This is a genomic window from Propionigenium maris DSM 9537 (assembly GCF_027925155.1).
Classification (GTDB): domain Bacteria; phylum Fusobacteriota; class Fusobacteriia; order Fusobacteriales; family Fusobacteriaceae; genus Propionigenium; species Propionigenium maris.
The window spans coordinates 172403-286879 of sequence record NZ_BSDY01000001.1 but is presented as its reverse complement, the minus strand read 5'-3'; the positions used below and the strand labels follow the sequence as shown (position 1 = coordinate 286879).

The window sequence follows — 114477 nt, the reverse complement described above, 5'->3', positions numbered from 1 at the left end:
CCACTTTAAAGGGATCTCCCTCATCCTCCTAAGCCATAGCCCTCATATAGATCCAGGATGAAGCCACTATCATAGCCAGAACTATCCATATGAGGTTCAGGTACACCCTCTTGTTTATGTTAATGAGGATATTAAAGAAGATAAGAGAGGCTGCTCCAAGTACCGAACCCTTGAGAAGGGTGAGGGACAGGAACCAGTCCACGGGAATGTCCGGCCAGATCAATACTGCCAGGGTAGGTGAGATGATAATAAAAAATGTTGTCAGTAATATAAGTATGTTGCCTATGAGTCTGTGGGACATCTGCCTTCCTCCCTGTAATGTATATCTCTTTATTCTTAGAACATTATATAGTATAAGTTTTAAAAAGGTATTTACAGAAAATTACAGTTTCCTGAAGAGTAAATGAGAATTTATTGATAATTTTCTACGGTTGTTTCTATTAAAGAACTTTTGAATTTTAAGACCTCTTTAAAGTTACTCTAACTGGTTAGTCCTTTTCAAAAACAACAATGACTCTCTAGAGAAAATCTAGAGAGTCATAAAATACATTTATTCAATTCTCCTCTACCAACTCTGCTCCGACAAGTTCTAACCTTCCCTCACACTTCAGCTCCTTAGGCTGTAAAACGATAATAGTCTCTACCTCTGGATTAAATGATACAAGCTGAATTATATTCTGGTTGTTGATCACTAGCTGCTTTATATATGTCTCCCCATTATAGGTAAAGACACATACTTCTTTATTCTTTCCTTTCGCTATACTTTTTTATCTAAAAAACAGACTAAACCAAAATACATGCTCCCATGTCAGCTTCCCTGCTGTTGCCAATTTAAATATGAAAGTAGCCAATAGGGTCATGCTTATTATACCCAGTATTAAGAGTAACTCAATTAAACTTAACCTTCTCCAAATGGTAATCTTTTTATAAAAACTTTCTACAACTTCCTTATAAGATTTAATTTTCAATTCTCCCCCAAACCCTTTTCCGATAACTAAAACAACTAAATATTCCTATTATCCCTTATTTCAATCTCTGTCCCCTCTGGAGCTTTTATCTTAAATAAATATCCATTTTCTACTTTATAAACCACTTCACCATTCTTAACTTTAAAATCTTTATAGCCCTTATCTTTAATTTCCTGATACGCTTCTTCAATATCTTCCACTAAAAAACAAAAATGGACAGGCCCCTCATTTAAAGAACTCCAATCATTTAAGGGTTTGCCTTTCTTCTGGGTCTGTAACTCAATCATAATATTCCCCAGTTCCAACCAGGTATTGTAATCTCTTCCATGAAAATCAGCGGTCTCCTTTATAATCTTAAATCCCATTATTTCATTATAGAATTTTAATGATTTTTCGTATTGCTTTGTCTGAATACATATATGATGTAAACTTTTAATCTTCATTATTATATCTCCCTTCAAGTAAAGTAATTTTAGTTTTTAAGAGCTCGGCTCGGGCCACCTCTAACCCACTCCTCACACTTAAACTCTTTAGGATGTAAAACAATAACCGTCTACACCTCAGGGTTAAATGACACCATGGATTATATTCCGACTGTTAATCACCAGCTGCTCTATAGCTCCCGCTGTTATAGGCAAAATACATCTCTTACAAGTTCTCCCTACAATTTTAGATAACTCATCTAATCATACTCCTTTTTACACCCAAAGTTAATTGACTAAATCAACTCCAAAGTAATTTTTGATGCTAAATACATTCAAAAAGTACTAAAAAAGGCTATGTTCTATGAAAACATTGCCTCACAGTATTAACTCTTTTTTTAGACCTAATTCCCTTACACTTACTTCCATTGATCTCACCGCCCTCGATAGAGGCTGGCCTGATATTAAAAAAAGCCCCCAAGGGCTTAAGCAATGAGGGCAGAGTTTTTATTTTTTATTAACGTTGCAACAGTCTATCCTCTTACTACCAAAGTTCTTCTCATTCTCCTTTCCTATACTTCTGATTAACCTGGTAAAAATCTGCTTTAATTTTTTCATAATCAACACCTCCAAAGATAAAATTAAATATTTCCATCACTATCAATATAGCCACCATCCCTATATTCAGTATAATGATATATTAGACCTTTAATTTGACAGGAGTGTGACAAAAAAATAAAAAGATCATGAAAATATTATTAATAATCCTTCATAACTCCTCAATTTATACACCTTACCTCTTTTCCTATAAAAATAATACTTTTAAATAAAAAATACTATTTATTTTTATAGAATTTAGGGGTATACTCTCAAAAAGGGGGGATTGTATGGTTAAGATAAACGGAATCTATTACAATGGGAAGGATATTAATATTATCGCCAGAGATCAGGAGATAGTCATAGAGGGGGACGTGAATACTCTAAATATCAAGGGGAACGTCAGAGTCAAAGGAAATGTTAAAGAGGTATCCTGCAAGGGGAAGGTAGAGGTTCATAGAAAGGTGGAGAACAAGGTAGTAGAGGAATAAAAATTTAAGGAGCCTGGCGGCTCCTCTTTTTTTATACACTTCCTATTATTTTCACTGTTAAATATATTATTTCTGGGAAACAACGGTCTCTCTGTACTTTTAGACTTAAATTTATTTTGAATAACACAGTCCCTTCTATAAGACCCTTACCACTGGTTCTGCTGAGCTTAGAAGATATAGCTGCATCAACTTTAACATTCTTATTCAACCTGTTAATCATAGATTCTACACCGCCCCGCTCCCTACTTTGACATTCTCAAACCTTCTAAACATAATACTTCTCCTATTTTTAGGACTTAATATACCTCTATAATTTCAATAACTTTCAAAATTAAGTATGTGTATTTTTTTGTTGACTTAGAATAAGTTGCATAGTAATAAGAGTATGGCAGATAGCTCAGAAGGGAGGTACTATGAATTTTATATTGTATTTGATATCAATGGGAACCAGTACTATAGGATCCCATATGCAAACTGTTATTATACCGATCTATATACTTAATGTAACTGGATCAGGCCTTGCTATGAGTAAAGCGGCCACTTATTTCACCTTAATAAGATTGTTGCTAACTCCCCTGGGAGGTATTGTAGCTGATAAGTTTAACAGAAAACAGATAATGATACTGACAGATCTGATCAACGCTATGTTGGTTGGAGGTTTTGCACTATTTATAAATCTCACACCCAATGCTATTATCTTAATGCAGTGTATTGTCTTAACTATGTCTACATTCTTTGATTCAGCATGTTCAGCTATATTCTCTGAAATAACTTCTGAAGACAACCTAGAAAAAGAAAACAGTATATTCAGATCTATGCAGGACTTTATAATGTTATTTACTCCGATATTGGCAGTAACTTTGTATGGTTTCGTGGGATTGAAGTTTATATTTCTTTTAAATTCAATAACCTATCTTATGTCAGCAGGAGTCGAGTTCTGTCTTAAATATAAGCCTGCGAATACTCATAATAAAAAGATTACACTCTCTCCTAAAGCCATGTGGGATTCCTATGTTCCTGTGACTGAGTTTTTGAGGAGTAAAAGCGATATATTTGGGCTGATGAGTTTTGGTGTTTTACTGAACTTATTCTTTGTTCCGATTTTTTCTGTATTTATACCATACTTTATTCTCAACGTGTTAAATTTAAGTAATCAGTATGTCGGTTACTTCCAAAGCCTTATGGGGCTTGGGTTCCTACTTGGTAGTTTGTTGATGGTTAAATATATTAAAAGATATAACTTTAGAAGAGGGATAGCCTTCTTTATAACAGCTGAGATAGTTATCTTTACCTTTTTCTTCGGCGGGAATCGGATACTCCCCTTCAATATTTACCTGACGATTACCTGCCTGCTTGCCAGTATATTTGGGATATTCAATTCAGCAGTCAATGCACCTCTTTCGAGCCACCTTCACACTACTGTGGATACCGAGATCAAGGGAAGGTTCTTTTCAATACTACAGGTGTCGATGCAGGGTTTCACTCCCATAGGACTAATGATAATGGGGTTAGCAATAGATAAATATAATGATATTTCAGTTGGTATCGTGGCAGTCGGTCTAATGTATATCCTGGCGGTATTTTATTACTTCCACATGACCAAGCCAGGGAAGTTATATATAACAGCTGAAGCATAAACTAAACTGGAGGAACCGATAGTGAAAGATAGCTCTAGTTCTCTATGAGTGGTTCTCTCAATGTCTATGGCTACTCGCTAAAAAACAGCTTATTAATTATAAAAGAGCTAGGGATTTTCCCTAGCTCTTTTACTTAATTATTATTTTACTTCCTTCCGCCTACATTAATCTCTCTGACCTTGATTGCCGGCTGTCCGACAGTGTGATTATGGCAAAGTCGCATCTCAAACTTTCCTGAAGTTACTTCATCGGACTCTGAATCTATTCTCGTTGCTAGCTTCCTCTTTGTTACACTTTCCTAGAAGCTCTACAAACTTCACTGGCTCTAGTGCTCTATGACCTGGGTAGATCTTCTTGCAGATCTCCGCTACCTTTGTGGCACTCTTAGGACTACTGAATATGATTTCATCTCCACTATCCAGTGTTACTCTACAAGTTCTACCATCTGATAATTTCTCCTTAATAGAGTCCTGCCTTTCCTTTTTTACCTGGAATTTATAGTTATCCAGAATAGGGGTGATAAACTCAGTAAATTTATCTGTAGCCCCTTTTACATCTGCCACATAATCAAAATATTCTGTAGCGGTACTACACTTTAGATCAAAGGATATATATTCTGGAAGTGCTAGGAATCTTCTGTGGTGTACCCTGGATCTTCTGCTCAAAGGCAAGTGCAACAACTGAGACATGATAGAGTTTTAGAAGTTCCTCAATGCTAATACAGTACATTATACTCCTTCCATGTTATTATTTGCGAAAATATCACACAAATAATATACGTCTTAAAAGATGTTAGTGTAATACACTTTTATTAATTTTTTTAATAAACAGTATTTTTAGGCATAATTAAATCTTAGAAAGGGGGAAGATCCCCCAAACTAAAATTAGAAGTTGTAGCTTACTCCTGTAGAGTATCCGAATGTCTCATCTCTATCTGTTCCAGACACTGCAGCATTTACTAATAGGGAGTCGCTGACCTTGTATGCAGTACCAACTGCTACAGATGTTTGATCGTCATAAGACCCTACTCCTGCACCTATTGAGAAGTGTCCTTCCTGGATACCATCATACTTGATAGCACTCATAGCCATAGCCTGAGATACTCCTCTCATTGCTTCCTCATTGTTATCCTTGATCTCCTCTGCATTCTTAGCAATAGCATCCTTGTTTGTTTTTATTGCTTGTGCATTTGATTCTATGTTGTGCGTGTTAGATCTTACTGACTTATTCTCAGCAATCTGATTTTGATTTATAGCTGCTATGTCAGCTTCTAAAGCTGCTGTAGATCCTCCAGTTGTAGATCCTGCAATTGTAGGAGTGGCTACTGGAGTTCCTGTAGGTTGAGCTGTAGGTACTTTATTAGGTGCTAAAGTAGGTGCTAAAGTAGGCTTAAGGGTTGGTGTTAATGCAGGAGTAGCTGTAGGTATAGCCATAGGTACTTTGTTAGGTACTAAATTAGGCTTAAGGGTTGGTGTTAATATTGGGGATACTGCAGGTTGAGCTGTAGCTACTGCCCCTGTAGATACTACTTGAGGTGGAGCTACTACTGGTTGTGTTGGCTTTGGTGGTACTGGTATCCCATTAACAATGTGTGTAGCTGAAAGCTGCCCTGCAGCATAAGGGATGTGTGCGTTGTTAAAAGCTTGAATCCTTCCATTTTGTGCATTAGCTGCCTTATTCATTGAATCTAATTGCTTTTGTATATCAGCTTGTGATGGGGAAGTTGCTGCCATTGCTCCAGATGCTAAGATAAATGTTCCTACTAATGTGATTACTTTTTTGTTCATAATTAATCTCCTTTTTAACCAAAATTTTTAGGTTTCTAAGACCTGATTATGCCTAAAATACTATTTAATTGTTAATGTCCTATGAGTTAAGCGCTCAATCCCAGGTGTAACACGAAAGGTGTTACCCAGAGCATTTAACCTTTAAATGAATGGCTGCATACAAAGTCTCTAGAAATTACAGAAGGGGTTAATGATGCTTTCATTAAGTAAATCCTTCCTTTTCCCTTTTCACTTGATAGATAATATGGGATAAATGTTTTATCATCTGAAGATTCTATAAATTTTATAGTCTTACAGATCCAACTTTCACCATCTCTTTTAATGTAGTATTGGTCACACCATTTAACAGTTGATTCATTTATAATCTTAAGTGCCATCTTTTGATCTATTTTGATACCTATAGTTCTTTGATAATGGTCTTTTAATCTCCTGATTAAAGTTTGCTTACTAAACATAAACCCTCCTATATTCAATTTTTTATCTTAAATACTCAATACCAAGTATTACTAAAAGTAATACCTAGCATTTAATACTTAAACTTTTATAAATCTAGGTTGTAATACATGAAACTAATGATCTTTAGAAACCCCATCCTAGGGGGGTTACTTATCGAATATAAATATATCATCTAGATCTAAATTATATTCCCTCATGATGTTTAAAAGCTCAACTAGCTTCATTCTTTTACCTACCCCATAGTATAAATATGCTTTCTGTCTTATTCTCATGATTGCCCCCTAATTAATTTATCAATCCCAGGGTCATCTTATGGATGTCCACAGCATTTATAAATTAATTCCTAAAATTTTAAATATTATGTATAAAAAAGGTCTGAATCCAAATACAGATAGAGCGAAAACTAAAAGCATAGTTATTCCACCTATTAAACTGCCATCTTTACTTTTTTCTACAATATCCAAGCATTTGAAACTAACACAAAATGCAGCTATTGCTTCTAAAAGCATTTTTAAAAAACTATCCATTCTAATCACTTCCTTCTAATAATTTTAATCCCAGGGGTAATACTTTTAGTGTTACCCCCAACATTCAAGCTACTAGTGCTTTTTAAATGTTATTAACTGGCATCCATTGTCTTTAATGCTGCATTGCTTACAAGTAACACCGCATTCAAGTCCTTTTAGCTGCTGCCCACAGTTGGTGAAGTTATCGGATACATTCGCCACCTTATCAAAATTATCTATTTCTGTTATATGCTCATTGTTCACACTTGCAATTGATGATACATTATCCAGGATGTTAAGCTTTGAAAAGTCATATTGATTATATACTTTTGTGTAGTAGTAAAAGTCTATATGCTCCATGTATTCAGCTATTTCAACCTATGAATCTATATAATCCTGGCTGTAAAAGTCTCCTGCCTGGTGTCTCCTGAAGGTTGCACCTTCTGGCAGCTTCCTTAATTCCTGAATCATCATATATAGTTTACTGGTTTCTATATCATTCAGATCTGAAACCTTAAATTTATATAAATGAATTCCATTCCAATCTCTATCCTCCAGGATAACAACTATATCTCCATAGTAATAGCTCACTGTCATATTGTAATCAGTTTCAAAGTTTTAAAAATTCCCTACCATTCCATTGCAACTTCATCTCTGCAAACTATTGTTTTGAAATATGTAATTTTATTTTTTTCCTCCCCTTGAAAGTAAGATCATATTAGCACCAAATTATTAAGAAACATCAAATTTTTAATTGAAAAATTTTAATACGAAGTGCGTTCAACCCAATAAATACAATGTTATTAAAAAACTATTCTATTAATCAACTGAAAATTTATATAAAATTTATAATTATATTCGAACATTATAAACTATTAATATTTAAAATTTATGTGTAATTTTATTAAATAATTTTAACAAATGGTACTTTATTTACCACTTTTTTTTAAACTAATTAATAGTCAAGTTGTCATATTAAAGTTTGTTAACAATTGGATATAAATTTTAAAATAATTGCAATGTCTGCCACCTCTTCCAGAGTTGCCATCCTAAAATCAACTCCATAGAAAAATATTGAATTTCATAACCGTAAAAATTAAAAGACAAAATTTGGATTTTATGCTTTTACAAATTCTACAAAATAAAATTTACAATTTGTAGCTTTACGAATTCCAATAAAAATCATAGTTCGTAATTCGTATTTTTACGAACTTAAAAAACCGCCAATATTGGCGGTTTCTTTATTCTATCTACTCTCGTGGCCTCTGCTCATATTGTCTAGATCTCTGTGAAAATCCGAGTAGATCGACTGATTATTTCTACCTAGTTCCTTTTCTCTGGAAAGCATCTCCTGTTCCTCATAACTTACACTCTCAACGGGCTGAAGCTCCGACTTCTCTCTATACTCATAGTCTCTTCCAAAGGACAATCCGCTTACAATTAGCATACCCAATAATATTATTTTCTTCATGATCTCATCTCCTTCTAATAATTGATCTTATTCAAAACTATTCAAATCTAAAATTACTTCCTATTTCTTCCCTGACCTGGAGCTTCCTCTCTGAATCTATGATGTCCGGTCTTCTGTCCCTGAGCCATTCTTGTTTGGGTGTTTCTGTACTGTCCTGCACCCTCTGCTCCAGCCTCATAGGCGGTTTTATTTCCTCGGCTTACATAGTTATCGCATACTTTATCTCCGTTCTTATCCACAAAATTAGGTCCTGCTGCAAATAAGCTTGCTCCAACTGCTAAAGTCATAATTCCAATCATCATTTTTTTCATACCTAGTCACACTCCTTTATTCCTTATTGATATCCAAAATTCCATAAATTATTTTTGCACCCTGTCTTTACTCTCTCTTTTCTTATTTAAAGAATAACTTACTAGAATGGCGAAATTGTGACAGTCATATGAAAGTTTAACTTCTGTATCTTCTCCCTTAATCTTCCTTGGAATAAACCTTTAAATTAAAAGAAGGACTGTGAATTTATAGTAAAAATTGAATGTGATCTCTATAATTACTTGGAGTATGAATGACTTCACATAAATATTTTATAAATTCTATACTTTCCTTAACAATTAAAAAGCCCAGGAAAATTTTTCCTGGGCTTCATCATTTATTCTACTTAAAAATCTTCCTCTAGTATTTCTTTTGTTAATTTCAAAGCATCATATATATAGTCCTCGACTACTCTTTCAACTATCTTTAAATTTAATGACTGGTAGTCATGTACTGCTATATTTCTAAAACCTACCATTCCTTGGAGCCTTCCACTCAATTCTGTTGAGATAATCTTATTATCCTCTAAAATTTGAAAGCTGTCCTTACTTGTCTGGGGAACTCCTAATCTCTTCTTTCTAATACAGTGCGTTGCAATATCTATACAGGCTTCACAGAGCCTTTGAACATTTAAAATGATCGAATCTTGTCTCCTAAAATCTTCCAAATTTTTAGGGTTATTCTCATACTCTTCATTTATCCTTTTTATGCACCTTTTAATGGTTTCACTTTTGTTAATAACAATATCATCAATCATAATTCCACTCCATAATTTTCAATTATTTTTTTTCTTTCTTCATTTAACCTTGAATATTTTTTAAAAACAAGCAACTCAAATTTTTCTCTTTCAATAGCACTCCTCTCAAAGATAACTTTACCATTTTCTATTACCTCTTTTTGAAATACCGTAGAAGACTGCTTGAGTTGGACTAAATCTACTTCTCTTTTTATTCTTTTACTTATATTCTGAGCTTTTAAAAAAAAATCAAAAGAATCATAATCTTTTAAAGAATAAACTGCTATATCTACATCACTGCTCCGGGTTGCTTCTCCCTTTGCATAAGATCCAAAAATATAAACTATCTCCTTCTCTATTTCTGAAAGCTCTTCTAAAATTATATCTTTAATTTCTTTCATTTATCTCATCTCCACTAGGCGTCATTTCTACTATAATTATAACATAGAAAGCATACATTAAAAAACAGTACCTTATAATAACTTATAAAAGTTAAATTACTAAAAATAAAAATATTAGCAGCTGGGAAAAGATACTTAGAATGCTTGTAATGATTTATCCTGAAAACATGGATAAATATTTCATTTAAAAAGAGCCCCAGCTGGGGCTCCTATTAATGTTAGGAATCTAATTAAACGTAATTTGGAAAAGTTCCGACCTGTGACTTATTTTTTTCCTTGTATATTGCTTTCAGGTCTTCAAATGATATAATTTCTATTCTTTTACCATTTTTTTTTATAATATTTTTATTTTCTAATGAGTCTAAAATTCTATACAAAGAACTTCTGTCACACTTTAAAAGACTTGCAAAAGTAAAGTAGTTTTCGACAACATAAATTCCATCTTTCGAATGAGAATAAATGATATATGCAATAAACTCTTCTAATGTAAGGACACTTCTAAAGTAATTTTCTTCAACCAATCTTGGAAAGTGTTCAAGGTTTCTTTTTAGAATTAATCTCAAAAATTTATTATTTTCCATTAGCTTCTCTATTTTGCTCTTTTTTATACTGTAAAGCATTGTATTCTTTGAGAAGGTCACAAAGTAATCATTTAGAAAATCATATCCCCCAAGAAATCCTCCGATCTTAAAATCATTAGGATATATTCGCGCAACAAGGTGATTTTTTCCTAATTTATCAGGATAGTAGATATCAAAATATCCTTCCACAAGGAGATAATATTCTAATTTTTCATACAATTCCCTTATTTTTAAATGTTTAATTTTTTTAACATCAACATAAAAAATATCTTTTTCACCTATAAATTCTGAAAATCCACTTTCAAAAAGATATTTTCTTAATTTATTCAAATAAATCACCTCTTAATTTTATCAAAATTCTTACAACGTGATATTATCATAGGGCTAAAAAAAATTAAATGACATGAGACGCAAGTTATTAATAATTACAATTCTCTAGGTACAATCCAGAAGAGTAGGTAGAGAACTGTTTCTCATTTAACTTGAAATAAAGCTTTCTTAGCGATGCCAGTATAAACATCATCACTTCTAATTGGAACGATATAATAAAACTTTATCTTTAGAAGCATTTTTTTAAAAAAAGTATTTTTAAAATAAAAGACACATCCTGGAGAAAGTCATAAACGCACTCTCTTTCTGTTTATTCCTTTTATTATAAACCTACAAATCTAATATATCTATTACTTAGATTTTTTACCACACTTACTTACGTGTTCTCAAAAGAAATCTATGTAAGGAAACCATCATTTTATTTATTCGTGCCACAGACTTTAGAACAAAATCTAATTTTGTTCTATTTTCATTTCCTTATAATTAATGTTTGAACTTACCTTTGGGTAACATTGTATACTTAAATTCCTGAAAAGTTACTATATTTCAAACCTAACTTTTAGTCACAAGATATACCAACACTAATTTACGCTTTTTAAAAATATAAATATAAAGGAGAGAGAAAATTATTATGAAAAAGTCATTAGTTACAATTGCTACACTAGGAATCATTGCTACTTCAGCAGAGGCAGCACAGGGGGACCTGTCATTCATTCCAAAGCTTAAGATGGGAAGGGAAACAACTACAGGAGATATTGGAAATGTCTATGGTGGGGAAATAGATGTTTTATATGGTGTTACAAACAATTTAGAGGTTGGTTTCAATATGGGGTACAACGTATATGATTTAGATGTTTCAATGGAGATGGAAAGTACTGATGAGAAGGAAAGCTTCAAAGATTTAAATACTCTTTCATTAGCAGGTGTAATCAGATACAACTTCAATGAGATAAATGGAATGAAACCATTTGTATCTGCTAAAGGTGGATGGCTATGGGGAGACACTTCTATTGATGCTACTCTTTTAGATAGTGATGGTAGTTTCCTGGTTAAAGAGGAGTACGAAATCGAAGGTAAGTGGATAGCCGGCATTGCCACAGGAATAGAATACAATAACTTCAATGCAGAATTAGGATTTGAGTTGAGTAAGTTTAAAGCAACAGGTACTGCCAAAGGATTTGATGGCTCCAAAGACAGTGATTCCGATACAGATAAGTTCAGAACTGTTTATCTTGCCGTTGGTTACAGATTCTAACATTTAATAAATAAATCATCGCTCATGCGAACCTACATAATATCTATTAATAGAATGGTTCTCAAAAGAAGCTGTTCGTAATTTTACTAAGGAGAGAGTTTTTATGAAAAAAATTAATAAGTTATTTGTTCTGCTACTGTTACTTATCGTTACTGGTTGCAGCAGCGTTATTGCTACAAGAAGTACCTTTGATATTGCTGCTACAGAATTAAATCAGCATGAAGTCCTCAATATAGTTGAAGACATCCTTAAGGAAGAAGGAATGATAGTGGCAAATCTTGAAGACAAAGGCGGATACAAAGTCGTTAAAGCAAGCGAGGTTATAAACGATGAAAAGGGCAAAACCGCTACAGATATGGCCATGGGAATAGCTATAGATTATTTCATTGGCCACGATGAATTCAGGCTTTTCTTTGTGCTTGATGAGGGTAAGATGTATCTCTACGGTACTCAGAGAAGAGTCAAGGATAAGATCTTCACAAAGACCTATGAATACGTAAATATGGATATGGATTATGGAAATGCTTCTCTTATGAAAATGAACAAGATATCTGCTAAAATAAAAGAGGGTATCGGAATGAAGGGAAGGGTATGGAATACCACTGGAAAGGGTCTTGGATCCAAATATGGTGTAAATTAAATTCTATTTCTTTAGAGAGAGCTTCTTTTAAAAGAAGCTTTTTTTTATATAATAAAAAAACCTTGGGTTTAATCCTGAAGAAGAATTCATCGTTTTAAATCATTATCGGTTATATCACATAATTTAAAAAAAGGATTTTTAAATTATTCTCAATATAAAATTATTGTTTTATTTTATTTTCTGTAGGAGGGATATATGAGAATAGGTCTTAATAAAGAGAAAACAGCTAAAGTGAATCATGAGCTTAATATTTACCTTTCAAACTTACATGTACTTTACACTAAAATACATAATCTTCATTGGAATGTTGTAGGAGTTGGGTTCTATGAAATGCACCTAAAATTAGAAGAATTCTATACTGCGACTGCACTGGAACTTGATGAAATTGCTGAACGAATCCTTACTCTAGAAGGTCGACCTCTTGCAAGTATGAAGGATTATATAGAGAACGCCACTTTAAAAGAAATAGACAGCAAACCTATAAAACCTGTTAAAGCTGCTGAACTTGTATTTAAAGATTTCCAAAAGGTTTTAAAACATTTAAGAGAAATTTCCGTTTTAGCTGCCGAAAACAGTGACGAGCAAACTGTAGGAATGCTCGACAATTATATTGGTATCTATGAAAAGAATCTCTGGATGTTAGGTGCATATTTAGAAAATTAACTTGTTATAAAAAGAGGGTAGCTATAAGCTACCCTTTTTTAGTTGTCTCCAGTAACCCCTTTTAAAAGTTCTTCATCTGAAATTTTCTTTAATCCATCTATAGACTTTCCTTTATACCTTCTTTATCACTTTTGAGAGCTTCTATCAACTTTTTAATAAATACCATATATCCACATCACACTTATTAGCAGAATATAAGCCAGTGTCATTCCCCAGTCAATTTTTTTGCCATCATTTATTCTAAAAAATATCCAAGCAATAAATAAACCAAGAGTTACCCCCGGAATTATAGCAGCAGACATATCAATCACTTCATTCTTCATAGAGAGTTTTTTTAAGCAACATAATCCTAGCATTTTCCACTATTCATGTCTAGATATTTTGTTCCAGAAACTAGTTTTATAAAGTGTTTTTTATTAATCGGTCGATTTTTATTTGGTTCTTTATAGATTTTAAAAGCCAAGGGTTGAAATCCTTGGCTTTTAAAATTTTATATTAAATCGTAACTTAATCAGCTCTGTCTTCCTCTTAAGAGGATTCATATATAAGGACCAATATTTATTCTTTATCCCTATTCCTTCAAACCCAGATCTAGCTTTACCTTCTTCAACTCATTCTTGACAGTATCATTATCAACTAGATTAGTATCCCCTCTAAAATCAGCCATCATTAGCCCTCTCTCAAAGGCTTTAAGTCTATCCGATAGAATCTTAGCCAATGCAGGTGGAATACTCTCAGAAACACTCTCACCTAGTTTGAGGAATAATGGTACAGGTAAAATCCATCCTGCTAAAAATGTAGCCAGAGGTAAAATTAAATTTAAATTCTCTTTTACGAAATCAAACACGCTATCACTCTCCTAATCATTAATCTGAAAATGTGGCCAATCCTCAAACAATTTCCAATGCCCTCCATAGCTACAGTTATACCCCAACAGCTGACCTACTCTAAGAAGTTCCTCTCCTACCTGTCTGAATTGCTCTGTATCATTCCAATCATTGTCAAAAGGATATGGAATAAAGTCTATTGCTTTTCCTGTCTGGTGATATGATTTCTTCTTTACCCCATCACAATTAGTCACTCTCTTTCCAGCTTTAGTTCTACCTTGTGCATAAAGAGTTTGCTGCTCTTGCTTAGTTCTAAATCCAGAGGTAATTGTAAAATCTACATTTCCTTCAGCTAAAGCAGCCCCTATGATAACTGCAAGCTTAGGATCTATATTCTTTATACTCTTATTACTTCTACTACCTAACCTATTCATTTTAACCTCTCCTTTAACAGCTCTATGGCTAGCTTTAAATACTCCTTAATATCCTTGTGTTCCTTTGAATGGCCAGACTGATAGTTCCCAAAATCCTCCTTATCTAGCTTTTTCTTGTCAAGAAACCTTTCAACACTGGAGATTTCTGCTTTAATCTTCCCCTGCTCCCTCCAGAGATAGAAGAAAAGAATAAATAACACTGCTATAAGCCCTTGTACTGGATCCTTAAGCAGTAATTCAATTATAGATACCATCTACTCCCCCTTATATGTTTCAGAAAGCTCATAGCAAAGATCAGAGTGTCTCTTTAAGAGTTCGCTAACTTTGGCCTCCAGCGAAGCAATATACATCCCTAGTGATTTTCTTGAAGTTATTTGAGCTTGTGTTACCTCCATCTCTCTTTCTGTTATTTGAATTTTACCATTTAAATATTTTCTTTCAAGTTCAATATCATATACCCACTCCTCTCCATTCCAGTTATGAAATGGACTTGGAGAAGGAACTTGCTTTATGTTATCTCCTTCAAGTATCTCTCCTTCTCCTAGAAACCTATATCTCAACTCAACCTGCTCTCTGTCATTATAAAAATATAGGGAAAAGTCCTTTTCTATTCTGTAAGGTCCAGTTAATTCTCCCTTGTAAATAAAGTGAATCTCAGGGTTATAGTCATAAGGGAAAGCTTTTTTATAGTCTTCATCTATTCTTTCTCCATCAAGATCAGTACTTTTTAAAAGCTTTTTCTCCGCCTCTTCCCAAGAAGTCGCTATCTTTCTTTCAAACAAGTTATATTTCATTGCTCACCTCCCTTTAAACTAGCAGAACAAACTTAGATATTACAGATAATCCAACTGCTTCCAACCGTACCATATATCATTGTAACAACCACCGATAAACTTATTTGATACAACTCCATTATGATTTCCAGTGTACTCAACCGTAATTCTTAAATTACTAAGTCTTTCAATAATTAATGTTCCACCATTTACAGGAGCATCAGTTATAGCGTCAATATTAGCAGCTAAAACTAGCCTAGATTTGTCAGGTAGGATGTCTATTATTTGCTTCGTTGTAACTGGAGGATTTAGCCCTAACTCCTCAAACCTTGTGAATTCTAATATTTTACAAAACGGTTGTAGGCTATCTATTTGTTCTGTATTATTTAAGATTGCTGCCTTGTTGGTATCTGTAAATCCAATTGCTTCTTTAGCTTTATCCCAGGCTTTCTTAACTGCCTTAGCAGTTGCTACAAGTATAGAGCTGTCTGTCTCTGCGCTATCTGTTTTATCTAGGTTGAACCCACTATTCTTATCAAATTTATCTTCCTTCTCAGCTAGTCCCTCTGTAAGGTCCTTTATAGTGGCATAGACCTTACTCTGATCTATCACAGCATTAACATTGGCAGCATTGGAAATATAGGTTATTACGTCTTCCACCCTCTCAAGAACACCTCCCCCTTCAGCCGGTATCAGATCCGGGGTATCTGTGTAACAGTAAGAGTAGAGTATCTCTATTCCATCTTCTCCCCTGGCAAAGACCCCTATTTCCCTCAAGTAAGTGTCTTCCATTATCCCGCTGTTACTAAAGGCTGTCCTTACCCTGTAGCTGCCTCCCACAAGTTTCGCGGTACTTGTTATGGCAAGCACCTTGAATGGCTCTATTAAGCCTGTAAGCTCTTCATAGTCACCACCGGGAACTCCCTTTCCCAGCTCTACTTTGGTGAAAGTAAAAGCCTCTCCACCTATAACAGCCCTTGCCAGGAGGTCTTTTCCCAAGTTGGTAAGGGTATTCCCTGTATATTTAGCCATTTAACCCTCCTATATATTTCTCTGCTTCTGATATAACCTCTGAACTGAATGGAATCTTCTCAAAAAGAGAAAGATGAGTAGTAATACCATGGTAATTAGTTCCTTCCCACTGATTACTTACTATAATTCCTTCCAGATGGCTCCTCTCATTCTTAGTTATCTCTATAGCTTTGTAGATCTCAGTCAGTTTATTTCCAGGAGGAGAGCTAGCTCCTACTATCTTAAAGTGATATGGCTCCATATTCGACTGCCACCACTCTAGAAGCTCAAAATCCCCGTGGATATCTTGAACTGTCTTCTCCACAGCATAGCTGGTCCCCTTAGTCTTCCTAACTATATAGGATGTCTCTACTAGCTTAGCCTTTACACTCTTAGGTAATGTCTGCTCATACCCTTCAGTTCTCCACTGATAGGCCAATTCATCCAATACAGCTTCATTAAGGCTTTGAAAGTCTCCATAGACAAAGAGGTTCCTTTCTCTTGCGTTAATCAGATCCAGCTCCTCCTGGATAACCTTCATAATTAGGCGAACCTCCTCATCCTCCTGCATAAAATATGGAAGCAATTTAAGAATATCCAGGTTATCGATCTTAGTCATCCTCTATACCTCCATATATTGGATTAACACTTGTTTCTTTTGCCACTTCAAAGATGTTTACAGGAGTAAATAGGGGCTTTCTTATCTCAAGTCTCTTAGCACCGGCATTTCTCACAAGGTAACTTAGCTCAGTTGGGTTAATATCCCTTTTAAGAGCTCCCTTTTGCCAAAGAACATACTCATCAACAGCTTGCAGAACCTTGTTCTGAATCTCATTAACAAGCCCTATATTGCTCCGGGAGATGTAGTAGGTAAAATCTATCTCATAGGGGATCTGTGTAGGCTTATTTACCTCCAGGTTGTCTGTAAGCGGCCTTCTCTTGCTGTCGCTGCATGTAGACATTACATCAGCTAGTACACTGTCTGAGGGAAGCTCTCCTCCCTTCATAAGAGGAGTCACCCTCACAGTGCCTGGAGTTGTTTTGGCAGCATCCACATCGATAATATCCTGGTTAGCTGTCTTGGCCCAATACTTATAACCGTCTCCAGGACCTGCAGTTGAGAACTTACTAGGAGCCTCCATTATTCTTTTCTTTAGGCTGTTGTCTGATTCTACCTCTGCTCCTCCCTGGGAAGTCTCAAGGTTTCTCACAGCCTTATAGAATGGAAACGGATCTACTATCTTGTTTATTTCACCAGGTAGGAACCCATTCCCTACTACTCCAGCTTCAGTACAAAAGGCAATGACGTCCTTAGATATTTCTCCCGGCTTAAATTCAAAGTATTCTGTTAAAAAATATACATCATTCCCAGGAGTTACCCTTATCGGACTAACTGCAATGAGATGTTCCTTAGGTTCCTCTATTTCAAACCTTAAAACTACACTGGCTCTGTGTGCCGGCAGCCTCTCTGTATCGGTAAATGTTCCTATCTCATCTGCATACTCTCCCTTGGTGTATCTCACAAAGTTCATCTTAAACCCTTCATTTGTAGTTTCATTCCTTACAAATAGGGCGTAGGCTACTGTCTGAAAGATCCAACGTCTTTCATCAGCTAATCCTAAGGACTCTTTACTGTATCCCTCAAATCTGTTTACCATTCTAGCTGTTATATCTTCAGCTGTCTCCTTATGAATATCTATACTACTCAAACTACTGTCACCTCCACCTTTGGTCTTAAGATTCCTCTCTGATGATCTAGAGTATATGTCACCTTCTCCACCTTAAGCCTGGGTTCATACTTCTCAAACTGCTCCTTGATCTTCATAAGCCCTTCTGCTCTATTTATAGGGGTGTCTACAATACTCCCATCTATTCCTATAGCTCTTCCCAGGACAACCTCTCCCTGGATAACTGAGAGTAGGTTACAACCATTATGAAGGATTCTTTCTATACCTTTAGCTTTCAGATCAATCTTCTTCCTTGCTTCCAAAATATATATCATGGGATTATTGCTCCTTGGTTATAGTCCTCATGGACAATCTTCTTTTCTGTTTTCTTCTTTGGAGTACTGACTACTTCAATAGTGCTTTCTACTTCATCTATATACTCCTTAAGAGACAAACCGACATCAATCTTCCTTATCTTTCCGTTATTTGTTATGTACTCATAACCGGCATCATAGGAGTCTATAACAAACTTTCCCAAGAGTTCTTGGCCAAGTACAAAATCCAGGACCTTACCGGCTTCTGAATAGGCAATAAGAATGCCTAGAAGCACCTTAGGCTTTTGTCCAAGGTCACTTCTTAGGGAGATATCCAGTTTTAAACTTTCCAGAGAGAGGTCTATAAGCTCCAATACCGGTTTTAGTCCTCTTCTTTTATGCTGCTCATAGTTAGCTCCACCACTTCTCTTAAGATTGGTAAAGTTCAGGGCTTTGATGTTGTTTCCATCAAAAGTTACAGAGAAGGGGATCTCTCCCAGTATTCCTATCATAGCTTTCCTCCTTATACTGGCGGGGTGGTAGGCCTGTCCTCTGCATCTACATGGGTATGAGCATTATGAGAACCTTTATCTGTTACCACATCAGCACAATTGATGTCATGATCGAAGTTACTCTCATCTGCAGACACATTAAAGGATTCAGCGACAATATTTACCTCTCTTGCCTGGATATTGACCACCTTGCCACCCGAGATGTCTATATCCCCCACACAATCAATTTCTAAGAGGCTTGCTTCCAGGTCGTATTTAAGCCTGGTTCCATCTGGAAAGAAGATATATTTTATCTTTCCCGTATCAGCTGGCAGGTTCTTCCCTGAGTAGTAGGCTCCTACAATAAATCCTACACTGGGGGCATGAGGGAAAAAGATACACACTACATCCTCACCTATGCTAGGCATCGAGTATCCCTTGCTCTTATTACTGTTGGTGGACAAAATCTTCAGCTCTTTAGAAATTACCCCTGGAGCATCATCATACTCAACTCTGGCACTGCATCTTTTATAATTAATAGAGGATATCTTTCCACTCCTCATAAACCTGAACTCCATCAGAATGCCAGCCTCCTTTTACCTGATATGCTGCAGATATAACCTTTATCCAGGCTATGCGTTACAGACTCAATAAGGTATGTCCCGCTATATATCCCAAACCCATTCAGTGACATAGTAAGCCCTGGAGCATACCCAACATCTCCCATATTGCTTATGCTGACCTTGGTCTCGTTTCTATTGCTGCTCCTAAGGAGCTTCTTAGCCCTTTCATCGAGAAACTTCTCCTTTTCCTCCTTTGTTCTCCCGGTAACCCCTGTGTCCATATTCTTATATAGTACTTTTCCTGTTTTGGCTTTATATAGACGACTTGCCGGGGCTTCAAACCTTCCTTTAAGCTGCTCCCCCAAGTCAGGGTCGTAATATGTAATCTCACAGGTATCATAGACATCTAGGTCATCACATTGAAGGTTATATTTTATAAGTGATGATTTATTGAATGAGATAATGCTTTCTAAACTCTCATACTTCTCCTCATCAAAAATAATTATTTGGGAATCTGTAATCTTCATTTTAAGCCCCTGTTCTCGAGCTATCCGGTATAATAGATGGGAATCACTCTCCTTTATCTGATCTATCTTGTCATAAAGAATGTCTTTCTCATAACCATAGAATAGCCTCATAGAATTCTTTTTGGCTATCTCCTGGGCTACCTCTCTAAGAGATATATTTTCCCAAGTTCCATCTCTCTTTACATCCTTTAAGCCTTTAGAGATGTCCATCGAGGTTCCAGACACTGTCATTAGATCTGGAGCCCCACTAAAGGAAATATCATCTACAGTAAAAGTCCCGCAATTAAGAGATCTGTCGTCTCCTTCCTGGAGCCAGTTGGTAACTACTATCTCCATCTGGAATTTATCTCCTTTAAGTATTGGCCACTGATTGATCCATTTATCCCCCAAAAGAGTAAAGCTTGCAGAATCTCCTTTGTCTAGGTTATCTGTATAGGAGGCACTTTTTAAATATGGTGTTATTTCTCCTGTAATATCTCTTCCCTCATAAATTATCCTTACATAGCTCCTTCTAACTTTCATTATTGCCTCCAGGGAGGAAGGGTTGAGTTTTTCTCCTTAGGTATGTCAGGACAGATCAATTCCATATCACTACTGAAGATCGCTATATTCATATATTTCGGATTTGCTTTTATTAATTCTTTTGAATACTTATCCTCCCCGTATACTTTATGACTGATACTGTCCCACATATCTCCTTGAATAGTTTTGTAGATATCCACTTCTCTATTCAAAACTCAACCTCCTTTTTGATCTTTCAATTTCTTCTAATTTTTTTTCTATTTCATCTCCTATGAGTTTTCCTAAGTTTGCTGTTTCTTTTTCTATTTCTTTTAAAGAAAATATTTTATATTTATCAATTATAGGACTTATTGAGATATGGACATCTATTTTGTTGTTAACTTTTTGATTTACTTTAGTTTCTTGAATCTTTGAAGCTAAGTCGGGGATCCCTTTTCCTACAAACATTCCCATTCTATTTCCAGCATCATACCAGAGAGATCTAGACCTTCTGCTGCCGTCATGGGGTATTATTGATTCTTTAGAATCACCCACTATAGCCAGGTGCGGACTGGTTACTACTCCACCTCTTTCATATGCCGGCACACCTTCACCGGTGTACTTTTTATATTTTTCCTTGGCCCATTTAAAGGCTCTTCCCGGCACATTGAATTTTTTCCAAAGATCACTCAGCTTCAGTATCCCACCACTTATATAGTCATAGATATTCTTGAAACCCTTCTTTATAAGATGCCAATTCTTGTATATTGCATAACCAGGAACCATGTGGAGAAAAGCCTCCTTCACTAATGGGATTCCCTGTTTTAAATATGCTCCTGTTGCCTTAAATCCCTCTTTAATCTTGTCCCAGTTTTTATATGCCAGATAACCTCCTGCAACTACTGCTCCTATTCCTAATACCCATGGATTAAACAGAGCTGTTTTTCCTACAGCTCCCAGTGTGGTTATCACTGTCTTTAGACCTCCTAATATAGGTCCCCATTGCTTCCAGCCTTTTATGAGCATAGCTGTATCCTTTAGGAAGATGAGATCCTTTTTAGTGTTTCCCAGCATCTTCAATCCCATCACAGCTCCACTTGTGCTTAACTTCAAACCTATAAAACCTGCAGCACCATATGAAAGCACCTTTGAAACTTCCGGGTACTTTTCTGTAAATTCACTTATTCCGCTGCTAAACTCTCCCATCATGCCAGCTGCACTCCTAATTGGAGGAAGAAAGAATCTTGTAGTTGCAGCTGCCATACCTGCAGTAGCTTTCATTGCCAGCTTCAGATCTGTAGCAGTTGTATCCAGCTTATTATTGTATTCAGCTATGACACTTCCTGAATACTTGCTGACATCCCCTACAAGCTTAAAATTCTGCTGTAGAAACTCAGTGTTACTTATAAGCATTCCCATACTGTTCATTGCTTCCTCGCCAAATAGCTGTTTAGTTACAGATAACTGCTCAGCTTTATCTAACTTATTAAGTCCTTCGAACACCTTCATCAGTGTCCCTTCAGAATCCTTCTGAAGATCCTGAGCCACCTGAATAGCATCTAAGCCCATCTTCTGAAATGCACTAGATACGCTACTGGTCGCTGCTTCTCCTGATGCCAGAGTCCCGTAAAGCTTTCTTATGGCTGTAGAGGCAGTACTAGAGTCTTTTATCCCCAATGCAACCAGGGTTCCTCCCAGTGCGGCTGTTTGAGCTTCTGTAAAGTTAGCAAGTCTACCAAGAGATCCTACTGTAGTAGTCATTTCTGCAACCTGAGCCGGTTTTACCTTAATGCTATCTCCTATAAGGTTCATCTGATCTGCCAGAACCATTACTTCTTTCTGACTCATTTTAAATGCCTCTCTCCAGGTAGCCAATGTATCACCAGCATCTCCAGCTTCCATATCAAAAGCTACCGATACTTTAGCTGTGTCTGCAGCAAACTTAGGGATCTCCTTTAGATTTATTCCTGCCTGTCCTGCAGCTGCAGCAATCTCGTATATCTCAGCATTGAACTTAGGAATATCCTTAGTTGCTCTTTTAAGTTCCTTCTGAAACTTCTCTGCTTCCTTACCTGTTAGTCCTGTAGTTTTCCTTACATCTGCAAAAGCCTCTTCATCATCTATTGCAAACTTAACTGCGACTCCTAAGACTGCAGCTTCTCCTGCTGATCTGGTAAAGGTACCTCCTGCATTATCAGAAACAGATTTCTTCAGTCCCTCATATGCTTTAAGCTTCTTCTGACTAGCCTCTACCTTCTTCATAGACCTGGCAAGCTCTTCCTGACTTTGAGAATACTTCTTAGTCTCACTCCTGGCTTCCTTCATCTGCCTCATGCCATCAACCAGAGCTTTCCTTTGCTTCTCAGTACTTATTTTCAGACGGTCCTCTGCCTTCTTAGCTCTCTTAAACTCATTAATCATGGCCTTTGTAGGTTTCTTAGTCTTGTTAAGTGATTTTTGAAGAGCCCCAACCTTCTTGCTAGTCTCATAAAGTTCTCTTTGCTGTCTCTTATACTCCTCTCTCCCCTTGGCGAATTGTTCCTCCAGTTTAGCTTCAGATTGCTTTAACTTTGAAATATGCCTGCTTGTACTTTTTAGCTTATGCATTTCATCGCTAAGCTTCTTTAGTTCATTGGAGGACTTATTAAAACTTTTAGATAAAGAGGGATCCACCACCCCCCCAATCTTCATTATAAAGTTCCTGTTACTCACTAGGTATCGCCTCCAACCAACTTACTAATTCTTTCAGTCTCATTCGATAGAAGAACTCAGCTCCACTCCTACTAACCATCCCTGCTGTGAGGATGGCTTCCCTCAGTTTCTGAATCTTTTTCTCAGAGTCGAGGTCTACCCAAGTAAGAAACCCTTAGCTGCTCCTGTTACTGCTGAAAATTCCTTATGATTTAATTTTAGGATTAGTTCATAGGGTAGCTTAGCTGCCTTTGCTGCCACTGAAGCCTGATATGCAATGGAGTAATTCGCATCTGGAATAGGCTGAAAAAATCTATCTCTGAAGTTGGTTTCTGCCTCACAGATATCTGCTCCAGTTAAGGATCCAAAATCCAGCTCAACTTTCTCAACTTCAAGATCATTAAAAGTAACTTTTTTAGAAAGCTCTACAATGATAGTATTACCGGCTACTTCTACTTTCTTCTCCGGTTCTCTTTCTTTTTCTTTCATATTCTTCTCTCCTTTTCAAATAAAACTTTCAATTTTATCTTGTTTTTTTAGTACTGTTGTAGTATTGTTTTATTGTAGTGTTTGAACCTCTTGATATATTTAACCGTGGACTCCTGTCATAAGATAGGAGTCTCTTCCTTTTTTGTTTTTATTGTCAGCCTTATAACGATTAAATGATATACCTTAAACTTTTTCAAAAAAAACAAACTTCAGTATTGATTTTTTGCTACAGTTGTAGTATTATTTTATCAACACAGATGTAAACCATGTACAGACTGTGTTCAGATGGGCTCCTTACCTTTAGCCAGGAGCCCAGCCCCATTTTTTGAGGGCTTTTTTTATTTCTACAAGAAATCGTCATCTTCTAGATAATTAATCCCATCCACTACAAACTTATTGTTAAGTTTATCTATATGCAGAGTGGGTATTTCATCTACAAATACCCTGATGCTTAACAACTCGAACTCTGATTCCACTTCCATAGATTTTGCAACCTCTCCCTTACCCAAGTTCTTGGCTTTAGGAGCCACATTGGCAACTATCCTTATATTCCTATTCTTCATCTTTCTATATGGCTGACTCGGATCTGCCATAACTACTTTTCCTCTGAAAGTCAGGTTATGAATTCTAGGTGCTAATAATGTAGAAAATTGCTGGTTCACAGCTCTTTTTTTTAACTTCATCTGCATTGCCTGGGTTAATCCTGGAACTGGAAACTCAATCTCTCCTGCTATTCCAGATCCGCTTAAGGTATCTGTCATAAACTGGATATTAGGCAGCTCAATGTCTACCACTCCCAAGTCTCTTATTGCATCCAGATATATACTAAACCCCTGCAGGGAAGTAGGAATTCCTCCTAGCATTAATTACCACCTCCAAATAGTGTCTTCAGATATTCCGTATCATACTCAAGATCAGATTCTATAAGCTCTGCAACTCCTACAGGTCCCATATACCTTTTGAAGTAATACTTTCCATCTATAAGGCTGGTAGTAGGGTTCTCGCTTTGATTAAACTCTATTCTCCCTCCCAAAATCGCTTGCTTAGTTACAAGCCCATTGTAGTAGTCATTATATGAATCCACTATCTTATCCATGAGCTTCGGTGTTGCCGGCTTATCTACATCAAGCCAGTAGGTTAAAGTAAAGTTATTGTTATCCCAGATAAACATTCTCTTATTGGTAATCGTATTGTCCTTAACATCTGTATTGCTTGGATAGCATCCTGTTCTGTTCCCCCAGAGCCTCCAGCCATTGTTGAAGTTAATTGAAGTAGCTATTCCATTGTCATTTAAGTAATTGGCCTGCCCTAAATTAAGCTCAACCTCTGTTCCATCTGAAAGACATATTCCCGTAGTCATGAGTAACTTATTCGAAGGAGACTCAAAGGGGATATCTTCATTATTCTGGTCTATGATATACATGGAAGCTGCTACTAAAGTGGATATATGATAGACCTTATCTCCTAGATTAGCTCTTGGCCAAAAGTTATACTGATTCTCATGGACATAGCTATTCTCATTCTTCCACTCTGGGACCTTGCTATAGGCATCTATAGTTTCAGTATCAATATCTGTGAGAGCTATTCCATTAAAAACCTCATTGATGTCCTTCATACTAGATACCAGAGATTGAGCAACTGCAGGTATGTGTGTCCACCCCGGGGCAAGCCCTATGTTAGGCACTCTGTTATACTTAGTAAATACATTAGGAATAAGAGCAAGTCCCTCATTCTTTAAAGTGGTAGGATCAACTCCTCCTATGATGTCTTCATCGTCCACTGCTGAAGGATCTAATTTCTCATAACTTACTGTCAGATCTCCATCTGCAATAGTTATAGCTATAAGATTTACACTTCCATCCTCATTAAATTCAGCTGTATAATCTGTCCCTTGCACTTTGCCTGTAATCTCTAAGGTGTCCAATAAGACCCCTTTATCTTCAACTTTAGCTACTCCCTTGGTAAAAGTTATAGCTGCATCCGTTACAGAAATTTTATGAACTTTGGGATCAAGGACATTGATCATCACTATAGGCCCCACTTTAAAAAGCCTAAAGAAAACATCTATAGCTTCACATAGAGTGTATTCCTTCCAGTTATCACTCCATCCGAAAGCTTCCAGAGCCTCTTTCTCTGTATAGCAGATTACAGGAGTATTCACCTTAGGATCAGGAGCAGTATTTACAGGGGCAGTTCCAATGATTACTGCAGTATTACCACTCTGAATAATCCCTGCTATGGAGGTAGGCTTTTCTCCGGTTCTTACACCATGGTTAATACTTCCCATTACTTACCTCCCTCTGCTCTCTTATACAGAGCACTCAACCTGGATCCAAGATCTCTCAGTTCCCTACATGCCTCTACATACCCCTTCTTATCAACAAAGAGAGGACTCAGTATAGGTTTTTCTTTTTTAATTTCCTCTACTTCCTTGGGAAGTTCCCCTCTATATACCGCCCCCTTCTCCAGGATCCCCCTCTTAATGGTTGGTCCCATATAGAAGATCGAGCCTTTCTTCTTCCGCTGGAACTTCTTTTCTTTTTTCTCTGGTTTCTTTTTAGCCTCTACCACCTCTACCTCCTTACAAATATTCTCCCTCAGGAGCAATGGTGCTTATTTTAAACTTCAGCTTTGATTCTCCAAGGTAATTGATATCTTCAATCTGACCAAATACCTCATGTTTCATCTTTCTTTCCAATACTCCAAACTCAAAATTGGTATCTTTTAGAAAATCAGCTCTTATCTTGTCTATTAAGGAGATAATATCCCAATGACCAGTTGCATGAACATAATCCGATTTTTCCTTATCTACTCTATCTTGTTTCCCTAGCCCTACAGTTCCATAGACCATCAGTACATCTACTTCACTTTCCAGATCTCCATCTGTGATATCTGTTGTCTGAATAAGCACATAGGGTTTCCCCTTTACAATATCTCCCGGAAGAACTCCTGTTTCAACTATGGGAACTACTCTTTTTCCTTTTATATCTACAAGCTGGGTATCTTCAACTACCGATATAACTCTTCTTTTAATTTCTTGCTCCAGGTTTCTTATTGACATCTATTCTCCTTTTTTATCGAAAAACTTATCAACTTCTATGTCTAGCTGGCCATCTAGCTTCTCCAATGCTGTTTCTTCAAGATCCCTAAAAATATCTTCACTTTCAAGCATCCCACCTATTGAATACCCCCGTTGCATGTCTATAGGATAGGCTGCCTTCCCTCTTCTTCTCCAAATCTGCCCATTCTGTACAAATCCTCTTTTAAGTTCCTTCAGACCTCCGCTTCTGTTCTGAGCTACCCTAATAGGCCCCCTTGAAGGTTGTTCAACTTTAAATCTCGCCAGTGTAAAACGATCTCTTTTCCTGTTATTCTGTATTGCTGCATAACTACGCTTACTTGGATGAGCCCTTCTTACATGGATCCCTTTTCCCAAGGGATCCTTATCAATATAAAATTTCTCCGTTATTTGTTTTATGGCCTCTCTTTTAGTTTCTGTGGTAACAACGTTGATAGCATTTGCCACTACAGTTTCAAGACCATCTGTAATACCTTCTAATTCCTTTTTCAGCTTCTCCAGTGCCTGGGCATCTACATTAATCATAGATCTTTACCTCTATATGAGTCACACCAGCATCCTTGGTTATTTTATAGACTCTATATAACTCGTCATCGATAACAATTCTATCTCCAGGATCATACTCATTTAGAGCTTCAAAATCTGAAGACTTTATCGTGTATGTTTTTTCCTCTGCAGAATAGTTATTTTCCATGAACTTCTGGTACTTCTTACTATCCTTCCTTAGGCTATTGCTGATGATAGCCTCTACTTCCACTCCATCTATATCAACAACCTCAGCAAACTCATCTGTGTTGAAGAAAACATCATCTAGATCCGTTATGAGGTCTTCTTTAAGTCCCATTACTTTGTCACCTGATCAAAGAGGGACTGTGCCTTTTCCTTCTTATTTCCTCCTGTCACTTCAAGACCTAATGTGTCACCTATTCCCTCTATGAGAGAGGTTTCCATTTTTTCCAGGTTCTCAACCTGAAGGAGATACTCCATAACCTTAACCACTTCCTCTGAAGGAGCAGCAGCTTTCTCAGTTTTAAGTTTTTCAATCTCCTCCTGCTGAGCTTTAATAGTTTGGGCATCAACTATCTTCTCTGCTCTAAGGTTTTCCAATATAGCTGCTTCCTTAAACACTACATCCTCATCCTTATACTCAGTAATAAGTTTTGATTCCAGTAGCTCCCCAACCTGAGCCTCTTCTATCTCATAGACCTTACCCTTTTTATACTTTTCATCCCCTACTCTAAAATCACAAAGCACTCTATATTTCATCAGTCTTCTCCTTTTTAAACTTAACTGCACTGTGGATAAATTAAATTACTGTAATGGTAAACCAACCTCTTGCATCATTAGGTACAGGCAGTGGCTTAGACTGCAGCTGTACATGCCTTTTATTACTTCCTGGCTTCACCCATGTATGGGGAACTCTCTTCTCTACAAACAATTGCTCTTCCTCTTCTCCATCTGGGATCTGGGTTATAGCTCCATAGTTCATCTTGATAAACCCTTTCTTTAACCCGACAACTGCTCCAGCCGGCAGTAACGGTTCCTCTGTCTTAGTAGACTCATTGTAATACCACTCACTGAAGGTATAGATCGATACTCCCAGCTTAGGAATATATCCCATATACTTCCCGCCATCTGGAACTTCTTTTGGATCCAGCTGAACCAGTGCAGCATTGGTATGCTTAAGGTAGTTATCAACTATCTTATGCTTTTCAAAAACCTCGTAGGCATCGTGACTCATGATGAGGGTATCTATTCCGTTTCCAGTCTCCTTACCTACCTCCTGTATCTTTTCTAAAAGAAGTGCCATAGGATCGCTGAGTTCACTTGACCATTTTGCATCTCCCATTAACTTCTCTATATTGGCATCTCCATAAGTTATAGCTCTGTTAACGCCCTCGCCTATTACAGGGATAATTCCTTCTGTAAGAAGCTTCATGATCATCCATGCCTCTCTTCTCACTATCATGTCATCTAACTCTTCCAGCTCTTCCCCTACTTTTATAAGCTTCCTGTCATCTGTAGATATTGAGTTGCCATAGATAGTTTGACCAAACTGCCTTTGAAGGAGCCTATCTGCACTTGCTAGCATATATGGTTTTATAATAGGCGGTTCAAACTCTTCAACTGCAAAGCCCGTTTTCTCAATGAATACACCATCTGAATACTCTCCTACAAAGGGAGCCATTCTTCTGTTAGCTTTCTTGGTGTGAATCTCAAATTTTTCCGTAGGGTGTACCTTCTCCTCCCCTACTGCAAACTTATACATAAATGTCTTTGGAAGTTTCATCTGTGCTAAAGCTGCTATAAGTGTGACTAGTGCATATGCTTTCATTAACTCCTCCTATTTAATAAATATTTGTAATTTTCTTGCTTCTGGCTTTAAGGTCTCTATATCAAAGCCCTCTTTAACTCTCATCTTGCTTCCTTGGAATTGGCCATTAACATAAGCCATCACAGGGACATCTTCCACTGCAGTCATATCTGCACAAAGAACAGCATTAAAAGTCGTGGCATCAAATCCTATTTCTCCTATAAGACCATGCTTCCCATTAACCACTCCAAGGGCATCTCCCCTCTTGTATGTCCCTGGAGCTAAGGTTATTTCCTGGGTCAGTGGGTAGACCTGTATCCCCCAAATCAGCCCGTCTGGATTAATTATCGTCTTCACTTTACTTACCTCCCCTGTTATATAGTTCCGCTAACCTGTCACCGGCTTTTAACTGAGCTTCAAATTCCGATTCTTCCACTGAAGGAGGTGGAGTTTCCTCTCCCGGAAGAGCAACTTTACCAGAGGTTACTAGTGTCACTGGATCTACTGAATGAGTATGAAGTGATGGAGTTCCTGGTTCCGTAGGTGTTACCGGCAAACCTTGATCTACTATTGCAAGGCAAACCTCAGCCTTACTTTCCATAGTTTCATACTTGGCCTTTCTTACAAGTTCTTCACTTCCAGGAACATTGATGGTATCTAAAGCCTGTAATCTTGCTCTCTCCTCCTTCTTGCCTTCTTCTATTATTTCGCTATACAGTGCTGGGTTATCACTCTTTAGCTGTTCCCTTGTCATTGTCATAATATCTGTCTCCTTTTTAATTGATGGCAACTCCATCTTAATGGTGTGCTGAAAGGTCTCCATATACTCTTCAAAATTTTCAGAGTTCAGAGGTCCCGAATACATTACAACTCCTTCTCTGACTACTTCCTCTACTATATGAGTAGCCAGACCACACTGAAGTGCTTCTTCCGCTGTATATGTGGTTTCTTCATTTAAAACCTTGATCAACTCTTCCTTTGAGATCTTTACTTTTGTGAGATAGGCATTCATAACACTTTCCTTAAGCTTGGCCAGGTTATCTGCCTCTTTTCTCATAGCATGCTCATCCCCCCATATTAGATTTGAAGGATTATGAATCATCATCTGAGCACAACTGTTTATATGAACTTCATCTGCTCCCATAGGTATCAAACTGGCTGCACTGGCTGCCATACCATCTATATAAGCTATTATCCTGGCTTTATGATTTTTTAAAGCATTGTGTATTGCAATCCCAGAATAAGCACTTCCTCCTGGAGAATTTATTCTTACAGCTATTTCTTCAGCATCACTATGCTCCATAAGAAATTCAGCTATTCTTCTAGAACTATTTGGATTACTTTCACTATCAAAGATAGGACCATAAATTAATAGCTCTACTCTATTCTTCTCCACCTGAATCACCTCCAACAGTTACCTTTGTCTTAGAAACTCCTTTTTCTCTCATTACTCTTTCCTCGTATGCCAGCTGCTCAACAGTCTGATCCCAGTCAGTACCATTTTCTCTAGCAATTCTTGCCCTTGATTTGGTGCCATTTCCAAGGTTAATTGCATCTGCTTCAGCTTCCTTCTTAGGATCGATACTTCCCTGGATAGGCCCGTACCATTCAGCTCTTAAAACCGCTTTTTTTACTAAAGGATTCTGAAAGTACCCAGGGATATCAATATATCCCCTTGCCACTATCTCATCTATAAATTGTTCATAGATTGGCTCACAAAACGATTCTTTTACCCTGGCTCTTCTCTGTAAATACATCTTCCAGGCTTCTAATATTGCTGCTCTTGAGGCTGAGTAGTTACTACTAAAAGCAGTTAGCAGGACTTCATATGGTAGCTCTAAGGCTGCCCCTATGGTTTTACAGGTTGTTATTAAGAAGGTATCGTATGCAATGGCATTCCTCCCTCCCTCTACCACCTCTACACTTTCTCCTGGAGAGAGCTCGGTAATGGATCCCCCCTCCACTTTTTTCGTAACTACCTTTCTGACCTCACCGTTTTCAACTACCGTCTTTTCCTCTTCATCTCTTCCAGTTACTGAAACGGTGCTGTTAATATCTCTCTTTATAAAGATCGGATGAAGGGCTGTAGTTACTGCAGCATCAATTTCTGCTTTCTGCCATTGTCCCACTCTTTTTAAGTCGGTTATAACTGGAGTGAGAACTGGAAGACCCACACGCTGTCCTACTCTTTCCTTGGTAAATAGGCACAGTACGTTTTTCCTACCCAGAGCATCATAAGCACCTATTCTTGAATAAGTTTTTCTTTGGCTCTTTAAAGCTGTGGAAAAGTGGTATGCTGCTATCCTTCCATGGTTATCCAACTCGACACCATTTACTATATTTTTAAGAAAATTATTGCTAGTCTCAGCTTCAAGACGGTGATTCTCCACCAGATCTATCTTTAGGGAAACTATATCTCCCGTCCTTTGATCTGAAGGTAGTATAGCTAGTCCCTCTCCAAATATCAGCCAGGCATAAACATACTGTGACTGAAGCTCGGAGAAATTACTCATTCTCCGGTAATCGCATTGAGTCGATTTGGTCCACATCTCCCAAAGAGTTTCAATCTGCTTTTCAAGCTTCTCCTTCTGTTCCTCATCTACCCCAAGTAGCTTTGCATCTATGGTAGATTTAACCTTCAGGCCTGGACCAACTACATTGGCAACTATCTTTTTTATAGCTGCAGCTGCAATAGAGTTATTTTTAAAGAGAGCTAAGGACCTGGCCATAAGCTTCTTCTTTGACTGAATAATGTCTTCATCTGGGATCTTTAGCTGTGGATTCCAGTATCTGACTACTTTACTAGTGGTAGAGGCCCCTCCTTCTGTATAGAGTGTGGGATCCCTTGTTTGCGAGGCCATCCCTTCATGGTTTCCTTTTACTTCCATTCTCACCTCCTATAGATTGCTTGGAATAATGGAAACTGTCCTTTTGGAATTACCTCCACTGAGATCAATACAAACTCTTTCCCATTCCTTCTTCCCTGCCACGATATCCTTAAGGTCAGCTCTTTCAAGCTCTCTGTCCTCTATCTTGTATCTTTGATTTGAGAGAACCTTCCTCTCGGCATCCATATACTTCCTATACATCTCCTGAGCCTCTTTAAGTGTTATCCCTGTTGCCGGATGCATCAGCCTCCCTCCTTATCTCTTAAAAATGGTAATCTTCTTAACTTTCTTCTTTCCTCTATCCCTCTTCAGGTCTTCAAAATTAGGAGAGAGCTGTTTCAGTGCTGCAGTAGCATAGTTCCTTACATCCAGCGGTTCATTCCTCTTCCTTATCTTTTCCCAGTTAACCTGTTTGTATCCATACCTGTTAACTGTTATAACCTTTCTCTCTGAATAGAGACCTTTAAAGTACTCTGAGTCGTAGCCCCTTGTCGGATCCGATGGGAAGTAACAGTATCCAAACTCCCCTTTTACCTTTTCCAGTCTTTCAAAGAGAAGAACCTTAAGATCATTTACTCCCAGCCTAACCAGGAGTACCGGCTTATTCTTTGTCTTATTAACAATGGAGCTTCTTATGATGTATCCCTTTCTACTTGTATTGTCTCCCTTGATTCCATATATCCCTCTATGCTCCTTCCCATAAAGGTAGTCATAGGTCGACTGGGTGTAGTGTCCTCCCGTATCTATAAAGGTCATCTTGATCTTGAGATAGGATCCGTCCTTATAATAAAACTTCTTTTCCAGGTACTCATCTATCTGCTTCCAAGCTTCTGGGTTATCAGGGTTTCCTCTAAAGACCTTATATTCCACTCCATAACTCTTCTCATCTACTCCCCAGCCTACAACCTCAATTGCAAACCACCCTTTCTGCACGTCCATTCCCGCAGTAAGAACTAAGATGTCCTCATGGAGGGCAGCTCCGTAATCAACCCTGTTATTCTCATAGATATCTTTATAGGCCTTATCCAGTGCCATAACTCCCTTCCAGGGAAGTCCTAGACGTGTATTAACAAATGTGGTCATCTTCAAAGGATCCTTTAGTGCTTGTTTATATTCAAATGCTACATCTCCCCATGGCACCCATGGAGAACTAAACACATTGAAGTGAAATCCCCTAACTTTTACTACAGATGGATTTTGGGAAATAAACTTGCCACCTTTCTGCATAGCCTTCCACTCATACTCTCCATGTAAAGCTCCACACTTTTTACAAGCCATCATAAGGTTCTCATAGTCATAGTCTTCTATTGTCGGATGAGTGTATTCCCCACAGCTTGGACAAGATATGTGCCAAACTTCTTGGGAAGACTGCTTATACCAGTGATAGACCTTAGATGACTCTTCCATACCTGGAGTAGAAGTTATTATTATCTTCCGACTCTGAGCAAAGGTATCTGTTCTTTTGATAGCAAGCTCTATCTGGTCCCCTTCCTTACCTGCTCCCAAGGGGTATCTGTCTACCTCATCTAGAAAAGCTGCCTTAACTGTATTTGATGCTAGCCCTACTGGTGAATTAGCTCCTACTATCTGAAGAAATCCTCCTGGAAAGCTCTTTTTTCTAACCTTTTGAGTAATTCCGCTTAACTTTTCCTTTAGAACCTTACATGATTCAAACATAGGAGATAGCTTAGTCCTGCTATAATCCTCGGCTGCTTCAAAGGTCGGCTGTACCATAAGCATAGGAGAAGGTTTTTGGTGGATAAAATAACCTATGGAGTTGTTTATGACCTCTCCCTTCCCTACCTGATTACAAGTCATCATAACCAAGTAATTAACATTGGTGTCTGTAATACAATCCAGTATTGGCTTTAAGTAGGGAGTCCTCGATGTTTTCCATCTTCCTGGTTCTGAGCTCAGCCCCTGTGGAATGATCCTATGTCTATCAGCCCACTGTGAGATTGTTATATCCTCAGGGGGAGCCAGAAACTCCTTCACCAAGCTCCTCATAAAGCTATAGGTATGCTCTTTTGGAAAAAGACTATCTATACTCATAAGCTTCCAGCTCCTCTAATAACTCATCCATACTGCCAGTAATCTCATCTCTTGTCTTTGGATCCAGTTCATTCTGACTTGCCAGCTTATCGGGGAAAGCTAAAAGGCTCTCTTTAAAACTTATGAGCATCCCTCCCAGAAATTCCTTAACATCAGACTTTTTAACCAGTTCTCCCTTTTTCTCCAGGAGGGCCATTTCTCTGAGTTCCCTGTCTGCTTTCTTTCTTAGAAGGATCTCCTTTTTACTTTCCTCACTATTCCCCAGCTTATATGTAAGATAACCTTGGATAGACTCCTTAAGGTTATAAACACCTACGTCTTCTCTCTTTAAAGCACCTTTCATGGTTAGCTCTCTTACTGTTCTCTCAGCTATCCCCAGGATCTCAGATAGTTCCACCAGGGATACATTCCCCTCCTGGGATCCTCCGTGCCTCCTCTGTTTCATGTCACAGTAGTTCTTAAGGCTCTCTATGAGCTTGTAGCCCTCTCCATACTTAACAACGATTCCATCCCTCTCCAGGTTAGCCAGCTGCTTCTCTGTAACTTGGAAGGCTTCCAAAAGAGTCTTTTTCCTAACTAATTTGATTTTCATATAGGCCCTCCAATTTTTTTAATTCTAATAAGGCGGTGGCGGATAATTTTTTTTATCTCCCGGTGCCCACCTGAGCTTCCCGCGTCACCTCAGTCTGTAGAGATAGGCCCACAGTACCTTAAGGGGATTAATCCACGTATTCAACCTCGGGATCTTCTCCTGTTCCTCCGGACCCCTTGCCTCTCTTCTTTATCTTCAGATTCTCCAGGTCCACATGCTTCTTGTGCTCAAACTTCTCTATATCCAGTTGGTGCTTTCTTTCCTGTATAGGTGTGAGCTCCCCTCTAATCTCAAGCCTCTCCTGTCTTATAGTCTTCAGGGATCCTACATGGAAGCTGGCATCTGTGGGATTGAGCTCCTCCTCTTTTATGGAGTGGGCTATCTTCCCTGTGATCTCCTCATAGTAGCCGTCATATTCCCTGTTAATCTCAGCTCCCGATTTAACCAGGTATTCCCTTGTCCTGTTTGCCACATCCTCTATGAGCCCTCCCTTGATCCACTTCTCCCTCTTGGAATGATAGGCTATGGTCTTTGGATGTGGGCCATGTATTCTCGACAGCTTCCTATAGGAGAGACTGTGGAGCTCATAATCTTTTCTTATCTCTCTCCAGTTATAGTTCAGATTATTTTTAATAAAATTACACCTCCTATGGGATAAGGGAGTAAAAATGGATAAAAGTTTTGATAGAAAAAAACCTCTATTAGAAGGGGCGATTTCGATTTTTTAAAAAAGGTATTTCTATCTTCAACCACCCTCTATTATTGAACTATATTGAATTTTAGGTGTAAGATAATACGTCATAAAGTTTTCCATAAAAAAATGAAGAATAAAATTACACTTTTTTGTTGATCTCACTTACCACTTCCTCCATTCTTTTCAGATATTCCGGATTTCTGTTCTCTACATCCTTTATTAGCATAAACTCCTTTTCAAATATCCTTGTGCGATCATAGATAACCTGCTTTTCTCCTCCGATGCTCTTGAAAACCTCCCTACCCTGATCTATCCCCCAGAGGTGAAGCTGCCTGTACTTGATGAGAGCTGATATAAAGTTATGGGGATGCATCCGGATAAACTGCTTGAATACCCTGACCAGACTCTTTACCTTCCTCTCCTTGGCTGTTTCAAAGGCTTCCTCTGTTAGCCCTGCTTCCGACAGAAGGTCGAAGTAGATAGTATCCAGAATCTTCTCCAGATTGGTCAAGAGGTCCTCCACTGTCTCTGTTTCCCCTAATATCCTCTGGAGGGGCTGCTTCCTCACCATGAACTCGACCCTTGCAAGCGTTGTATACTTTCTGGCTATCTTTACCAGCTCTCCCTTAGGCAGCTCCAGAAAGTCCGGGTCATCCATGAAGGTGTGGCACAGCTGCTCATAGCACTTGTCATAGATCTTCAGCTGCTTATTTGATTTCCCGGTCCTAAACCCACTAAAGGGATTGCTATAGACTGTAGTGGGATGAAACCTCTTCCTCAGGATGTTGTGCTTCTCAGCCAGGAGGATACCTATGGCATCGTGGTATCTGGTGAAGTCCATTGGTAGCTCAAAGGTCCTGTTTATCTCCAGATATGCAGGTTTGCCCTTGAAGATATCTACCATTATTCCATGACTCCTGAGATCTCTCGCCACCCCCTCCAGAGCTCTTATTACTTCCAACCTGTCCCTGACATTTAGAAGGTTGTTCCTATGGAGAGCCTTTGGAAGATTTATATCCAGCTGAGAATACCAGTTATTTTGGTGTATCCCCGTCTTTAAGCTATAGGCCCCCTCCTTTATGGAGACAACTCTTATATCTATCCCACTGTCTACACTGAAGCACTCAATTGGAATAGATAGCTTTATCCTGTCCAATCCTATCTGGGAACCAAGGTTGAACCTCAACTTGCCCTCGGATTTCTTCCTGAGAACTGTCTGCTTCCTATAGAAGCGGAAGATCCTTTCCCAGTCTCTATCTAGTTTCTCCAGGAGCCTTTCTCTTCTGTCTAACTTGCTCACATACTTTCCTCACCACCTTTTTATCCTTACCCCAAAGGGCGAGCTGATATTGACTAGAAGACGATTAAACCAGCTCAGACTTTTGAGTAAGAATAAAAAAGGCCCACCTATGGAAAATAGACTGAATTAACAATCTATTCTTCATAAGTGGGCCCTCTTGGTGCTCCTACTTAACTTTATTTATTCTTTTCATATACTGATACTGTTCTGGTTTCTAGTTGTATTTTTCCATTTAAAGGGACCGTTATTATAATCTCTCCTTTTTTAATGGTATTCAACTTATCCTCGATATCTTTTAATATATCTTTCATGTCTCACCCCTAAAATAATCCTAAATAAAAGCTCTATGAAATCAAACTTAAAATTAATATATCTTCCTCTTCTAATTGAATTATATTTTAATTGTATTTAAAAAGATAGAGGGTCAAAATAGAAAAAGTACCAGAAATAGTAAAACGGTTTTTTAATATAAAATAACGGACTTATTCACAGCTATTTGGTATCATCTTCTCCCCCCTTATTATTTGCTGATTATTCAAAGTTTCTGAATAATATAAAAAGATGGCATCTGATTATAATAATAGACGCCACCTTTTTCATTTTATATCCTTATATATAAGGATACAATTTCATAATTAGTTTATATTCAGGTGCTTCTTCAAATATCATTAATTAATATTATCAAAGTTCACTACTAACCTATATTTAACTAATTTCTTTCATTATTTTAAACGCTCTTTAAAATCTTCGGAATCAATGGTCATCATGGTGTTTGCAAGGCATCGGGCCATTTCATCAACACTCAAAAAATCAATCCTTCCATTAGGAAGATATCTGACTTTTGACAATGAGTCAATTCCTCTTGAAACAGCACTTGAAAAGTTTATTTGGTTTTCTTTAAGTAAATGAAAATTTCTTTCAAAATCTTCTCGTGTCATATCTTCCATTACACTTATCCTCCATGTATTCGTTTTCTTAAATAATCAATAATCATAATTTTTTCTCCGTCATTATATTTAACTAAATGCATTAATCTATAATTATCTCCAAATTTTGATATAATACTTCTATCAACTGTTAATAAACAACCTTCACTTAATGGCATACCAAATCCATCCACATCTAATATAGTTCCTGATTTCCAAACCTTTTTTTGAACCATATCGTTTGGAATAATATATTTTTCTTTAGCTGCTGGATGAATTTCTGAAGGCGTATACCAACTAGTTCTACAATGTCCATAACTTGATTTCAATATTAAAGGAAATACTCCGTTAAAACCATCCATATTTATTGAAGATTCTTTTGGTAATAAGTTACTAGTAAAATAATCATACAATTTTTCTCCTAGAACTGGAGTTTCTCTTTTAGAATCAATTAAAAAACTAACTACTTCTATCCTTCTTCCTCTTCGTTCTTCCTTTTTGGAAACTATCTCATTAAAGTGTAATATCAGCTTTCCATTATCAAATATTGCATTTTCAAACTCTTTGCTTCTTTCTTCAAAAATATCAGTTACTTTTTCATGGATAGAAGGAATTTCATAGGAAAACTTTCTTTCAGAGAAATATGGATTATATTTTCTAAAAAGCTTTTTAAGTTTATTATAATTATTCTGTGTAACATAATCAGAAATAGCTAAATTCATTACAAACTTAACTTTATTTCTATATACCTGAGATAAACCATTTGGAATGGAGTAACTTCTTTCTAAAATTTCATCAATTTTTTTAAAGTTATTTATATCCAATGGTGAAATAGTTTCACTTAAGTTTTTTACTACACTTTCCATAAAGCTTTCATCTAGATGCACTACTTCATTTACTGTTTTTATAAAATAATCTAACCCTGGAATTATTAAATTAGAATATTTATCTAAATCTAATTCTCTCATTAAAGTACATTTTTCATTATTAAAAAAATTCTTTTCTATATCCTGAATAAAATCACTTGCTCCAAGTAAATTATTCTCATGGGCAACCCTAACAATTTCTAAAAAACAGCTTTTTATAATAAAATGTTTCTTCTGTAAAATTCTGTTTTTAAAGTTTTCATTTAAACATATGCAATACCAAATTGCTTCTACATTATTAGTCTGACTTAATACATGCAATATATTTGAAGATATTTCTGATGATTCTTCATTATTTTCAAGAGCCTCCTCTATTAATAATGGTATTATAGTATGAGGTTTAACTTGACCAAGCCAGGCTAATACTTCAATAGCTCTTTTTCTATAAATCAACCCATCAGGTAAATTTGTTAACCAAATTATAAATTTTTCTATTTCATAGCTTTCATCATCCACCTCATTTTCAACCCATTTAAATTGGTCTATAGTTTCTTTAGGCGTATCTATCATTAAACGAACATGAGTTAATACTTCTTTCATTGTTAAAATTGAAGCTGTCTCAGAAAGTTTATCACCGGTCAGTTTTATGAGGTTATTAGCTAGTTGCCAATCAAATATACCGGTTCGTAGAAGTATAGGTTTTAAAAGCTTTATTAGCTCTTGACTACTCTCACAATTTTTTTTCAATAGATTCAAACATTCCGTACTTTCATTGCTATAATAAAAAACATCCCCTATGTCATCATTGATTTGTGATAGTCTATTTGCTAATATTTCTTTTGCTTTAGTATTATTTCCATACTTTAATTCTTCCTTTGCTAAATTGATACTTTTACTTTCTTTTTCCTCACCTTTTAATGATTCAAAGAAATTTTCTTGTTCTGAAGGTTGCCTGAAAACATCTAAAATTTTAAGCTCTTCCATTATGCTATTTACAGTTTCTTTTAGTGAGCTTTTCTCTAAAAACCTAATATAAAGGCTTCTTCGTTCATTATCTAATTCCACTACAAATTGTCTTTTTACTCTTTCAATTAGTAATTGATACTCGGTAAATGAATTAAGTCTAGCAAAATGCAGGATCTCTAATTGAAGTTCAGTAAATTCATCAAAGTACCTCTCATCACCTTGAATAAAAATTTCTGTAAGAGCATATTTAAGTAAAATATCACTATTATCTAATTCTTTAATAAAAGATATCATCGCATCCTGTAGATTAATTTCATTTGTTCCTTGAGTATATCCATAAAACTTATCTACAACATCCGGAGTATCTTTCATAGCATTATTTAATAATAATTCACTATTAGGGAAAGTTAATCTTTTAAAATATTCTAATGATTTTTTATGTCCTAAAACTTTTGACAGGATTCCTACAAATTCTTCTTTATCATCTCTAACATATCTTTGAAATGTCATCTCTCCAGAAGCATAGTCTAAATGCCCCAAAATTTCTTTCATATAAATATCTTTTTTTGGTAGACTATTAAGATGTTTTACTCCTGTTCCCATTAAAGTCAATTGAGATTCTTTATACCATGACGGTCCCATAGAAGTATCAAGCATTTTTTTAAACACGCGATTTGCAATTTCTATGCTACCTATTTTTCCATATAGTTCAACTATTTCTAAAAAATCTCTATTTCTTTCCCAACGATTTAATATGTATTTATCAGTAAAAGATTCTAGCTCTTGTATAAAAGGATAAGCTTTTCTTTCTTTTCCTTTATACTTTACAATTTCATTAGCTATAGCAAACAGAGTCCTTCTGTATCCTTCATTATATAGTCCAAGTTGATAACTATTAAGTATATGACTCTCAAGTTCTTCTATTTTTTCACTGAAAAAATTAAGATAGATAAATGTAATTTCCTTATAAATTAAAGGGAGTAAATGTTCTGGTATAAAGTAACTTCTATCCCATTTAACTCTTTCTTTTAAATCAATATTTAAGCTATTCAATAACTTTGTAATTTCTACATGAATTGCTTCTAGTTTTTCTATTTCTAACTCTGCTTTTGACCTATAACATTTCCCAAGTATTATGCTTGTTGTCTTTATTACTGAGTGTAAAAAATTTTCCCAATTTTGTATCGTAGAAATCTCAGGCAAGGTTTGAAGTTTTTCACTATATCCTATAGCAATCCAATAGTTTTTATATGATAAGAATTCTTTATAATTAAAATCTACTCCATTGCTTTCTCTTAAATCGAATTCTACTTTTTCTTCATTTTCAATTAAGGTTTCTAATAAATTGGTATTTTTACTGAATTGTATTAATGCTTCAATTGCATCGGATTTCTTAGTAACCTTATATTCAAGTAAAAGAAATTCTAAATCTTTAACAGCTTTTAAAACTGCTTGATTATCCTCTTTTATAAAAGTATTATTTTGAGGATCAATGTAAGATAAGAGTATTTTTATAATAACATCAATGCTTCTTTTATCAATTTCAGTTCCAAACATTTTTTTTAAAGTATTAATATCACCGTATACTTCCTTTTCTTTCATCAGCCATGCCTGTATTTCTCCTGACAACCATTGAATTATTTCATCTTTATTCTGAACATTAGCTTCTGTTAGTAGTCGGTTAAATATATCCAACCTTCTTAAAGGATTATATTCTGGAAATAGCACCACTGATTTAATATCTAAAAATAATGTAGATATATCAAAACCTTTATTACTTTCATATTCCTTAATACACCTGTTTCTAATTGCCTCAAATAACTTATTACTTTCTTTAGCAAACCCATCTTTAACAAATTTTCTCAAAAGATAAATAGCGTCAGCATTTGAAACACTCTCAATCAATGAATCTTCTCTGATTATATAATTAAGAATATATTTTTCTTTTCCAATTTCATACAGTGCTCTTGCCATTTCTATAGAAAAGCTTCTAAATAACTTTTCATTTCTAAACTTTAACCTTTGTAAGAGTAATAAAATTCTTATTATTTCTGAAATTTCACCATCATCAATTGCAAAATCAAGTACATTTTTCATATCAACAATCATTGATTCAGGATGCACGTTTTCAATCGAGCAACAGTCAAGCCATTCTTGATTACATCTTTTAACTGCTTCTTTTTTTAAATCCAATTCAGCATTTATTAAATGATATAGTATATTTTCTAAAGAAAATCTTTTTGTTGTATTATCTAGACAAAACTTCGATATAACTTGATGAACGTAATCTTCCATTGCAGCAGTTTCTTTTCTTATAAAATCTGAAAATGAATTATGGTAAATATAAATATCATCCGCACTTTGATCAAGTAAGTGATCGACTATTGAAAGATAATCATCAACTACAAATCTTTCATCAGCAGGAAACATTTCCATAAGGTTTTTTCTAGATATTTGATTTCTTACTCTCGCTAATATTGCTAAAAGTTTTACTAACTCTCTTTTAGATTTGATTTTATCCCAATATATTTTGTAATAGTTTACAATTTCTCCATTAAAAGCAGGAATAGTATTAATAAATTCCTCGTTAATTTCGTCTGGAAAGTTTTCAAGGTAACTTATTAAATATCTTAAATATAGAGGATTCCCTTCACTTTTATGTGCAATTTTATTTATCACAGAATGTTCTAGTTTTTTATATTTAAGATTATCTTTAATAAAGTTAATCACATTAACATGTTCTAAAGGAGAAATACCTACAATCATATTTTCATCTAAGCTATTTCTTAAGTAAATTGGTATATTATTTTCATTATTTCCAAAAATGATAATAAATATATTCTTACTCAAATCCTGAGGTAAAATCCCTAAAAATAAATCTAGTTTTTCTTTGCTTATATTTAAAACTTCGTCTATCCCATCTATAATAAAAACATACTTTTTTTTATGCATTCTAACTTCATTAGAAATATTAAAAAAATAGTCAGAAGACATTTTAATTATATCTTTATAACTGTAAGCTTTATCTTCAATAAAAGAATCATAGAGAAAGTTTGATATACTATTTACAAACCATTTTCCAAAAGTTTCTTCAGATGCTTTATATTGGATATTATAAACTTCATTTACTTCTTTCAAAAAATATTTATTAATTACTTCTATATTTTCATCGTCAAATTTCAAATTTTGGGCTAAAGTAGTTTTACCACTTCCTGGCACTCCTTTAACAAAAATGTATCCTTTATCATTATTTTGAATATTTTCTTTTATTTTAAATTCAGTTGTATGATTTTCGACAATCTCAATTTCATTATGGTTTTCTTCTTCAACAAAAAAAGCATTGCTTACTTGAGTAAGTAGCGGTTTCATTTTAATTGTACTAATTGCTCCCAATGTATTTCTTTTGTCTCTGTCATACGTTATTATCCCTTTAACAATTCCATCAATAACTAGTGGCGCTCCTGATAATCCCATAGTGTTAAAGGTAATCCCGTTATATTCCAAGATCAAATCAAAACTGTCTGTATTATATTTGCTTTTTATTTGCCTTATATTCCCATATAGAGGCATCCCATCATTTTTTTCAATTCCTGGATAACCAAAGGTCTCCCATTCTGCATTATTTGAAATAATGTTATCTGAAAATCTTAAGTTTTCAAATCCTAAAATGCTACTTTCTAATTGTAAAACAACTATATCTAAGTCAAGTTCAATAGCCAATTCTTTTTGTAATGGTTTTGCTTTAACTATAATTGGTTCGTCATTAATGTTCAAAAAATACAATTTAATGTCATTAGTTTGAGAGTAGTCATCTAGACAATGAAATGCTGTTATAGCTTTATCTTCTCCTACAAGAAAAGCAGTTCCTATTTCACTTCCACATTCTAATCTCGCAATATTCTTTTGTAATTGAGTAGGATCTAAAATCATCTTTCCTCCTTAAAGATATAATAAAGTGCTTTTGTTTTCGCAACCTTTTAATATTTCATAATTATATTCTTTTTTCAGGCTTTCATTTTCAAAATTTCTTAACCATTCTATTTCATGATTAAAAACTAATCTTTTAAAGTATTGTTTTTTTTCCAATAAGATTAATTTTATTAAATCTATTCCAGGTTTATTTTTATAACCATTCCCAGAAAAAATCCAATTTTCACCATCTACAAGGCTTAATAACTCTGGTGTTGTGCTCGTCAAGCTTCCATGATGTGACATTTTTATAACGTCAAAAAATAAATTATAATTCTCTTTTTCTTTTAATTTAGTTAGTGATTTTGTAATTATATTAGGGTTGGCATCCCCTAAAAATAGACTTTTCTTGTTCTTATATTCTATAATAACTGCAATTGATGATTCATTTGCTTCTCGTCTATCAATAGCAGGAAATTCTATCTTGCTAATATCAAATTCTTTACTAAATGAACATTTATATGGGGTACTTACTTCTTTCTCTTTTCTTAAAAGAAAAAATTCAAAAGCATCGTCGTATTTTTTTCCTTCACTAAATTCAAAGTTTATTTTTCTTCTTTTTAATTCAGATCGCCATTTTTTAGCAAGTCTTTCTAGAGAATCTTTATAAGGTGAAATTACAATTATATTCAAATCATCAGATAAAGAAATCCTTTTTAGATCTTCTCCAATAATTGCTTCATTATCAAACTTCATATTCCAGTTATACTTATTTTCAAGTATGTATGATGCTAACATACTTCCTTGATATGCACTAATATTTCCACCTTTTTTTGAAGTCATAGCAGTCCCAGTTGCAATGTAATCATCTAGTATCGCGAACTCCCTTGAACTCTCTGTAACGTCTTTAGAATAATCAAAATGAAGATGTTTATAGCTATTATGCCAAATTTCTCTAATTTTAACGATTTTATACTCATCTGAGGTACCATTTTCTTCAAACAAACTTAAAATACCTAGTATATGGTCTTGATCAATATGAGTGACGATTAATAATTCTATTTCTTGTTTCTGATTTTTAATTTCTTTAAGTCTATCCTTTAAAAAATCATCATATGTTTCTCTATATCCTCCGTCAATAAGGATATGTTTTGACTCCCCTTCTCCATAACTTATTAAAAAGGAATCTCCTACTTCAGCTGGAAATACTTCTATTTTCATTATTACTCCTTCATAACTCTTCTATAATTTAAATAAACTTGCTCTATATTCTTTTATTTCAAATACTGACATTCTTAGTTGAATATATTCTTCTCCACAACATTTATTAAGAATAAAGGTTTTCATTAAATCATTTATCAAAAACTAACTATGACCCTCTTAGATTTTTAAGAGAGTCATGTATATACTTAATTTAATTATTAACTTTTATTTTTTACCAACTCTGTTCCGACCAGGTCTTTATAACCCTTCCCTCACACTTCAACTCCTTGGGCTGTAAAACAATAATCGTCTCCACCTCAGGATTAAAGGATACAAGCTGAATTATATTCTGGTTATTGATCACCAACTGCTTTATATAGGTCTCCCCATTGTATGTAAATACACATACCTTATTTGCTAAGGCTTCAGCATCGAGACACATAGTAGGATCTACAAGTGCAACTGTCCCATCAGGTATACTCTTCACTGGCCCCGTCATAGAGTCCCCCTTGACCCTTACAACAAACCTTCCGGGCTTATAGTCCTCTATAGGTATCGGGAACTCCTCTAACTCCTCAGCAAGATTTATATACCCCTGTCCTGCACTTGCAGTCCCATATAATGGAACCTTTTTTGTAGTAATCCTAACTACATTAGATCTATCTTCTTTTTCCCTAGCATTATCCAGATATCCTACAATTTTATATAGCTCTTTGTAATCAACTCCCAGGCCTTTAGCAACCTCCTTCAATAAAAAGGGACTTATCTTTTGTGTAATTCCATTTTCAAGTTTCGAAAGTAAGGAATTTGTTACAGAGATTTTTACAGCTAATTGGTTTAACCCTAAACCTTTTTTCTCTCTGTTCTCTTTTATATATTTTCCTAATTTAATTCTATTTTTTTCATCTATAACATATTTGCTCATAAACCCTCCTTATTACTATATTAGTTTAACTTTTTTATTCTCATTTGAGAAATTTTATTATTTTTTCTATTTACATTTGAGAATAAGAGTGGTAATATCTCATTTGAGAATGAAATATGGAGGTGATATATGACTCTCAATGAAATTAAATCTAAAGCAATTCTTAAGGGCTATACTATGACAAAACTTGCTGAACTTATTGGACTCAATAGGCGGACTATGTATTTGCATATTAATAGCCAAAACGATGCAACCATTAAAAATATTCAAAAAATTTTGAATATTTAATTCTCATTTGAGAACAGTTGGTGTTAACGACTTTTATTATAACATTATTTTTAAAGTTATTTAATTTCAGGAGGTGACCATGGGAAGAAAAGAATCAGCTCTGTCTCTAGAGCTGGAAAGGAGTATGAATATGCAGGTCAGGGTGGAGACCTTTGAGGAGCACCTGAGGCATGCCGGTGTTATAGATAGCCTGGACGATGACAGGAGAAGGAAAAGCTTTAACCTGGATAAGTGGAACGAGGATATGCAGAAGGGATTCTCCCGTGCCAGGGAGAAGCTCTTAAAACTGGAAAATCTCCAGGAGCTAAAGGAGCAGCTAAGGGATCACAACAAAAAGGTGGATAACTACAATACCATGTACTCCATCAAGAGAAGAAACCTGCAGAACCTTGAGCTCCAGTATGAAACCCTGGATGATGAACTCCGTGCCTGGCTCCTGGAGTACGCTCTCCTCTGCAGGGAGAAACTCAGGATCGAAAATTCTACTGTAGAGAGAAAGCTTATCGAGGAGAACCTGGCCAGGAAGAGAGGAGGGCAGAGATGTCAGTAAACCAGAAGTACACCATAGGAAGTGTACAGCAGGACAAGTTGATAGAGTTTGGCCTGGATATCAAGGATGCCTTCATACTGGACTATATCAGGGAGGTCAGCCGGCTTAAAAATGTAGTTAGAAAGGTAGTGGATGGAAGGACCTACATCTGGCTGGACTATAACAAGATGATCAACTACCTTCCCATACTGAGTATCAACAACAAGGAGGTAATAGGAAGGAGGTTTAAAAAGTATGGAGACCTCAAGCTGGTCTCAAGGCACCTGCACAAGCCGTTCAGTTCCACAGGGAGAACCTCAGGGACCTACACCTTCTTTTCCCTGGAAGCTAAGTTTAACTCCCTCTTTGAGATAAACACAATAGAGGATTCACCAGAAGAAAAAGAAGCAAAACTAAGGGAGATGGGACTACTTCCCCACCCGACTGAAAAGTCGGATGAAGAGTCGACTGAAAAGTCGAGTGTGCACCCGACTGAAAAGTCGGATGTTAATACTCCCAATAACAATACTCCCAACATAGATAGCAGTAGCACAGATTCCACTAAAGAGGAGTTTATTTCAAACCTAATGACTCTTCTCTCAAAGTCAGCTGTAAGAAACTTTAATACCAACACCCTGAAGAATATCACCAGGTTCTCCGGTAATGATATCAAGGTGGTAGAGAGGGCTATAGCCTTCATGAAGCTGAAGAACAAAAGTATTACCCCGGGGGTTCTGGTGGCTATACTGAGAGATAAAGATTTCAGAGATGCAGGGAGCATTGCATCCAAGGAGGTGAAGCGGGATGAAAAGATCGAGTTTATGGCAGGGAAGCTCGGAGAGCATGAAGTAAGAAGGCTGAGGGGACTGATACTACAAGAGATAGGCTTTGAATGCAGCGGTGTTGATGATCAGCTTGGAAATATTCTCTGCAGGAAGTTTAACCAGTATATCGATGAAGGAGGTATCTATGTATGATAAGGACCTTAACAAAGTCAGAAAGAATATCCATGTTTCAAGGGCGATCTCCAAGCTCAGAGGGACCTCATACGAGTATATGCAGTTCCTTGAGATATTCTCCCATAAGTATGACTCAGACATAGTAAAAGCAGCTCTCAGGGACCTCTACTTCTTTAACCGCGAAATTAAAGATATCAAGGGGCTGACAGCTGCTCTCATAAGAAAGAACTATAACCTTCAGTGAATCCCTACCAAAGAAGACCTGAAGATAGTTCTTAGTCATTATAATACAGGATTTAACTAATAAATATTATTTTAGGGGGGCTTCTATGCAGATATGCCCGAATTGCTCGGAACGTGTGAGGCACTACTCCACCAGGGCTCTATATGGCGGTAAGAGGAGAAGGTACTACAAGTGCTCCTGTGGAACCAAATTTATAACCATGTATCAGTGTAAGGAGGTCATCATAAAGATCTCAACATAGAGGAGGAGACTATGAAGTTTATACGGAAGCTCTATAAGAGCTATATGAAAAAGAGAATTAAGTACTACTCAAGATAAGGTGATCTTTTGAATAGTTATAAGGAATAAAATAAAGATTTGTTCCTGTAACTAAAAAAGAGCAATAGCTGCTCTTTTTCTTAATAAGTCTTGTTAAGTAAGATTTTATCACTACCTACTTCTCTATCCAGTTTTATAAAAACTGTCACACTAAGAGTTGGATTGTTGACTTCTGTTCTTATATCGGTAACTAGTTCAAGGAGAACAGTTTCAAGTGCTTGTTTATTTATCTTCGACCAGTTAGCATCTCCAAATACTGATTCAATTTCTATTTCTAAAAAAGCTTTATTTGGAGAAATAGTCACATCATAGTCAATATTATTAATTTGGGTTACTCCATCGCTAATAATAGGATATTTTAGCTCAAACTGATTTTCAAGAATATCCTCATTGGCTTCAAAATATCCATTACTAAAAACTGTTACAGATAAAATAAAGATTATAAATAATACTTTTTTCATAGCTGACCTCCTATAGTTCAAGAAAAGAGTTTGATTAATAATAGCATGATCATTCCATTAGATTATTTTTATTCGGAACAAATTAAGATGTAGTTTTTGTTAAAAAAATAAAGCGTATAATTTTTTTAAAATAACCTCTTCTTAAGAAAAAAATTAATATTTAATTTAGTATGAAATAGATGCTTTATCTCTTTTAATAGTCACCATAACTCCTTCCTTATTTCGATTGAAAAACTTAAAAAAAGCTTTCTTGATTCCTTTTACTTCTTCAACCTCTACTTGATGGAAGTAATAATTTTTTATAGGGTTTAAACGTAAATAATTTTTTACTTCGGAAAAGAAATTCCTAATTTCTTCTCCTGATTTTTTTGAGGTATTTTGACTTTTTAATAGATATCCTTCTCTTAATGCTATGCCTTTAATTTCGTCATCATATTTTGTAATAATATAGTAACTGTAAATTTTTCTCCCTCCCTCAATTTTATACTTATAATGTTGTTTATAACTCTATATCTTAAAGTAACATTTTTAATTATAAATAATGTCCCATTTTGTACAAAATAACATGAATAATTAATAAATAAAAATAAATGAATTAATCAAAGAATAAAACAAATAGATAATTTGGATTAATGAATTCATCTATTGTTCTCCAAAAAACAAAAAGTCCTACGGGGTGAATGGTAACCGTAAACCTTTTCATTTTAAGGGTATTGGTGTTGTTACATTTCAATTATCTATTTTTATTCTTTTTTAAAGTGTTCAATTTATATAAAATAATGTTTTTTAAAATACAAATTAAGAGATAAGCTTTAAATTAAAGTGTTAAAAACCTAAATATAAATTTAAAATAACGAGAACAAATAGATAATTTATTCAATCGGAGGTAGAAACAATGAAAATCATCACTAAAACTATCAAGAATAAAGATGCTAAAGAAAGAAACTTAAAGGTACTGGAAAAATATCTAGAAAATGAGGAATAGTATGAAGAAAGTTGTCATATATCTAAGAGTCTCCGACCAGATGCAGGAGGAGAAAGACTCTCTTACTAAGCAAGAACAGCAAGCTATAGATTATTGTAAATTCAAGAACTATAACATTTATAAGATCATTAAGGAGGTGGGGTCTGGAAGGAAAGATGATAGAGAGGGATTTATAGAATTGGAAAACGAAATAAAGAAAAACACCTTTGATGTTCTCATATTCTATGAGCTTTCAAGACTGGCAAGAAATACCTATGTACTACATAAGCTTATCCATAATATGAGACAGAAAAAGATACAGTTTGAGAGTATCACAGAATCTTATCTGAATAGTGATAGTCCAACATCAAAACTCATGCTATCGGTCCTAGCTTCTCAGGCAGAGATCGAATCAGACATGATATCCAAACGGGTAAAAAATAGGATGCGACACTATACTGCAGAAGGTTATTGGGTTTTCCAACCTCCCAGGGGCTACAGGTTAGAAAATAAGATCCTTTATATCATTGAAGAGGAAGCTGAGATGGTTAGAGATATCTACAGGGACTTTCTGGCTGGAGCATCCTATGCTGAGCTATGTAGAAACTATAACACTTCCAATCCAGGTATAAAAAGGATCTTAACAAATGTAGCCTATATTGGTAAAACAAAATTTGGTTTTGAGGGGAAAGATAAAGATACTGGAAAGAGAGTTCAGAACCTCCCAGGAGAAATCTTTGAAGGGAAACATGAACCAATAATAGATCTAGATATCTTCAATGCTGTCCAAGAAGTAATAAGGCACCATACTCTTAAAAATATGAGAATTACTAAAACAGAGTACCTACTTACCGGACTTATTAGACATAATAACTGTACCCATAGAATGTATGGAAAGGTAAATAGGGCTGCCAACTATAAATATTACCAGTGCAGCTCGTGTGCTTTCTCCATGTCCCTTGAGAAGATAGAGAGCATTGTTATAGATAACCTCAAAGAGTACTCTAAGGGGCTAAAAACATTAAATAACAGTCGGGCTAAAAAGATGAATAGAACAAATAAGTTGGATAAGTACTTCAGTAAAAGAAAAAGAATAATAGAGGCATATACCGACGGCCACCTCCCCAGAGAGGAGTACTTAAATGCTGTACAGACTATCAATAAAAAGATCAAGGAGATAGAAGATACAGAGAAACAGCCTGAGAAGGTCGAAGTAAATACAAACTATGATAAATTGATAAAGATCGTTAAGAAGTTTGAGGAGTTGGGTCTCCAGGAGAAGAAGGCACTGCTGAAGATGTTTATAGATGAGGTTATCATAGTAGACAGGATGACAATAGAAGTAGTGTATAAAATATAATTTAGATTTCTGACTGAACCTTTATTATATTTAAAAATTACTTTATGTAGCTATAATTGCATTCTTAGCTATTAAGAAAAGGCTCTCTTGATTAAAAGAGCCTTTTCTTAATAAAGGTATTGTTTTTTTACTTTTCAAAGTCAGCTACTAGCATATCATAATATTTTCTTATACCATTTATGCTCTGTTTTTCATCCGTTATATCCTCTTTTACCATTATTTTATTTATAACTTCAATTAAATAAGGCAAATACCCTTTTATTTTATTTGGAAGCATCCCTCTTGCCTCTACTGTTAAATCATCTGAATGTCCTATTTCATTTCGTAAATAAGTAAACATATCTTCCATTTGAATTTTACCATTTTTATTTATTTTTCTACTTGGTTGAAAATCAATCTCTCGATAGAGATCTCTCTTTAAATATTCTTTATTTTTTTTTAAATACTTTACAACTTGCTGCTGAGATTTGGCTTCGATTATACATTTCATAAATTCATATAGAACCATATACCTTAATGTTTCATCTCGGTAGTCAACTATCCTAAATAATTCATTATATAGTCCTTTTGCTTTGGATATATTTGTCGAATGTGAAATGATATCTTTATAAAAATCTTTACTCTCCTTAATTTCAGTTAAACAATCTTTCATTTCACAAACATCCCTTAGATAAGTTCTATTCAATGTTTCATCTTTATAAGAAGAAAGATAACACCCTGGATTTTCAACTCTAATATTATTTTTAGTGAATAAATTAATACAAATTTCTTCTAAATAATCAGTTAAACTTTCAATATTATCTTTAACACTTATTCCATCACGGATTTCAAAACGTAAACTTTTTAATTTTTTTGTTCCTAATGAGCTCATAGAATTAGCTTTTTCTATGAAAATACTCTCAACTAATTCATGTTCAACTAAATATTTTTTGTTGTCTTTAAAATCCATCCCTTCTAAAAAAAAACCATGCATATCCCATTCTATATAACTTTTATTCATGAATCCCCCTTTTAAATAATCATAGTTTTGTCTTTTACTATTAGTCATACTTTAAATTACTAGTTAACATCTTTTCAGATAAAATTTTATCCTTTTTATCAAATCTTTTGTTCAGTATTGAATATAGCATAGAAAAAGACAAAATAAAATGTTTTATTTTGTCTTTTTTAAACGTAATTGATAATTTCTCTATTAATCAAACTTACCATATTTCATTTGTTGAAATTTTTTAAAGTAAAAGCTAGAGGAAACTCCTCTAGCTTTTTTAGTTATTATAAATTAGTTTCTTCCACCGATTGTCATTTGTCTAACTGTAATGGCTGGTTGCCCTACGTTGGCTGGTATAGATCCAGAAACACTTCCACACATCCCCTGACCATGATCCAGGTTGTCTCCCACCATAGAGATCTTCTTGATAGTCTCTGGACCGTTTCCTATAAGAGTAGCTCCCCTTACAGGTTCACAAATCTTACCATCCCTCACCATATATCCCTCCATTACAGAAAAGTTGAAGTCCCCGGTAGCAGGGTTAACGGAACCTCCACCCATATACTTGGCGTAGATCCCCTCCTTGGTAGCAGAGATCATCTCCTCCAGTTTGGACTCCCCTGCAGCGATAAAGGTATTGGTCATCCTGGAAGTAGGGGCGTACTTATAGGATTCCCTTCTGGCACTTCCTGTGGACTCCATGCCCATCCTTCTTCCGTTGAGCTTGTCTATCATATAGCCCTTTAGGATCCCCTTTTCGATGAGGACATTCCTTCTTGTGGGAGTTCCCTCATCATCTATATTCAGTGATCCCCATGCATTTGGAATGGTCCCGTCATCTATTGCCGTTACCAGCGGGTTAGCTACCTGCTCCTCTAACTTACCAGCAAATACCGAGTTCCCCTTGGCTACTGCAGTGGCCTCCAGACCATGTCCGCAGGCCTCGTGGAAGATCACTCCCCCAAACTCATTGTCTATAATCACAGGCATCTTACCACTCGGGGCATACTTTGCTCCCAGCATAGTCACAGCTATACGGGAAGCCTCCTTGGCATATCCCTCTACATCTATTCCGTCAAAGAACTCAAATCCCCTGTGAGCCCCCGGTCTGTATGATCCCGTCTGCATATCCGTTCCGCTGCTTGCAACAGATTCTATACCGAGCCTGGTCCTCACCCTCTGGTCCTCAGCCCATCTTCCCTCTGAGTTGGCCACAAGGATATTCTGGATAGAGTCGGAGTAGTTTATCCTTACCTGGGAGATCGCCTCATCGTAGCCTTTGGCAGCTGTGTGAGCCCTCCTCATGATCTCCACCTTACTCCCCTTATCCACACCGTCTGGCATGATAAGAATCTTGTTATTGTCCTCTATATCCTGCTTTATAAGGTTCAGGGTAATATCCCCCCTACTTCCCTTTATTGCTTCGCTGGCCTTTCTGGCTGTTGCCAGGAGACTCTCCCTTGCAACATCATTTGTATAGGCATACACGGAAAATAGTTCCTTAAAGATCCTTATCCCCACTCCATAGTCTCTTCCTGAAAGGGCTTTCTCCACCTTACCATCTATCATATGAAGCCCCAGGCCTCTCTTCTCCTCTACAAAGACCTCTGCAAAGTCTCCCCCTGTATTCAGGGCTGCATCCAATATATCTTCAACTAAATTTTTATCCAGCATGGTATCACCTCTTTTATATATGTTTAATAAGATAATAGCAGGTAGAAGGAGAAATTTCCAGTGTTAAGGGCTAATTTTATTCCCTCACATCTCCTCTTCTTGAAGTAGTAATCCCTCCCCCTCTTGTGAAACACTTTTTGTATAAAGACAGATAATCTTGAAAACTTCTAAAATAAATAGGGAAGATCACCTAAACTCAGTAGATTAATATTAGGGGGATATTTTAATGAATGAATTTTTATCGTTCTAGAGGACCTGATGTCAGGTGAAGTAGAGGAGGAACCGTGTATATTATACTGCTTATTATAACAATTGGATTTTTCATCTGCTTCAAAGAAGTTCCCGGAAGGGAAGATGTATCTTCAGATCTGGACCTGGATATAAGGATCCGGTTCCTTCTAAAGCAGTTTCAGGAAAAGGGACTCACCATCAAGGAAGAGTACAGCATGCCTCCTGAGATTAGCGGTGTAAGCCCTGAAAGTTTGGAATCCCTCCTAAGGAGCATACTAATCCATATGAAGCTGAGGGAAAACATCTTTCTGGTCTACCACGATAAGGAGGAGAAGGTCTTTAAAAATAGAGCAGGAAGCTATGAGCAGGCCTCCCTTGGCTACAGAGCCATCAACCTGGTTCTGGATCCCAAATACCTTTTAGAGGACTATGTATCCATTATAGCCCATGAGTGTGCCCACCACTTTATGCGGGAGAACAACTTCCGGGAGATGGAAGGTCTGGAAAATGAGAAAAACACCGATACCCTCACAGTACTTCTGGGGTTTGGTAGGTTCCTCAGGGCGACCCACACTAAAAGATTTTACTTTAGGGGCAGTAACATTACAGCAGATGGTCCCACAGACTACTACGATACCCTCAAACTAGGCTACCTCTCCCAAGAGGAGGTCGAATATGTCAGCAGGAGGCACCTGGACATCCTCAAAGCCGGAAGGGAGCAGAAGAGGTTGATGAGAGAGGCAGCAGAAAGAGAGGTATTTAAGCTTCAGATGCTGGAATACCAGCTAAAACAGTTAAAAATAATTTGGGAGAGAAACAGAAGGTCTATCGACAGAATATTGGGCGCCAAAGCTAGAGAAAAAAGGCTCCAGAGATGGGAGGTTGAAAGGTTATCCCAGTTGATATACAAGTATCACACCGTTACCAGCGACTTTATTGTTAATGAGTTGATCCACAGGTTAGAAAAGGGAAGGATGGATGACTACCTTATTAAGAGGATAGCCTATATTAATAAAACTTTGAAGGAGGACAGCCTCTTCCTAGAAGAGTACCTGAAGGAGTAGGGTCTATTAAAAATAATTTAACCCAAGTATTGATTTTTTAAAACTCTTGTAGTAATATTCTATCATAGCCATTTATCCTTATAATGTATATTCAACTGTAAACTCCCATCATCTGATGGGAGTTTTTTCTTTTTATAAAATTAAATTTTAAAAAAATTCAAAAGAAGTATTTACTTTTTCTAATTTATGTTGTACCATTTTATCAGCACAAAAGTTTACCATGTAAGGATTGTGCTCATAAGGGCTCCTGTCGCCGGCAGGGGCCCGGCCCCTTTTTTGATACTTTTCAGGAAATCTCCTGTATTTCGTGACAAACTCCTCTTGGATAAACTTCCTCCATAATTCTCCTCCCCTGCTATTGATTCCTAGAGAACTTCAAAGTATACTTTAATAACCTGATGAAAACTTTTCAGGTTAAACAACCGACTTACCTTTCCTTATTATTAAAAGAGACCTTCTTGACAGCGGGAGGTCTCTTTTAATTTTTTACACAATATATTCCAAGGAGCTTGCCTCTGTTTAAGGAATTCCATCTTTTTTTCTAAAATTAATCGTTTACTATTGATTTTTTTTAACTATGGAAGTATAATTCTATTGCTCTGTTAAAGGAATGGGGCTTGCAAATTTTACTTTTCCTTGAAAAAGGCTTCTCTGGGGACAGAAGCCTTTTTTCTTTTCCAATAAATATCAAAAAAAATTTTATATTATCTATATACTCTATTCGCGGTTCATAGTTCACTAAAAAGTAAATATGTGTACAAAATACTACCTCTCTATTCTAAAAACACAATATTTTTTAAATTTTTACTACACCTTTTAAAATTATTATTGATTTATACAAACTTTTTCAGTATAATAAGTTAAGCTATATTGAAGTTTGTATTTCCATATTGTACAAACTTCTCCCTTGAGAGGCTTCTATCCCCAATAGAAGCCTCTCCCCTTTTTTTGTAATCCATCTCTACTTTAATGAAAGAGTCCTCTATAATCCTATATTTACAACTATAATTTCATGTAAAATAAAAAGCAACGTGACGTTGCATCCTGATAATAAATTGAAGAACTAATTACTTCATGTAAAGCTCTTACAAACTCTATACTTTTCCTAACAATAAAAAACCCTCCAGGTTTAGAACCCCTAGCCCTGGAGGGTTTAACTACATTTTAATTTACCTTACTATATCTGTCTGCTTCTTTTAACTATCCAGTCTGCTTTAGTCTGAACCTGTTGTCCCTTATATCATATAAGGTAAAGTCTATCTTTCTCAGAAGAGCCTTGTCGTGGGTAACAAGCACCACTGCCCCTGGATAATCCATAAGCATCTTTGCTATGGTATCTCTGGAGTAGTCGTCCATATATGTAGACGGCTCATCTATTATAAGAAGGTGGGTATCAGCCAGGATATGGGTAAATATCTCCAGCCTCTTCTTCTCTCCCCCTGAAAGCATGAAGATCTTCTTCGTTCTAAACTCCTCCTCATAGTTATAGAGGGAGTCTATAGCTGCCTCTGTGAACTCCTCATTCAGCCCCGTCTTATCCATGATATAGTCCTTGATAAACATCTTATCATCCTCAAACACCGTTTCCTGCTCGATATATGCTACCTTGGCTCTCTCATTTCTGAAGACCTCCCCGCTTGTGGGCTCCTCCATACCTGCCAATATCTTAAGAAGAGTGGATTTACCGGCTCCATTCTTCCCCACTACAACCATCTTGGTATCCCCCAGTATATCCAGGGATGCTTCCTTAAAGAGGAACTTCTCTGGATACTCCTTGGTGATATTGGATATACTCACTATCTCATCAGCTATCTCATTCTTATAGTTGAAGAAATCCTTAGGAGCTGCAAGATACTCATACTTATACTCCTTGGAGAACTCAACCTTGTCCTTCTCCAGCTTCTCCAGCTCCCTCTCCATCCTTCTGAGCATAACAGCGTGGGCATGCTTATTGTCCACCCTCTCTATAAGCTTCATCTTCTTTTCCACTCTGGCCATAGTTTCCTCTATTACCAGGTCGGTCTTCAGATTATGCTTCTTGTCCTCCTTGATTCTGGATTTTTTCTCCTTTAGGAAGCTGCTGTAGTCACAATCATAAGGGGTAACTGTAAAGTTATCCACATCAAATACTCTGGTAGCAAAACTTCTGATGAAGTCTACGTTATGGGATATTACCATAAAGGCTTTAGGACTGTTATTTATATAGTCTGTAAGCCACTTTGTCTTCTTTATATCGAAGAATGACAGGGGTTCATCTAAGATAATAAGATCAGAGTTGCTGAAAAGGGTGGTCGCAAGCCTTATATACTGCTTTTCCCCTCCGCTTAGCTCTCTGAACTTCCTCTGAAGCTTATCTCCCAGTCCGAAGACCTCGATAAACTCCTCCTTAATATGCATGTAGGAGTATCCCCCTAAGCTCTCAAATCTGTCATTGGCCTCTGAATACCTCTCCATAAGGGCATCCATATCGGCATCTGTATCTGTAAACTTAGCGGATACCTCATCCAGCTCCTGCTGGGCTGCTATTACCTCTTCAAAGGGAAGGTTCAGCAGAACCTCTACGATCATATCCAGATCTATCCTGCTAAACTGATCGAAGCAGGCTATCCTTGCCTCCTCCTCTACAACTACTCTTCCCTTATCTGGGTAGATCTCCTCTGTTATTAGTTTAATCAGGGTAGATTTACCGCTCCCGTTGTTACCTCTAAGGGCTATTTTATCTCCAGAGTTTACCTCTAACTCTACATTCTCATATAATCTCTGTGTAAAAAACTTTTTTGAGACATTTTGAAATTCTAAAATATTCATACTTTGCTCTCCTGTTCAACTTAATCCAAATGATATTATACCACAAAACTATCATTTTTAGTCCCATAAATTTAAAGAGAGCAGTAAAAACCTTATATAAACATGTTATTAAACCTCTTTCCTACCCCTTTAGACCAGCCAGGAGCTTTTTTAGCAGTTCACCTATTCCCTTCTCGTCTATCTCCCTTAAAATCCTCTCAAGGGTATCCTCCTCCCTCAGGACATAACGTTCCTTGTAGATCTTCATAGCCTTTTCCAGATCCTCTCTACAACTGCCCCAGTATCTGAAGGTATCCATCCTTTTTATGAGGTCCAGGAGGATCTCAGGGTTACTTACATAGTGTTCAAAGGAGTGGAGTCTCTCGGTGATCTCCATAACCTCCATATCCTCTATAGCTCTTCCACCCAGAACCTCCCCTGTGAGGTGGACAGACCTGTTTCCTCCAGCTGTGTAGGAGCTCCTTTCCCACCTTTCAGGGGCAAACTCCATCCCATCCAGAGTAAGGATATCCCCTCTGTGTCCATAGGTAGAGTATCTCTCACACCCTACCCCAGCCCTAGAGGGCAGGTCGTTATATCTGGGATTGTCCCTGGAGAGGTTCAGCCCCTCCCCCACCATGAGGTGGGATATATTGGATATCTGAACCAGGGAGTTCACCACGGGATATCTGTTCCTCTCCTTGGATCTCGAGTGGGTAATCCTGTAGTACTCCTCTGTGAGGTCGGAAGCTATTCCTGTGCCCATGCCGTGGCCTATGAGGGAAACATTTATACCCTTCCAGTGTTTTTCATAGTTTTTGGATATCTCTGAAACAATAAGGTCCAGAGCCCTGTGAACTACCAGATCCCTCACCTCTGGAAGAAACTTGTAGAGAAGAGTATCTGCCAGGTGGCTCCAGAAGAACTCCTTAAATTCTGGATGGGAGTCTATGTAGCTCCCCATCTCAGAGAGGATCTCGATTCTCTCAGGATTACCTCCAAGGGAGGAGAGCTCCGATAGCTCCCCCCTTCTCCATGTTTCTGAGATACCTTCAAATATCCTATCGTGGGGCACCAGGTAGAAACACCTTTCCGGTTTCTCCTTCATCTTCTCCTCATAAACTTTTCTCGCACTCTCATCCAGGAGGGTAAGATCCAAGGAAGCCTCTCTTAACTTCCTCTCTTCATCTATATACTTTATCTCCCCCACTGGAAAATCAAACCCATATCTTGCAGACCACTTTATATAGGGAATTATATAGTTTTCTATCATCCTGTTCTTACTCTGTTTTCCTTCACTGGGAAAGATAAATATAAGCTCTCTCATCTCTTCCTCCTTTTTATTTTTATAGAATATATTTCTGTATTCTATTTTCTTTTTTTATTATTATTTCTTTTAAAAAAATTTTATATTTAACAAATTATAGGACTTTTAAAAAGTGTTAAAATTTTTAAAAGTACTTTGATTGATTTTTTAAGTTTATAAGTTATGGATAAACCTATCAAAAAAGCAGCCTCAGGGCTGCTTTTAATAAATCTCTATCTCATTGTTCCATCTAAGATGATTACTCTATCCCTCCTATTTCTCTCCCTGTAGGATACCAGAGCTTCATAGCATAAAAATCCTCTGTAGGACACTATTCCATTTTCATGTATGATCATAGTCTGCAGAATATCATTCACTTTCTTCATCATCTTTAGCATCATATTAATCCCCCCTTTTAACAAATGCCAACGATAAAAATCCCCTTCCACTGGATCTTTAGGTGAAATTTTTTATGCAACTATCTTACTTAATTTTAACTGTCCCTCCTCTGAAAATCAAGAAAACCATTTATTAAATATACTTAAAATTGCATTAATATTTATTCTGTGTATGGTTCTGGGGGTGATTTTATAAACTATAACAACAAAATGGCTGCCTATGTGGCAGCCATTTAAAAAAATTGTTCCTGACAACGATTCCCTTAAGAAGTCCTTACCTGGGCAGTTTCAGCCTGCACCTTTCCCTGTACATCTGAAAGTAGTAGTCACAGAAGTAATCCACAAAAAGCTGGGAATCCCACCTCATATGATCCCCATACCATGTCTCCTCTACCCTCTTTAGAACTTCTGCCTCCCTCTCAGTTGGTTCCCTCCCAAAGGTCTCTTTAAACTTCTCTTCAGGCGTCATAGGTGATCCTCCTCCTCTAACAGGATGAAGTCATGGATTATCTCTCCCATGCCGCTCACAGCTCTGGCAAGATCCCTGGCTACATTCAGAATCAGCTTTCCAAATAGTTTTGGATTTTCCTCTGATAGAAGGTAGAAGGTCATCTTGGGGATCACAGCCACAACTACATCTGTATCAGCTGTGGCTGTAACAACCTGCTTCTGTATCCCTATGGGAGCTGCTACACCGAAAACCGTTCCAGGTCCAAACTTAGCCACCCTTCTATCTGAAACAGTAAGCTTTATATCCCCCTCTAGAAGAAGGTAGGAATCCCCTGGAGAGCCTCCCTCCTCATAAATATTTTCACCGGCGCTATAACTTTTCTCCTTGAGAGTTTTGGCAAAGGCATCTATCTCCTCTGAATCCACCCCTCCAAAGAGAGAGGTCTTTGGCAAAAGCTCCGTTATCTTATCTCTTAATCCCATATCATCCATATCTATCCCCCCTTATGCTTAAATTATTTCTGTTTTTATTGATATTTCCTTTTATGGAAATGTCTATTTACCACCTTCCCTCTTCCCTACCGAAACTTAATTTTACAATGATGAAAAATGATATTCAGTTCCCATAAATTCTGGAAGTTTTATAAAGGAATCCCCCATTACTTCGAGTAAAGGTAGTTAAGAATCTTTTTTACTACAGAATAATTCTATGAATGAAAGGAGAGAACGATGCCTAAAAATAATGACATCCCTAAAGTTGACATGGTAGACCCCAATAAGAAGAACTCCCCTATAGTAGTGGACACCGAGTGGGCCAAGAAAAAGGTAGAGGGTCCAAAACTCACCTGCTGGTACAACAATGCCCAGTTTAAAGAGGGAACCAGGATATGTGCTCCGGGAGGTGCTCTAAAGTGTTCACAAGGAGCATGGATTATCGATGGGGACTGCCCTAAGGAGGATGAATAGTTCAATAACAGGGATAACTATCTAAGATTAATCCAAATTCTAGCCCTTCTGGCTGTTGTGAGTCTCTCAACACCTTGAAGGGTTTTTAATATGTTTCCAATTAAGATGACTGTGATCAACTGCACTTTCTCCTCCCATAAATTCTTACCTGAATAGCTACCTAATCCATCCATTCTTTTTTTCTTATAAGTGACTTAGTCACTTGTTGGATGTTATTTAAGATGATATATTAACTCTGTTGATGATTATTATCTATACAAAATTCAGGAGGAAGTAAATGGAATTAATAATTAACTTTTATCAGCTTATAAATATATATAAGGAAGTGGTCGCTTCAGTTACTACTCAGAGTATCTCCTTAAATGAAGCACTTATTCTACACTCGGTACACAGGGGAAGAAGGACCCAGACCGATATTATCTCCCACCTTGAGAAGAACAGGTCTCAGATACACAGGCTTCTGGTTAAACTAGTTGAGAGGGGGCTCCTCAAAAAGAGTTCCGACTCATACTCCCTCACTCAAAAGGGAGTAAGAGTATGTCAGGAGGTGGAGGAAGCAACTCTTCACCTTCAGAGGATAGCAACTGAGAGGGAGATTCCTCTAAAGGACCTTAAAAGGGATGTTAAGCTATTGAAGGAGGCTCTAGTTTCATAGAAATTAAAGATAGAGGGAATTCCCTCTTTTTTTTATTCCCTTTTTACTTATTTCAATTTACTTTATCCACTATTCCTTCAAAATCAAAGCAAAATGTTCTCTTTAAAAGATAGCCCAACCTCATTCTTAAAAAAAATTAATCTTTTTCTAAAAAAATTTAAATCCATAAACTATAAAATATGTCCACAAATTTAATGACATTTTTCCCCTATTTTTTCTGCTTTTAAACTTTAATTTTTCTACCCCCATCTTAGACATTTTGTTCCCTTTAAAATACTAGCCTAACCTCTTTTTTTTATGATATACTAGTTTCCAGGGGTTGAAAACATTAAAAACAGGGAGGTAGTCAATGAATATGATATTACACCTTCAAAGGGTGGTTAGTAAGTATAAAGAAGTATTAAGCGGCTTAAAAGATATAAATCTGACATTCAATGAAGCCAGCATACTTTATTCTATAGATGAGGGAATAAATACAAAAAAAGCTATAATTACATATCTTCAGAAGGATAGGTCTCAGATCCACAGACAGCTTGCAAGGATGGTTAAAGATAATCTCATTGAGGTAAGGGGAGAGGAGTACCTCTTAACAAGCAAGGGTAGTCTCGCTTACTCCAAGGTACGCAGTTTAAATGTTAAATTTGACAAAAAAAATATGAAGGTACTTTCCGAGCACATAGTTAAACTGGATAACCTTCTCATGTCTATAAAAAACTAACTTTGATTAAAAGAGTGAATTAAAAAAGGAGCTAACGCTCCTTTTTTTAGTTCTCCTTACCTTTTTTTATCTCTTCCAGCTTTTTATCTATCTCCTCTATCTCCCTATGGATCTTCTCGGTCTCCTCTTCAGCTTCAAATTCCTCCAGGAGATCTGCAACCTCTATATGCTCTATCTCTTTTTCAGCCTTCCTGTCTCTCTTCATTCCAAGTCCCCCCTCAATATGGAGCTTTACCTGCTCATCGATCATCTAAAGGATAGCCGTTGCCCTTATGGGACACCCCTCTCCTTCAAACTTCAGCGGAAAGCAGGTAAAGGTAAACTCCTTGTCTATAAGCTCCTCAAGCCCCCTGAGGTTTTCCACAATTATCTTGTCCTCCTTCAGGAGAGCATGGTGCACCTCGAACTCCACAGATGTCACAGGGTCTACCGATATTACATCCATCCCGATTCCCTTTAGGTCTGAGTTGGCTATCTTCTCTATTGCTCTTTGAGACATTATGGGAAAATCTTTAAAATACTCATCGGTATTCCAGTATCTGTCCCACCCTGTATAAAAGAGCAGGTAATCTATTCCCTCAAGGTTTGTATCCTCTATCTCCTCTATCCTTACACACCTTGCTCTTCCGCAAAAATCTCCGACCTCATAATCTGAGAGACCCCTAGCACCTACTATCATATGCTTTGGAGTATCCAGGTGAGTACCTATATGGGTTGTAAATGTCAGGGACATCTCGTGGTATCCGTCCTTCTCCACAGAGAAAGCCTGCTCTATTACCGGCTGGGGAGCTCCAGGGTATACAACTATGTCATTTGTCAGTTCATGGGTTAAGTCTAAAACTTTCATTGAATGTACCTCCGTCTTCTAGTATCTCGGGAAATTATAGCAACTTTTCCAGACAAAGAGAACACCATCCTGTATATAAATTTATCATCTTTCTACTCACTTGGATGAATTTTTATAATCGTTTAATTTAAGTAGTTGATATATGGTAGCTGGTTCAATTCTATCTAAACTCTCTTAAACTACTTCTCCTCCAGCTCCTGTATCTTACTTAGGGTAAACCCGTTTAACCTCTCCAAAAAGTCTGCAATTACCTTCTGCTCCCCTTGGGTAAATGTAGAGAAAAAGGCTGTCTCCCTCATCCTTGCCTCCTCATGGATCCTCTCGTGTTTTAGGTAGATCTCCCTTCCAGGATCTGTCAGACGGAAGTGTACCTCCTTCCTGTTTCCCTGAATACTATGCTTTTCAATATAGCCCTTCCCGACCAGCTTACTTGTAAGCTTGGTTATACCACCCCTGGTCATCCTCATGGCTTTAGCTATCCCCGTTACATTGGGTACCTCCAGCCTCCCAATATAATCGAGGCAGTGAACTTCAGAGAGGGTAAGTTCCCCATAGTTTATCCTGTTACTCAGCTCATTGTACCTTTCAGTCTTTTCTATAAACTCCACTATCCTATTAAAGATTTGTTCTTCCATCTAATCACCTCATTTTATCTGAAAAAATTATACCACTATAAGCTCCTCCCTACAAGGCCGTTACCAGTACCCATTACTTTCCATTCCTTAAAGAAAATTCAGGAAGTTGCTCCCCCTCAATATTTCTCAATGAAGCAGGAAGCCCATAAAGATTTTAATACAATCATTTGATTATTACTCCCTTAAATATTATACTTAACTGACCGACAATATCTTTAACTATTCAAAAAAGGAGAAATTTTTATGAAACTACTGTGTATTATAAGTAATCCTAAACCTCTGGAAAAATCCTATGGAAGAAGGATGACAGAAGTTTTTCTGGATGAATATAGAAGAAACAACCCCAGCCACCAGGTAGATGTTATAGACCTCTATGCAAGCAACTATCCTGTATTGAACTATACCGAGATAGAGAGCGCAAGGGAGGGGAGTAAAGGGAGGATGGTAGAGGAGGCTGAAAAGTTTAAGAGTTACGATAAGTACCTTGTTATGGCCCCTATGTGGAACCTCTCCGTTCCCTCTATCTTAAAGTCCTATATCGATCACATTATAGTGAGCGGAGTCACCTTTAGATACACCAAGTATGGTATCCCAAAGGGGCTTCTCTCCAACAAAAAGGCCTTCTACATAGGTACAAGGGGAGGTGCCTATCCATTCCCGGCATCGGTTTTTGCCTTTGATCTGAAGTACATTAAGTTTGTTCTTAAGTTTATAGGGGTAAGAAACTTCAAGAGCTTCCTTCTTGAAAATATCGATAAAAATCCTGAAAAAACTGAGGACAGCTTTTCCAAGAAGTTGGAGAAGTTAAGGCTTCATGCAAGAAACTTCTAGTGGGAGGGGAAACCTATGAAGAGTAATAGAAGGTATAAGGAGGAGTCCAGATTATTCTTTAACAAAGTCTGCAATAAGAAACACGGCAACTCAGAGAAGCTGGACGCCTCAATTCTTGGAAGCTATCCTCCAGAGGCGGGAGAAAGAGTTATAGACCTGGGCTGCGGTGACGGACGGTTCTTGGAGAAACTGCGAAGGATAGATAGCTCCATCGATCTATATGGAGTGGATATCTCTGAAAAGATGATTGCAGCAGGAAAGGAAAGAAGGATTCCAGGGTGTACCCTGGAGGTAGGGGATGCTGAGAACCTTCCCTATGGGGACCAGATCATGGACCGAATCTACTGCCTCAACTCATTTCACCACTACCCAAACCCTCAGAGGGTAGCAGAGGAACTTAGGAGGGTATTAAAGCCCGGTGGAGTTCTCATAGTAGGGGAGGTATATGTCCTTCCAGGTCTCAGGGAGATCATCAACCTCCTCCTTCCCTATGGATGGACTGGAGACTACAGGATGTACTCGAAAAAATCTTTAAATAAGATCTTTAAAAATAATAACTTTATAAACCTTAACTTTAAAGTAATAGATCCCTTCCTCTTTACCTCTGTATATATGGTTAAGTAGCCAGTCATAGAATAAAGTAAGGGAGCACAGGGAAAGTTAATCTCCAGTGCTCCCTTATTAAGATCATTTCTATAGTCCAAAGTGAAAGTTCATTAGGGGCATTACCTTAAGGGTCTCATTGTTTCCAACATAGTTTGCCAGCCCTATCTGTACACCATTCATTACCTTGGCATGGTTGTACAACCCAATCATAAGACCGCTATGCTTTTCACTGTAGTTTACCAGACCTATCTGAACACCTCTTGTTTCTCCTCCCTTGTTTACGCCCCCAAGCTGAAGTCCCTCTGAACTCCCATTGATATTTACAAGACCTAGCTGCACTCCCCTCATATAACCATTAATATTGGCTCCTCCTATCTGAAATCCCTTGGCACTTCCCTCTACAACATTGTACCAGGCTCCAAGCTGAAGTCCCGTAAAGTCTCCCTTTATCTTAGATGCAAAGACGGAAAGGTCCACTCCCCTTACACTCTCATGTTCAGCATAAAACAAACCAAGTCTAAGACCACTTATATCCGATTCCTCTGAGTGTATCTGAAGCTTAGGTGCCCATATGGCTGCATCAAAGTAGTGGGTTTCCCTCTCCTCAGCAAAGGAAGTAAGGGCAAGTGCCATGACTCCAAGTAAGATAATAATTTTTTTCATTTAACTCCTCCTTTAAAAATGTTTTTTATAACCTTTAACCCTCCTCAATAAAGGGGAGTCTTTGGCTCTGGAGACACCAATCTACCACCTCTTCAATCCTCCGACAACTCCTCCCTCACAAAGTGCTTTATTTTTTACACAAAGTGGTGTATGATCCCCTAGATAGGTTAAATAAATAGTGGATATTTCAAAGTTTAGGTGACTTTGTCACTTACTTTGAGGGATTTTTTGTGGTTTAATAGTAGAAAATGGAAAGGGGGCTGGTTGTAGTGGAGATCTTTATCACCCTTACGAGTCTTTTAAATAAATATAAGGAGCTTCTCAAGGAGGCCAGCAGCAGCGACCTCTCCTTCAATGAGAGTCTTGTACTACAGGTTGTGGCAAAAAAAGATATGAGAAAGTGCGAGATCAGGGAGCATCTATACAAGGATAAATCTCAGATCCACAGAGTAATAGAGGGGATGGTCAGAAAAAGATTGCTAAAAAAATTAGGGAATAGGTATATCCTCACCCAGGATGGCTTAGAGGAGTATGAGAAGATATCTGCCATAAATACCTCAATAATGAAGAGCTTAAACTGTGGAACCGGTCCCTCACAGTCTACCATGCTTGAGCAGCTCATCCCTGTGGAGAGGTCTGTTTCAGACCTTATAAAATAACCCATAGTTAAATCAAGAATATGGTTAAAATATCAATTGTTGTTCACTAAAATCCAAAGTACAGATATTTTGTTTCAAAATAAAACTTGCAACTTTATATAACCTATGTTATTATATGGAGGTAGATTTAGAATAAGAAGATTTAATATTGGCTATGCTTCCTCGTGAGGGATAAGCAACAAAATTATGTTATTCTTTCTAACTCATGTAAAATTTTTATGGAGGTATAACTAATGAACGGTATCGTAAAATGGTTCAACGGAGAAAAAGGATTTGGATTCATCACATCTGAGGAAGGAAACGACGTATTCGTACACTTCTCACAGATCAACAAGCCTGGATTCAAGACTTTAGAAGAGGGAGAGGAAGTAACTTTCGAAATTACTGAAGGTGCAAAAGGTCCTCAAGCTTCTAACGTAACACCTAGATAGTTTATTTAGCTTCTGCCAATAGGTGGAAGCTTTTTTTATTCCCGGAGAAGTAGATCCTATATTTGGAAAAATACTCCCATAGATTTTAAAGAATAACGTCATTTTTATGAATTAGAAGGATATCTCTCATCATCCTCTTAAAATAACCTCAATAAAATTTCAAGTTTAAAATTAAACCTTGCATTTTTTTAAAACCTGTGATAGAATTCTCACATAGATTTATGATAAGAATAAGATTTAATATTTGGTTATGCTTTCTATAAGAAAAAGGTAACACAAAGTTTTATTTTTTCTTTCAAATTTATGTAAAAATTTTATGGAGGTATAACTAATGAACGGTATCGTAAAATGGTTCAACGGAGAAAAAGGATTTGGATTCATCACATCTGAGGAAGGAAACGACGTATTCGTACACTTCTCACAGATCAACAAGCCTGGATTCAAGACTTTAGAAGAGGGAGAGGAAGTAACTTTCGAAATTACTGAAGGTGCAAAAGGTCCTCAAGCTTCTAACGTAACACCTAGATAAGCTTGTAAAACCTGTCCATTGGACAGGTTTTTTTTATTTTTTGAATATAATTACCTTGATATTATCAACAACTTTTTTTTTAATCTCCTATAAAATTATTCCATACAAAAGCTTTACTATGGAATTAATTTTAAGGAGGATACATTTATGTTTAAGGACAGAGTATTTAAAAAACTTTTTATCTTGGCTCTTTCAATTGCTATACCTCTTGGAGTAGTTGCATCTGAACAGGATCCACTGAGAGTAGCAGAAAGGAAGCTGCCTCTTCCGGTACACGCTTCAGAAGCAGTAAGAGATACACTCAGGGCTGCACCTTCTCCAGGTATAGAAGCTATAAGGAATCACCCTATCCCTCAGATACCTGAGGAGTGGAAGGCCTTTGTGGCTGAGTTTGACAAACCTGGCATTCAGCAGGGGATAGAGCTTGCTGAGACTCTAAATGTGAAGTATGAAAGAGAGGTTGTAAACGGAGTAGATGTTTTCACTATAACACCATCTGAGATCGCCCCAAAATACAGAAACAACTTATTTGTTCATGTCCACGGAGGAGCCTGGTTATACGGAGGTGAGAAATCTGCTCTCCGGGAATCTGTAAGGATAGCCCACCATCTGAAGATGCCCGTTGTCTCAATCAACTACCGTAAAGCTCCCGACCATCCTGCACCTGCTGCAGTAAATGACGTGGTTGCTGTGTGGTCTCACCTCATCACAGAGAGGCCTGCCGATTCTATGATGATGGGAGGGTCCTCAGCAGGAGGTAACCTGACTACCGCTTCTGCCATGAGGATACGTGACCTGGGGCTGCCTATGCCGTCAGCTTTATTCATCGGTACCCCTGCTGCAGTGCTTACCAATACCCCAGATAGCCGTATGATAAATGAAGGGATAGATATGAATCTGGGCACCTGGGAAGGCCTCATCGAAGCTACAGCGGCTCAATACTTAGGTGATCAAAATCTTAAGGACCCATATGTTTCTCCCCTCTATGGAGAGTTCCATGGATTCCCTCCCTCTATGCTGGTAACAGGTACAAGGGACCTTCTCCTCAGCGACACAGTGCTCCTTCACAGGGCTATAAGAGATGCAGGGTCCACTGCTGATCTTCATGTATATGAGGGACACTCCCACGGATCTTACTGGATTCCAGGAGAAGACATGGATAACTTTTTTGGAGAACTGGACACCTTTGCTGAAACCCACTTAAATAACTACAGAAGATTCAGAAAAAGGGACCTGGCCTCCCCTGTAAAGGTCGACGAAATAATGATTCCCGAAAAAAATCTTTAATTAATAGGGACGCTCCAGAGGGAGCGTCCCTACTTTTAGATATTAACCTCTACTATTCTCTACATGCTCATTCTTTTAGCCATCTTATAGTAGACCCCTCTCGGAAGAAATTTCAGCAATAGATATAATATCTTATTACAGGTTCCCGGGATGCAGATCCCTCCTCCCCTCTCCATCTTCTTAAGGGATATCTCCACCACTTTATCTGCTTCCATCCACCTTACTAGTCCCCTGTTTTCAAAGGTTTTTTCCTCTATATCCATCTCCCTGTGAAAATCAGTTTTGGTGAATCCCGGACAAACCACCTGGACCCCTACTCCACTCTCCATAAGATCTATGTAAAGAGCTTCTGAAAATGTAACTATAAATGATTTACTTGCAGAGTAGAGGTGATTAAAGGAAGCTGGGGTAAAGGCTGCCAGGGAGGATACATTTATTATATTTCCCCTGCCAGAGGCCTTCATCTTCTTGGATACCATGTGGGTTATTCTGCACATGGCATCTATCTGTACATCCAGCATCTTTTTCTGACTCTCATAGGTGTCCTCTAAAAATACCTTCTTATTCCCAAATCCCACATTATTCACCAGAAACTCTATATCCATTACCTCTACCCTTTTAAGGAGCCTGTCCAACTCCTCCCTCTGGGTGAAGTCAGCCAGCACTACCTCTACCTCTACCTTAAACCTCTCCCTTATCTCTGATGCTTTCTTCTCTATGACCTCACGCCTTCTCCCAGTGATCACTATATTGTATCCCCTACTGGCAAGCTCCTTGGCATAGGCCGCCCCTATGCCGCTGGTTCCCCCAGTTATAAGTGCATACTTCATCTCTTCCTCCTGATTCTTTTTCTATATCTTAACATATACCCTTCCATCTTATTAAGCTTTTCTGAATTAGTTGACTTGCTAACTAAATTATGTTAAAATTAGTTAGCAAGTCAACTAATTTAGGAGGTTGAATATGAAGAAACCAATAGGTAAAGAGATAAATGAGTTAGCCAGAGATATAAGAAAGTTTTTATCCTCTCACCTGGACAAGTACTCACTAGGGGATGGACAGTTTGGTATACTCTATGAGCTTCTCCACAACGAGGGGGTATCCCAGGATGAGCTCAGAAAAAGAAGAAATGTGGATAAGGCAACTATAGCCAAAGCCGTTAAGAAGCTCATCGACCACGGCTACCTCTATAAGGAGAGGGATGCCAATGATAAGAGAGCCTTCTGCCTCTATACTACCCCCAAGGGAAGGGAACTTAAACCTGAGATAGAAAGGATAATAGGAATGGAGCAGGAGCTCCTCCTAAGGGGATCCACCCCTGAGGAGATGGAGGTCTTCAAGAGAGTCATGAGAAGGATGACCAGGAATATAGAGGATTATTTTGAGGAAGGGAGGTCATCATAGTGGGAGCATTAAAAAGACTTGAAAGCGAAAGAATATCAAGACTCCTCTGGGAGTTTTCCATCCCGGCCATAATAGGAAGCCTGGTATTTGCCCTCTATAATATAGTGGACAGGATGTTTATAGGTAAAGGGATAGGAGCCTATGCCATGACGGGGCTCAGCATCACCTTCCCCATCTTTACCCTCTATATTGCCATAGGAATGCTCATAGGCCAGGGGGGAGGAAGTATTGTCTCCATAAGGCTTGGAGAGGGAAGAAGGAATATGGCAGAGAGAGCCCTGGGAAATACCGTTACCCTCTTTACAATATCCAGCATCCTGCTTATGATCCTGGGAAGAATATTTTTAGATGATCTTCTAATACTCTTTGGAGCAACGGAAAACACTCTTACCTATGCAAGGGATTATATGAGTGTCATAAATTCCCTGGTATTTTTCAACTTCATGGCCATGGGAATGAATAACCTCATAAGGTCCGAGGGAAACTCAAAAATAGCCATGGTATATATGGTCTCTGGAGCTTTAATCAATATAGTTCTTGATCCCATACTTATCTTTTCACTTGATATTGGAATCAGGGGAGCTGCTCTGGCCACTGCCTTTGCCAATGTGGTCACTGCCCTTGCCATCTTATACCACTTTACCCGAAGCAGGAGGAGCCATATCAAGCTGAGAGCTAAAAATCTCATTCTGGATAGAAAAACTGTGAGGGAGATCGTTGCAATAGGAGTTTCTCCCTTCTCCCTTCAGGTTACTACGAGCCTTGCTGCGGTGATGTGTAACAAGACCCTCCTTACATACGGGGGAGATATGGCTGTGGGAGCTATGGGAATCATAAACAGTATCTATATGTTCCTCTCTATGACCATCTCAGGTATAAGGGCAGGGAGTCAGCCTATTATTGGATACAACTATGGGGCCAAGAGGTATGACAGGGTTACAGAGACCCTCAAACTCTCAATATGTGGGGCTGTAGCCTTGGGAGTTCTTCTTACCCTGGGAGTATTTATCAATGCAGAGTTCTTTATCAACCTCTTCAACGATGGAAACAGGGAGATCCTAGATATCGGTTCTAGGGGAATAAAGATCTATCTGGCACTGGCTTCACTGAATGCCTTCTATATCATCGGGGCAAACTACTTCCAGTCCATAGAGGAGGCTATGAAATCTGTGGTATTAAACCTTCTGAGACAGGTGGGAATCTTTATCCCTCTTCTACTCATCCTTCCAAGGTACTTTGGAATAGACGGAGTATGGTATATCTTTCCCGTGAGTGATCTCTTTATCTTCCTGGTAACGGGCTACTTTCTGAGGACACACCTGAAGGAGATAGGGGGAAGGAAGGTTCTTCCAGTAACATAGGTTAAAATCCCCTTCCATTAAGCTATTTTTAATCTCAATGGACTATTATTTAGTTAGGTCGGTTTAAGGGAGGGGTTGATATGATGAAGGAAGAAACTCGTAAACACTATCTTTTAAAGGAAAAGTTTATCTTAGGTGATAAGTGGATGGATCATCACGGAATTATCTGGACTATCGACGATATTACAGAGGATTATGTTATATTAGAGGGAGAGGTAGAGGAGAAACATATCCTTAAAAAAATTGACCTGACAAACTATAATGACTTCTTGAACTATAAGTTGTGTTAAGTGTTGGCACTTGGGATGTTCAGAGGAATAATTTGTTTAATTAATTATTTTGATAGCTATGATTAAAATAATATATTTTATCTCTACCCTTCTTTTTGTCTACTCTAGTTTCACTTTGTAAAGTTTAACAATAAATAAAGCTTTTGTTTTCCTTTAACTTGTTGTAGAATGCCCGTGGAACAAATGAAAGGAGAATGAAAAAATGGCTTTATATTCAAGAATAGCGATGCTTCTCGTTGTAAACCTGATCCTAGGAATGGGATTATTTGGTGTTATCTGCGAGAAGAGGAATAACTATATACCAGTTGCCTGCTTCTCAGCTCTACTTACACTACTTATAGTTACAACTAATCCAATAGTTTAAAGATAAAACCACCCTATGGGTGGTTTTTATCTTTTCTGGATCCCAGCTTCTGTATCTCCAATAAACTCCCTTAAGTTTCTTTTAAGGAAAAAATGTCACCTGACATTATCTATTTGCTCTAAAACCTGCTATACTTCCAACAATAAACTGCTTTTCAGGAGGTATTTATGGAAAAATATAAGATCCTGCCAGGACTTTACTATAAGGGAGCTCTTGTGATGGAACAGGGGGTAAACTTCAGTATCTTCTCGAGGAATGCTGAGAGGGTAACCCTTGAGATCTATAGGGAAGCTCTTGACACCGAGCCTCATTTTTCCTATGAGCTTGACCCTGCACTAAACAGGACAGGGGATACCTGGCATGTATATGTTGGAGGTATTTCCGAGGGTTACTACTATGGGTGGAGGGTAGGAGGACCCTTTGACCTTGAAAGGGGACACAGATACGACCATACCAAACTTCTTCTGGATCCCTATGCCAAAGCTGTCACCCCAAAGGTTCAGGGACATGAGAGGAAGGGAATTATTGTAGATTCCAGAAAGTTTAATTTTTCAAAGCATAAGAAACCTGAAACCGACTACAGGGATAGTATTATCTACGAGATGCATATAAAACTCTTTACCATGAATAAGAACTCTGGAGTCTCCTATCCTGGAAGCTATATCGGGGTTATCGAGAAGATAAACCACCTGAAGAATCTGGGAGTTACAGCAGTGGAGCTTCTTCCAGTTTTTGAGTTTGATGAGGACAGTATCCTTGGGAGCAATCCCATTACAGGGGAGAAGTTAAAAAATGTATGGGGCTATAATCCCATAGCATTCTATGCTCCTACCTCAAACTACCTCTCAAACAAGGACAAGGTGACTGGAGCTCTTGTGGGGGATCATGTGCTGGAGTTCAGCAAGCTGGTCACGGCATTTCATGATGCAGGTATAGAGGTTATCCTGGATGTTGTATTCAACCACACTGGAGAAGGCAATGAGATGGGACCTACCATCTCCCTAAAGGGATTGGATAACTCTATCTACTATATGCTGGAACCCTACAACAAGATGTATTACTCCAACTATTCGGGAACGGGAAATACCCTGAACTGCTCCCACCCTGTAGTTAAGGAGTATATCCTGGACTGCCTGAGATACTGGTATGGGCAGATGCATGTGGATGGTTTCAGGTTTGACCTTGCTTCCATCTTAGGAAGGGGGGAGGACGGTCAGTGGCTGGGAAACCTCTCCATCCTAAATGATATCTCTAAAGATTCCGTTCTCTCCAAGGCAAAACTCATCGCCGAGGGATGGGACGCTGCTGGAGGATACTTTCTGGGGGAGTTTCCAGAGGGGTGGGCTGAATGGAATGGAAAGTTCAGAGATACTGTGAGAAAGTTTATAAAGGGGGACCCAGGGATAACCAGCGACCTTGCCACAAGAATAGTAGGTAGTCCCGACCTCTTTGCCAATGACGGAAGGAGACCCTACTACAGTATCAACTTTATCACCGCCCACGATGGCTTCACTATGTGGGACCTGGTTTCATACAATGAAAAGAATAACCACATCAACGGGGAACACAATAGGGATGGAGATGACCACAACAACTCCTGGAACCATGGTGTCGAGGGGGAAACGGAAGATCCTCATATTATAAGCCTGAGAAAAAAACAGATAAAAAATATGATGGTTATCCTTATGGTTTCCCAGGGGACTCCCATGATCCTCATGGGGGACGAGATGGGAAAGACCCAGCAGGGTAACAACAACGCCTACTGTCAGGACAATGAACTCAACTGGCTAGACTGGGAGAGGTTTAAAGAATTTGAGGATATCTACCTCTTTACCAAGAGAATGATAGGATTTAGAAAGGAAAATGCCTCCCTAAGGAGAAAGCACTTCTTTACTGCCACCGATACCAATGGAAACGGTTTGTCGGATATCAGCTGGCACGGAACTGTACCCTACAGCCCCGACTGGTCCCATGAATCCAGGGTCCTGGCCTTCATGGTTGATGAGGGTAAAGAAAAACAAAGTTCTCAGATCTATGTAGCATTTAACTCCCACTATGAGGGTCTGGATTTTGAACTTCCGAATATCCATGGAAAGAGATGGTTTAGAGTAGTGGATACTGGAGATTCCCAGGAGGACTTCCTGGAAATACCTCGCCCGATAGATGGAGGATATTACAGGGTAAAGGCAAGAAGTTCTATTGTGCTCATAGCAAAGTAAAAGATGGAGCCCTTAGGCTCCATCTTTTCTTTAAGTTTTTCCTTTAACTACCTCTCATATATCTGGGCACAAAAAGCTCCTAACTGCCCCTCTACCCTCTCTACTTCCGAGGTTAGGATAAGTCCCTTCATCCCCTCTACCCTCTGAGGCTTACTTGAAAAATTAAGAAGGGTTATGGTATGGGGAGACTCTATCCTGATTATTTCCCTTGCAGGATCTGAGGTAACCTTTACCTTACTCCTATCCACCGGTCCAACCCTGCCGCTTTTTTTCAGGGATATGAGTTTCCTATAGTATTCCAGTATCTCTTGGTTTTTGTTTTCCACCAGGGTCTCCCAACGAAGCTTGGAATCATTAAAGGTATCGATATCATGGGGATCTCTGGGCTCCTCCCCTCTAAAGGAGTACTCCCTCTTTCTTCCCTCTCTGGCGCCATCTATGATCTTTTTGTCGCTGAAATCCTCAAAGAAGAGGAAGGGAGCCTCCTCCCCATACTCCTCCCCCATAAATAGCATTGGAATATAGGGGCTTACCATAACAGCGGTAACCCCAAGAAGAGCCTTTTCCCTTCCATAGGTGGACATCATCCTGTCCCCGTGAAGCCTGTTTCCCACCTGGTCATGATCCTGTATGTGAACCACATGCTCATAACCCTTTGTTCCTGTGCCATCTGTTCCCATAAAATACTTACAGTACTTATCAAACTTCGACCCGTCCAACACAAATCCCTCTCTCATTGCCTTTACAACATCATCCAGCTTCCCAAAATTTATGTAGTGACGTCCCTTCTCTCCAGTTAACCTCGAATAGAGAGCATGGTGGAGATCGTCGTTCCACTGGGAGTGATAGTTAAATCCCTCCTCAGATGTGACATTTCTGTCATTTCTAAGGTGTTCAGCTATCATTATGATCTCCCTTTCCTCCCTCTCTGCAATCGTCCCTGCGAGATCTGTTATCTCCCTCAAAATATGCCTGGGCATATTGTCGAAGGTCAGAGACACAGCATCCATTCTGAATCCGTCCAAGCCTACCTCCTCCAGCCAGTAACGGGTATTTTCCAAGAAATAGTCCCTGATCCCATGATTGTAGGCTCCGTCAAAGTTTATGGCTGCTCCCCAGGGCGTCGGAGCATCCTTTGTATAGGGAGCATAGACCCCACTGTAGTTCCCCTCAGGGCCAAAGTGGTTGTATACCACATCAAGTATCACTCCTATCCCCAGCCTGTGTGCCTCCTCTATAAACTCTTTGAGATCCTCATAGGTTCCATAGGAGTTCTGGAGAGCAAAGGGATAGGTCCCATCATATCCCCAGTTCCTTTTCCCTGGAAAGGCGTTTATGGGCATCAGTTCAATTACATTTATTCCCAGTTCTCCCAGGTAGGAGAGCTTTTTCACTGCCCCTCTGAGGTTCCCCTCTGGGGTAAAGGTCCCCAGGTGAAGCTCATAGATTATTGCCTCCTCTATCTTTACTCCCCTCCATCCAGGGGAATCCACACCTTCAACCTCCACCACCATAGAGGGGCCATGAACCCCCTCTGGCTGATATTTGGAAGCAGGATCTGGATATGCCCTTCCATTTATCTCGACCTTATACAGGGTTCCCGGTAACAACCTCCTGCACTGTCCCTGCCAGTAACCCAGCTCATCCTTGGTTAACTTCACCCTTTCCTCTATAGATCCGTCCTCCTTGTAGAGGACTGCCTCTAATTTTCTTCTCTGTGGTGCAAATACTCTGAATCTTGAAATATCCCCCTCATAGTAGTGACCCAGCTTCATCCCTCTCCTCCTATAGACCGTACTCTTTTCTTATCTCCTCTACTCTCTCATAGAGGTGTGGAGGTATCTCCCTGTTGGCTGCCACTATATTTGCCCTTACCTCCTCTACACTCTGCATACTGGAGATAATAGATGTTGCTCCCCTGTCCAGAAGATAGTTTATAGCCACCTCCAAAAGGGTGTACCCCTACTCCATTGCTATTTTCTCTATCTCTTCGGCTGCCCTGTAGTACTTCTCCTCTCCCAGGACAGGATTGGTCCTTCTCACATCTCCCTCTGTTAACCTGTCAATATTATCTGCTCCTGCTCCAGCAAGGATACCCTGCATAAGTGGAGAGTAGAGAAGAAAGATCATCCCCCTTTCCCCAGTATAGGGAAGGATCTCCTCCTCGCTCCTGTACCCCAGACCGATATTGTGATATGAACTGGCATTGGGCTCCAGCATATTGTAGAGTCCCTGAAAGGAGGTTATCTCGCATAACTCTTCTGCCCTCTTGAGATCCTCCAAGGAGTAGTTGGATACTCCTATATACCTTGCCTTTCCAGAGGCCTTTATCTCAGCTAAGGTCTCAAAGGTTTCTTTTATATCATAGGCTGGGTTTGGCCAGTGTACCTGAAGGAGGTCTACATACTCCGTTTCCAGTCTCCCAAGGATCTCATCTATCTCCTTCAGCAGACTTTCCCTGCTGAGGTTGTTCTCTACCCTCCCCTCTTCATCCCAGATAAGACCGCACTTAGTGGCAATAAAAATATCCTCTCTATCATACCCACCAATAGCCTTTCCCACTATCCTTTCACTGTGTCCCAATCCATATACAGGGGCTGTGTCTATAAGGTTTATCCCCATATCCAATGCTTCCCTCAATACCCTTACAGACTCATCGTCGGTAGTCCCCGTCCATCCCTTGGGATCAAATGCCCAGGTACCTATTCCCATGGCAGAGATCTCAAGATCTCCCGTTCTTCCTGTTTTTCTGTATTTTTTATTTCTGATCTTTTCCATTTCTTCCCCCTATTGAATCTCTGACTATAAGCTCACCTGTTATTACTCTGTCCCCTGCACCCTTACCCTCTATAAGGTCCGTTACTCCCTGAAGAAGGGCCCTGGATATCTCCAGGGTATCCTGGGATACAGTGGTCAGGGACGGAGATGCAACCCTACCTGCCATGAGGTTGTCAAAACCGCTTACACTTACATCCCCTGGAACTTCTATACCTGCACCCTGAAGCTCCTTTATTACTCCCAGGGCTGCCATGTCTGCTGAACACACCACAGCATCTATACTCCTCCCCGATCTTATATCTTCCACTATCTCCCTTCCCATGGCAAGGCCGTCCTCATAGGAGAACCCTCCCCTGTAAACCCTTTCAGTCTTTGGAGATATGGACTCCAGGTAGGCGTCATATCTCTCATGGGATACCTGGGAACTATCACACCATCCGGCAAATGAAATTTCTTTATGACCTTTCTCCTTAAGGAGTTTCACCACTTCCTCTATACCACCTCTGTTATCTGTGGTTACACAGCACTTCCCCTCTACCCTCTGGTCCAATATCCCCATGGGTAGCTCCGCCCTTTTCAATTCATCCAGATTTTTATCTTCCAAAGTGAGCCCCAGTATAATGAGGCCATCCACCCTGCTTCTCCTTGCCATCTCCATGTAACTCTCTCCACCTGCTGGTGTCATAAGAAGAACATCGTAGCCCTTTACTGCTGCCTCCCTACTTATCTCCCCCAGGATCTTTATGAAGATACTTCCATCTATTTCAAGGGTCTCTGTGTGGAGGATAAGTAGACCTATGAGGTTCTTCCTTCTGGCTGATAGTCTTCTGGCTATGGGGTTTGGAGTGTATCCCAACTTATCGGCCACCTCCCTTACCCTTGCCTTGGTCCCCTCACTTACATCCTTCTTATTATTTAGTGCTTTAGAAGCTGTAGAAACAGAAACTCCAGCTTCCTTAGCTATCTCCCTGATACTTGCCATACTCCTCCCCTCATATCTTTAAATCAGACCTAATCTATATTTAATAGTTTCATAAATCTCAAGCCTCAACGAAACCGTTTTCGATAAGATGATATCTGATTTTTTTATCTCTGTCAAGGGAGTAGATCAACCAGATAGGATGTTGTAATGTCCCCTAAATTTTGTTATTCTATACCCAGGATAATAAACTACTAGATGGAGGTAGACCTATGAATGTTAAGGAATTTATCGATGAACTTTTTAAAGAATTAGATAGAAGAAATTTAGAGGAGTATGAGATATACTATATGTCCTCTGGAAAGAGCACCGTAAAGGTATTTAAGGGAGAGGTGGACAGCTACTCGGATTCCACCACAAGGGGGATCTCTCTCAGAGTAAAGAGGGACAATAAGATGGGATACTCCTACAGCGAATCCCTTACTGAAAGAGATATAGATTATATTATAGAAGAGGCTCTGAACAATGCTCAGATCATTGAAAATAATGAAGTGGAGCCTATGCATAACGGAGAAGGAGAGTATGTAGTAGTAGAGGACTACAACCCTACCCTCTCAGATCTCAGTGTAGAGGAGAGGGTTGAGTTTCTCTCTACCATGGAAAAAACTGCCATGGAGAAGGATCCCCGTATCACCAGCGTCAACTACTGTATGTTTGGTATGGGAGAATCTGAAAGGGTAATTAAAAACTCCAAGGGGATGGACCTTTCCGACAGAGGAAACTCTGCCTACACCTATCTCTCTGTGGTTGCCAAGGAGGGGGATCTTGTAAAGACTGGAGCAGCTTTCAAGGTGGGGAATGACTTTGGCGAGTTTGATCCTGTAGCTCTGGCTGAGGAAGCTGTGGAAAAGGCAATAAAGAAGCTGGACACAATTTCCGGTGTAGAGGGGGAGCTCCCTGTTATCATCAGAAATGAAGCCTTTGGGGATATGCTGGGAGCCTTCAGCGGTGTCTTCTCTGCTGAAAGCGTTCAGAAGGGTATCTCAAAGTTAAAGGGACAGCTTGGAGAGGTTATTGCCAGCTCTGCAGTTACCCTTGTGGATGATCCCCACCTGGAAAAGGGACTTGGAAGCACAGGCTTCGACTCCGAGGGATTCCCCACTAAATACAAGGAGATTATAGCTAAGGGAAGACTTGAAAGTTACCTCTATAACCTCAAGACTGCAAAGATCGACGGGGTAGAGTCTACCGGTAATGCCTCCAAGGGAAGCTATAAGGGGACTATAGGTATATCCCCTTCAAACTTCTATATCCTGGAGGGAGAGCGTTCCCCTGAGGAGATCTCTGGTGAGATTCAAAAAGGTGTCTATATCGATTCCTTTGCAGGGCTCCACTCTGGTATCAACCCTATCTCAGGGGACTTCTCCCTTGCTGCTGAAGGGTTTGCCATAGTTGAGGGTAAGAAGACAAAGGCCCTCAAACAGATTACCGTAGCCGGGAACTACTTCCAGCTCCTTAAGGATATAGTTGAGGTTGCAAGCGACCTTTCCTTTGGATTATCCTCTATTGGATCTCCATCTATATCTGTAAAGAGTCTTTCCATAGCAGCTGACTAAAAACAGCGTGACGCTGCATCCTGATAATCAAATGGAACACTAATTATTTCAAGCAATTTTTTATAAATTTTATACTTTATCTTAACAGCCAAAAGACAGGAGAATAAATATCTTCCTGTCTTTTTTTATATCTTGTAAACATTTAAATCTTAATTATCTTATAAAATGAGTAAATACCTTGTCTTCTCTTTCTGGTTCCTCTACCTTCCCCCTTCCATTTTCAACAAGCTTTAATACCCACGCCATATTCTTCCCTAAAACTCTCATTATCTGCTGACCCTCTAAGTCTCCCTCTGTATCTCCAGGCATTGTTCCGTGGATAACATTCCAATAATTTGATGTAGGCATTATCATCTCCGAATAATTTATATAGTTGTTTAGCTGTTCAAAGGTCGGTAATCCTCCTGAACGCCTTACTGCTACTACTGAGGCCCCAACTTTATGTCTAAACAGTGACCCATTTACACCTGCCACATAGAAAGCTCTGTCTAGAAATGCCTTCATTGTAGCTCCTAAGGCAGAATAATGTACTGGAGACCCTAGTATTATTCCATCTGCATCCTTAATTTTTTGAATCCATGTATTTACATAATCATCCTTTAAAATGCACTTTTCATCTTTATTTCTCACACAACCATTACAGGCTATACAGCCTCTTAGTTCTTTATTTCCAACATGTACTACCTCTACCTCTATACCTTCCTTCTCCAATTGCTCAGCCACTAACTTTAAAGCTGCCCCTGTATTTCCATTTGCCTTTGGACTTCCGTTAAACGCTACTACCTTCATAAAAAATCCTCCTTTTTCTCTGATAAAGGTGTGAACTCTCAAATACACTCCTATAATCCTTCTACAGAAAATCCTATCCTGTAGATTTGCAGAACTTGTCATTAACTTTTCAAGTTCAATGTGAGTTTATTGTATAGAAACGAGGAATTTTTCACAAGTAGGCACTTTTAAGTAAGTTTACTTACCTAAAGGTAGGATTTTAAATAATTCAAGGGGTAGAAGAAAATAGAAAAATAACATTTATTTTTTCACAAAAGAATTATATAATAATTCAAAGAGTTTTATCATTATCGTTAAAGGAGTTACCTATGCTTGAATATAAAGGTAAAAATTTTGTCTGTCACCTTGACCTGGGAATAGAGGTTCTCAAGGGCAAGTGGAAGGGATTAATACTATTTCACCTCACAGAGGAACCGGTACGTTTTTTGGAGCTACAAAGAAGGATAAAAGGGATTTCACAAAAAGTTCTCAATGAACAGCTCAAAGCATTGGAACGTGAGGGCTTGGTCAATAAGAAAATTTATCCGGAAGTCCCTCCAAGAGTAGAATACTTCCTCACTAAAAAAGGAGCTGATATCATGCCGGCATTAAAGATAATAGCAGAGTGGACTCAAAAATATATGGGGAGCGAGATATCTTATAGTGATTAATAAAAAGCAACGTGACGTTACATCCTAATAATCAGTTGGAATACTAATTACTTCATGAAAATTTTTAACAAATTCTATACTTTCCTTAATAATAAAAAAAGCAGCTAAAATTATTATAATGGCTGCTTTTTTATTTTAAACTCTAAAATAATGTTTTGTAATAAATTAGATATTTTATAGGGGGATCTCCTATGAGGTGAAAGCTCTTGAAGGCTACTTTATAATAAAAATAATACTTCATCTCTCCTCTCTCTTCCAAGAGCTCTGCATTTCCTACCTTTAAGTAAATCTACTTACCTCAAAGTACGTATTTGCCATGCTAAGGAAAGGCCCTGTATTATTAAGTTGAACAACTAAAAATATAAAAGAAGATAGTAAATTATGATTAAAGTTACAGCTAGATGCTTCATAAAAAAGGAGTTTATCGGAGAGTTTAAGGACTATACAGCTAAATTAATAGATGAAACTAAAAAGGAGGAGGTTGCTTAGAATATAACTTGTATCAAGATACTACCGATAAAACTGTTTTTTCCTTTATAGAGGAGTGGAAGGACATGGAGTCTCTTAAGAACCATATGAAATCAAGTCATTACAGGGAAGTATTCCCTAAACTGGAAAAGCTCTATCTAAGGGAAATGGAAGTTAATTTTTATACTTTAGTAGAGTAGTTTTAATTTGATAGAGTATCTAATAAGTTAGAGATTAAAAGCTGGAGGATAACCTCCAGCTTTTTTATTCCCTTCTTTCACTTTATAGCCTCTACTTTCAGTAGATCTATTATACCTCTTAAGTACCATAGATCTCCTTATCATTAACTGCATCCAAGATCAATTCTAGATAAGCCCCTCCTCCTTCAGGTACTCTGTCCCTAAGCATTTTTTCTGTAATGAAGTTAGGTGTAAAGGAAAATAATTGGTTACCTCCTAATTCTTTACTCATCATTAAAAAGATGTTTTCGCATCCTCCTATCCAGTTCAACTAGCAATTCCTTTACCTCTTCAAACCTCTTTAATTCATCCTCCTCGAAAACTGTCTCCCTTAGGTGGTCTCTATCCAGATACAGCTGGGAAACAGACTCCCTTCCCACCTCAGTGAGAAGATACTTATTTCCCCTATCTTCCTTGGATTTAGTGGCAAGTCCCTTCTCAATCATTGAATTCAGGGTCCGCACTATAAGACCCTTGTCAAACAGGGTCTCCTGGTGGATAGTTCCTACATAGTGCTTTTTATCGTAGAGAGCCAGTAAAATAATAAATTCATTGTAGGTCATATCCACCTCACCCACTTTACAGAGTTCCTTTATACTTATCATTAAACGGTGTGTTGCCATAAGGGCCTTCATCTATCCCCTCCTTTATGAAAAATAAATTTCCCAAAATATCTCCATAGTGTTTTAACCTGCTAGAATAAAAACATTAATCTATAATAGTAAATTTTATTGATAATATCAATACCTTCTTTCATCAAAGTTAGTAAAATTACCTCATAAAAAACAGGAGGTATGTCGGATGAAAATTTTATTAGAGCTGGAAAAAAGAATGGATGATTTCAGAAAAAAAACACTTTAGTAGCGGGGAATTTCTTTTACTCTTCTATCTTGGGGTATCTATAGTGGTTCTTCTTCTCTGTATTCCCTATAGATTGTACTACTAAAGGAATCTGGTAATCCTCTAAATTTTAATTCTCTTAACCCCTACACCACCCCTGTGGAGAGCTCTCCTAGATCCACCTTTTAAACTTAAATATTAGAATTTCCCCTATAATTAAGATTACTAGGAACACGCATACTGTTAAAAATGCCACGGGATTCCCCTCTCCTGGAATCCCCCCTACATTTATTCCCAGAAGATCCGTAATAAACCCCAGAGGAGGAAAGATAGTGGCAACAATAGATAGAAGAAACATGGTCCGGTTGAGCTGCTCGTTATAGATGCTATTAATCTCCTCGTGGGTTATGGCAGCTCTCTCCCTGGCTGAATCTATCTCATCTAAGTAACGGACATATTTTTCAGAGAGCTCTCCTATCTTATAGAGCTTCTCTCATCACCTATCTCCAAAATCAAAAGTATTTACAGACTCTTTTTTATTAAATCCCCTACCTATTTTATATAAAATAAATCTTGCCTTTCCTTTGCTCTTTGACTCTAAAAGAAGACCTCATAGAAGTCTCCCTTTAACTTTTTATTTAAATAGTAAATCATCTCTACTTGATCTCTATATCTATGATCTCATCCTCTGATGCAGAAACCCACGATTTAGGTATGGAGATGGTCAGGATACCGTCCCTGTACTCACTTAAGATCTTATCTATCTCCACATCCTCTGGGAGGTTCAGGCTTCTGCTGAAGGACCTTCTCTGAAACTCTTTTCTGTGATAGTTTTTCTCATTATACTCCCTGCTCTCATCATCATAGGAGATAGTTAGAACATTCCCCTTTCTCCTTATCTTTATATCTTCCTTTTTTATTCCAGGAGTAGAGACCTCCACCACATAGCTGTCGCTTCCCTCCCATATATTAACTGGAGGGGTTAATCTCCTATGAAAGAAGCTGTCCGTCAGAAAATCATCTTCTAAAAAGTCTCTTAAAAATCCCGGGTTAAAGATATCATACTTCTTTATTCGATTTGCCATAACTACCTCCTTATCCTGCAGTTCCATTCTCTACTTGCCCATCTTCTCCTTTTCCAGTTCCTCCTCTACACCTCTCAGGAGCTCCTGTATCTGATCCAGCCTCCTGTCAAGCTCTGCTCCCTTGATAATATTTCTTATGAGCTCCTCCTGCTCCTTCTCATGCTCCTCATAGAGCTCCGATATCCTTTTTATCCGTTCATTGATCTCCAACAGCTTCTTCTTCATCTTTCCTCCTAAGTTTATCTAAACATTCCATAGTAAGAGCCATACTCTCACCTAATTCTTAGATGCTCCTCCACCATATCCTCTTTTTTAAGGGGATTACACCGCTTTCCCCTGAAAGGATCTAATTTTCAAATAAAGGAGCTCCCTTCTTTAAAGCAGCTTTAATTTTTTTGAAGTATTACTATAAATAGTTTATTTAAAGGAGTTGATTAAATTGATTAAAATTTTTCTCTACCTTCTTCTCTCAGGTATACTCCTCTCCCATACTCTGGAAGAGATAGAAGATAATATATTTAGCGGAAGAGTCCCGAAAGACGGAATTCCCCCCATCGAGTCTCCAGTTTATCTGGATATTGAGGAAGGGAATGGATACATGTCAGGTAACGATATTGTTTTCATCCTGGAGTCCTCCACCCCAAAGATTATCCCGCAAAAAATTCTCGTATGGCATGAGATTATAAATGATAAGATGGAGAGGAGAAACATAGCCATCACCTACTGCCCCCTTACCTCCTCAGTTGTAGGCTACTACCCGTCCAACAACAATACCCTGGGAGTTTCTGGGAAGCTTGTGAACAGCAACCTAGTTATCTATGACAGAGAAACAGAGAGTTTATGGCCACAGGTAATAGGAAAGGCTGTTCAGGGCGAGAGAAAGGGAGACACTCTAGAACACTTTCCATTGGTATGGAGCACCTGGGAGAGAGCTGTGAAGAAGTATCCCTATGGTAAAGTGCTCTCCAGGGACACTGGTTCCATCAGGAACTATGAGAGGGATCCCTACGGAGATTACTTCAGCCAAGACAGCTACTACAATACTGGAGGAGCATTCTTCCCACTAATGTCCTCAGACGATACCCTCCCACCTAAAGCTATGGTTAGAGGCTTAATCGGAGAGAAGAGTACAGCAGCTGTCCCCTGGGAATTAATTAAAAAGAAAGGGATCATTAACATCACCCACGGGGATATCAGGGCCGTTGTATTTTATGACCCTGAGCTGGATACAGTGAGAGCATTCTCAAGAAAGTTCAGAGGAGAGGAGCTGGAGTTCTACATGGAGGATGGCAAGATAAGGGATAGAGGAATCAACAGGGTATGGAACCTTAGAGGGGAATCTGGAGTCCACTCCCTTACTCCCCACAAGGGGATGGATGCCTTCTGGTTTGCATGGCATGCCTTCTACCCTGAATCAAAGGTTGTAGGTGATATAGATGAAGATAGATAAAATATTTAAGGAGAAATCAGCAGTTAGGTGGGGATCCCTTGCAGGATTTCTCTATCTCCTCTTCTACCTTTACAGCACAGGGGACCTTACCCTGGGTAATCCCTTTGGTAGGTTTAATACCGTTATCCTGAGAGGCTGGAGAGTACAACTCTTTAAGACTAAAGCTCCCTTTATCTGGGAGGGAATAGGTGCCTTCTCCACGGGAGACTTTTATTTTATAGTTTCTCCCATGAATATTGCTCTGGGGCTTATCCTCGGGATCCTTGTGGCTCTAAATGTAGCAATTGCTATCTATGGTAAAAAGTATCCTGCCAGCTGTCCTCTGAGAAAAAATAGGGGACTTCTGGGAGTCTTTACAGGTCTTTTGGGAGGTTTTGTCTGCTGTGTTCCCACCTTTATAATCATCCTTGGTCCCGCCTTTAGCACCCTTACTGTATTTTTTATAAGGGTAAGGATTTTTCTGATCCCCCTTACCCTTGTTCTCCTCACATGGGGAGCTCTCTGGGGACTGAAAAGAACAGAGTAAAATTCTTCTCCCCTAAACATCTCCCTGAGACAACTCATTGGTCTCCCCGATATCCGAAGAAAAGAAAAAGAAGTCTTTCGACTTCTTTTTTTAAAATGAGTACTTTACACTAGCTGTAACCATGTAGGACATGTGGGACATTCCCCCCCACCCTTCATATGTATCATCTCTATATTCATATTCATAATCTTTTCTACTGTCATCCTCTTCCTTATTGTACTTTTGGAAGTCTGCTGAAAGCCCTCCTGAAAGGCTCTCTGTAAACTGGTAGTCCACTCCCAGACCAAAGGAAAGATAGAACATATCATCAACTTCATCCTTCATGCTTCTCTTTTCTCCGCCCTCTGAGTATTTTGTATCCCCTTTGCTGCTTCCTCTAAAGTCATCGTTTAAAGTATACTTACCTGCCGGACTGTAGTGCGTGTCTGTTGCCTCTCCCCAAGCCCACAGACTGGCCCTTACATAGGACCTTATAGTCCACTTGTTTTTATTGTAATCAAAATTCAAACCTATATAAGGGGCATAGAGCTCCTGCTTATATGATACTGCTTTTCCATATTGTTCCACATCCTGGACCCTCTTACCGTCCTCATAAGGGAATCCATCCAGTTTATCAGCTCCAATATCGTTATAACTATATACTCCACTTCCGTTATAAGCATTCCATCTGAACTTGTCGTGCCTGAATCCCACAACTCCAGACAGGGCATAGTTTTCTTTTGATAGTAGCAGAATATCTACATTAACATCCAACATCATCCCCTCTTCCAGATCTGTGCTGTGATCAGACTTATCCGTCCATGAATTATCATCACCTGTACGCCAGTCGTAGTTACTCATATCCCCACTTCCCTTATTGGCATTGATCCATCCTCCAAAGTTCAGGGATACCCTTCTGCTAAGTCCTATTGAGGTTTCTGCTCCCACTATAAAAACATTCTTCAGATCCCAGGTAAGTTTACTTTCCTTTTGGTCACTTCCAAAGTAGTTACTGTAAGCATACTCCTCTGATTCTCCGTTTAGCAGCCCTGTTGAAATGGAAAAGCTCACCGGATACTTGCTGTCCACACTACTCTCAAATACTCTGTCTGCGTTCACAGACATGGCACTGGCCTGCAGGGACATACCAATAAATACCCCGGCCACTCCCAAAATTTTCGCCCTTTTTCTCTCCCTCATTGCTTCACTCTCCCGTAATTCTAATGTTGTTTCAATTGCAGCCCTTTCATTATAGTTTCATTTGTTCCATATATCAAGATATTAACCGCAAAAACTTGCAAAAGTCCATATATTTTTCAAAAAATTTTCTCTTTCCTTTAAAATGAAAAGGATATATACTAGTATCAAAAAGACAGTGAAGGAGGTTATGCTATGCCAAGTTTTGGAGATGTCCCGGGAAAGGGAAGGTACAGATGTGTAATCTGTGATTTTGAATTTGAGATTAAGGATGGTGAGGAACTGGAATTATGTCCCCTGTGTGAGGGAGCTACCTTCGAAAAAGTTGATTAATAAAAAGCAACGTGACGTTGCATCCTGATAATCAATTAAGACACTGTTCACTTCATGTAAATTTTTTGAAAGTTCTATACTTTCCTTACCAAATAAAAAGGAGACCTTTATTTAGGTCTCCTTTTCTATTATCTCTATTACTTATCTCTTTTTAAACTTCTTAGGGGCGGTATTTATCCTCTTCTTATACTTCCCTCCGTGGTTGGGATTCGTAGACATTACATCCTTTTCTCCCTTAACCTCTATCCTCTTAAAGGCTTTTCCTCTGATCTCCTCAATTCTTTCAAGCTCCCTCTCATTCTTAGGTGTCACAAAGAGGTAGGTCTTTCCACTTTCACCGGCTCTTCCAGTACGCCCTATCCTGTGAGTATAGCTCTCAGTCTCCTCTGGAATATCATAGTTATATACATGGGTTACACCATCTATGTGAAGACCTCTGGAAGCCACATCTGTAGCGATAAGATACTGTATCTCTGCATTTCTGAAAGCCTTCATTATCTTCTCTCTCTTTGGCTGAGGAATATCACTGTGGATCTTCTGACAGTTATACCCTCTCTCATAGAGCCTTGCCTCCAGCTTATCCACCCTTGCCTTGGTACGACAGAAGATTATTCCCATAAATGGGTTGGTATCATTTAATACCTCACACAGGGCATCCAGCTTCCACCTGTCTGTACTCTCTACAAGGTACTCCTCTATATTATCCTCGCTGCCTTTTTCTATCTCCACAACTACTGGTTCCTTGGTGTACCTGTAGGCAAGCTTCTTTACATCTGAATTAATTGTGGCAGAAAAACAGAGAACCTGCTTCTTCTTGGAGGTATGCTTCATTATCTCCTCTACCTCATTTTTAAATCCCATAAGAAGCATCTGATCCGCCTCATCTATAACTACACTTTTCACTCTCTTAAGGTTTATAGTTCCCCTTCTCAGGTGATCTAAAAGCCTCCCGGGAGTAGCTACAACAAGCTGCACTCCCTTAAGCTTATTTAGCTGTCCCTCTATATCCCTTCCACCATAGGCAAGAAGAGTTTTTATCTCCTTGATCTCACCTAGTTTCTTGGCCTCCTCACTAACCTGGATGGCAAGTTCCCTTGTAGGAGTAAGGATAAGGGTCTGCACCTCCCCCACATTGGGGTTCAGGTTCTCAAAAATAGGCAGCATAAAGGCAAGTGTTTTACCACTTCCTGTATCTGCCCTACCTATAACATCCTTCCCATCTAGAATAGGGTCTATTACCCTACTCTGGATGGGAGTGGGACTCTTTATTCCTCTCTTTGCAAGATGGGATACTAAATTGTTACTTATCTTAAAATTCTTAAATGTTTCCAACTGATTCTCCTTTACTTCTTAAATCTATCCCGGATATTATACATCTTTTACTTAAAAATATCTAATCTTAAATTATCCTCCTCTACTTCCTCTACCTCTAGGAACTCTATCCTCTCGTCCCTGCCATTGTAGTTTAACTGGTCCTCACGGTAGATATCATATGGTTGATACATATCATTGTAGTTCAATTCAGTGTCTATATCTTCAAATAAAGCAGATTCCCTAGAAAGCCTCTCAGCGTCGTCTGTACTATAGTCTACAAGGGGAACTCTTTCCTCAAGTTCATATGGTTTAAATCCGCTTCTGAAATCAAACTCACTGTAAACATCCCTGTCTTCCATTGCCGGTCTCCTTGAAAGTCTCTCTTCATCCCCCTCGGACTCCCTTACTTGAAAGCTACAACCTATAAGAAGTGGTAGCAATAAAATAATAAATCTCCTCATAACCGACACCTCCCTGTCCCAGAAACTCCCCACAACACTTACTTTATATTACTTTCCCTTTATTAATTTTGTTTAAATTATTACTTTCTTTAAAACAATATTTTTATATTAATAAATTATAGGTCTTTTACGGACAGAGTTCTGATTTATCTCTAAATAGGAAATCCGATAATAGATAACCTCTCTTTCAAGACAGACACCTACCTCAATTAAAATCACCTCTCTATAACTCCTACCAAGATTTTTTATCTGATCTATAGATCATCTTCCACCTGGTGAAAAAGATTTTAATCTTTTTTCAGTATCTTAATTATGTGTATTTATAAGGGATCCAGTAATTCTTTACAAGAAAAATAAAAAATAATTGTTGATCTAATTACAAATTTGTGATAAATATAATACTAGATATAGTATCTAATAAAAAACAAAACACAAGATAGATATAAAAGGAGCGATTAATATGATCAAAGTATACGGAAAAGAAAACTGCCCAAGATGTGTGGAGCTAAAGCTAATGCTAGAGGAAAAGGGAATGAACTTTGAGTACCTTCAGGATATGAAGCAGCTTAGAATAGCAGCAAGCAAAGCAAGAGTAATGATGGCTCCAGTAGTTGAGTATAAGGGTGAGTTCCTGGGAATGGAAGATTTCTTAAAAGAGGTAGAGTAGTATGAGGAGTGTCATCAATAGAGAGGGCATAAGAGAAGTACTGAATATAGAGAAAATCAGAGAGAAGCTTGTGAGAGCCTGTGAGGGATTAGAGATAAATATGGTTGAGCTGGAGAGCCACGTGGACTCCATCTACCAGGAAAATATTACTACCAAGAAGATACAGGAATCCCTCATCAACCTGGCTGTTTCCATGACCTCCTTCGAGGAGAGCGACTGGAGTACTGTGGCAGGAAGACTCCTTATGATGGAGGTTGAGAGGGAGGTTTTCCACAACAGGGGAACCTCCTACAGCAACTTCTCCCAAACTATAGGTAACCTCTGCAGGGAGGGAATCTATGATGAAAGGTTAAAAATGTATTCCTCCAGGGATCTGGAGGAGCTGGGTGAGTATATTAAACCTGAGAGGGATATGCTCTTTGACTATGCTGGGGCAAATATGTTTGCCTCCAGATACCTGCTGAAGCATGAGGGGCTTCTCTGGGAGCTTCCCCAGGAAGTATTTATGGCAATCGCTATGATGCTTTCCCTGGAGGAAAGTAATCCTGTGGAGACGGCGAAGAAGTTCTACGACGCCCTCTCCCTGAGAAAGATATCCCTTGCTACTCCAATCCTTGCCAACCTAAGGGTTCCCAAGGGTAACCTGTCATCCTGCTTTATCTCAGCTGTGGACGACAATATAGAATCTATCTTCTACAATGTAGATTCAGTGGCAAAGATAAGTAAAAATGGCGGGGGCGTGGGGATAAACCTCTCCCGGATCAGAGGTAAGGGATCATGGGTAAACGGCTATCCAAATGCCAGCGGTGGTGTAGTTCCGTGGATAAAGATCTTCAACGATACTGCTGTAGCTGTGAACCAGCAGGGACGTAGAGCTGGAGCTGTTACCATGGCAATCGATTCATGGCATATAGATATTGAACAGTTTCTTGAGCTTCAGACGGAAAATGGAGATCAGAGGGGTAAAGCCTATGACATCTATCCTCAGATAGTTGTTTCCGACCTCTTTATGGAAAGGGTAGAAGCTAGAGGTTCATGGACCCTCTTCGACCCCTATGAGGTAAGGAAGAAGTATGGGGTGGAGTTGTGTGAGCTCCATGGAGATGAGTTCAGGGAGTTCTATGAAAAGCTGGAAGCAGATAGAGAGCTTACTCTGAGGAAGACCATGTATGCCCTGGAGATATTAAAGGAAATAATGAAGATTCAGATAGAGACTGGTATGCCCTACATCTTCTTCAAGGACACTGCCAACAGGATGAACCACAACCAGCACAAGGGGATGATCGGGAATGGTAACCTCTGTATGGAGAGCTTCTCCAACTTCTCTCCCACAAAAAAGTTTGTAGAGACAAGGGAGGGAGACAGGGGTAGGGTTGAAACTGAGCTTGGTGAAGTACATACCTGTAATCTTGTATCTCTAAACCTAACTGAACTGGAGGAGTGGGAACTGGAGGATACCTCCATCCTCGCTGTGAGGCTGCTGGATAACACCATCGACCTTACAGAAAGTCCAATAAGGGAGTCTGGAAGACACAACGACCTTTACAGGACTATAGGTGTGGGGGCTATGGGGCTGGCCGACTACCTTGCCCGTAACTACCTGGCATATGAGGAAGCCGATGAGGAAGTAGATGAACTCTTTGAAAGGATTGCCCTCTATACCCTCAAGGGAAGCGCCCTCCTGGCTGAAAGCAGGGGAAGGTATGTAAACTTTGAAGGTTCCAACTGGGACAGGGGTATCTTCTTCGAAAAGGACAGAAAGTGGTATGAGGAGAACTCCAAGTTGGCTCCAGAGTGGATGGAGGTATATGACCTTGTAGAAAAACACGGTATACGTAACGGGGAACTCACTGCCATAGCTCCAAATACATCTTCCTCCCTCCTTATGGGAGCTACTGCATCTGTAAATCCTGCATTCTCAAGGTTCTTCATCGAGAAGAATCAGAAGGGAGCTGTTCCAAGGGTGGTAAAACACCTGAAGGACAGGTCGTGGTTCTATACTGAGTTCAGAAAGATCGAGCCCAAGAGATATGTAGAGGTAATGAGCCGTATAGGTAAGTGGGTAAGCCAGGGAGTATCTATGGAGCTTATCTTCGACCTGAATAAGGATATCAAGGCCAAGGATATCTACGACACAATTATGACTGCATGGAAGAGAGGATGTAAATCCATCTACTATACAAGAACTATTCAGAGAAATACCAATGTAGCCAAGGAGAAAGAGGAGTGTGAAAGCTGTAGTGGATAGAAAAAAACTATTTAACCCCCTGGGTTCCGATACCCTGGAAGCCAGAAGGATTATAAAGGGAGATTCCACCAATATCTTTAACTTAAACAATGTAAAGTATCAGTGGGCCAACAGCCTCTACAGGGTAATGATGGGGAATTTCTGGATCCCTGAAAAGATAGATCTTACATCGGATAAGAATGACTATGTTAACCTTACAGATGAGGAGAGGGATGCCTATGACGGTATCCTTTCCTTCCTGATATTCTTAGACAGTATCCAGACAAACAATGTTCCCAATGTATCGGATCACATTACAGCCCCGGAAGTTAATCTGATCCTGTCTATCCAGACCTATCAGGAGGCTATCCACTCCCAGTCCTATCAGTACATTATCGAGTCTATCCTTCCCAAGGAGAAGAGAAACCTTATCTACGATAAGTGGAGGGATGACAAGGTATTATTTGAGAGAAATAAATATATAGCTGAGATCTATCAGGAGTTTATAGACAAGCCATCAGACAAGACCTTTGCAAGGGTACTAATAGCAGACTACCTTCTAGAGGCCATCTACTTCTACAACGGCTTCAACTTCTTCTATCTGCTTGCCAGCAGGAACAAGATGATGGGAACCTCTGATATTATAAGACTTATAAACAGGGATGAGCTTTCCCACGTGGTGCTCTTCCAGCACACCATGAAGGAGATCCTAAATGAGAATCCAGGTTTCTTTGATGAGGAGGAGATCTGCTCCTTGTTCAGGGAGGCTGTGGAGCAGGAGATCAACTGGACAAACCATATCATTGGTAACAGGGTTCTGGGGATAACCACGGAAACCACGGAAGCCTATACAAAGTGGCTAGCCAATGAAAGGCTGAGAAGCTTGGGGATGAAGCCTATCTACGAAGGTTTTAATAGGAACCCCTATAAGCATCTGGACAGATTTGCAGACACCGAGGGGGAGGGACATGTTAAAGCAAACTTCTTTGAGGGAAGTGTTACAAGCTACAATATGAGCTCCAGTGTAGACGGCTGGGATGAACTCTAGCCCCTGCTCTCAGATAAAAAGCAGCGTGACGCTGTATCCTGATAACCATTTGGAACTTCTATTACTTTATGTAATTTTTAAGAATTCTATGCTTTTCCTTATAAAAAACCGGGCTTGATTTAGCCCGGGCTTTTTTATTATCTCTTTACTTTTTTAATTTACTTCCTCTACAGGCCCTCTAAAATCAATTTACTGAACTATTTTAAATATATTTTCATGAGCGGAGCTCCGCTTTCTACTATTTTTCCATATTCAGCTAATAGTTCCAGCCTTGATATATTTTCATTGTTTACTATAATTGGAGTTATAGTTGATCTGGCCTTATTGTTTATATAGTTGAGGTCACAGGAAATTATCTCATCCCCTGCATTAACCTCCCTCCCCTCCTCTTTAAGAAGCCTTGTAAATCCCTTCCCTTTGAGATGTGAGGTTCCTATTCCAAAGTGTATAACCACATGAACTCCTTTTTCTGGTTCAAAGAGAAGTAGGTGGTTTGTTTTAAATATCTTAACTTTAGATGAAACAGGGGCATGGATAACCCCGTTAACAGGATTTATTGCACATCCATCACCTATAATATGACTTGTAAAAAATAGGTCGGGAATATCCTCTAGACTCTTTACCTCTCCTTTAAGTGGTGAGTAGATAATAATTTCCCCGCTTTTTTTTATTTCTTCAAAATTCAAAGTAGATTCCTCCCGGACTAGTATAGTAGAGCTTTGTTACTTCATAGATATACCCTGTGCATCAATACCTTTTAACAGTTTTCTCTTCTTTCCCTCTATATGTTTTACACTGCCATATCCTGCATAAAGCTTTTAATCCTCTCAGCCTCCTCTATTCCCTGTTTCCACCCTAAATCGTAGTATTTATCCAGCTCTTCTACATCCTGCTCTATCATAGACATCTCTTTATGTTTTGGTCTTATAATATAGGCTTTCCCTGTCATTTCTAATACTTCTAGGAGCTGAAGGGATTCATTATAGTGTAGATACCTGTTTTTTAAAGATTCTGTTAACTTAGGGTATTCCTTATACCAAACAGAAGATACCTTTGAATACCATCCCTGCTTCTCTTCAAATCCCTTTGGATGAGTAAGGATTACTATCAGCTTTTGGTTGCCGTCTAAGATAGCTTTTCTGATGGGAATAGAGTCTGCTATGCCCCCATCTAAATATTTTTTATTCTTGTATTCTACAATATCTGTCATAAAAGGAAGGGAACAAGATGATCTTATTATATTATCAACATCTTTCAAGGTATATTTACTTTTTTCAAAATAAGCTGGTCCACCTGTATTACAATCTGTACTGACACTTACAAAGGACTGACTGCTTTTAAAAAACTTTTTATAATCAAATGGATATTTTTCACTGTTTACATGATCAAAAATAAATTTTGAGTCCATTATACTTTTTCCTCTAAATATTCTTTTGTAGTCAATGAATCTTGGGTCATTGGCATAACTTCTATATACTTTATAATTTCTCTGTTTTTGTTTTGCAACATAGGCAGCTCCGTTGTATGCTCCAATAGAGACGCCAATAACATAGGGAACCTCTATACTATATTCTAAAAATGCATCTAAAACACCTGCTGTATATACTCCCCTTGTCCCTCCTCCTTCCAGGACCAGACCATATCTTTCCATATCTTTAACCATCTCCTTTAATAGCTTTAAATCAATAAATTTCTCTGTTAATATTTTAAAGTTTTTTTTGAAATAAAAAAAATATTAATATTTTATCCTTTAAATAAGCTTTTCCCTATAGGTCGATAAGTCCTTTTTCATAGTTTTAAACTGAACTATAAAAGCAACGTGAGGTTGCATCTGTGCAGGTAACAGAAATTCTTCTTTCTTCATGGATTGTTTTATACTTTCTATACTTTCCTTAATAAATAAAAAGAGCTGAGACTTTCATTTCAGCTCTTTTTAATCAATATATTACTCTCCAAAGCCGGCATAGAAGCTCTGCATCCTTCCATCCTCCTATTCCCTTTCAAATAACTTTGCCTTTCACATCTTCTGGATTTTTTCAGATGACCTTATTTCTCGTAGAGGTATTTTCTATCAGATTTTTCAGGGTTTAATATTCAAGGTATCTAATAAAAGCTTCCATATTATCAACTGTAATTTTACTTTTAGTTTTTTGAAGAATTCCCTTACAGGATAGCCTTCTTAAGATCCTCTGAAATGTTCTTCGGTTTATATTTAAGGTCTCTGAGAGTTCCTTAACATTACTGTAATTTATATTAAAATTCCTCCTCTCAAGATACTTTAAAAAGTACAGTTCGTCTCTATATCCTATACGCAGAGCATTTTTTTCTTCTCTGCTCTTTGTAGAAAGGGACATAATGTGTATAATCCTCTTTAGCATATCTTTTGAGGTCATCTCTCCCTCTATTATCTTCTCTAGTGGAATTTCTAAAATAACAGCCTCTGAATAGGAGTCTACATCACAATGGCCTTCAGATTTTAACACTGCATCCTCAATTCCAAACCACTCCCCCTCCTCCAGTTCCCAAAAAAATTCTCTGCCATCTTCAAAGAAGGACACCATCTTAACCCTTCCCTTTAAAACATACCAGGCTCTTCCCTCTATACATTTGTAGAGTTTTTTTCTCTCACCTGCATCTCCTTTTATTATGTGGATGTCTTTCATCAGCGGGGTTTTTATAAGCTCCTCCAACCCCAGGTCTTTTAATACCTCTTCCTTTATAAACACTGTCTGCCTCCTGTTACCGGTTAAACTTCCTTACAATTAATCTTCTTTCAAAAACGCTGCCCTCTTTAGCCTCTACCACCTACAATATATAAGATCCTCCTCTGGAATCCATAAACCTTTCAGCTAAAGAACCCTTTACTGCCTCTTAAAGTACTTTCATCGTCCTTTTCCTAAGCCACTTGAGCTCTCTTTTCAGCTGATCTTCAGAATACTCTTTTAAGTTTTCATAATAGCTGATAAACCACTCTTCGTTTTCCCTATTAAACTCTATCCCGGTCATTTTGCACGATAGGCTTAAAAACTCTTTAAATGGCACAAACCTTTTTTGATAGCTGCTGTTTTTTATAAATTTTTTAATAGTTTTCTCAGAACTCACTATATCCTCAGAGGTCTCATTTATAAAGTTCACAATAATACCATAAAGGTCTTCAACCTGATTTAGATCTTCTTTCAGCTTTTCAAATATAGTTTTATTGCAGCCTATATCTGCTAATACCGACTTTAATGCTTCAGAGGTTCTCTGAGTTTCTTTAAGCATAATTATTTCACTATTCAGACAAACACTGTTCTCCATTACTCCCAAATCCTCTAATTTTAATGATTCTACCTTTTCCTGAGAGTCCTTTAGATATTTATTTTTTAAAATCAGCACCTCATCTGAATACTTTGAATTTTTACTCACCTTTTTATCACTAACTTTAAGTACTCCATCTTTAAAAAGCCACTGATAAACTTCAAGGGAGACTCTGAACATATGATTTTTAGAAATTACATTTATAACCTCTCTGCACATAGACTCCCTTACATTTTGAATAAAATATTCAACACCAGTAGGGGTTACCCTGTCTACCCATCCCTTTATTTCTTCAGAGGAACAGGCTACTTTAAGGTGATCTATTACCTTTAGTTTAAAAGTTCCCAGTATCACTTCAAAAACCTCTGTTAACTTGTTTTCCTCTGCTTCTTTTTGATCTACCCTCAGTTTTTTTCTTGCTCCCTTAAGCTTTTTTCCTCTTTTATTTCTGCAGGCAGTATTTTTTACAAAGGTCATTTCATTTAGATATTTCACTGTATTGATATAAATTGTCTTTTCTGCAATGCTGAATGTATCAAGTTCTAAACTAGTCATTATTCTCTCCTTCTAAAATTATTTCCTTATTAACCTTTAGCAGATTCAGGCTATCCCATGGTTCTTCCAATAGTTTAATTCTTGAAGTTTCCCGTAGATATCTACACTTATTACTGCTATATCTTTCAGAAAATTAAAGTTATGAGTAGTGAAATTCAGGATAGCTTTAACTCCCTTTAAAGTTATCGTGTTTAAGAATTCCTCTATATCAGCCGGTATACTTGTTAATAAAATAATATCTACCTTCTCACTTAACTTTATAAAGGAATCTAGTTCATTCATATTCTTAACAACTACTCCGTTTATCTTTTTACCAATTTTTTTAGGAGAACTATCAAAGACACCTATGACATTAAACTTTTTTTTAGCTAGATGGTACTCTGAAAGGAAAGCTGATCCCAAGCTCCCTGCTCCTAAAAGAACAACATTATTTGTCTTATGTACACCTAATATCATCTTTATTTTTTCACAAAGATACTGAGTATGATACCCTTTTCCTGTTACCCCCAGTTTCTCAACGTCCCTTGAAATAAAGTATGAGAAATCTTTTCTGATTTGCGGAGAACTTATTTTTAATTCCTTCCCTATCTTTTCAGCTGAAATATAATTTTCTTCGGGACATTCCTCTAAATACCTTAAATACTCAGTTAACCTCTCTATTACTTTGGGGGAGAAGTTCTTTTGAAACTCTTTTTTCACTTTAACCTCCTAAATAAATTGAAAGTCTAAAGTAATAAAGGTATAATTATCTCCTTTCATTACTAATTAGATACAATCAAATTTTCATTAAAGTCCTGTCAATATCGTTTTAAAGTTAAATGAATAACTCATGAATCTGTTTTGATTTTTTTAGATTTCCAGTCACTTGAGATCGCACGGTAATAAACTTATTTTAGGCTAGCTCTCACTTACTAGTTCAGGTTGTGTTCGACCTACCTTAGTAAGAACTTTTCAAAATAAACACCTCACTATAAAATTTTATAGTAATTTCATTTTGACAATGAATTATTGGCACATCTTCACTAAATTTGCTGTTCTGCATTTCATCTTCAAATATCAAAATAAAAAATTTAAATTAAAAATCAGAGTAAAGTATCAGGAGGATTATATAGGCTGTTAACCTCCTGATATTTCATGTAAAAAATACTACCATATTCCTCAAATATTAAAAAATACGCATTTTTGATGATTATCATAGCTTTTTACTTATATGAAACAATTCTAATATTAAAAACAGCTGTTCTGTCACCGGCATTTATATAGATCTTTCTGTACCTGAAGGGCTTTTCAAAAGATAAATATGAGTAAACTATAATCTTAAAAATATGGTATAATAACTGGAAAAGCTTTTACAGATGAGGTGTTTAGATGAAGATAGCAGTTAATAATTTAATGGTTTCTGTAGCCAGGGACCAGGATAAAGAGCTCCGTAGGGAGCTGGTTAAGAGAGGAATTAAGGAAGATAATATAGAGAGGATAGAGTACTCTAAGAGATCTATAGACAGCAGAAAGAAGCAGGATATCAAGTTTGTCTATAATCTCGAGGTTACCCTTAAGAGGAGGAGGACCTTTACTGAGAAATCCCAGATAAGGGAGGTAGTGATAAAGCCTGAACCTCTGAGAAGGGCTCTAGACGATAAAAAAGAGGTGGCGGTAATAGGAGCAGGTCCTGCAGGACTATTTGCTGCCCTGAGACTCTGTGAGTATGGATACAGGCCTATTATCCTTGAGCGGGGAGAGATGGTAGAGGACAGGGACAGAGCTGTGGACGCCTTCTATAAGACCGATAGGTTGGATGAGGAATCAAATATCCAGTTTGGAGAGGGGGGAGCCGGGACTTACTCCGACGGTAAGCTGAATACAAGGATCAAGAGCGGTTATATCAACAAGGTATTCCTTGAGCTTGTGGAAAACGGAGCCCAGGAGGAGATCCTCTGGGACTATAAACCCCACGTGGGAACAGATGTCCTGAAGAGGGTAGTGGCAAACCTAAGAAATAAGATCATCTCCATGGGAGGAAGATTCCTCTTCAATACCAAGATGACCGACATAAAGATTAGAGATAACAAGGTAAGGGGAATACACATAGCAGACAGAGCTGGGATAGAGGAGTTTCTGGAGGTAGAGGATGTCCTTCTCTGTACAGGACACTCAGCAAGGGATACCTACAGGATGCTCCACAGAAGGGGAGTCTTTATGGAGAATAAACCCTTTGCTGTGGGAGCAAGAATAGAGCATCCAAGGGTAGATATCGACAAGATGCAGTATGGTAAGTTTGCAGGACATCCAAACCTTGGGGCTGCCACCTACAACCTCACATACAACAACAGAAAAGAGGAGAGGGGTATCTTCTCATTCTGTATGTGTCCTGGAGGGGAGATAGTAAATGCAGCATCCTCTGTGGGAACTACCCTGGTTAATGGTATGAGCTACTCCACAAGAGACGGTGAGTTCTCAAACTCAGCCCTGGCTGTGGGAATTAAAGCCAATGAATTCGGTGAGGAGCTCTTTTCCGGAATGAAGTTTCAGGAGGAGGTAGAGAAGAAGGCCTATGAGATGATGGGTAACTACGGAGGTCTCTACCAGGGAGTTATGGATTTCATGGCGGGAAAGAAAACCACCAGGAAGATAAGGTCCAGCTACCAGATGAGACTGGAGTCACACGACCTAAATGAACTTCTCCCATCTGTAGTAACTGAGAATATGAAGATGGCACTGAACTACTGGAGCAGAAACAAATACTTTGTTTCTCCCAAGGCAAACCTTATAGGGCCTGAGACTAGGACCTCTGCGCCGGTTAGAGTTACAAGAAACGACAGGTGTGAATCCATCAATATAAAGGGGCTTTATCCTGTTGGAGAGGGAGCCGGATATGCCGGAGGAATTGTCAGCGCTGCTGTAGACGGTCTTAAGGCTGTGGACCTTGCCTTTACAGAGTTAGTTGATTAAACCTGCTTTAACTTATGCAAACGATAAAATTGACAATAATTTCAAAAAATAAAAGGTAACGTGACGTTGCATCCTAATAGTCAGTTGGGAGATTAGTTACTTTACGTTAAGCTTTTATAAACCTTATACTTTTCTTAACAATAAAAAAACTGCAGAGAATCTCTGCAGTTTTCTTTTTATTTAAACTTATAGATAAATGATCCACCAGTATAGTATCCCCAATCCTTATCAACAATTGGTGATCTCTCAATCTTGCTGTCGTAGAAGTTCATTCCATTTATCCATGTAAATGTAAGGCTCTCATCGTAGATATAGCTCAGGTTACCCTTCAGATGGTAGACCATCGATCCTGCCCCTCTGTACTCACCATTTATGCTACCTATCTTATCAGCCTCGCTTCCCTTTACTCCGTAGAAGTAGTCAACAAAGGAGCTGTCCATATAGGTCATCCCCACTGCCGGAGTAAATATTACCTTGTCTGGTATCAGGTGGAAGTTTGCCTTTCCCTCTACCCCAAGGGTCTTACCGTCGGACTCTCCAGACACATCCTGGGTGAAGAATGAGACAAACTCAAGGTTGTCGTAGGTATATGTACTCTTTAGTCCTACATGGAAGTCGTAGTCCCTGTCATCCATTGCTCTGTACTCTCTCTTGAGATCATCTGAGTCATACCCCAGGTGAAACTTACCTATAAGGCTCAGAGTCATTCCATCCTCTGAAAACAGCTGGTATCCCAGCTCCGTCTCAGCACCATTTATATAAAAATCATTGTATCTAAAGTTTACAGGTATTAAAGGAAGTACCTCGTGCTTGTCCTTTGTCTTATATATGGATCTGGTAGTTACTACTCCAAGACCTGCTGACAGACTGTAGTCATTATAACCCTCCTGGGCCATAGTAGTCGTTGCTGCTAGAAGTCCCATTCCCAGTATTAGCTTTTTCATTGTTGTCCCTCCTAAAGTTCAGTAATTCATAATATGGATTATATAAAATTTTCCCCCTTCAATTCAACTTAATCTTTAAATAAATTTTATTTAAGTAATTCATCATAAAACTATCATCCTTCCGTAGATTTAGCCTGCTCCACAGCCACAAGGTGATAAAAAAACTATCTTTATTTTGGCTAATATGATATAATAAAGCACCCTGTTTGGAGCCAACTGGCTCTGGACAAAAACCAGAGGGAGGAGGTAAAACTATGAGAAATTATGAAATGATGTTTATCATCAACCCAACTGTTATGGCTGATGGTAGAGATGCATTAGTTGCTAAGGTAGAGGAGACTCTTACTAAAGCTGGAGCTACTGAGCTTAAGACTGAGAAGTGGGGAGAGAGAAAGCTTGCTTACCCAATCGAGAAGAAGACTTCAGGATTCTACGTTCTGACTTCATTCACTATCGACGGAACTAACCTTACTGAGGTTGAGAGAAAGCTTAACATCACTGAAGGTCTTATGAGATACATCGTAGTAAAGCAGAAGTAAGTAGATATAACTAAAAAAGTAAGGTAGCAGGTAAATAAAGAAAAAGTTCTAATTTATTTCTATCATACTAAAATTAAAAAGTAAGGGTAGGTGAATACAATGAATCTAGTCGTACTTACTGGTAGGCTTACGAGAGATCCAGAATTAAAGTATGGGCAGTCTGGTAATGCTTACTGCAGATTTTCTCTAGCTGTTGACAGACCCTTCAAAAGAGGGGAAGCTGATTTTATCAACTGTGTAGCTTTTGGTAAAACTGCTGAACTGATTGGAGAGTACCTGAGAAAAGGAAGAAAAGCCGGAGTACAGGGTAGTCTTCAGATGAACAGATATGAGGTAAACGGTGAAAAGAGAACCAGCTATGATGTGCTGGTTAATCAGATAGAGTTCCTAGAGGGAAGAAATTCCGAGGAACCTAGCTTTGATAACAGTGGATACTCTGCTCCATCAAAGCCTAGCAAGCCTTCGAGCCCGGCGCCAAGTGCTCCAGCTCCAGCTGCTGACAGCTTCGATGATGACGACGAGTTCCCATTCTAATTACGGGAGGTGTAACCAATGGCAGATTTCAGAAGACCTAGAAGAAGAAGAAAACCTAGACTTAGAGTTAAGGAAGCTGACATCGACTACAAGAACGTTGATATCCTAGCTAACTTCCTAAACGACAGAGGAAGAATCAAGCCTGCAAGAGCTAACGGTGCTAATGCAAAGCTTCAGAGAAAGATTGCTACTGCAATCAAGAGAGCTAGAAACATAGCTTTACTTCCATACACAACAACTGTATCTAAGTAATCTATTAAGACCAGCATATGCTGGTCTTTTTTTATTATTAAAGAAAGTATAGAATTTATAAAAGACTACATAAAGTAACTTAAGCTGCTACCTTTAGGCGAAATTCAAAACATTTGCCACTAATAACACAAATTAGAATGTAAAACAAGTGGGAAGAATTTTTACAAATGAGGTCTTTTTAATTTTGCTCAATTGGTTAAAGTACTTTTATTTAGTAAATTCATGTAAATTTGTGGCTTAAAAAATTGATTTCAAGGTTTTTTAATGGTTATTTCTTAAGTAGCAACTTAGATTAAAATAATGAGTATACCAACTGATTATAAGGATTTAGCGTCACATTACTTTTTTTATCTTTCTCTTTGACCCTTTCTCCAAAAATTAAATTAAACTTAAAGTATTGATTATTTTTAATATTGTGGTAAAATTAGTAGGATTGTGAAAAGGATAATATTTTAAACCCTCATATATGCTCATAATATGGTTGAGCGTCTCTACGAGTCCCCGTAAAGGACTTACTATGAGCGGGGAATAGTCAGGTTTATAGACCTTCTTTCCTTGCTTTTTTAAGTGTGGGAGGGATAGGTCTATTTTTTTATAAAAATTTTTAGGAGGTTTTAGGAAATGAAAAACAGATCACCGTATCATCTGGACGGGGTGCCCCACCTGGGAGAAGCTGTCCCCCTGGGGCTGCAGCACATCCTTGCTATGTTTGTAAGTAATATTACTCCCATAGTTATCGTGGCAGGGGTACTGGGTATTTCCAGTGAAGATCAAAGATATCTGGTACAGCTTACTATGTTTATATCGGGGTTAAATACCCTTATGCAGGTATACTCCCTTGGAACAGTGGGTGCAAAACTCCCTATAGTGGTTGGGACAAACTTTGCCTTTGTGCCTGTAGCTATTACAGTGGGACTCAAGTATGGATATGAAGGGGTTATGGGAGCCTGCCTTCTGGGAGGATTCTTTGAAGCCTTCCTCGGACTCTACATCAAGAAGCTGAGAAAGTTCTTCCCTCCGGTTGTTACAGGAGTGGTGGTTCTCTCCATCGGTCTCTCCCTTCTTCCAGTGGGAATACAGAATATGGCGGGGGGACTGGGGTCTGCCGACTATGGAAGCCTATCAAACTTTATGGTGGGAGCTACTGTTATCGGGGTAGTGGTTCTCTTCAAGCACTACGGAAGGGGAATATGGAGTACATCTGCTGTTATAATAGGAATTGCAGTGGGGTTTATCCTTTCTATAGTTCTGGGGAAGGTAGACTTTACTCCCATGGCTCAGGTGGGATACTTTACCCTTCCTAAACCTCTGACCTATGGATTTGCCTTTAAGATCGATGCCATCCTGGCCATGGCTCTCATGTATATAGTTTCCGCTGTGGAAACCATGGGAGATATGTCCAGCATCGCTATGGGAGGAGCCAAGAGGGAGGTTACAGACAGGGAGCTTTCCGGGGGTATTATAGCAGACGGACTGGGATGTGTCCTGGCTTCCCTCTTCAGCATCCTTCCTACCACATCATTTAGCCAGAACAGCGGTATCATTGCCATGACCGGGGTAATGAGCAGGTTCGTTGTGGGAGTAGGGGCAACTATCCTTATTATCTGCGGGTTTATCCCTAAGATAGGGGCACTCTTCAGTGTTATACCGGCCTCTGTTGTGGGAGGAAGCCTGGTTATGATCTTTGCAATGATCGTGATCAGCGGAATAAACCTAATCACAAAGGAGCCTCTGGCTGGGAAGAACAGTATTATCGTTTCAGTATCCCTGGGGCTTGGGTTTGGCCTGGGGAATGTTCCTGAAGCCCTGGCACACTTCCCTGAGACTATCCAGCTTATCTTTGGAGGGTCTGGAATAGTTGTTTCCGGTGGAATAGCTGTCCTTCTAAACCAGTTTCTTTCAGTTTCCAAGGAGAAGGAAGCTGTCTTACAGGAAGCTCAATAGAAGGTAGCGTGACGCTTCATCCTTTTTAACCTTATGTAATGGGTTTTTATTAATGAAGCCAGCCTATAATTCTACATTTTAAAAATGAAGATCTTGAGAAGAGGTATACCTCTTCTCTTTTTTTATTATTAGGTAAATATAGAATTTATTAAAACTTTTCGTAGTGTAATTAGTTTTCCAACTAAATTATAAGGATGCAACGTCATCTTGCTTTTTATCCTTAAATCTTCCTTAGAACGGGAGTGTGTGTCACATACCGGACACATTTTCCCTTTAAAATGTGATATAGTGGATAGATAAGCATGAAAAGGAGTGGAGGCACCTATGAAGAAGTTAGTTTTATCTTTCCTTGTCTCCTGCTCTATGAATATTTTTGCAGTGACCCTGGATGAGCTCATCTTTGAGCTGGAATCGGGGGGATACTCAAGGGAGTTTAAAGAGCTGGAGATAAAGGATCTGGAGATTGAGGAGAGGAAGATCAACCTCATAGACAGGGATGGTATAGAGGTAAGGGGTGAGAGCAGCTATTTTGATGACAGTAGGGAAAGGGAGTTTGACTCCAGCCTCACTACAAAATACGATATCTTTAAGTATCAGGGAAGCTACAACCACGAGGACGGGAGAACCGAGAGGGAACTTGTGGGGGTAGAGAAGAACCTCAAGGATATATTTTACAGCGAGAGAAGCTACCGTAGCAGTATTTTTCAGTATGAGAGGGAGTATCGTCTTAACCTGGAGAGGGAGAGACTGGAGGAGGACATAGTGGGGGTAATAGGCCTCTACAGAACCTATATGGATACCCTTCTTGAACTAAAGCTAAAAAATGAGCTCCTCCCGGGGCTGGAGTCCGAGTATGAAGCCATAAAAAAGCACTTTGAAGTGGGAACGGGAACTGAGGTGGACTACAGGTATTCCCAGGTAAGGGTTATCAACGCCAGAAATGAGATCAGGCAGCTGGAGGAGGACCTGGTAAAGATAAGGGAAGATTTCCATGAAAACTTCCGGATAAACCTGGGAGACAGGGAGATCCAGAGGATGGAGGCCTCTCTTTCACCTGCCTATATAGATAGTATTGGGGAGAGAGATCTGGAAAATATAGTTCTTCAGAGAGAGCAGGCCAAGGAAAACTACACCTACTCCAGATATGAAAATAAGTGGCCCGATATCAATGCAGGGAGTTACTGGGACACTGTGAGCGATGGATGGCTTGTATCCCTGGAGCTGAATAAGACCCTCTTTGAGTATGACGATACCTCGGAGCTTTTCCTTGTGGAGAAGGAAAGACTGGGTGTGGAGTATGACAGGAAAGCTGGAGAGGTTGCAGGAATCAGGAGGGACTATGAGAACAGGTACAACTCCCTTGTGAGGGAGAGGGACAACCTCACAAGACAGCAGGAGGTAGATGAGATGAAGTACAATATCTACAAGCTCATGTATGAACAGGGAACAAAGTCCTATATCGACTATGTGGAGAAGTATGATGACTATGTGGATACCTCCATTGCCCTGGAAAAGAAGTCAAATGAGCTGGATGCTCTCATCTATGAGATAAAGTACAAAAATTAAAGGCGGTGAATGATTTGAAGAGATATATAGCTGGGGGAGCACTGGTGCTTCTCCTTGCAGGTGGGTGGATGATCAACAGGAGGATTGTAAGAGCCAAGGGGGAGGAGAGATCCTACAGGGTATACACTACCCAGAGGGAGAGGTTTGAAAAGATCATAGAGGTAGACGGAGTGGTAGAGGCAAGGGATACCAAGCTGGTATATGCCGACAGAGCCCTAAAGGTAGATGATGTCATCTACAAGGAGGGGGACTATGTGAGGGAGGGAGAGGTGATAATGACCTTCGATCCCGAGGACAAGAACAAGCTCACAAGGGAGCTCCGGAAGGAGGAGATAAAGCTAAGGAGGCTTGAGAGGGACCTGGTAAACGCCAGGGAGCTCCACGGTGCCGGGGGAATGTCCAGGGTGGATATGGAAAATATTCAGTTTGATATAGAGACAAGCCACATCAATATAGAGGACTATGAGGAGGAGCTGGCTAAGATGCTGGATAATATAAGGAGCCCCTTTGACGGAACTATAATCTCCATGATCGCCGAGGAGAACTACAGGGTTAATACCGAGGTAGAACTCTTTGAGATGGCAAACCTCTCGGATATCCTCATTGTGGCAGAGGTCCCTGAATACAGCATAGAGGGAGTAGAGGAGGGTCAGAGAGCTATTGTAAGGCTGGACGCCTACTCCCAGGAGTTTTCAGGGGAGGTCACCAAGATATCCACCCTCTCCACAGCCACTACCTCTAAGAATGACTCCTCCTCAGCCAATACAACTGAGGCCTATGTAGAGGTGGAGATAGGGGTGAAGAACCTCCCAGAGGGAGTAAGACCAGGATTCAATTCCAAGGTAGGTATAGTTATCTCCTCCACTGAGGATACAGTGGCTGTACCTAGGACTGCTCTATTGGAGGAGAATGACAGGGAATACATAGTTGTAGTTAATAACGATGGCAGTGCCACAAAGCTCCCAGTAAAGACTGGAGCCAGCAGCGGAAGACTCATTGAGGTAGTGGGACTGGAGGTTGATAAAAGAGTGGTTGTAGACCCAGACAAGGGTATCTCAGAGGGGAGCGTCATCAGGATTAATACCGACAACAGAAGGGAACCCCAGAGTGGTGGAGGTAGGAGATCATGAGGTACAGTGAGAGAAAAAGGATAATTCACCTGAAAGATATCGAGAAGATATACGACAGCGGAGGGGATATCGTCTTCAAGGCACTGGATGGAATAAACCTTGAAATAAGGGAGGGTGAGTTTGTTGCCATAATGGGTCCCAGTGGAAGCGGGAAGTCCACCATGATGAATATCCTGGGGTGTCTCGATTCCCTCACCAGGGGAGAGTACCACCTTTCAGGGACAAATATCAAGGAGCTCACCGATGACCAACTGGCTGAGATCAGAAACAGGAAGATAGGCTTTGTATTTCAGTCCTTTAACCTCCTTCCCAAGCTCAAGGCCTGGGAGAATGTGGCTCTTCCCCTTACCTATGCAGGGGTACATGCCAAAGAAAGAAAGAAGAGAGCTATGGAAGCCCTGGAAAGTGTGGGAATAGGAAACAGAGCTGATCACCACCCCAATGAAATAAGCGGGGGGCAAAGGCAGAGGGTGGCTATAGCAAGGGCTCTTGCCGGACAACCTGATATTATCATGGCTGATGAACCTACAGGGAACCTGGACTCCAAGTCTGAGGAGGAGGTTCTTGAGATCTTTAAAAAACTCAATGGTGAGGGGTCTACAATAATTATGGTAACCCATGAAGAGAGTGTGGGGCAGCACTGTAAGAGGATAATCCGTTTTAAGGACGGAAAACTTGTGAAGGACGAGGTAGTGGACCATGAATTTTATAGAGATATTTAAAGGCGCAATTCAGTGCCTTCGTGGCAACAAGATGCGGTCCTTCCTTACCATGCTGGGGATAATAATAGGTATCTCCTCTGTTATAGCCATGTCTGGAATCGGTAAGGGAGGAGAAAGGAAGATCACAGGAAGTCTTGCCAAGAGTGGATTTGGAGTATATGAGATAACAGTGGACAATGAGGCGGACAACTATCGTTCTGTCCATGAGCTGGAGGAAGGAGACGTAAAACTCCTGAAGGAGAGCGGTATAGAAATAGATGCAGTGGCTCCAAGGGTATTTGAGAGGGTTAACTTTAAAGGAGAAAGCAAGAGGGACCTTAGAGGGGCTATCTACGGCACCGACACCGACTTTGAGGTAATTGAGGAGATAAACTATATCGCCGGAAGACCTATATTAAGGAGTGAAGCTGAAAATAAGGTTCCTGTGATCGTTATCGATCATGTTACAGCTGGAAGGCTCTTCCCAAGACTCTCCTCTCCCATAGGGGAAAGCATAAGGGTAGAGTTTCGTAGATTAAAAATTATCAGAGAGTTTATTCTGGTGGGGATCTTTGAGCATCCTGAAGCAGGACTTTCTGAGGCGGGGCTTGCCAGGTGGCTACCTGCCTATGGTAGGCTCTCTGTACCCCTTTTGAGTAGGGTTACAGGAGAGGATGAATACAGCGGGATCCTTATAAAACCAGAGGATCCACTGGAGGCACAGAAGGTATTGGGAGAAGCTATTACCCTCTTAGAGGGAAAAAACTCCCAAGGAATATATGAGTATGAGGAGAGGGTAGTAAGGGGAAGCTCCTTCAGGGAGGTTCTTTCCACCCTGAGTCTTTTTGTTACCTTTGTGGCTTCCATCTCACTCTTTGTAGGGGGGATAGGAGTTATGAATATTATGCTTGTGAGTGTTACTGAGAGGATAAGGGAGATTGGTATCAGAAAGGCCATAGGGGCTAAGAATATCCATATCCTCATGCAGTTTCTTACAGAGGCTATCGTCCTCTCCCTCACCGGGGGAGTTCTAGGAGTGGCTCTGGGATACTTTATGGCTGAGGTAATAGGGGCATTCATCGATATTGACCCCATTATATCACTGGATATAGTGGTTATATCCCTGGTTATCTCCACGGGAATTGGTCTCATCTTCGGGGTGTATCCTGCAAGGAAGGCGTCCCTTATGAACCCCATCGATGCCCTGAGAAATGAGTAAAGTTGGGATATAAAAATGTAATAATATAATAAAGGGAGACAGCTTTAGGGCTGGCTTCTCTTTTTTACAGGAACTCTACCAATGAATCTTGACTGATATTGTAAAAAATATCAGATTATGATAGAATCTACCTGAAAGCAGGGAGGTAGAGATATGTTGAAAAAAATACAAGATTATCTTAAGAATATAGCTGAATACAATATAGAGGAAAGATATTACTATAAGAGGGTCAGGCCTGAGTTTCTTACCCACGATGAGATATGTTATCACATTGAATCGGTGGTAGCACTGGATATCCACTATGGATCTAGAGTTAAGGAGTTTATCTTCTATGAGGAGAACCTAAGGGAGACTATTGGAGAGGAGCTGGAGGTTGATCTGGATGATTTTATCGACTTTGATACTATGGATCCTGCCTATAAAAAGGCAGTAGTTCAGATGAAGGATACCATCAATCAATTAAAATAAAACCTATTAAAAAAGAATGGCATGAGCCATTCTTTTTTTAATTTTCTATGTAGTTGGAGAAGCCCGAAGACATAATTACCTTATCCTCTGCATCTACTATATATACATCCAGCTCCTCCCTCTCCTCTACATACTCAAAGACATCCTCTATATCCATTAGAAAGAAAGCCGTAGAGTAAAGGTCCCCTAATAGGGCATCCCCACATATAACAGCTACCAGTTTCCTGTCCTCTACAGGGTATCCTGTATGGGGATCCAGTATGTGGTGGTACCTCTTCCCCTCTATCTCCACAAATGTCTGGTAGTCTCCAGAGATTCCCATGGCCTGTCCGTCAAGCTTTACAATATCAAGGATCTCCCTTGAGTTATTGGGGTCCTGTATACCTATCCTCCAAGGCCCCTCTGCTTTAGGCCCCAGAGTTTCCATACTGGATATAGTTGTAATAAAGGCGCTCTCCACACCAGCTTCCTCTATAGCCACCTTGGCTCTTGCTGTGGCATATCCCTTTAAAAAGGCTCCTGTGTCTATCTCCTCTAAAGGCTCCTTAAGGGATATCCTCCTTCCCTCTATCTCTACAAGGTTAAAGTCTATCTTACCTATGGCTTCCTCTATCTCCACCTCTGTTGGCATCTTTGGATTCTCCTCACCAAATCCCCAGAGCTGAATAAGGGGTTCCACAGTTATATCAAACTTTCCGTCCGTCAGTTCATAGATCCTTCTAACCTCCTCAAAGAGCATTAGCCCCTCATCGTCTAACTCCACTCCCCTCTGGGGATCGTTATTCAACTGATCTATTATACTTCCCTCCCAGTGGGAGTTAAACTTCTTGTCTATCCTCGCCATCTCGTCAAAGGCAGCTTCCATGGCGTCCCTGGCCTCTCTGGCGTCCTCATGAAATACTGTGATACTTATATATGTTCCAAAGAGAAACCTTTCATCCTTAAACTCCTGCTTCCCCTTGCCTCTGCAACCTGTGAGTATAATCCCCACCATTAAAAACAATACTATCCTCTTAATCATCTAAACATCTCCTTTTCAAGCAATCTATTCATTGTATATCTTTCCTGAGGGACCTACAACTTACAACTATCTAATATACTTTAAGATCTGCTTAAAAGAAGTGTGACGCTCCACACCTTCTGAATCTTATACAATGGATTTTTATTCATGACAATAATCTATAATTTTATACTTTCCTTAACAATAAAAAGCAACGTGACGTTGCATCCTGATAATCAATTGGAATACCGATTACACCATGAAAGCCTTTAATAAAAGCTATACTTTCCTTAATAATAGAAATACCTGCCTCAGAGGCAGGTATCTCTTAATATTCTATAAGTATTCTCGTTGGGAGGGCATCCAGTCCCTCTATCTTTGTGGGAAGACAGTAAACCTTAAATCCCCTTTGAGGGACCTTATCCAAGTTGCACAGGTTTTCTATGGCATATTTTTCTGCCCTTCCCAGAAGCCTGTCGATAGTTCCGTGGTTTCTTCCTCTTCCAAGCCCCAAGGCATCTATGCCTACCATATTGATATCCATGGAGGCCAATCTCTCAGCAAGGGCTACAGAGATCTCCGGATGCTCATTATACCTTTCATCCATGAGATATTTGTCCCAGTTTGTCTGAAAGAACACATACTCTCCCCCCTCTATAATAGAGAGATCTACATCCTCTACCTCCACCGGACGATCTGTAATATGAGAGATATCAAACTTCACTCCCCTTCCTATTAACCTTTCCAGAGGAAGCTCTACCCCTACACCCATTACATCTATATGGGTTCCCATATTGTGGGTAGCCACACTGTACTCGATAGTGGTATATTCCGATCTCTCTCCCCTGTTACACACTGCCTCCCTCACATCCAGAGCCGGCGATCCCGCTCTATAAACCTTTCCTATCTTTGTTTCCTGAGTTATATCTACTAACATCCTTCTTCTCCCTTCAGCTGGAGTCCTTCCCTCCACTGGGTGTAATCTCTCGTCTCCTTCAATACCTTCTTCAGTGTAAGCTCCCAGAAGTAGAAGGTGGCTGCAGTATTATAGGGAGAGTATCCCTCTGTGAGCTCTAGGTACCTCTTCTCTGTAATATCCCTCTCTCCAAAGAGCCACTCCACTCCTCTTCTTAGGGCCAAGTCCCCATAGCTCCTTATATCCTCTCGTCCCATTGTAAATATGAGAAACATCTTTACCGACCAGGGACCTATCCCCTTGATTCTGGTATATACAGCTGAGATCTCTTCATCTGACATCTGGTAAAGCTTATCTCTCTCCATTAACCTGGGGTCTTCCAGGACCGCCCTGGCAAGGTTCTTTATATAGGATACCTTGGACTTAGAAAGACCACACTCCCTCATCTCCTCCTCCTGAGCATCTACTATACTTTCTGGAGTTGCACACCTGTACCTCTCCATCCACCTTCTCCATATGGCGTTCCCCGCTGCAAAGGATACCTGCTGGTAGATGATGTTGTAGACCATCCCCATAAAGGGATCTGTTACTATCTCCCTCTCCTCTATCTCCCCAAGGTGCTCTACAACAGCAGCCATCCTCTCACACCTCTTCAGGTGCTCTATAGCTTCCTCAGATAGCTTAAATAGTTCCTTCATCCCTATCTCTCCTCTCATTATCTAACCCTATTCTATCATCTCCCTCCCTATTTATCCAACACTATGATCCCTCTCCACTTTCCCTTTTTCTCCTTTAAATAAATTTCCCTTGATTGAGGGACTGCTTTTCTATTACAATACTACTAAAACTACAGGAGGATGAGGGATTGAGACTGAGAGTAGATGAATGCAAAAAAAGTAAGAAGGCCTATGAAATAAAAGTGAATTATATAGGGGGAGAGGCCTACTATCCAGACGGTAAGGGGGGACAGCTGGGAGACAGGGGAAGTATCGGTGACGCCCAGGTGATAGAGGTAAGGAAGGATTCCATTATAGTGGACAGGGAACTTTCCCTGGAGGAGTATGAGTATTCCATAAACAGGGATAGACAAGTGGATATAGCAGTGCAGCACACCGGGGAACACCTCTTTTCAGGGATCGCCTTCAGGGACTACGGATTAAAGAATGTGGGATTCAGAATGGCTGAGGAGTATACCACTGTGGATCTGGATTCAGCAGATATCTCCCTGGAGATGATTGAGGCCATGGAGAGAGAGGTTAACAGATCTATCAGAGAGGGAATAGATGTAGCCGACTTTACCATTAGCCGTGGGGAAGCTGAGAAGAGGGAGGAGCTCCGTAAGGAGATCTCCGATAAGATTGTGGGGGATATCAGGTTTATAGAGATCTCTGGAGTGGATGTATGTGCCTGCGGAGGTTTCCATGTGGAGAACACTAGGGAGATCCAGCTCTTTAAGTTCATTAACTGGGAGAAGGTAAAGGGGAACTATACAAGGTTCTACTTCCTCTGCGGAGAGAGGGCCATAGAGGACTATAAAAGAAAGAACACCATCATCAAGGAAGCAAACAGACTCTTCAGCTCCAAGGATCATGAGATCCTGGGATTCATTGAAAACACTTTAAAAGATAAAAAGGAGACTGAATCCAAACTGAAGAACCTCTCTATCCAGTATGCAGAGCTTCTGTCCAAGGATCTCATGAGGGAGGCTGCGGAAGTAGAGGATAAAAAGGTCATCTTCTATCCGGAGAACGACAGTGTAGCAAACTCCCTCAGCAGATTTATAGATGATGAGAGCTGCATCCTTATCTTTGGAGGAGAGGGACAGTACACCCTTATCTCCAAGCTCATCGACTGTAAGGAGTTCATAGGCACTCTTAGAGATAGGTTCAATATAAAGGGAGGAGGAAACCAGATCCGTGGAAGTTTCAAGGGAGATCTAGGCTCAGAGGATATCATCTCCACACTGGCAGAATTCCTTAAATAGTTGTAAGTTTTTTGCAATTATGATACTATATACCTTGTATGACTTCACAGAAAAAGGGTTTCTTATCCCTTTTGAATAACCTTAACTACTGAGTTGAGGTCGTGTGGTATTTATTAGGAGGTAATAATGGAAAATCAGATAAATCTATTAAATCTTAACCTGAAGGAACTGGAAGAACTTCTGGTTTCAATGGGAATGAAGAAGTTTAATGCCAAGCAGGTATTTAGCTGGCTTCACGAGAAGCAGATTAGAGACATAAACGATATGACAAATATATCAAAGAAGGACAGGGAGAAGCTTATGGAAAAGACATATATCCCATTCCTTAACCTACTAAAGCACCAGGTTTCAAAGAAAGACGGTACTGAAAAATTCCTCTTTGGACTGGCTGATGGAAATTCAATAGAGACTGTTCTTCTTAAGCATAGAGATAGAAATACTCTATGTATCTCATCTCAGGTTGGATGTGCCCTAAAGTGTGATTTCTGTGCCACAGGAATCGATGGCTTCCAGAGAAACCTAAATGTAAATGAGATAATCAACCAGGTATACACTGTACACAGAAGACTTCTTAAAAAGAATGAGGGAATCAACAACATCGTATTCATGGGTATGGGTGAGCCTATGCTGAATATCGACAATGTATTAAAGGCTGTGGATATTATCTCAGATGAGAAGGGACTGAATATCTCTAAGAGAAGAATAACTATCTCTACCTCTGGTATCGTTCCGGGAATCGAAAGACTTCTTGCTGAAAAATCTCAGGTTGAGCTGGCTATCTCCCTTCACGCTGTTACAGATGAGAAGAGATCATTTATCATGCCTATCAACAAGAGATACCCTCTAGAGGATCTATACAATACCCTTCAAAACTACCAGAAGGAAACTAAGAGAAGAATCTCATTTGAGTATATCCTTATCGATGATTTCAATATCACTCAAAGAGATGCTGATATCCTAGCTGATTTCATGCACTCATTTGATCACGTACTAAACCTTATCCCATACAACCCTGTGTCGGACAATATACATAAGAGACCAAGTGATGAGAAGATAAGAGCTTTCTTCGACTACCTACAGTCTGAAAGAAAGGTAAACGTAACCCTTAGAAGAGAGAAGGGAACAGATATCGATGGAGCATGTGGACAGCTTCGTCAGAAAAATACAAAGTAATTTAAAAGCCTTCCATATAGTTGGAAGGCTTTTTTTTTATCTATTTTTCAAACTTTCTCTTATACTCCTCTAACTTTTCCTGATCAATTATAGATATCATCTTATTCTCTCTGGATATTATTCCTGCATCGTCCAGGTTTTTTATAAGCCTCTGAAGGGTTCTCAGATTTATATTCAGCAGCTCTGCCAGCTCCTTTGTTGTAACCTTTACCTCATCATACATCTCCAGAACCTTTATGAGAAACTCCTCATCTGAATATATATTCTTAAAAAAGAGGTATCTGGAGTGTTTAAAGTTCTCTCTCACTATCATCTCTATAATCTTCTGCAGTAATTTTTCCTTCTGGGGAAACTCCATATCAAATATCCTTCCAAGGGGAAGCTTTGCTATTACCGAGTCCTCCTTGGCCAGAAGATCAGCTTCAAAGTTTGCTTTAGCCTCTTCCTCTATACTCCTAAAGAAGCATCTGTTTATTCCTCTAATTTCACCTGGAAATATATTTATGTAAAACTCTCCACCCTCTGGAGTATAGATTATATACTGTACACGTCCCTCTAAAAGGTATTGTGCAAAGAGCTTATCGGCTCTGTCACAGTATATATTTTCCCCCTTCTTCAGTTTAACTATCTCCATTATATCTTCAAATTCAGTTCCTATGAGCTCCTCCAGCTCTAGGTTCCTAAGTATTTCAGCCTTCGTCATACACCTCACCTCAAAAAAATAATATCATATGATTCATTCAGTTTACAAGCTCAACTTTTATTTTTTTTGCATTCCCCACATCCAATCGCTACAAACCTCTATATACCTTCTTTTCCATCCATTATAATAAACAAGTAATTATTAGAGATCTATACTACAACTATATTATCCTCTAAGGCATATCCTCCTTTTCTTTAAAATAAGACTACCCATCAATAGAGAACGTTTCAATCCACACTATCATTTACATTAAATCTTTCTTTTGATATAATATAA

Annotated in this window: 132 protein-coding genes and 1 riboswitch; of the genes, 46 read left to right on the top strand and 86 right to left on the bottom strand. The window is 38.7% G+C overall.

Annotated features, from left to right (window positions below; translation table 11 throughout):
* Nucleotides 1–28: 28 nt before the first annotated feature.
* The 4 genes from QMG11_RS01490 to QMG11_RS01475 all read right to left on the bottom strand — a co-directional run bounded on the left by QMG11_RS01490 (nt 29) and on the right by QMG11_RS01475 (nt 2008).
* Nucleotides 29–301, bottom strand: a complete 273-nt coding sequence (locus tag QMG11_RS01490) for a hypothetical protein (RefSeq protein WP_281832807.1) — start codon at nt 299–301, stop codon at nt 29–31.
* 253 nt (nt 302–554) lie between these two features.
* Nucleotides 555–761 carry a S24 family peptidase gene (locus QMG11_RS01485; protein ID WP_281832970.1) on the bottom strand — a complete coding sequence of 69 codons (207 nt, stop codon included), beginning with the start codon at nt 759–761 and terminating at the stop codon, nt 555–557.
* Nucleotides 762–1003: 242 nt separating this feature from the next.
* Nucleotides 1004–1411: a VOC family protein gene (locus tag QMG11_RS01480; protein WP_281832806.1), complete on the bottom strand. Its 408-nt coding sequence runs from the start codon at nt 1409–1411 to the stop codon at nt 1004–1006.
* 486 nt (nt 1412–1897) lie between these two features.
* Nucleotides 1898–2008 carry an LDCC motif putative metal-binding protein gene (locus QMG11_RS01475; RefSeq protein ID WP_281832805.1) on the bottom strand — a complete coding sequence of 37 codons (111 nt, stop codon included), beginning with the start codon at nt 2006–2008 and terminating at the stop codon, nt 1898–1900.
* A gap of 269 nt (nt 2009–2277) precedes the next feature.
* Here QMG11_RS01475 and QMG11_RS01470 point away from each other — a divergent pair, with 269 nt between their 5' ends.
* Nucleotides 2278–2478 carry a hypothetical protein gene (locus QMG11_RS01470; protein WP_281832803.1) on the top strand — a complete coding sequence of 67 codons (201 nt, stop codon included), beginning with the start codon at nt 2278–2280 and terminating at the stop codon, nt 2476–2478.
* A gap of 413 nt (nt 2479–2891) precedes the next feature.
* Nucleotides 2892–4115 carry an MFS transporter gene (locus tag QMG11_RS01465; protein WP_281832801.1) on the top strand — a complete coding sequence of 408 codons (1224 nt, stop codon included), beginning with the start codon at nt 2892–2894 and terminating at the stop codon, nt 4113–4115.
* A 245-nt stretch (nt 4116–4360) separates the two neighbouring features.
* Here the strand turns inward: QMG11_RS01465 and QMG11_RS01460 are convergent, their stop codons facing one another.
* The 12 genes from QMG11_RS01460 to QMG11_RS01410 form a co-directional block, all read right to left on the bottom strand.
* On the bottom strand, nt 4361–4786 hold the full coding sequence (locus QMG11_RS01460; protein WP_281832800.1) for a hypothetical protein: 426 nt from the start codon (nt 4784–4786) through the stop codon (nt 4361–4363).
* Between the two features lie 213 nt (nt 4787–4999).
* Complete coding sequence (locus QMG11_RS01455; RefSeq protein WP_281832798.1) at nt 5000–5902, bottom strand: YadA C-terminal domain-containing protein; 903 nt, start codon at nt 5900–5902, stop codon at nt 5000–5002.
* A gap of 134 nt (nt 5903–6036) precedes the next feature.
* Nucleotides 6037–6357, bottom strand: a complete 321-nt coding sequence (locus tag QMG11_RS01450) for a hypothetical protein (RefSeq protein ID WP_281832797.1) — start codon at nt 6355–6357, stop codon at nt 6037–6039.
* 147 nt (nt 6358–6504) lie between these two features.
* Complete coding sequence (locus QMG11_RS01445) at nt 6505–6630, bottom strand: hypothetical protein (protein ID WP_281832795.1); 126 nt, start codon at nt 6628–6630, stop codon at nt 6505–6507.
* Between the two features lie 57 nt (nt 6631–6687).
* Nucleotides 6688–6885: a hypothetical protein gene (locus QMG11_RS01440; RefSeq protein WP_281832793.1), complete on the bottom strand. Its 198-nt coding sequence runs from the start codon at nt 6883–6885 to the stop codon at nt 6688–6690.
* 72 nt (nt 6886–6957) lie between these two features.
* On the bottom strand, nt 6958–7236 hold the full coding sequence (locus tag QMG11_RS20095; RefSeq protein ID WP_444980827.1) for a GP88 family protein: 279 nt from the start codon (nt 7234–7236) through the stop codon (nt 6958–6960).
* Between the two features lie 6 nt (nt 7237–7242).
* On the bottom strand, nt 7243–7461 hold the full coding sequence (locus QMG11_RS01435) for a hypothetical protein (protein ID WP_281832791.1): 219 nt from the start codon (nt 7459–7461) through the stop codon (nt 7243–7245).
* Between the two features lie 649 nt (nt 7462–8110).
* Nucleotides 8111–8335, bottom strand: a complete 225-nt coding sequence (locus QMG11_RS01430) for a hypothetical protein (protein ID WP_281832790.1) — start codon at nt 8333–8335, stop codon at nt 8111–8113.
* Nucleotides 8336–8388: 53 nt separating this feature from the next.
* Nucleotides 8389–8646 (bottom strand): hypothetical protein, encoded by a 258-nt coding sequence (locus QMG11_RS01425; RefSeq protein ID WP_281832788.1) that lies wholly within the window; start codon nt 8644–8646, stop codon nt 8389–8391.
* 344 nt (nt 8647–8990) lie between these two features.
* On the bottom strand, nt 8991–9401 hold the full coding sequence (hepT, locus tag QMG11_RS01420) for a type VII toxin-antitoxin system HepT family RNase toxin (protein WP_281832786.1): 411 nt from the start codon (nt 9399–9401) through the stop codon (nt 8991–8993).
* Nucleotides 9398–9781: a type VII toxin-antitoxin system MntA family adenylyltransferase antitoxin gene (gene mntA, locus QMG11_RS01415; RefSeq protein ID WP_281832784.1), complete on the bottom strand. Its 384-nt coding sequence runs from the start codon at nt 9779–9781 to the stop codon at nt 9398–9400. The genes hepT and mntA overlap by 4 nt, the downstream gene beginning before the upstream one ends.
* Before the next feature lie 230 nt (nt 9782–10011).
* Nucleotides 10012–10692 carry a Crp/Fnr family transcriptional regulator gene (locus QMG11_RS01410; protein ID WP_281832782.1) on the bottom strand — a complete coding sequence of 227 codons (681 nt, stop codon included), beginning with the start codon at nt 10690–10692 and terminating at the stop codon, nt 10012–10014.
* Between the two features lie 631 nt (nt 10693–11323).
* Here QMG11_RS01410 and QMG11_RS01405 point away from each other — a divergent pair.
* The 3 genes from QMG11_RS01405 (at nt 11324) to QMG11_RS01395 (ending at nt 13250) form a co-directional block, all read left to right on the top strand.
* Nucleotides 11324–11947, top strand: coding sequence for a putative outer membrane beta-barrel protein (locus QMG11_RS01405; protein WP_281832780.1), 624 nt, complete (start codon nt 11324–11326; stop codon nt 11945–11947).
* A gap of 103 nt (nt 11948–12050) precedes the next feature.
* Nucleotides 12051–12587, top strand: coding sequence for a lipoprotein (locus tag QMG11_RS01400; RefSeq protein WP_281832778.1), 537 nt, complete (start codon nt 12051–12053; stop codon nt 12585–12587).
* A 195-nt stretch (nt 12588–12782) separates the two neighbouring features.
* Nucleotides 12783–13250 (top strand): Dps family protein, encoded by a 468-nt coding sequence (locus QMG11_RS01395; protein WP_281832777.1) that lies wholly within the window; start codon nt 12783–12785, stop codon nt 13248–13250.
* A 571-nt stretch (nt 13251–13821) separates the two neighbouring features.
* On the opposite strand, the gene QMG11_RS01390 is transcribed toward QMG11_RS01395, so the two are convergent.
* The 35 genes from QMG11_RS01390 to QMG11_RS01220 form a co-directional block, all read right to left on the bottom strand.
* Nucleotides 13822–14097 carry a hypothetical protein gene (locus tag QMG11_RS01390; RefSeq protein WP_281832776.1) on the bottom strand — a complete coding sequence of 92 codons (276 nt, stop codon included), beginning with the start codon at nt 14095–14097 and terminating at the stop codon, nt 13822–13824.
* 12 nt (nt 14098–14109) lie between these two features.
* Entirely contained in the window at nt 14110–14511 is a 402-nt protein-coding gene (locus tag QMG11_RS01385) for a M15 family metallopeptidase (protein WP_281832775.1), read from the bottom strand.
* The gene (locus tag QMG11_RS01380; protein WP_281832774.1) at nt 14508–14765 is read right to left on the bottom strand and encodes a hypothetical protein; all 258 of its coding nucleotides are present in this window, start codon (nt 14763–14765) and stop codon (nt 14508–14510) included. Before QMG11_RS01380 ends, QMG11_RS01385 begins: the two co-directional genes overlap by 4 nt.
* Nucleotides 14766–15305, bottom strand: a complete 540-nt coding sequence (locus tag QMG11_RS01375) for a hypothetical protein (RefSeq protein WP_281832772.1) — start codon at nt 15303–15305, stop codon at nt 14766–14768.
* A gap of 39 nt (nt 15306–15344) precedes the next feature.
* Nucleotides 15345–16316 (bottom strand): hypothetical protein, encoded by a 972-nt coding sequence (locus QMG11_RS01370; RefSeq protein ID WP_281832770.1) that lies wholly within the window; start codon nt 16314–16316, stop codon nt 15345–15347.
* Nucleotides 16309–16914 (bottom strand): phage tail protein I, encoded by a 606-nt coding sequence (locus tag QMG11_RS01365; RefSeq protein WP_281832768.1) that lies wholly within the window; start codon nt 16912–16914, stop codon nt 16309–16311. Before QMG11_RS01365 ends, QMG11_RS01370 begins: the two co-directional genes overlap by 8 nt.
* Complete coding sequence (locus QMG11_RS01360) at nt 16907–18004, bottom strand: baseplate J/gp47 family protein (protein WP_281832765.1); 1098 nt, start codon at nt 18002–18004, stop codon at nt 16907–16909. Before QMG11_RS01360 ends, QMG11_RS01365 begins: the two co-directional genes overlap by 8 nt.
* The gene (locus QMG11_RS01355) at nt 18001–18297 is read right to left on the bottom strand and encodes a hypothetical protein (RefSeq protein ID WP_281832763.1); all 297 of its coding nucleotides are present in this window, start codon (nt 18295–18297) and stop codon (nt 18001–18003) included. The genes QMG11_RS01360 and QMG11_RS01355 overlap by 4 nt, the downstream gene beginning before the upstream one ends.
* The gene (locus QMG11_RS01350) at nt 18294–18788 is read right to left on the bottom strand and encodes a phage tail protein (protein ID WP_281832760.1); all 495 of its coding nucleotides are present in this window, start codon (nt 18786–18788) and stop codon (nt 18294–18296) included. The genes QMG11_RS01355 and QMG11_RS01350 overlap by 4 nt, the downstream gene beginning before the upstream one ends.
* Nucleotides 18789–18799: 11 nt before the next feature.
* A complete protein-coding gene (locus QMG11_RS01345) occupies nt 18800–19345 on the bottom strand; it encodes a phage baseplate assembly protein V (protein ID WP_281832752.1) in 546 nt (181 codons plus the stop codon).
* Nucleotides 19345–20379 (bottom strand): phage late control D family protein, encoded by a 1035-nt coding sequence (locus QMG11_RS01340; RefSeq protein WP_281832749.1) that lies wholly within the window; start codon nt 20377–20379, stop codon nt 19345–19347. The genes QMG11_RS01345 and QMG11_RS01340 overlap by 1 nt, the downstream gene beginning before the upstream one ends.
* A complete protein-coding gene (locus QMG11_RS01335) occupies nt 20379–20591 on the bottom strand; it encodes a tail protein X (RefSeq protein ID WP_281832746.1) in 213 nt (70 codons plus the stop codon). Before QMG11_RS01335 ends, QMG11_RS01340 begins: the two co-directional genes overlap by 1 nt.
* Nucleotides 20584–23070, bottom strand: a complete 2487-nt coding sequence (locus QMG11_RS01330; RefSeq protein WP_281832744.1) for a phage tail tape measure protein — start codon at nt 23068–23070, stop codon at nt 20584–20586. Before QMG11_RS01330 ends, QMG11_RS01335 begins: the two co-directional genes overlap by 8 nt.
* 135 nt (nt 23071–23205) lie before the next feature.
* Complete coding sequence (locus QMG11_RS01325; RefSeq protein ID WP_281832741.1) at nt 23206–23538, bottom strand: hypothetical protein; 333 nt, start codon at nt 23536–23538, stop codon at nt 23206–23208.
* Between the two features lie 344 nt (nt 23539–23882).
* Entirely contained in the window at nt 23883–24401 is a 519-nt protein-coding gene (locus QMG11_RS01320; protein ID WP_281832738.1) for a phage major tail tube protein, read from the bottom strand.
* Nucleotides 24401–25825 carry a phage tail sheath family protein gene (locus tag QMG11_RS01315; protein WP_281832735.1) on the bottom strand — a complete coding sequence of 475 codons (1425 nt, stop codon included), beginning with the start codon at nt 25823–25825 and terminating at the stop codon, nt 24401–24403. Before QMG11_RS01315 ends, QMG11_RS01320 begins: the two co-directional genes overlap by 1 nt.
* Entirely contained in the window at nt 25825–26109 is a 285-nt protein-coding gene (locus QMG11_RS01310; protein ID WP_281832733.1) for a hypothetical protein, read from the bottom strand. The genes QMG11_RS01315 and QMG11_RS01310 overlap by 1 nt, the downstream gene beginning before the upstream one ends.
* Nucleotides 26110–26119: 10 nt before the next feature.
* A complete protein-coding gene (locus QMG11_RS01305) occupies nt 26120–26599 on the bottom strand; it encodes a hypothetical protein (protein WP_281832730.1) in 480 nt (159 codons plus the stop codon).
* Nucleotides 26600–27142, bottom strand: coding sequence for a hypothetical protein (locus QMG11_RS01300; protein ID WP_281832727.1), 543 nt, complete (start codon nt 27140–27142; stop codon nt 26600–26602). It abuts the gene before it with no gap.
* Entirely contained in the window at nt 27135–27461 is a 327-nt protein-coding gene (locus QMG11_RS01295; protein WP_281832725.1) for a head-tail joining protein, read from the bottom strand. The genes QMG11_RS01300 and QMG11_RS01295 overlap by 8 nt, the downstream gene beginning before the upstream one ends.
* Entirely contained in the window at nt 27461–27883 is a 423-nt protein-coding gene (locus QMG11_RS01290) for a hypothetical protein (protein ID WP_281832723.1), read from the bottom strand. Before QMG11_RS01290 ends, QMG11_RS01295 begins: the two co-directional genes overlap by 1 nt.
* Nucleotides 27884–27923: 40 nt before the next feature.
* Nucleotides 27924–28952: a major capsid protein gene (locus QMG11_RS01285; RefSeq protein WP_281832721.1), complete on the bottom strand. Its 1029-nt coding sequence runs from the start codon at nt 28950–28952 to the stop codon at nt 27924–27926.
* A 9-nt stretch (nt 28953–28961) separates the two neighbouring features.
* Nucleotides 28962–29288, bottom strand: coding sequence for a hypothetical protein (locus QMG11_RS01280; protein WP_281832719.1), 327 nt, complete (start codon nt 29286–29288; stop codon nt 28962–28964).
* A 1-nt stretch (nt 29289) separates the two neighbouring features.
* Nucleotides 29290–30327: a head maturation protease, ClpP-related gene (locus tag QMG11_RS01275; protein WP_281832716.1), complete on the bottom strand. Its 1038-nt coding sequence runs from the start codon at nt 30325–30327 to the stop codon at nt 29290–29292.
* Nucleotides 30314–31819: a phage portal protein gene (locus QMG11_RS01270; protein ID WP_281832712.1), complete on the bottom strand. Its 1506-nt coding sequence runs from the start codon at nt 31817–31819 to the stop codon at nt 30314–30316. The genes QMG11_RS01275 and QMG11_RS01270 overlap by 14 nt, the downstream gene beginning before the upstream one ends.
* Before the next feature lie 9 nt (nt 31820–31828).
* The gene (locus QMG11_RS01265) at nt 31829–32062 is read right to left on the bottom strand and encodes a DUF6148 family protein (RefSeq protein ID WP_281832710.1); all 234 of its coding nucleotides are present in this window, start codon (nt 32060–32062) and stop codon (nt 31829–31831) included.
* 12 nt (nt 32063–32074) lie between these two features.
* Nucleotides 32075–33871 (bottom strand): phage terminase large subunit family protein, encoded by a 1797-nt coding sequence (locus QMG11_RS01260; protein WP_281832707.1) that lies wholly within the window; start codon nt 33869–33871, stop codon nt 32075–32077.
* Nucleotides 33858–34463: a DUF1441 family protein gene (locus QMG11_RS01255; RefSeq protein ID WP_281832704.1), complete on the bottom strand. Its 606-nt coding sequence runs from the start codon at nt 34461–34463 to the stop codon at nt 33858–33860. The genes QMG11_RS01260 and QMG11_RS01255 overlap by 14 nt, the downstream gene beginning before the upstream one ends.
* A 127-nt stretch (nt 34464–34590) precedes the next feature.
* Nucleotides 34591–34935 (bottom strand): hypothetical protein, encoded by a 345-nt coding sequence (locus tag QMG11_RS01250; RefSeq protein ID WP_281832702.1) that lies wholly within the window; start codon nt 34933–34935, stop codon nt 34591–34593.
* 361 nt (nt 34936–35296) lie between these two features.
* A complete protein-coding gene (locus QMG11_RS01245) occupies nt 35297–36457 on the bottom strand; it encodes a hypothetical protein (protein ID WP_281832699.1) in 1161 nt (386 codons plus the stop codon).
* Between the two features lie 176 nt (nt 36458–36633).
* Nucleotides 36634–36768, bottom strand: coding sequence for a hypothetical protein (locus tag QMG11_RS01240; RefSeq protein WP_281832696.1), 135 nt, complete (start codon nt 36766–36768; stop codon nt 36634–36636).
* A 411-nt stretch (nt 36769–37179) separates the two neighbouring features.
* Nucleotides 37180–37404 carry an AVAST type 1 anti-phage system protein Avs1c gene (gene avs1c / locus QMG11_RS01235; protein ID WP_281832693.1) on the bottom strand — a complete coding sequence of 75 codons (225 nt, stop codon included), beginning with the start codon at nt 37402–37404 and terminating at the stop codon, nt 37180–37182.
* Between the two features lie 5 nt (nt 37405–37409).
* Nucleotides 37410–43145 carry a serine protease gene (locus tag QMG11_RS01230; protein ID WP_281832690.1) on the bottom strand — a complete coding sequence of 1912 codons (5736 nt, stop codon included), beginning with the start codon at nt 43143–43145 and terminating at the stop codon, nt 37410–37412.
* A gap of 9 nt (nt 43146–43154) precedes the next feature.
* Nucleotides 43155–44345, bottom strand: a complete 1191-nt coding sequence (locus QMG11_RS01225) for an MBL fold metallo-hydrolase (RefSeq protein WP_281832687.1) — start codon at nt 44343–44345, stop codon at nt 43155–43157.
* 214 nt (nt 44346–44559) lie between these two features.
* Entirely contained in the window at nt 44560–45252 is a 693-nt protein-coding gene (locus QMG11_RS01220) for an XRE family transcriptional regulator (RefSeq protein WP_281832680.1), read from the bottom strand.
* A 367-nt stretch (nt 45253–45619) separates the two neighbouring features.
* Between QMG11_RS01220 and QMG11_RS01215 the strand changes: the two genes are divergently transcribed.
* The 4 genes from QMG11_RS01215 (at nt 45620) to QMG11_RS01200 (ending at nt 47513) form a co-directional block, all read left to right on the top strand.
* Nucleotides 45620–46090: a hypothetical protein gene (locus tag QMG11_RS01215; RefSeq protein WP_281832678.1), complete on the top strand. Its 471-nt coding sequence runs from the start codon at nt 45620–45622 to the stop codon at nt 46088–46090.
* Nucleotides 46081–47046 carry a hypothetical protein gene (locus QMG11_RS01210; RefSeq protein WP_281832676.1) on the top strand — a complete coding sequence of 322 codons (966 nt, stop codon included), beginning with the start codon at nt 46081–46083 and terminating at the stop codon, nt 47044–47046. Before QMG11_RS01215 ends, QMG11_RS01210 begins: the two co-directional genes overlap by 10 nt.
* The gene (locus QMG11_RS01205) at nt 47039–47272 is read left to right on the top strand and encodes a hypothetical protein (protein ID WP_281832674.1); all 234 of its coding nucleotides are present in this window, start codon (nt 47039–47041) and stop codon (nt 47270–47272) included. Before QMG11_RS01210 ends, QMG11_RS01205 begins: the two co-directional genes overlap by 8 nt.
* Before the next feature lie 85 nt (nt 47273–47357).
* Entirely contained in the window at nt 47358–47513 is a 156-nt protein-coding gene (locus tag QMG11_RS01200; protein WP_281832673.1) for a hypothetical protein, read from the top strand.
* A gap of 157 nt (nt 47514–47670) precedes the next feature.
* On the opposite strand, the gene QMG11_RS01195 is transcribed toward QMG11_RS01200, so the two are convergent.
* Nucleotides 47671–48051 (bottom strand): hypothetical protein, encoded by a 381-nt coding sequence (locus tag QMG11_RS01195; protein ID WP_281832670.1) that lies wholly within the window; start codon nt 48049–48051, stop codon nt 47671–47673.
* Between the two features lie 986 nt (nt 48052–49037).
* Here QMG11_RS01195 and QMG11_RS01190 point away from each other — a divergent pair.
* Entirely contained in the window at nt 49038–50375 is a 1338-nt protein-coding gene (locus tag QMG11_RS01190) for a recombinase family protein (RefSeq protein ID WP_281832667.1), read from the top strand.
* A 127-nt stretch (nt 50376–50502) separates the two neighbouring features.
* Here the strand turns inward: QMG11_RS01190 and QMG11_RS01185 are convergent, their stop codons facing one another.
* On the bottom strand, nt 50503–51375 hold the full coding sequence (locus tag QMG11_RS01185; RefSeq protein WP_281832664.1) for a hypothetical protein: 873 nt from the start codon (nt 51373–51375) through the stop codon (nt 50503–50505).
* A gap of 279 nt (nt 51376–51654) precedes the next feature.
* The gene (locus QMG11_RS01180) at nt 51655–53037 is read right to left on the bottom strand and encodes a TldD/PmbA family protein (protein ID WP_281832661.1); all 1383 of its coding nucleotides are present in this window, start codon (nt 53035–53037) and stop codon (nt 51655–51657) included.
* Nucleotides 53038–53321: 284 nt separating this feature from the next.
* Here QMG11_RS01180 and QMG11_RS01175 point away from each other — a divergent pair, with 284 nt between their 5' ends.
* Nucleotides 53322–54332, top strand: coding sequence for a hypothetical protein (locus tag QMG11_RS01175; RefSeq protein ID WP_281832659.1), 1011 nt, complete (start codon nt 53322–53324; stop codon nt 54330–54332).
* 1200 nt (nt 54333–55532) lie between these two features.
* On the opposite strand, the gene QMG11_RS01170 is transcribed toward QMG11_RS01175, so the two are convergent.
* The 5 genes from QMG11_RS01170 to QMG11_RS01150 form a co-directional block, all read right to left on the bottom strand.
* Complete coding sequence (locus QMG11_RS01170; protein WP_281832658.1) at nt 55533–57140, bottom strand: ABC-F family ATP-binding cassette domain-containing protein; 1608 nt, start codon at nt 57138–57140, stop codon at nt 55533–55535.
* A gap of 121 nt (nt 57141–57261) precedes the next feature.
* Nucleotides 57262–58446: a hypothetical protein gene (locus QMG11_RS01165; RefSeq protein ID WP_281832655.1), complete on the bottom strand. Its 1185-nt coding sequence runs from the start codon at nt 58444–58446 to the stop codon at nt 57262–57264.
* Between the two features lie 212 nt (nt 58447–58658).
* On the bottom strand, nt 58659–58826 hold the full coding sequence (locus tag QMG11_RS01160; RefSeq protein ID WP_281832652.1) for a hypothetical protein: 168 nt from the start codon (nt 58824–58826) through the stop codon (nt 58659–58661).
* Nucleotides 58827–59097: 271 nt separating this feature from the next.
* A complete protein-coding gene (locus QMG11_RS01155) occupies nt 59098–59292 on the bottom strand; it encodes a hypothetical protein (protein ID WP_281832647.1) in 195 nt (64 codons plus the stop codon).
* Nucleotides 59289–59765 (bottom strand): cyclic nucleotide-binding domain-containing protein, encoded by a 477-nt coding sequence (locus tag QMG11_RS01150; protein WP_281832643.1) that lies wholly within the window; start codon nt 59763–59765, stop codon nt 59289–59291. Before QMG11_RS01150 ends, QMG11_RS01155 begins: the two co-directional genes overlap by 4 nt.
* 237 nt (nt 59766–60002) lie before the next feature.
* Between QMG11_RS01150 and QMG11_RS01145 the strand changes: the two genes are divergently transcribed.
* The 3 genes from QMG11_RS01145 (at nt 60003) to QMG11_RS01135 (ending at nt 61612) form a co-directional block, all read left to right on the top strand.
* Nucleotides 60003–60239 carry a hypothetical protein gene (locus QMG11_RS01145; protein ID WP_281832639.1) on the top strand — a complete coding sequence of 79 codons (237 nt, stop codon included), beginning with the start codon at nt 60003–60005 and terminating at the stop codon, nt 60237–60239.
* Between the two features lie 277 nt (nt 60240–60516).
* Nucleotides 60517–60894, top strand: a complete 378-nt coding sequence (locus QMG11_RS01140) for a winged helix-turn-helix domain-containing protein (protein ID WP_281832636.1) — start codon at nt 60517–60519, stop codon at nt 60892–60894.
* Between the two features lie 349 nt (nt 60895–61243).
* Nucleotides 61244–61612, top strand: coding sequence for a MarR family transcriptional regulator (locus QMG11_RS01135; RefSeq protein ID WP_281832633.1), 369 nt, complete (start codon nt 61244–61246; stop codon nt 61610–61612).
* Nucleotides 61613–61658: 46 nt separating this feature from the next.
* Here the strand turns inward: QMG11_RS01135 and QMG11_RS01130 are convergent, their stop codons facing one another.
* From QMG11_RS01130 to QMG11_RS01120, 3 genes are all read right to left on the bottom strand, one after another.
* Nucleotides 61659–61817: a hypothetical protein gene (locus QMG11_RS01130; RefSeq protein ID WP_281832630.1), complete on the bottom strand. Its 159-nt coding sequence runs from the start codon at nt 61815–61817 to the stop codon at nt 61659–61661.
* A gap of 45 nt (nt 61818–61862) precedes the next feature.
* The gene (locus QMG11_RS01125; protein WP_281832628.1) at nt 61863–62459 is read right to left on the bottom strand and encodes a cyclase family protein; all 597 of its coding nucleotides are present in this window, start codon (nt 62457–62459) and stop codon (nt 61863–61865) included.
* Nucleotides 62460–62638: 179 nt separating this feature from the next.
* On the bottom strand, nt 62639–63094 hold the full coding sequence (locus QMG11_RS01120) for a MarR family winged helix-turn-helix transcriptional regulator (RefSeq protein WP_281832625.1): 456 nt from the start codon (nt 63092–63094) through the stop codon (nt 62639–62641).
* 243 nt (nt 63095–63337) lie between these two features.
* Between QMG11_RS01120 and QMG11_RS01115 the strand changes: the two genes are divergently transcribed.
* Both QMG11_RS01115 and QMG11_RS01110 read left to right on the top strand, forming a co-directional pair.
* On the top strand, nt 63338–63925 hold the full coding sequence (locus tag QMG11_RS01115; RefSeq protein ID WP_281832621.1) for an FMN-dependent NADH-azoreductase: 588 nt from the start codon (nt 63338–63340) through the stop codon (nt 63923–63925).
* 15 nt (nt 63926–63940) lie between these two features.
* A complete protein-coding gene (locus QMG11_RS01110) occupies nt 63941–64549 on the top strand; it encodes a class I SAM-dependent methyltransferase (RefSeq protein ID WP_281832618.1) in 609 nt (202 codons plus the stop codon).
* A 69-nt stretch (nt 64550–64618) separates the two neighbouring features.
* Here the strand turns inward: QMG11_RS01110 and QMG11_RS01105 are convergent, their stop codons facing one another.
* Complete coding sequence (locus tag QMG11_RS01105; RefSeq protein WP_281832615.1) at nt 64619–65194, bottom strand: LA_2272 family surface repeat-containing protein; 576 nt, start codon at nt 65192–65194, stop codon at nt 64619–64621.
* A 269-nt stretch (nt 65195–65463) separates the two neighbouring features.
* Here QMG11_RS01105 and QMG11_RS01100 point away from each other — a divergent pair, with 269 nt between their 5' ends.
* The 4 genes from QMG11_RS01100 (at nt 65464) to QMG11_RS01085 (ending at nt 68100) form a co-directional block, all read left to right on the top strand.
* Nucleotides 65464–65853 (top strand): winged helix DNA-binding protein, encoded by a 390-nt coding sequence (locus QMG11_RS01100; RefSeq protein ID WP_281832613.1) that lies wholly within the window; start codon nt 65464–65466, stop codon nt 65851–65853.
* A gap of 233 nt (nt 65854–66086) precedes the next feature.
* Nucleotides 66087–66284: a cold shock domain-containing protein gene (locus tag QMG11_RS01095; protein WP_281832610.1), complete on the top strand. Its 198-nt coding sequence runs from the start codon at nt 66087–66089 to the stop codon at nt 66282–66284.
* 331 nt (nt 66285–66615) lie between these two features.
* Nucleotides 66616–66813: a cold shock domain-containing protein gene (locus QMG11_RS01090; protein ID WP_281832610.1), complete on the top strand. Its 198-nt coding sequence runs from the start codon at nt 66616–66618 to the stop codon at nt 66811–66813.
* 147 nt (nt 66814–66960) lie between these two features.
* A complete protein-coding gene (locus tag QMG11_RS01085) occupies nt 66961–68100 on the top strand; it encodes an alpha/beta hydrolase (protein ID WP_281832607.1) in 1140 nt (379 codons plus the stop codon).
* A 59-nt stretch (nt 68101–68159) separates the two neighbouring features.
* On the opposite strand, the gene QMG11_RS01080 is transcribed toward QMG11_RS01085, so the two are convergent.
* A complete protein-coding gene (locus QMG11_RS01080; RefSeq protein WP_281832605.1) occupies nt 68160–68930 on the bottom strand; it encodes an SDR family NAD(P)-dependent oxidoreductase in 771 nt (256 codons plus the stop codon).
* Nucleotides 68931–69063: 133 nt separating this feature from the next.
* Between QMG11_RS01080 and QMG11_RS01075 the strand changes: the two genes are divergently transcribed.
* The 5 genes from QMG11_RS01075 to QMG11_RS01055 all read left to right on the top strand — a co-directional run bounded on the left by QMG11_RS01075 (nt 69064) and on the right by QMG11_RS01055 (nt 73738).
* Entirely contained in the window at nt 69064–69504 is a 441-nt protein-coding gene (locus QMG11_RS01075) for a MarR family winged helix-turn-helix transcriptional regulator (protein WP_281832602.1), read from the top strand.
* A complete protein-coding gene (locus QMG11_RS01070) occupies nt 69504–70865 on the top strand; it encodes an MATE family efflux transporter (RefSeq protein ID WP_281832600.1) in 1362 nt (453 codons plus the stop codon). The genes QMG11_RS01075 and QMG11_RS01070 overlap by 1 nt, the downstream gene beginning before the upstream one ends.
* Nucleotides 70866–70945: 80 nt before the next feature.
* On the top strand, nt 70946–71155 hold the full coding sequence (locus QMG11_RS01065; RefSeq protein WP_281832597.1) for a hypothetical protein: 210 nt from the start codon (nt 70946–70948) through the stop codon (nt 71153–71155).
* Nucleotides 71156–71357: 202 nt separating this feature from the next.
* Nucleotides 71358–71519: a hypothetical protein gene (locus QMG11_RS01060; RefSeq protein WP_281832594.1), complete on the top strand. Its 162-nt coding sequence runs from the start codon at nt 71358–71360 to the stop codon at nt 71517–71519.
* 167 nt (nt 71520–71686) lie between these two features.
* Entirely contained in the window at nt 71687–73738 is a 2052-nt protein-coding gene (locus tag QMG11_RS01055; protein ID WP_281832592.1) for a glycogen debranching protein, read from the top strand.
* 47 nt (nt 73739–73785) lie between these two features.
* Here the strand turns inward: QMG11_RS01055 and treZ are convergent, their stop codons facing one another.
* From treZ to QMG11_RS01035, 4 genes are read right to left on the bottom strand one after another with little or no spacing between them, the layout of a single operon-like run.
* Nucleotides 73786–75513, bottom strand: coding sequence for a malto-oligosyltrehalose trehalohydrolase (gene treZ, locus QMG11_RS01050; protein ID WP_281832591.1), 1728 nt, complete (start codon nt 75511–75513; stop codon nt 73786–73788).
* Nucleotides 75514–75523: 10 nt separating this feature from the next.
* Nucleotides 75524–75688: a hypothetical protein gene (locus tag QMG11_RS01045; RefSeq protein WP_281832590.1), complete on the bottom strand. Its 165-nt coding sequence runs from the start codon at nt 75686–75688 to the stop codon at nt 75524–75526.
* A 12-nt stretch (nt 75689–75700) separates the two neighbouring features.
* On the bottom strand, nt 75701–76516 hold the full coding sequence (locus QMG11_RS01040; RefSeq protein ID WP_281832584.1) for an aldo/keto reductase: 816 nt from the start codon (nt 76514–76516) through the stop codon (nt 75701–75703).
* A complete protein-coding gene (locus QMG11_RS01035) occupies nt 76497–77498 on the bottom strand; it encodes a LacI family DNA-binding transcriptional regulator (RefSeq protein WP_281832577.1) in 1002 nt (333 codons plus the stop codon). The genes QMG11_RS01040 and QMG11_RS01035 overlap by 20 nt, the downstream gene beginning before the upstream one ends.
* A gap of 209 nt (nt 77499–77707) precedes the next feature.
* Here QMG11_RS01035 and QMG11_RS01030 point away from each other — a divergent pair, with 209 nt between their 5' ends.
* Complete coding sequence (locus QMG11_RS01030; RefSeq protein WP_281832574.1) at nt 77708–79051, top strand: TldD/PmbA family protein; 1344 nt, start codon at nt 77708–77710, stop codon at nt 79049–79051.
* Between the two features lie 153 nt (nt 79052–79204).
* On the opposite strand, the gene QMG11_RS01025 is transcribed toward QMG11_RS01030, so the two are convergent.
* On the bottom strand, nt 79205–79840 hold the full coding sequence (locus tag QMG11_RS01025; RefSeq protein WP_281832572.1) for a flavodoxin family protein: 636 nt from the start codon (nt 79838–79840) through the stop codon (nt 79205–79207).
* Nucleotides 79841–80148: 308 nt separating this feature from the next.
* On the opposite strand from QMG11_RS01025, the gene QMG11_RS01020 reads away from it, so the two are divergent.
* Nucleotides 80149–80490: a winged helix-turn-helix transcriptional regulator gene (locus tag QMG11_RS01020; protein WP_281832569.1), complete on the top strand. Its 342-nt coding sequence runs from the start codon at nt 80149–80151 to the stop codon at nt 80488–80490.
* A gap of 497 nt (nt 80491–80987) precedes the next feature.
* Nucleotides 80988–81158: a putative quinol monooxygenase gene (locus QMG11_RS20020; RefSeq protein ID WP_373877207.1), complete on the top strand. Its 171-nt coding sequence runs from the start codon at nt 80988–80990 to the stop codon at nt 81156–81158.
* A gap of 263 nt (nt 81159–81421) precedes the next feature.
* On the opposite strand, the gene QMG11_RS01015 is transcribed toward QMG11_RS20020, so the two are convergent.
* From QMG11_RS01015 to QMG11_RS01005, 4 genes are all read right to left on the bottom strand, one after another.
* Nucleotides 81422–81832, bottom strand: coding sequence for a MarR family transcriptional regulator (locus QMG11_RS01015; RefSeq protein ID WP_281832568.1), 411 nt, complete (start codon nt 81830–81832; stop codon nt 81422–81424).
* 377 nt (nt 81833–82209) lie between these two features.
* Nucleotides 82210–82515, bottom strand: coding sequence for a CorA family divalent cation transporter (locus tag QMG11_RS20015; RefSeq protein ID WP_373877210.1), 306 nt, complete (start codon nt 82513–82515; stop codon nt 82210–82212).
* 178 nt (nt 82516–82693) lie between these two features.
* Nucleotides 82694–83122: an Hsp20/alpha crystallin family protein gene (locus QMG11_RS01010; protein ID WP_281832566.1), complete on the bottom strand. Its 429-nt coding sequence runs from the start codon at nt 83120–83122 to the stop codon at nt 82694–82696.
* A gap of 30 nt (nt 83123–83152) precedes the next feature.
* Nucleotides 83153–83347, bottom strand: a complete 195-nt coding sequence (locus tag QMG11_RS01005; RefSeq protein ID WP_281832565.1) for a hypothetical protein — start codon at nt 83345–83347, stop codon at nt 83153–83155.
* A gap of 214 nt (nt 83348–83561) precedes the next feature.
* Here QMG11_RS01005 and QMG11_RS01000 point away from each other — a divergent pair, with 214 nt between their 5' ends.
* Nucleotides 83562–84572, top strand: a complete 1011-nt coding sequence (locus QMG11_RS01000; RefSeq protein ID WP_281832562.1) for a DUF3179 domain-containing protein — start codon at nt 83562–83564, stop codon at nt 84570–84572.
* On the top strand, nt 84559–85098 hold the full coding sequence (locus QMG11_RS00995; protein WP_281832559.1) for a hypothetical protein: 540 nt from the start codon (nt 84559–84561) through the stop codon (nt 85096–85098). The genes QMG11_RS01000 and QMG11_RS00995 overlap by 14 nt, the downstream gene beginning before the upstream one ends.
* Nucleotides 85099–85188: 90 nt before the next feature.
* On the opposite strand, the gene QMG11_RS00990 is transcribed toward QMG11_RS00995, so the two are convergent.
* On the bottom strand, nt 85189–86277 hold the full coding sequence (locus QMG11_RS00990) for an omptin family outer membrane protease (protein WP_281832557.1): 1089 nt from the start codon (nt 86275–86277) through the stop codon (nt 85189–85191).
* 192 nt (nt 86278–86469) lie between these two features.
* On the opposite strand from QMG11_RS00990, the gene QMG11_RS00985 reads away from it, so the two are divergent.
* A complete protein-coding gene (locus tag QMG11_RS00985; RefSeq protein WP_281832555.1) occupies nt 86470–86607 on the top strand; it encodes a zinc ribbon-containing protein in 138 nt (45 codons plus the stop codon).
* 141 nt (nt 86608–86748) lie between these two features.
* On the opposite strand, the gene QMG11_RS00980 is transcribed toward QMG11_RS00985, so the two are convergent.
* On the bottom strand, nt 86749–87939 hold the full coding sequence (locus QMG11_RS00980) for a DEAD/DEAH box helicase (RefSeq protein ID WP_281832553.1): 1191 nt from the start codon (nt 87937–87939) through the stop codon (nt 86749–86751).
* A gap of 47 nt (nt 87940–87986) precedes the next feature.
* On the bottom strand, nt 87987–88382 hold the full coding sequence (locus tag QMG11_RS00975) for a hypothetical protein (RefSeq protein ID WP_281832552.1): 396 nt from the start codon (nt 88380–88382) through the stop codon (nt 87987–87989).
* A 460-nt stretch (nt 88383–88842) separates the two neighbouring features.
* Between QMG11_RS00975 and QMG11_RS00970 the strand changes: the two genes are divergently transcribed.
* The 3 genes from QMG11_RS00970 to QMG11_RS00960 are packed head-to-tail and all read left to right on the top strand — an operon-like array spanning nt 88843 to nt 92324.
* Nucleotides 88843–89049: a glutaredoxin family protein gene (locus QMG11_RS00970; RefSeq protein ID WP_281832550.1), complete on the top strand. Its 207-nt coding sequence runs from the start codon at nt 88843–88845 to the stop codon at nt 89047–89049.
* 1 nt (nt 89050) lies between these two features.
* A complete protein-coding gene (locus QMG11_RS00965) occupies nt 89051–91297 on the top strand; it encodes a ribonucleoside-diphosphate reductase subunit alpha (RefSeq protein ID WP_281832547.1) in 2247 nt (748 codons plus the stop codon).
* Entirely contained in the window at nt 91290–92324 is a 1035-nt protein-coding gene (locus QMG11_RS00960; RefSeq protein WP_281832968.1) for a ribonucleotide-diphosphate reductase subunit beta, read from the top strand. Before QMG11_RS00965 ends, QMG11_RS00960 begins: the two co-directional genes overlap by 8 nt.
* A gap of 197 nt (nt 92325–92521) precedes the next feature.
* On the opposite strand, the gene QMG11_RS00955 is transcribed toward QMG11_RS00960, so the two are convergent.
* From QMG11_RS00955 to QMG11_RS00935, 5 genes are all read right to left on the bottom strand, one after another.
* Nucleotides 92522–93010, bottom strand: a complete 489-nt coding sequence (locus tag QMG11_RS00955) for a PTS sugar transporter subunit IIA (protein WP_281832544.1) — start codon at nt 93008–93010, stop codon at nt 92522–92524.
* 104 nt (nt 93011–93114) lie between these two features.
* Nucleotides 93115–93975, bottom strand: a complete 861-nt coding sequence (locus QMG11_RS00950) for a patatin-like phospholipase family protein (RefSeq protein ID WP_281832541.1) — start codon at nt 93973–93975, stop codon at nt 93115–93117.
* A 436-nt stretch (nt 93976–94411) separates the two neighbouring features.
* Complete coding sequence (locus QMG11_RS00945; RefSeq protein ID WP_281832539.1) at nt 94412–95050, bottom strand: Crp/Fnr family transcriptional regulator; 639 nt, start codon at nt 95048–95050, stop codon at nt 94412–94414.
* A 145-nt stretch (nt 95051–95195) separates the two neighbouring features.
* Complete coding sequence (locus QMG11_RS00940; protein WP_281832537.1) at nt 95196–96179, bottom strand: hypothetical protein; 984 nt, start codon at nt 96177–96179, stop codon at nt 95196–95198.
* Nucleotides 96180–96224: 45 nt separating this feature from the next.
* On the bottom strand, nt 96225–96878 hold the full coding sequence (locus QMG11_RS00935) for a redox-sensing transcriptional repressor Rex (protein ID WP_281832534.1): 654 nt from the start codon (nt 96876–96878) through the stop codon (nt 96225–96227).
* Nucleotides 96879–97547: 669 nt separating this feature from the next.
* Between QMG11_RS00935 and QMG11_RS00930 the strand changes: the two genes are divergently transcribed.
* Complete coding sequence (locus tag QMG11_RS00930) at nt 97548–99128, top strand: NAD(P)/FAD-dependent oxidoreductase (protein WP_281832531.1); 1581 nt, start codon at nt 97548–97550, stop codon at nt 99126–99128.
* A gap of 176 nt (nt 99129–99304) precedes the next feature.
* On the opposite strand, the gene QMG11_RS00925 is transcribed toward QMG11_RS00930, so the two are convergent.
* Nucleotides 99305–100072: a MipA/OmpV family protein gene (locus tag QMG11_RS00925; protein WP_281832527.1), complete on the bottom strand. Its 768-nt coding sequence runs from the start codon at nt 100070–100072 to the stop codon at nt 99305–99307.
* A gap of 254 nt (nt 100073–100326) precedes the next feature.
* On the opposite strand from QMG11_RS00925, the gene rpsF reads away from it, so the two are divergent.
* The 9 genes from rpsF (at nt 100327) to QMG11_RS00880 (ending at nt 108425) form a co-directional block, all read left to right on the top strand.
* Nucleotides 100327–100611 (top strand): 30S ribosomal protein S6, encoded by a 285-nt coding sequence (gene rpsF, locus QMG11_RS00920; protein ID WP_281832524.1) that lies wholly within the window; start codon nt 100327–100329, stop codon nt 100609–100611.
* 99 nt (nt 100612–100710) lie between these two features.
* The gene (locus tag QMG11_RS00915; protein WP_281832521.1) at nt 100711–101145 is read left to right on the top strand and encodes a single-stranded DNA-binding protein; all 435 of its coding nucleotides are present in this window, start codon (nt 100711–100713) and stop codon (nt 101143–101145) included.
* A gap of 18 nt (nt 101146–101163) precedes the next feature.
* Complete coding sequence (rpsR, locus tag QMG11_RS00910; RefSeq protein WP_281832518.1) at nt 101164–101397, top strand: 30S ribosomal protein S18; 234 nt, start codon at nt 101164–101166, stop codon at nt 101395–101397.
* A 440-nt stretch (nt 101398–101837) separates the two neighbouring features.
* Nucleotides 101838–101935: riboswitch (purine riboswitch) on the top strand.
* Nucleotides 101936–102018: 83 nt separating this feature from the next.
* Nucleotides 102019–103341, top strand: coding sequence for a uracil-xanthine permease family protein (locus tag QMG11_RS00905; protein WP_281832516.1), 1323 nt, complete (start codon nt 102019–102021; stop codon nt 103339–103341).
* 324 nt (nt 103342–103665) lie between these two features.
* Nucleotides 103666–104907, top strand: coding sequence for a TolC family protein (locus tag QMG11_RS00900; RefSeq protein ID WP_281832514.1), 1242 nt, complete (start codon nt 103666–103668; stop codon nt 104905–104907).
* A 14-nt stretch (nt 104908–104921) separates the two neighbouring features.
* Nucleotides 104922–106037 carry an efflux RND transporter periplasmic adaptor subunit gene (locus QMG11_RS00895; protein WP_281832511.1) on the top strand — a complete coding sequence of 372 codons (1116 nt, stop codon included), beginning with the start codon at nt 104922–104924 and terminating at the stop codon, nt 106035–106037.
* Between the two features lie 20 nt (nt 106038–106057).
* The gene (locus tag QMG11_RS00890; protein WP_281832965.1) at nt 106058–106759 is read left to right on the top strand and encodes an ABC transporter ATP-binding protein; all 702 of its coding nucleotides are present in this window, start codon (nt 106058–106060) and stop codon (nt 106757–106759) included.
* Nucleotides 106737–107957 (top strand): ABC transporter permease, encoded by a 1221-nt coding sequence (locus QMG11_RS00885; RefSeq protein ID WP_281832508.1) that lies wholly within the window; start codon nt 106737–106739, stop codon nt 107955–107957. The genes QMG11_RS00890 and QMG11_RS00885 overlap by 23 nt, the downstream gene beginning before the upstream one ends.
* 153 nt (nt 107958–108110) lie before the next feature.
* A complete protein-coding gene (locus tag QMG11_RS00880) occupies nt 108111–108425 on the top strand; it encodes a hypothetical protein (RefSeq protein ID WP_281832506.1) in 315 nt (104 codons plus the stop codon).
* A gap of 37 nt (nt 108426–108462) precedes the next feature.
* On the opposite strand, the gene QMG11_RS00875 is transcribed toward QMG11_RS00880, so the two are convergent.
* The 3 genes from QMG11_RS00875 to QMG11_RS00865 form a co-directional block, all read right to left on the bottom strand.
* Nucleotides 108463–109446, bottom strand: coding sequence for an FAD:protein FMN transferase (locus QMG11_RS00875; protein ID WP_281832504.1), 984 nt, complete (start codon nt 109444–109446; stop codon nt 108463–108465).
* Nucleotides 109447–109753: 307 nt separating this feature from the next.
* Entirely contained in the window at nt 109754–110362 is a 609-nt protein-coding gene (locus tag QMG11_RS00870) for a cyclase family protein (protein ID WP_281832502.1), read from the bottom strand.
* Nucleotides 110356–111039, bottom strand: a complete 684-nt coding sequence (locus tag QMG11_RS00865; protein ID WP_281832499.1) for a DNA-3-methyladenine glycosylase family protein — start codon at nt 111037–111039, stop codon at nt 110356–110358. Before QMG11_RS00865 ends, QMG11_RS00870 begins: the two co-directional genes overlap by 7 nt.
* 167 nt (nt 111040–111206) lie before the next feature.
* Between QMG11_RS00865 and QMG11_RS00860 the strand changes: the two genes are divergently transcribed.
* Together QMG11_RS00860 and rlmN are read left to right on the top strand one after the other, a co-directional pair.
* On the top strand, nt 111207–112325 hold the full coding sequence (locus tag QMG11_RS00860; protein ID WP_281832496.1) for an alanyl-tRNA editing protein: 1119 nt from the start codon (nt 111207–111209) through the stop codon (nt 112323–112325).
* A 126-nt stretch (nt 112326–112451) separates the two neighbouring features.
* A complete protein-coding gene (gene rlmN, locus QMG11_RS00855; protein WP_281832493.1) occupies nt 112452–113498 on the top strand; it encodes a dual-specificity RNA methyltransferase RlmN in 1047 nt (348 codons plus the stop codon).
* A gap of 40 nt (nt 113499–113538) precedes the next feature.
* Here the strand turns inward: rlmN and QMG11_RS00850 are convergent, their stop codons facing one another.
* Nucleotides 113539–114201, bottom strand: a complete 663-nt coding sequence (locus QMG11_RS00850) for a Crp/Fnr family transcriptional regulator (RefSeq protein ID WP_281832490.1) — start codon at nt 114199–114201, stop codon at nt 113539–113541.
* Nucleotides 114202–114477: the final 276 nt, after the last annotated feature.

Coding starts and splice junctions, on each gene's coding strand:
- QMG11_RS01490 (WP_281832807.1), bottom strand. CDS start 301: ATGTCCCACAGACTCATAGGCAACATACTTATATTACTGACAACATTT.
- QMG11_RS01480 (WP_281832806.1), bottom strand. CDS start 1,411: ATGAAGATTAAAAGTTTACATCATATATGTATTCAGACAAAGCAATAC.
- QMG11_RS01475 (WP_281832805.1), bottom strand. CDS start 2,008: ATGAAAAAATTAAAGCAGATTTTTACCAGGTTAATCAGAAGTATAGGA.
- QMG11_RS01470 (WP_281832803.1), top strand. CDS start 2,278: ATGGTTAAGATAAACGGAATCTATTACAATGGGAAGGATATTAATATT.
- QMG11_RS01465 (WP_281832801.1), top strand. CDS start 2,892: ATGAATTTTATATTGTATTTGATATCAATGGGAACCAGTACTATAGGA.
- QMG11_RS01455 (WP_281832798.1), bottom strand. CDS start 5,902: ATGAACAAAAAAGTAATCACATTAGTAGGAACATTTATCTTAGCATCT.
- QMG11_RS01450 (WP_281832797.1), bottom strand. CDS start 6,357: ATGTTTAGTAAGCAAACTTTAATCAGGAGATTAAAAGACCATTATCAA.
- QMG11_RS01445 (WP_281832795.1), bottom strand. CDS start 6,630: ATGAGAATAAGACAGAAAGCATATTTATACTATGGGGTAGGTAAAAGA.
- QMG11_RS01440 (WP_281832793.1), bottom strand. CDS start 6,885: ATGGATAGTTTTTTAAAAATGCTTTTAGAAGCAATAGCTGCATTTTGT.
- QMG11_RS01435 (WP_281832791.1), bottom strand. CDS start 7,461: ATGACAGTGAGCTATTACTATGGAGATATAGTTGTTATCCTGGAGGAT.
- QMG11_RS01430 (WP_281832790.1), bottom strand. CDS start 8,335: ATGAAGAAAATAATATTATTGGGTATGCTAATTGTAAGCGGATTGTCC.
- QMG11_RS01425 (WP_281832788.1), bottom strand. CDS start 8,646: ATGAAAAAAATGATGATTGGAATTATGACTTTAGCAGTTGGAGCAAGC.
- hepT (WP_281832786.1), bottom strand. CDS start 9,401: ATGATTGATGATATTGTTATTAACAAAAGTGAAACCATTAAAAGGTGC.
- mntA (WP_281832784.1), bottom strand. CDS start 9,781: ATGAAAGAAATTAAAGATATAATTTTAGAAGAGCTTTCAGAAATAGAG.
- QMG11_RS01405 (WP_281832780.1), top strand. CDS start 11,324: ATGAAAAAGTCATTAGTTACAATTGCTACACTAGGAATCATTGCTACT.
- QMG11_RS01400 (WP_281832778.1), top strand. CDS start 12,051: ATGAAAAAAATTAATAAGTTATTTGTTCTGCTACTGTTACTTATCGTT.
- QMG11_RS01395 (WP_281832777.1), top strand. CDS start 12,783: ATGAGAATAGGTCTTAATAAAGAGAAAACAGCTAAAGTGAATCATGAG.
- QMG11_RS01385 (WP_281832775.1), bottom strand. CDS start 14,511: ATGAATAGGTTAGGTAGTAGAAGTAATAAGAGTATAAAGAATATAGAT.
- QMG11_RS01380 (WP_281832774.1), bottom strand. CDS start 14,765: ATGGTATCTATAATTGAATTACTGCTTAAGGATCCAGTACAAGGGCTT.
- QMG11_RS01375 (WP_281832772.1), bottom strand. CDS start 15,305: ATGAAATATAACTTGTTTGAAAGAAAGATAGCGACTTCTTGGGAAGAG.
- QMG11_RS01370 (WP_281832770.1), bottom strand. CDS start 16,316: ATGGCTAAATATACAGGGAATACCCTTACCAACTTGGGAAAAGACCTC.
- QMG11_RS01365 (WP_281832768.1), bottom strand. CDS start 16,914: ATGACTAAGATCGATAACCTGGATATTCTTAAATTGCTTCCATATTTT.
- QMG11_RS01355 (WP_281832763.1), bottom strand. CDS start 18,297: ATGATATATATTTTGGAAGCAAGGAAGAAGATTGATCTGAAAGCTAAA.
- QMG11_RS01350 (WP_281832760.1), bottom strand. CDS start 18,788: ATGATAGGAATACTGGGAGAGATCCCCTTCTCTGTAACTTTTGATGGA.
- QMG11_RS01345 (WP_281832752.1), bottom strand. CDS start 19,345: ATGGAGTTCAGGTTTATGAGGAGTGGAAAGATATCCTCTATTAATTAT.
- QMG11_RS01340 (WP_281832749.1), bottom strand. CDS start 20,379: ATGAAAGTTAGAAGGAGCTATGTAAGGATAATTTATGAGGGAAGAGAT.
- QMG11_RS01325 (WP_281832741.1), bottom strand. CDS start 23,538: ATGAAAGAAAAAGAAAGAGAACCGGAGAAGAAAGTAGAAGTAGCCGGT.
- QMG11_RS01320 (WP_281832738.1), bottom strand. CDS start 24,401: ATGCTAGGAGGAATTCCTACTTCCCTGCAGGGGTTTAGTATATATCTG.
- QMG11_RS01315 (WP_281832735.1), bottom strand. CDS start 25,825: ATGGGAAGTATTAACCATGGTGTAAGAACCGGAGAAAAGCCTACCTCC.
- QMG11_RS01305 (WP_281832730.1), bottom strand. CDS start 26,599: ATGTCAATAAGAAACCTGGAGCAAGAAATTAAAAGAAGAGTTATATCG.
- QMG11_RS01300 (WP_281832727.1), bottom strand. CDS start 27,142: ATGATTAATGTAGATGCCCAGGCACTGGAGAAGCTGAAAAAGGAATTA.
- QMG11_RS01295 (WP_281832725.1), bottom strand. CDS start 27,461: ATGGGACTTAAAGAAGACCTCATAACGGATCTAGATGATGTTTTCTTC.
- QMG11_RS01290 (WP_281832723.1), bottom strand. CDS start 27,883: ATGAAATATAGAGTGCTTTGTGATTTTAGAGTAGGGGATGAAAAGTAT.
- QMG11_RS01285 (WP_281832721.1), bottom strand. CDS start 28,952: ATGAAAGCATATGCACTAGTCACACTTATAGCAGCTTTAGCACAGATG.
- QMG11_RS01270 (WP_281832712.1), bottom strand. CDS start 31,819: ATGGAAGTAAAAGGAAACCATGAAGGGATGGCCTCGCAAACAAGGGAT.
- QMG11_RS01265 (WP_281832710.1), bottom strand. CDS start 32,062: ATGCATCCGGCAACAGGGATAACACTTAAAGAGGCTCAGGAGATGTAT.
- QMG11_RS01260 (WP_281832707.1), bottom strand. CDS start 33,871: ATGAGTATAGATAGTCTTTTTCCAAAAGAGCATACCTATAGCTTTATG.
- QMG11_RS01255 (WP_281832704.1), bottom strand. CDS start 34,463: ATGAAAATCAAATTAGTTAGGAAAAAGACTCTTTTGGAAGCCTTCCAA.
- QMG11_RS01240 (WP_281832696.1), bottom strand. CDS start 36,768: ATGAAAGATATATTAAAAGATATCGAGGATAAGTTGAATACCATTAAA.
- avs1c (WP_281832693.1), bottom strand. CDS start 37,404: ATGGAAGATATGACACGAGAAGATTTTGAAAGAAATTTTCATTTACTT.
- QMG11_RS01230 (WP_281832690.1), bottom strand. CDS start 43,145: ATGATTTTAGATCCTACTCAATTACAAAAGAATATTGCGAGATTAGAA.
- QMG11_RS01225 (WP_281832687.1), bottom strand. CDS start 44,345: ATGAAAATAGAAGTATTTCCAGCTGAAGTAGGAGATTCCTTTTTAATA.
- QMG11_RS01220 (WP_281832680.1), bottom strand. CDS start 45,252: ATGAGCAAATATGTTATAGATGAAAAAAATAGAATTAAATTAGGAAAA.
- QMG11_RS01215 (WP_281832678.1), top strand. CDS start 45,620: ATGGGAAGAAAAGAATCAGCTCTGTCTCTAGAGCTGGAAAGGAGTATG.
- QMG11_RS01210 (WP_281832676.1), top strand. CDS start 46,081: ATGTCAGTAAACCAGAAGTACACCATAGGAAGTGTACAGCAGGACAAG.
- QMG11_RS01205 (WP_281832674.1), top strand. CDS start 47,039: ATGTATGATAAGGACCTTAACAAAGTCAGAAAGAATATCCATGTTTCA.
- QMG11_RS01200 (WP_281832673.1), top strand. CDS start 47,358: ATGCAGATATGCCCGAATTGCTCGGAACGTGTGAGGCACTACTCCACC.
- QMG11_RS01195 (WP_281832670.1), bottom strand. CDS start 48,051: ATGAAAAAAGTATTATTTATAATCTTTATTTTATCTGTAACAGTTTTT.
- QMG11_RS01190 (WP_281832667.1), top strand. CDS start 49,038: ATGAAGAAAGTTGTCATATATCTAAGAGTCTCCGACCAGATGCAGGAG.
- QMG11_RS01185 (WP_281832664.1), bottom strand. CDS start 51,375: ATGAATAAAAGTTATATAGAATGGGATATGCATGGTTTTTTTTTAGAA.
- QMG11_RS01180 (WP_281832661.1), bottom strand. CDS start 53,037: ATGCTGGATAAAAATTTAGTTGAAGATATATTGGATGCAGCCCTGAAT.
- QMG11_RS01170 (WP_281832658.1), bottom strand. CDS start 57,140: ATGAATATTTTAGAATTTCAAAATGTCTCAAAAAAGTTTTTTACACAG.
- QMG11_RS01165 (WP_281832655.1), bottom strand. CDS start 58,446: ATGAGAGAGCTTATATTTATCTTTCCCAGTGAAGGAAAACAGAGTAAG.
- QMG11_RS01160 (WP_281832652.1), bottom strand. CDS start 58,826: ATGATGCTAAAGATGATGAAGAAAGTGAATGATATTCTGCAGACTATG.
- QMG11_RS01155 (WP_281832647.1), bottom strand. CDS start 59,292: ATGACGCCTGAAGAGAAGTTTAAAGAGACCTTTGGGAGGGAACCAACT.
- QMG11_RS01150 (WP_281832643.1), bottom strand. CDS start 59,765: ATGGATGATATGGGATTAAGAGATAAGATAACGGAGCTTTTGCCAAAG.
- QMG11_RS01145 (WP_281832639.1), top strand. CDS start 60,003: ATGCCTAAAAATAATGACATCCCTAAAGTTGACATGGTAGACCCCAAT.
- QMG11_RS01140 (WP_281832636.1), top strand. CDS start 60,517: ATGGAATTAATAATTAACTTTTATCAGCTTATAAATATATATAAGGAA.
- QMG11_RS01135 (WP_281832633.1), top strand. CDS start 61,244: ATGAATATGATATTACACCTTCAAAGGGTGGTTAGTAAGTATAAAGAA.
- QMG11_RS01130 (WP_281832630.1), bottom strand. CDS start 61,817: ATGAAGAGAGACAGGAAGGCTGAAAAAGAGATAGAGCATATAGAGGTT.
- QMG11_RS01125 (WP_281832628.1), bottom strand. CDS start 62,459: ATGAAAGTTTTAGACTTAACCCATGAACTGACAAATGACATAGTTGTA.
- QMG11_RS01120 (WP_281832625.1), bottom strand. CDS start 63,094: ATGGAAGAACAAATCTTTAATAGGATAGTGGAGTTTATAGAAAAGACT.
- QMG11_RS01115 (WP_281832621.1), top strand. CDS start 63,338: ATGAAACTACTGTGTATTATAAGTAATCCTAAACCTCTGGAAAAATCC.
- QMG11_RS01110 (WP_281832618.1), top strand. CDS start 63,941: ATGAAGAGTAATAGAAGGTATAAGGAGGAGTCCAGATTATTCTTTAAC.
- QMG11_RS01105 (WP_281832615.1), bottom strand. CDS start 65,194: ATGAAAAAAATTATTATCTTACTTGGAGTCATGGCACTTGCCCTTACT.
- QMG11_RS01095 (WP_281832610.1), top strand. CDS start 66,087: ATGAACGGTATCGTAAAATGGTTCAACGGAGAAAAAGGATTTGGATTC.
- QMG11_RS01090 (WP_281832610.1), top strand. CDS start 66,616: ATGAACGGTATCGTAAAATGGTTCAACGGAGAAAAAGGATTTGGATTC.
- QMG11_RS01085 (WP_281832607.1), top strand. CDS start 66,961: ATGTTTAAGGACAGAGTATTTAAAAAACTTTTTATCTTGGCTCTTTCA.
- QMG11_RS01080 (WP_281832605.1), bottom strand. CDS start 68,930: ATGAAGTATGCACTTATAACTGGGGGAACCAGCGGCATAGGGGCGGCC.
- QMG11_RS01075 (WP_281832602.1), top strand. CDS start 69,064: ATGAAGAAACCAATAGGTAAAGAGATAAATGAGTTAGCCAGAGATATA.
- QMG11_RS01065 (WP_281832597.1), top strand. CDS start 70,946: ATGATGAAGGAAGAAACTCGTAAACACTATCTTTTAAAGGAAAAGTTT.
- QMG11_RS01060 (WP_281832594.1), top strand. CDS start 71,358: ATGGCTTTATATTCAAGAATAGCGATGCTTCTCGTTGTAAACCTGATC.
- QMG11_RS01055 (WP_281832592.1), top strand. CDS start 71,687: ATGGAAAAATATAAGATCCTGCCAGGACTTTACTATAAGGGAGCTCTT.
- treZ (WP_281832591.1), bottom strand. CDS start 75,513: ATGAAGCTGGGTCACTACTATGAGGGGGATATTTCAAGATTCAGAGTA.
- QMG11_RS01040 (WP_281832584.1), bottom strand. CDS start 76,516: ATGGAAAAGATCAGAAATAAAAAATACAGAAAAACAGGAAGAACGGGA.
- QMG11_RS01035 (WP_281832577.1), bottom strand. CDS start 77,498: ATGGCAAGTATCAGGGAGATAGCTAAGGAAGCTGGAGTTTCTGTTTCT.
- QMG11_RS01030 (WP_281832574.1), top strand. CDS start 77,708: ATGAATGTTAAGGAATTTATCGATGAACTTTTTAAAGAATTAGATAGA.
- QMG11_RS01025 (WP_281832572.1), bottom strand. CDS start 79,840: ATGAAGGTAGTAGCGTTTAACGGAAGTCCAAAGGCAAATGGAAATACA.
- QMG11_RS01020 (WP_281832569.1), top strand. CDS start 80,149: ATGCTTGAATATAAAGGTAAAAATTTTGTCTGTCACCTTGACCTGGGA.
- QMG11_RS01015 (WP_281832568.1), bottom strand. CDS start 81,832: ATGAAGGCCCTTATGGCAACACACCGTTTAATGATAAGTATAAAGGAA.
- QMG11_RS01010 (WP_281832566.1), bottom strand. CDS start 83,122: ATGGCAAATCGAATAAAGAAGTATGATATCTTTAACCCGGGATTTTTA.
- QMG11_RS01005 (WP_281832565.1), bottom strand. CDS start 83,347: ATGAAGAAGAAGCTGTTGGAGATCAATGAACGGATAAAAAGGATATCG.
- QMG11_RS00995 (WP_281832559.1), top strand. CDS start 84,559: ATGAAGATAGATAAAATATTTAAGGAGAAATCAGCAGTTAGGTGGGGA.
- QMG11_RS00990 (WP_281832557.1), bottom strand. CDS start 86,277: ATGAGGGAGAGAAAAAGGGCGAAAATTTTGGGAGTGGCCGGGGTATTT.
- QMG11_RS00985 (WP_281832555.1), top strand. CDS start 86,470: ATGCCAAGTTTTGGAGATGTCCCGGGAAAGGGAAGGTACAGATGTGTA.
- QMG11_RS00975 (WP_281832552.1), bottom strand. CDS start 88,382: ATGAGGAGATTTATTATTTTATTGCTACCACTTCTTATAGGTTGTAGC.
- QMG11_RS00970 (WP_281832550.1), top strand. CDS start 88,843: ATGATCAAAGTATACGGAAAAGAAAACTGCCCAAGATGTGTGGAGCTA.
- QMG11_RS00965 (WP_281832547.1), top strand. CDS start 89,051: ATGAGGAGTGTCATCAATAGAGAGGGCATAAGAGAAGTACTGAATATA.
- QMG11_RS00950 (WP_281832541.1), bottom strand. CDS start 93,975: ATGGAAAGATATGGTCTGGTCCTGGAAGGAGGAGGGACAAGGGGAGTA.
- QMG11_RS00940 (WP_281832537.1), bottom strand. CDS start 96,179: ATGACTAGTTTAGAACTTGATACATTCAGCATTGCAGAAAAGACAATT.
- QMG11_RS00930 (WP_281832531.1), top strand. CDS start 97,548: ATGAAGATAGCAGTTAATAATTTAATGGTTTCTGTAGCCAGGGACCAG.
- QMG11_RS00925 (WP_281832527.1), bottom strand. CDS start 100,072: ATGAAAAAGCTAATACTGGGAATGGGACTTCTAGCAGCAACGACTACT.
- rpsF (WP_281832524.1), top strand. CDS start 100,327: ATGAGAAATTATGAAATGATGTTTATCATCAACCCAACTGTTATGGCT.
- QMG11_RS00915 (WP_281832521.1), top strand. CDS start 100,711: ATGAATCTAGTCGTACTTACTGGTAGGCTTACGAGAGATCCAGAATTA.
- rpsR (WP_281832518.1), top strand. CDS start 101,164: ATGGCAGATTTCAGAAGACCTAGAAGAAGAAGAAAACCTAGACTTAGA.
- QMG11_RS00905 (WP_281832516.1), top strand. CDS start 102,019: ATGAAAAACAGATCACCGTATCATCTGGACGGGGTGCCCCACCTGGGA.
- QMG11_RS00900 (WP_281832514.1), top strand. CDS start 103,666: ATGAAGAAGTTAGTTTTATCTTTCCTTGTCTCCTGCTCTATGAATATT.
- QMG11_RS00885 (WP_281832508.1), top strand. CDS start 106,737: ATGAATTTTATAGAGATATTTAAAGGCGCAATTCAGTGCCTTCGTGGC.
- QMG11_RS00880 (WP_281832506.1), top strand. CDS start 108,111: ATGTTGAAAAAAATACAAGATTATCTTAAGAATATAGCTGAATACAAT.
- QMG11_RS00875 (WP_281832504.1), bottom strand. CDS start 109,446: ATGATTAAGAGGATAGTATTGTTTTTAATGGTGGGGATTATACTCACA.
- QMG11_RS00870 (WP_281832502.1), bottom strand. CDS start 110,362: ATGTTAGTAGATATAACTCAGGAAACAAAGATAGGAAAGGTTTATAGA.
- QMG11_RS00865 (WP_281832499.1), bottom strand. CDS start 111,039: ATGAAGGAACTATTTAAGCTATCTGAGGAAGCTATAGAGCACCTGAAG.
- rlmN (WP_281832493.1), top strand. CDS start 112,452: ATGGAAAATCAGATAAATCTATTAAATCTTAACCTGAAGGAACTGGAA.
- QMG11_RS00850 (WP_281832490.1), bottom strand. CDS start 114,201: ATGACGAAGGCTGAAATACTTAGGAACCTAGAGCTGGAGGAGCTCATA.